Origin of the sequence: Pseudomonas sp. RA_105y_Pfl2_P56, assembly GCF_963970845.1 — a bacterium.
In the GTDB taxonomy this organism is placed as follows: Bacteria; Pseudomonadota; Gammaproteobacteria; order Pseudomonadales; family Pseudomonadaceae; genus Aquipseudomonas; species Aquipseudomonas baetica_A.
Genome location: NZ_CAXAPL010000001.1, coordinates 229,586 through 342,849, shown reverse-complemented (window position 1 = coordinate 342,849; position 113,264 = coordinate 229,586). Strand labels below are relative to the sequence as shown.

The following is a 113,264-nucleotide window of genomic DNA, read 5'->3' as shown; positions in this document are numbered from 1 at the left end:
CTGCGCGAAGCGGTCAAGGACAGCAATCTGCAACTCGAGCGTCGCGACAACGTGCTGGTCGTAACGGCGCCGGTCGAAGGCTCGTTCAACCCGGATCGTCCCGCCATGCTGCTGCCGGTCACCCTAGGCCCGTTCACCCGCGTTGCGAAAATCCTCGAAGCCGATCCGAAAACCGCCGTGCTGGTTCTGGGGCACAGCGACTCCAGTGGCGCCGCGCCCGCCAACGTCAAATTGAGTCAGGAACGTGCCCAGGCCATTGCGGCGATTTTCCGTCTCAGTGGCTTGCAACGTGATCGCCTGATGCTGCGCGGTATGGGTTCCGAAGCGCCGCGTGCGGCCAATGACAGTGCAGAGGGGCGTGCCCTGAACCGTCGTGTGGAACTGCTGGTCACTCCGCAGAACACCATGGTTGCGCTGTTGAGCAAGTACAACATGCCGGCGCCGAGGCCAGTGACCCTGGTCGCTAAGCAGGACGTCAAGCCAGCGGCCAAACCGGTGGCCCCGGCACCCGCGGCGAAGAAAGCTGCCGCACCGGCGACTAAAAAAGCGCCGGTCAGGAAAGCTGCTGCCAAGGCGCCGGCGAAGAAAGCACCGGCCAAGGCTCCAGCCAAGAAAGCCGCTCCAGCCAAAGCCGCTGCAACAGACAAGAAAGTCGCAGCGACCGATACCACCAAAAAGTGATTCGCTAACGAAAAGGAATGCGCCATGACCCAGGCTCTGGCAGATATGCGTCGTGATTACACTCGGGATGGTTTGACCGAGGCTCAAGCCCCGCGGGAGCCGTTTGCGCTGTTTCACCAGTGGTTCGCTGACGCGGTGAAAACCGAGCAGGCGCCGGTGGAAGCCAACGCCATGACCCTGGCCACGGTTGATGCGCACGGGCGTCCGCATTGCCGCATTCTGCTGCTCAAGGGCTTGGATGAGCAGGGTTTCACCTTCTTCACCAACTACGACAGTGCCAAGGGCCAGCATCTGGCGGCCAATCCGTTTGCCGCCATGACCTTCTTCTGGCCGTCCCTTGAGCGCCAGGTGCGTATCGAAGGGCGGGTGGTGAAGGTCACGCCTGAGGAATCCGATGCGTATTATCAGGTGCGCCCGCTGGGCAGCCGTCTCGGTGCCTGGGCGTCGCCGCAGAGCCGGGTGATCAACGGGCGTGGCGAGCTGGAGGATTTACTCAAGGCTACCGAGCAGCGCTTCAGTGACACTCAGCCTGACTGCCCGGAACATTGGGGCGGTTACCGCCTGCTGCCCGAGCGCATCGAATTCTGGCAGGGCCGTCCGAGCCGTCTGCACGATCGCCTCAACTACCGCTTGCAGGGCGCCGACTGGATTGTTGAACGTCTGGCACCTTAAGCAGTCTACCGAGCGGGATAGCCTGCCGCAGCGGCCTCAAGCCATTGCGGCAGATCCCGACGCTTGATCTTCTGCGTCTGTGCCTGTTTCAATTTTTCGAGCATGAAGGCGCGTTTGCCTTCATCCTTGCCGGCCAGCGACAATGCCAGATCGCGATCCATCCAGCGTTTGATCCGCACGTAAAGCCACCAATGGAAGTACAGACCGGCAACGCTAGTGACGACAATGATCAAGTAATCCATGAAAATCCTTGGGTCGGCGGCGCAAGAAATGGAATTTGGCGCTAATGTTGGTGAGTTCGCAGGGCGCCTGTACCGGGCCTGAATGAAAGCAATTTTATCCGGGTTGCGCCGTGACAGGCGTCAAGCTGCGGAGTTTAATGATTACCTGTCCTTTGGAGTTGATGCTATGCGTAAGTCTGTTCTGCTGGTTGCTTCCTTTTCCACGATGGCGATGTTGCTTACCGGCTGCCAATCGAGCCTGACCGGTGACTCCTACTCCCGTGACGAAGCACGTCGCGTGCAGACGATTCGCATGGGCACCATCGAGTCCCTGCGACCGGTGAAAATCGAAGGCACCAAGACCCCGATCGGCGGCGCAGCAGGCGCAGTGGTTGGCGGTGTCGGCGGCAGCGCCATTGGTGGCGGTCGCGGCAGCATCGTCGCAGCGGTCATCGGCGCGGTGGCGGGTGGTCTGATCGGTTCGGCGACCGAGGAAGGCCTGACGCGTACCCAAGGTGTGGAAATCACCGTGCGTGAGGATGACGGCAGCATGCGTGCCTATGTGCAGCAGGTTCAGGAGAATGAAGTGTTCCGTGTTGGCGAGCGCGTGCGCATCTCCACCGTTGGCGGGACCAGCCGCGTTTCGCACTAAGCGCGAGCGAGCGGTAAAAGAAAACCCCGATCAGGTGACTGGTCGGGGTTTTTGTTTTTTGCTTACAACCCGGGTAAGTCAGTAATCGGCACATGTGCCCAAAAAGAACTCCAAACCGTTCGGAAGGCTAACTTTGAGAAGAGTTTCCAGCGCAGCTACCTGATCTGTGCTCAATAACAACTCCCCGGGTTCCAGTTCACTTAGGGGTTTGGACTCAATGAGCTGTGCGACTTTTTCATTCATCTCGCTACCGGTGATATCTAACTCGAATTGCAGAGAGTCGTCTTGAGCGTCATCGGGGTAAAAGCCGGTTATAGAAAGGTAGCGCATGTCTCAATCCTTAGTTTCTAGAGGTTCTTCTGTCCGGCACTGCAGGCCCGGTTTGCTCACCCGTCAGGTGATTGAACTCGCCCAAATGAGTAGTTCCCAATTTGTCGTATTTTTCGACCGCGTTACTTTTGTAATCCCATTCATAAATTCGACCTTTGCGGTCTACCCAGCGTGCTCGCCGCTTCCCGCCACCTTTCACCGATGATTTCGACTTTACTCTAACTGCATCAGGGAAGGCGGGTAGCGTCTTAGGGTGGTCGTAGTAAGCATGGTCGCGCGCCCTGCTTAGAACGATGTACACAGGCCGAATTCCAGAATCCGCCGGAAACACCAGAATGAAATCCCGATACTCCGGCGGATAAACCGGATTCACCAGAATCCCGTCTGCTGCTTTCGTTGGCGGATAAACCCAGATGTGCGGCGCCTGCGGAGCGGCCTCCAGTGCAGGAATGCCAAGAATGTCCGCACCATCCACGGCCGGTGTCCAGATCAGTTCGACGCCTTCACCCAAGTCAGCAATGAACTGACTGCCACGCGCAGTGAACTGCACGACATCCACCATTTCCCAATCACGGTTCTTGCCGGTGTAGAAGCCGTAACCCTTGAGGCTGCCGTCGGCCTGTTGCTCTACCCGCAAACGAACGCGGGTGCGGGCCTGTTTCAGGGCGCGCAGTTGATCATCGGTGTAGAGGGCGCTGTCGCCCAGGCTTGAGGGCATGAACAGCGCGACCAGTCCAACCAACGTGGCGGCAGCAGTGCTGGCGGCAACGGCAGGCAATGCTTCGAATGCAGATCCGGCCAGAGCGAAGTTGCCAAATCCTGTCGAGATGGCCGTCGCACTGATGTTCTTCAACGCGACGGCACCGTTGATATCGGCTTCGCGGGCACCGAGCAGGATCAGTTCGCCGTAGTCTTTCAAACTATCGGTCGGCACCATCCCCGAAGGATTGGAGTAATCAATGATTGCGTCTGGCAACTTGCAAGATTTGGCAAAGACGCATCCGGCGCGCAGGGGGTCAGGTTTTGTCGCAGCGATTTCACGACTGCGCTCGAAGGCCTCCTGGCGCGCCAGCATGGCGTCGTAAGCGTTTTGTCTGGCATCGCGCGCAGCCAGTTCACTGGCCGTCATATAGCGGTAGGTGACGTAATGCCCGTCGCCTTGTGGTGGGTTGGGAACCCGGGGAATGTCCTTGTTGCGAGCCACTGATCGTCCTTTCGTTCATCCATCGACCGTCCCTGGGGAGGGGCTGGGTGACGTTAACGAAGCAGGCATTTTGTGGCTGTAGGACGCGTCTCTATAAGCGTGGGATTGTTCGACTACAACAATTTATCGAGTACGAACTCTTTGAATCAGGGGGGGGCTGGATAGCTGACTTGATTTCAATCAGTTCTCCATCAGTGATTTCTGCTATTTGTGTCAGCCCTTCGCTGCCTTCATCCGAGTTATCGAAAATGTAGGCTCTGTTGGATGTAAGGATAGCTTCAGACAAAAGCTCCAGAGATCTCCAGTAACGGGCCTTTATTTTTTCAGGAGGAACGCTATGTCCACCTTGCGATACGCGGTAGGCAACCCTGGCTATATTGATTTCAGGATCAGCTGTAGCGACGTAATAAACGTAGACTCTGTAGCCAGAGTCATGAGCCTAGGCGAGCAGGTTAACTTTGGCTGAGGAGGACATGACCGTTTCAAACGTAAAGCTGATGCGTTCTTTGATCAGCGACCGGCGTATGAAATCGGAAAGGGCTGAAGCGACGTAGGAGTCGATTTCAGTATTTGCGAAGCTGAGTCTTTCACCTTCAATCGCAAGTGAGTCCAGCTTTGCCAATGAACGTGGGGATTTCTTTGAAAGCGCATGTTCACGGAAAAATTCAAAAATCCCTGCTTTATGAGATTCGATTCGATATGAGGTGAAGTCAACGTATCCCGTATCGTTAATCGCCCGTTCGATATCATCAGGATTGATGTAGTTTCCAAGAAAATGGGCAGGAACAAGTCGATTGAAGGTGCTTTTTCCCTATCCATTAGGTCCCGCAAATATCCGTATTCTTGGTGTGCTCAAGAAGTAACCTGTTTTGAAGATTTATTGATGTGCAGGCGAGTACCGCTTTTCAGGTTTCCATAAGTGCCGATCGAGCGCAAAGCAACGGAGGTCTTCTCCGTCACCTCGAACAGTTGGCCAGCTTTAGCAACAAGAACGGCTGCGCTGTTGGCAAGTGCCATCCTATAGGCGTTATTGAATGCCTTCAGGGCGATATCTGGAATCCGGGATTCCTGCACGGCAATCTGATCATCCGTCATTGGGCGTTTTTCTGCTTTACGTGACATGGATGGCTCCGAGAAATACCGTGCTCGAGAGGCGGCTGAGGTTAACGAAAGACATAGCACACTTGCGCGGCTCATTGCTAAGCCTTGCGCGAAGCGTGCTGATACTCATGACGCAGCTGGTTTCTCAGATTGTAGGGTGCTTTGGCGGCTCGCCGCCGCCGTCACCGCATACCCGATCAATGCCGCCAGAATCGAGCCGGTCAAAATGCCCATCCGGTCCATCCCGGCGTAATCGCTGAGACCTGGCTCAAAGGCCAGCGAGCCAACGAACAGGCTCATGGTGAAGCCGATGCCGCAGAGAATCGCCACCCCCAGCACCTGACCCCAATTCGCACCTTGGGGCAGGGTGGCGATGCCGATCTTGACTGCCAGCCAGGTCAGGCCAAATACGCCAACGGTCTTGCCCAGCAGCAGGCCCACAGCGATACCCATCGGGACGTGGTGGGTGAAGCTTTCGACGGTCACGCCACTCAGCGAAAGGCCGGCGTTGGCGAAGGCGAACAGCGGCAGGATGCCGTAGGCCACCCACGGGTGCAGCGCGTGTTCGAGGGTCAACAGCGGCGAAGGCTCGGCGTTTTTTGTCCGTAGCGGAATGCAGAAGGCCAACGTCACACCGGCCAGCGTTGCGTGGACGCCGCTCTTGAGTACGCAAACCCAAAGGATCAGGCCGATGATCATGTACGGCCCGAGCTTGACCACCCCCAGGCGGTTCATCGCCACCAATGCTGCGATGCACGCTGCCGCCAGACCCAGTGACAGGGTCGAGAGTTCGCCGGAGTAGAAGATCGCAATGATCACGATGGCACCGAGGTCATCGATGATTGCCAGGGTCATCAGGAACAGTTTCAGCGACACCGGCACACGCTTGCCGAGCAGAGCCAGCACGCCGAGGGCGAAGGCGATATCGGTGGCGGTTGGAATCGCCCAACCGTCGAGGGCCGGCGGGTTGTCACGGTTAAGGAACCAGTAGATCAGCGCTGGCACGACCATGCCGCCGATCGCCGCGGCACCGGGCAGGACAATCTGCGAGGGTTTCGACAACTGGCCGTCAAGCACTTCGCGCTTCACTTCCAGACCGATCAGCAGGAAGAACATTGCCATCAGACCGTCGTTGATCCACAGCAGCATGGGTTTGGCGATTTTCAACGCACCGATCTGCGCCACCACCGGAGTGTCGAGCAGCCCGGTATACAGCCACGACAGTGGCGAGTTGTTGATAATCAGAGCCAGAATGGCCGCGGCGATCAATAACAGACCGCTGGCAGCTTCCAACTGAAAGAAACGCGTGAAAGTGCTACGCAGAGGCAAGGTCGCTCTCCATCGAATAGTCAAAAGGTGGAACACCCTAACCCGGACTGTTGGTTGTTAAAACAAAACTCATATTCTTTTTTTGTTATATGTCGTTACAGAGTGGTTTGCCGTTGGCCCTGCTGAGCCTAGCAGTTACTCGACATATTGAAACTCAGCTGTACCTGTGCGTGATGCAGGTTTTTTCCTAAGCTGACGACTGAGCCTTTTGACGAGGCTGATTTCCTGCCAGATTCAACGAGAACCCTCACCATGAGCGACAACCGACAGTGGGCCCGCGAAGCCATCCGAATCATTGAAGCGGACTTCCAGCGCAGCGCCGACACCCACCTGATTCCCTTGCCGCTGCCGGGGTTTGCGGGCATTGAGTTGTACTTCAAGGATGAATCCAGCCATCCCACCGGCAGCCTCAAGCATCGGCTGGCGCGTTCGCTGTTTCTCTACGCGTTGTGTAATGGCTGGCTCAAGCCCGGCGCCCCGGTGATCGAGGCATCCAGTGGGTCGACGGCGATTTCCGAGGCGTATTTCGCACGGATGCTGGGCTTGCCGTTTATCGCGGTGATGCCGGCGACCACCTCCAAGGAAAAGATTGCCCAGATCGCTTTCTATGGCGGCCAGAGCCACCTGGTGAACGATCCGACGCAGATTTACGCTGAATCCGAACGTTTGGCCCGTGAGCACGGTGGCCACTTCATCGATCAGTTCACCTATGCCGAGCGCGCCACCGACTGGCGAGCGAACAACAACATCGCCGAGTCGATTTTTCAGCAAATGCGCTACGAGCGGCACCCCGAACCGAGTTGGCTGATTTCCAGCCCCGGCACTGGCGGCACCACAGCAACCCTTGGCCGCTACGTGCGCTATCGCCAGCACTGCACCCGCGTGTTGTGCGCCGACGCCGAACGCTCGGTATTCTTCGATTACTACAAGAGCGGCGATGCGAGTCTGCGTCTGGATTGTGGTTCGCGGATTGAAGGCATTGGCCGGCCTCGGGTGGAAGCGTCGTTCTTGCCCAAGGTGATCGATGCGATGGTCAAAGTGCCGGACGCCTTGTCGCTGGCGGCCATGCATTATATGGCGCAACGTCTGGGCCGGCATGTCGGTGGGTCAAGCGGCACCAACCTGATCGGTGCGCTGATGGCGGCGCAGCAGATGAAAGCAGCGGGTGAGTCGGGGTCGATCGTGGCGATTCTGTGCGACGGCGGCGAGCGCTATGCCGACACCTATTACGATCAGGACTGGCTCAAGGCGCAGGGTTATGAGTTGGAGGGGTTGATTGCAGCGGTGGCGGCGACAGCCGAGCGCGGTGAGGCGCTGCCAGCTTCAGTGTTGCGCGCCAATATCTGAATAAAACGCAGCAACCAATGTGGGAGCGGGCTGCTCGCGAAAGCGTCGGGTCAGTCACCATTGTCGTCGACTGACACACCGCCTTCGCGAGCAAGCCCGCTCTCACAGGTTTAAGTGATCAAGCTTGCAGGCCGAGAATGTCGCGCGCCACAGCTTCGGCGATGCGAATGCCATCCACACCCGCCGACAGAATCCCGCCCGCGTAACCCGCGCCTTCACCGGCCGGGAACAGGCCTTTGACGTTCATGCTCTGCAACGACTCGTTGCGGGTAATGCGCAACGGCGACGATGTACGGGTTTCAATCCCGGTCAGTACCGCATCGTGCAGCGAATAACCGCGAATCTGTTTCTCGAACGCCGGCAACGCTTCACGAATGGCTTCAATGGCGAAGTCCGGCAAAGCCAGCGCCAGATCGCCGAGCGCTACGCCCGGTTTATAGGACGGTTCAACTTCACCCAGTTCGGTCGAAGGCGTGCCATTGATGAAGTCACCCACCAATTGCGCCGGGGCCTTGTAGTCGCTGCCGCCGAGAATGAACGCGTGAGATTCCAGGCGTTCCTGCAACTCGATCCCGGCCAGCGGTCCGCCCGGATAATCGACTTCCGGGGTGATGCCGACGACGATGCCGGAGTTGGCGTTGCGCTCGTTACGCGAGTATTGGCTCATGCCGTTGGTGACCACCCGGTTCGGCTCGGAAGTCGCCGCTACCACGGTGCCGCCCGGGCACATGCAGAAGCTGTAGACCGAACGACCGTTCTTGGCGTGGTGCACCAGTTTGTAATCGGCGGCGCCGAGTTTTGGATGGCCGGCGTATTTGCCCAGTCGCGCACGGTCGATCAGCGATTGCGGGTGTTCGATACGGAAACCCACCGAGAACGGCTTGGCTTCCATGAATACGCCGCGCCCGTGGAGCATGCGGAAGGTGTCACGGGCGCTGTGGCCCAGAGCCAGAACCACGTGCCTGGAATGCAAGGTTTCGCCGCTGCCCAACTCGACGCCGACCACTTGGCCGTCTTCGATCAGGACATCGGTGACGCGCTCCTGGAAGCGCACTTCACCACCCAGGGCGCGGATCTCTTCACGCATGGTCTCGACCATACCGGTCAGGCGGAACGTACCGATGTGCGGTTTGCTGACGTAGAGGATTTCTTCCGGTGCGCCGGCCTTGACGAACTCGTGCAGCACTTTGCGGCCAAGGAACTTCGGATCCTTGATCTGGCTGTACAGTTTGCCGTCGGAGAACGTGCCCGCGCCGCCTTCGCCGAACTGCACGTTGGATTCGGGGTTGAGCACGCTTTTACGCCACAGGCCCCAGGTGTCCTTGGTGCGCTGGCGCACTTCGGTGCCGCGCTCGAGGATGATCGGCTTGAAGCCCATTTGCGCCAGCAGCAAGCCGGCGAATATGCCGCACGGGCCGAAGCCGACCACGATCGGGCGTTGACTCAGATCGCTCGGCGCCTGGCCGACGAACTTGTAGCTGACATCCGGCGCCACGTTGACGTTACGGTCATCGGCGAACTTGCCCAGCACCTTGGCCTCGTCGCGTACGTTGAGGTCGATGGTGTAGATGAAGCACAGTTCGGAGGACTTTTTGCGCGCGTCGTAGCTGCGCTTGAACAAGGTGAAATCGAGCAAGTCATCGCTGGCGATGCCCAGGCGTTGCACGATGGCGACGCGCAGGTCTTCTTCGGGATGATCGATTGGCAGCTTGAGTTCAGTGATTCGTAACATGGCGAGGATCCGGGTTCGCGGGGCGCACAACTGCGCCAGGGCGTTTGAAGGCCGCGATTATAAGCCGCAAAGGCCGGATCCGGTGAGGCAAAAACGCTCAGTCGTTGCGCGATCCGCCGAAATACCCGCAGCCTCGCTGCACTTTGCCATCGATACGCAACTCGGCACTCATGTGTTGCACGCTGCCGGTATGGCTGTCGACACAGCGTTGTGGCGCAACCCACAATTCGATGCGTTGATTGTTGGCTTCGCTGCTGAGATTGAAGCGGCCGTCGCCCAATTGCTCCTCAACATAAGGCACGGCGAGCGGTGGTTGACCTTCGCGTTCGATGACCATGCCTCGACCGCTGACCTTGGCGTTCCATTCCGGGCCGTGGCCGGCGGCGCGCAGGATCAGCAATTTGAAATTGGGATCATCACAAGCCGTGCCGGAACGCTCGACGCGATAGAGTTGAGTCAGGTCGAGGCGCTCGCCGACAGTTTTCCCGCGTACGTCGGCGAACAGTTTGCCTTGCTCGTCGGCGAGGGTCGCTGCCTCTTGCAGGATGCTGGTGCCGCCAATGTCGTTGACCACGAACCGGCGCTGATCCTGGCACGGCTGGAACACCAGTTTGCCGTCGGCAGCAGTCAGTTGCCCCTGCATCCGCGTCTGGCCGACATGGGAGGCACTTTGTCGCGGGCCATCAAGCAACTGGCAGGCGGCGAACAACGGCAGCAGGGCAACAAGGACTAACGAACGGGCAACACGCATCTTCGGCTCTCCAGACAAGTGCCGCCACGTTACGCAGGCTGACCGTTCATCACAAGGGTCTAGCCCACGCGAAACGTCTGACCGGTTTGCAGGCCTTCGACACTTTTTGCGTAGGCCAGCGCCACATCCGCCGCAGGAACCGGTTTGTAGCCTCGGAAATACGGGGCGTAGCTGCCCATGGCTTCGAGCAACACGGTCGGGCTGATCGAGTTCACGCGCAGACCGCGTGGCAATTCGATAGCCGCCGCGCGCACGAAGCTGTCCAGTGCGCCGTTGACCAGTGCGGCCGAGGCGCCACTGCGGATCGGATCGTGGCTGAGCACGCCGGTGGTGAAGGTAAACGAAGCGCCGTCATTGGCAAATTCACGGCCGATCAGTAACAGGTTGACCTGGCCCATCAGTTTGTCCTTGAGGCCAAGCGCGAAGCTGTCTTCGGTCATTTCATCCAACGGGGCAAAGGTCACATTGCCCGCAGCACATACCAGCGCATCGAACTTTCCGGTCTGTTCGAACAGGTTGCGGATCGACGCGCTGTCGCTGATATCCACTTGCAAATCACCGCTGTTGCGACCGATACGAATGACTTCGTGGCGCTGCGAGAGTTCGTTGTCTACGGCTGAGCCGATGGTGCCGCCCGCGCCTATCAACAGAATTTTCATCGAACTGTGCCTCAAGTAATTGAACGAGGTTTCAGTCTAGAGTGGTTTTTTCTGCGGATAAGCGTGCTAATGGGCAACCTTTGGTTTTCAAATGGAAACAATCCATGAGCGAAATGGATGATCTGGCCGCGTTTGCCGTGTTGATCGAGGCCGGTAGTTTTACTCTCGCAGCGCAGCAACTGGGCTGCAGCAAGGGGCAGTTGTCCAAGCGCATCAGTCAGTTGGAAGCGCAGTTTTGCGTGGTGCTGCTGCAACGCACGACTCGGCGTTTGAGCCTGACGGCGGCGGGTGCGGCGTTGTTGCCGCAAGCCCAAGCGTTAGTCATCCAGGTCGAAAGAGCGCGTCAGGCATTGGCGCGCTTGAAGGATGACATGGCCGGCCCGGTGCGCATGACCGTTCCGGTGTCGCTGGGAGAAACCTTCTTTGAGGGGCTTGTGTTGGAGTTCTCGCACAAATATCCCGAAGTGCAGATTGAGCTTGAGCTAAACAACAGCTATCGCGATTTGTCCCGGGACGGTTTCGATCTGGCAATCCGTAGCGACGTGACCAATGACGAACGACTGGTGGCCAAGCCGTTGCTGGCCTGGCAGGAAATGACCTGTGCCAGCCCCGCCTACCTCGAACGTTTCGGCGAGCCGACGACGCCGTTGGCACTCGCTGAACATCGGTGTTTGCTCAACAGCCACTACAGCGGTCGCGAGGAGTGGCTCTATCATCAGCATCACGAGTTGCTGCGGGTACGGGTGTCGGGGCCGTTCGCCAGCAATCATTACAATTTGCTCAAGAAAGCCGCGCTCACGGGGGCGGGGATCGCCCGGTTGCCTTCCGTACCTGCTGCAAACGGAATTGGCTGACGGGCGATTGCGCTGGCTTCTGCGCGACTATCAGACCCGCCGTATGCCGATGTACCTGGTGCATCCGTATCAGGGGGGGGCTGCCAAAGCGCACACAAGTGCTCGCCGATTATCTGATCGACTGGTTCAAACGCAGCGGCGAGGCGCTGGATCGGCTTCAGCGATAACGCTTGGCAATCAGGTGATCAATCGAGATTTTCCCCGGCCCGGTCGCCATCAGATACAGCAACACCGCCGCCCAGGTACCGTGAGTCGGGTAGGCATCCGGGTACACAAAGAGCTGAATGGTCAGGGTCATGCCCAGCAGCGCCAGCGCCGAAAACCGTGTGGCGAAGCCGATCAGAATCAGGATTGGAAAGAAGTGCTCGGCGAACGCGGCCATGTGCGCGGCGATTTCCGGCGACAGCAGCGGTACGTGGTATTCGCTCTTGAACAAGGGGATCGTCGAGTCGGCCAACCGTGGCCAGCCAGGTTCAAAGGTGCCATCGATCAAGTCGATGGCCAGCCCCTCGACCTTGGTCTGCCCTGATTTCCAGAACACCGCGGCAATCGAAAAGCGAGCAATGAAGGCAATCAGGCTGTGCGGGATTTTTTCCAGCAGCGTGATGGCGGCAGTGATGAGGTTGTTCATGGGCACTCCTTGTTGTTGTGCAAATGGCTGATGGCGTTGTGGGCGATCAGCAGCGCCAGAGTTTGGCTGAGGTCGAACGCAGGGCTGTTTTCCACGGCTGCCAGTAGGGGATGGCCGTCGATCAGATTGCCGATAAACGCCCTGGCGCCGTGTTCAAGGACAAAGACTTCAACGTCGAGACCGTTGCGCAGCACCAAGGCGTGTTGTCCCTGGCTGATGTGGATGCCTTCGAGCGTCCCGTCGTGTTGATGCGCAGCCCAGATCGCGACCACGGCATAGGCTGAATCGAGCAGGTGCACTGACGGATGCAGTTGGAAACACAGCTCGCCCAGACCTTGCGGGTTGGCGAGGGCTGCGCTGATCTGCTCATGTTGCACCGGGGCTGCGTCGGCGGCGTGATAGGCGAGGGTGCGCAAGCGTTCAAGCCGTGCGACGTCGGCCAGATACGGCACGCTGGAGGCCGGTTCAAACGTGGCGATGAAGTCCGCCAGACCTGCGCCGTAGCGGCTCATCAGCGGACTGTCAGGCGGCTGGCGCTGTATGAAAATGGCCGCCATGGCACGGAAAAACGCCTCACCGACCAATTGCGCAACCACCGGGTAGCTGTCAGCCAGTGCGTTGATCAATGAACTTTGCACATTGTTGCGATACACCGAAAAACGACTCGCCGGATCGGCGCCGTTGGCGCTGCACAGGCCCTCGGGGCAAGGTGACTGTGGGTCAAGTAGCGCAGCGCTGAACGCCGCTTGAGTGCTCATGGCTGACTCCCGACGTGCGTCAAAAGGTCATCGGCCTGCTGCGCCTCGGCCAGCAAAACATCGAACGCCGGCACCTGATTGTCACGTTCGATCAACGTTGCCACTGGGCCGATACGCTCCAGCACTTGCCGGTACAAACCCCAGACGGCTTGATCGATCGGTGCGCCGTGATCATCGATCAGCAAACGCTCGCCGAGGCTGTCGCTATCTTCGGCGAAACCGGCCAGATGAATCTCGCCAACCGCCTGCAGCGGCAGGGCATCGAGATAGGTCAGCGGATCACGCTGATGGTTCACACACGACACATGGATGTTGTTGACGTCCAGCAACAGACCGCAGCCGCTACGGCGGATGACTTCAGCGATGAAGTCGGGTTCGTCGATGCTTGAGCACTGAAACGCCAGATAGGTCGCCGGATTCTCCAGCAACATGGGGCGTTTGAGGGTGTTCTGTACCTGATCGATATGGTCGCAGACGCGGTTCAGCGTCGGCATGTCATACGCCAGCGGCAACAGGTCATTGAGGAACACCGGGCCGTGGCTCGACCAGGCCAGATGTTCGGAAAAGGATTGGGGTTGATAACGCTCGATCAGCACGGCCAGTCGTTGCAGATGTTGGTCGTCCAGTGCGCCTTCGGCGCCAATGGACAACCCGACACCATGCAGTGACAGCGGATACTGCTGGCGAATCAAACCGAGAAAATGATGAAACGGACCGCCGGCCACCATGTAGTTTTCGGCGTGGACTTCGAAGAAACCGATGTCCGGCAAGGAACCGAGCACTTCACGAAAGTGCCCGGTCTTGAGCCCCAGCCCGGCACGGGCAGGGAGCCCGGTGTGGGCTGCCTGAGTGCAGGGGAGGGCAGGCTCGGGGGATGTGAACATGATTGTCACTCAGGCAGACCGGTTATCAGGACTTGGCTTTGAAGGCTTCCATCTGACCGAATCCGGTCGGCGAGGTTTTGCTTTCGGTGGTGGCGCAGGTGCCTTTCGGAACGAGTTTCCAGGCATTGGCCTGGTAGTCCATTTTGGATGTGCCGGCGCAAGTGGTGCCTGCACCTGCGGCACAATCGTTTTGACCTTTCATGGCTACGCCGAAGCATTTTTCCATGTCATCGGCAGCGTGGGCGGTGGAAACGGCGGCGATGTTCAGGGCAGAACCGAGGGCCAGAACCAGGGCAGTGGCGGACAGGGTGCGAGTGGTAGCAGTCATGATGTTTCTCCAGTCTTGTTCAGGTTTTTACAAGCGTTTTTTCCGCTTGCTTACCCCTCTAGAGAAAGCTCATGGCAATGCGTTACAGCCCACCGCAAATCTTTTTAGGCGTTGTCGCAGCGGTAGCCCCTGCAGGGGGCGCGTATCGAGATGTGTTCTATAGTGATTTTAGAGGCCCATCGAGGCGGGCCTATTTACCAGGACGGTATCTCATGACAAAGGATCGCTCGCCTTCAGTTGTTCTATGGCGCAGGACTGCATCCCTGGCTTTGGCCTGCACGTTGCCCTTGATGTTCTCGACGGTCGCAGCCCAAACCGTCTCCGATCCGCTGGACACGCTCAGGCGCATCAACCACAACTACAACACCCTCAAGGATGCCTGCCAGGAACCCGATACCGGCGCCGCACGCGGTCTCTATTATTGCAGTGGCGTGACCTTGCGCATGGTCAATGACGGGCCGTTCAACCCTTGGGATTACAGCCCTTACGCGATCAAGATCGGCGCGACGTCCTACTCGTGGATCCGCAAGGACCTGAGCACGCGAATCCTCATTCACCCCGCCGGGTTGGTCCTGCGCACGCCAACCGATGCTGCGGCTTTGAACTTGCCGGTCAAGGAGCAGGGTTTCACCTGTATCTACGCCTTCGATGGCGGTACCGGGCCTGAGCGCAAATGGTACGGCTGCGGTTTCTTCGACAGCCGCGAACCACCGCGTGCCGCGCAAGGCGTGATGAACAACCGCAATGCCGCGTTGGCCTACGGTACCTGTGCAGAAGCGGGCGTCACCACTGCCGAGCAATGGACACAGAAATACACCGGGCTGATGAAAGGGCCGATCCAGTACGGCCAGTGTTCCTGGAACGCGGAGAAAACCAGCGACTGGCACGCGATGATCCGGGTGCACGAATCCCGGCGCAGTACCACCAACAAGGATCCTTTTTCCTTCAGTGGCCAGGTCAACGAGTTCATGTTGAAAAATGCCACGGCGACCCGCGACGGCAGCGAAAACATGAAGTACATCGATGCCTTCATCTACAACGTCAACAGCACGCAAAACTTCGCCACTCGCGGTGATCAGGCGCCGCCGAAACCCGAGAATGGCCTGAACAGTGCGCGCAATTTTCAAAAGAAACTTCAGACCCAAGGCTACAGCGTGCCGATCCTGCGACTGGACTTCACTAAGCCGACAGCGGAGCGCTTCAGCTACGTGGCGGCGGATCAGGCGATCGACGAAATGGTGGTGGCGGGTGCCCCTGCACCCAAGTACATCGCCGCAGCGACGTGGATCGAGCGTTACGACCCCGGCAGCAAGAAAAACGAGTGGTCGCTCAAGGTCACGCCCACCGCTCAAGGCCAGGCGATTCAGGCCAGTGATCAAGAGGCTTTGTACAAGGAGCTGTTTGCGCTGCGTGGCGCCGACAGCCAGTGGCGCGATTACGAAAAATCGGCGGGCAGCATGCGTGGTCAACTCAGTTGCCTGATCCAGAACTATCCGGCCAAAACCCAATGGAACCTTGAACCGTTCCGTCCCAATGTGAGCCCGCAGGACTCAGCGAAAGCCGGCTGCAATCCGCTGGCGCCCACGGCGGCGCAATACATCGCTTCTGCCGACTGGATCAAACGCTACGACCCTGGCACCCGTCAGGATGAGTGGAGCCTGAGCATCGTGCCGACGGCGGTGGGGCGCGCACTGCCCAACGAGCAGGTCGGCGCTTTGTACGACCAGTTGTTCGCCCTCAGGGGCTCGGACAGTCGCTGGCGCGATAACGAAACGTCCGTCGGCAGCATGCGTCAGCAATTGAACTGCGTGCTGGTCAATTACCGCAACAAGACGCCGTGGAATCTCGAGCCGTTCCGGCCGGCGTTATCGGACAGCGAAACCCGGGCAGCGGGTTGTAATCCTGTCCCGCGTTGAAGGTGTGTGTTGGCTAATCAAGGAGATGCAAGCCATGCAAAAACGTTTGAACACAATCGCGCCATTGCTCTTGTTACCGCTGCTGGTGCAGGCGACATGGGCCAATGCCGAGTCATGCGACGAGACCCTGAAAAAGGTCGAAACGTTGTACAACAAAACCGTCGACAGCTGCGGTCAGGATCCCGCCTCGGACTGTTCGGGATTGTTGGTGCGCGGCACGCACCGTGCCGATCCGGCCAAGGGGCAGAAGTGGGATGTGTGGAATCCCAGCCCGAAAGCGCTGGAACTGGGCACATTCGCCGCCTCTTATATGCGTGCCGACGGCATCAGTTATGAAGACCCCGGCATGAGCACGCAGAACGGCTACCTGATTACGCCGAGGGATCTGGTACGCGACCCTGAAACGCCGGTGCATGTCTATTGCGCGTTTCCCAACGACGCCTGGACTGATTTTCGCAACGACCGTGGCTGTGGCGACAACAAAAACACCGCCCCGACCGAGGCGGTCTGCCAGGCCATGAAGCCGCCGATTGCGACGCCGAATGCCTGGGTGGCGCACTTTACCCAGTACAACAACAACCGTCAGCAGGACCAGTTGCAGTGCGGTTTCAATATGCGCAATCCCATGAGCAGCAAGGAGCGGGTCGACGCCTTTCGCAACTTCATGGGCGCACGCAAAGTCATCAACAGCCGTGAGTTTCAGACGCAGACGGAGTTGCGCCTGGGCAACCCGAAAACTGACGAATTGCCGATTCTGGCGTTTTTCTACAGTGACCAGCGCGGCTTGAACGATGCCATGGCCAACCAGCGCGACTACAAGGCCAAGACCGGCAAGGATCGCAACATCATCAAGATCGATTTCCCGAGAACCCCGGTCGGCAAGGCCAGCTTCTCGTGCATCCAGGGCGCCACGCCAGCGGCGCCGAAGTTCTGCGAAAAATACATCGAGTCGAGCACTTGGGTGCAACGTCCCGACCCGAAACTGGGACCGAACACCTGGTCACTGCAAGTCGTGCCGACCGCGTGCGGTCGAGCGATCAAGGATGATCAGACTGACCGGATGTTTGCCGAGTTGTACAACAAACACAAAGACGATCAGCAATGGCGGCAGTACAGCGTCAACGGCGGGTCGTTGCGGCGGCAGATGGTTTGCCACCTCGCGGCAACCTATGAGGGCAAGCCTGTGCGCAACAAACCCGAGTGGAACCTTGAGCCGGCGCGTCCTTACGTCGATCAGACCACTGCCGTGGCCCAACACTGCAACCCTTATTAACGGCTTTTGATTTTGTGAGGGCGGTGGGTTGAAGGTTTGTAGCGCGCACAAAAAAACGGCCCGAAGGCCGTTTTCCTGTTTCGCGAAAGGCCTCAACCGCCCAGATACGCCTCGCGTACTTTCGGGTCGGTCAGCAGCGCTTCACCGGTGCCTTGCATCACTACGCGGCCGTTCTCCAGAACGTACGCACGATCAGCGATTTTCAAAGCCTGGTTGGCATTCTGCTCGACCAGGAACACCGTCACACCGTCCTTGCGCAGCATTTCGATGATGTCGAAAATCTGCTGGATGATGATCGGTGCCAGGCCCAGCGACGGCTCGTCGAGCAGCAGCAGTTTGGGCTTGCTCATCAGCGCACGGCCGATGGCGAGCATTTGCTGTTCGCCGCCGGACATGGTGCCGCCACGCTGGTTGAAGCGTTCTTTCAGGCGTGGGAAAAGGCCGAGAACCTTGTCCATCTGTTCCTGATAGTCGCCCTTGTCGGTGAAGAAGCCGCCCATGGACAGGTTTTCTTCAACGGTCAGACGGGCGAACACCCGACGACCTTCCGGCACCACCGCGATGCTCTTGCGCATGATCTGCGACGAGTCCTGGCCGACCAGTTCCTCACCCATGTAGCGGATGCTGCCGCTGTGGGCTTGCGGCGAGCCGCACAGCGTCATCAGCAGCGTGGACTTGCCGGCACCGTTGGCGCCGATCAGGGTCACGATCTCGCCCTGACGGACTTCGACGTTGACGCTGTGCAGGGCCTGGATCTTGCCGTAGAAGGTGGAAACGTTTTCGAACTGCAGCATTTACGCTTCCCCCAGGTAGGCTTTGATCACTTCAGGATTGTCGCGGATCTGTTCCGGCGTGCCGTCAGCCAGAGGTGTGCCCTGGTTGATCACGACGATATGGTCGGAAATGCTCATGACCAGTTTCATGTCGTGTTCGATCAGCAGCACGGTCACGTTGTGCTCTTCGCGCAGCACGCTGATCAGCGCCTTGAGGTCTTCGGTTTCCTTTGGGTTCAGGCCGGCGGCCGGTTCGTCGAGCATGAGGATCCGCGGGCGGGTCATCATGCAGCGGGCGATTTCCAGACGACGTTGCTGACCGTAGGCCAGGGTGCCGGCGCTCCGGTTGGCGAACTCTTTGAGGTTGACCTTTTCCAGCCAGTACTCGGCAAACTCCATCGCCTCGCGTTCGCTTTTGCGGAACGCCGGGGTCTTGAACAGGCCGGACAGGAAGTTGGTGTTCAGGTGACGGTGCTGAGCGATCAACAGGTTCTCGATCGCCGTCATGTCTTTGAACAGTCGCACGTTCTGGAAGGTACGAACCACGCCTTTGAGGGCGATCTTGTGACCCGGCAGGCCCTGAATCGGCTCGCCGTCAAGCAGGATGCTGCCGCCGGTGGGCTGATAGAAACCGGTCAGGCAGTTGAACACGGTGGTCTTGCCCGCGCCGTTCGGCCCGATCAGTGCAACCACCTGTTTTTCCTTCACCGTCAGCGCCACGCCGTTGACCGCCAGCAAGCCGCCGAAGCGCATGCTCAGATTTTCGACTTTAAGGATCTCGCGGCTCATTTGCTCAGCTCCATGTGGGGGCGTTGCATCGGCAGCAGACCTTGTGGACGCCAGATCATCATCAACACCATCAGGGCACCGAACATCAACATGCGGTACTCGCTGAACTCACGCATCATTTCCGGCAACAGGATCATCACCACGGCCGCGAGGATCACGCCCAGTTGCGAGCCCATGCCACCGAGCACCACGATGGCGAGGATGATCGCCGACTCGATGAAGGTGAACGATTCCGGCGTTACCAAGCCCTGACGGGCGGCGAAGAAGCTGCCGGCGAAACCGGCGAACGCGGCCCCCAGCGTAAACGCCGAAAGCTTGATCACGGTCGGGTTCAGACCCAGCGCGCGGCAGGCAATTTCGTCTTCACGCAGCGCTTCCCATGCACGACCGATCGGCATGCGCAGCAAGCGGTTGATGACGAACAGCGCGGCCAGTGCCAGCAGCAACGCCACCAGGTACAGGAAAATCACCTTGTTGATCGAGTTGTACTGCAGGCCGAAATACTCGTGGAAGGTCTGCATGCCTTCTGCCGCCTTGCGTTCGAAGGTCAGGCCGAAGAACGTTGGCTTCTCGATGTTGCTGATGCCGTTCGGGCCACCGGTGATGTCGGTCAGGTTACGCAGGAACAGACGGATGATCTCGCCGAAGCCGAGCGTCACGATTGCCAGATAGTCACCGCGCAGACGCAATACCGGGAAGCCCAGCAGGAAGCCGAACGTCGCAGCCATCAGGCCGGCAATCGGCAGGCAGATCCAGAAGCTCAGGCCATAGTAGTGCGACAGCAGCGCGTAGCTGTAGGCACCGACGGCGTAGAAGCCGACGTAACCCAGGTCGAGCAGACCGGCCAGACCGACCACGATGTTCAGGCCAAGGCCGAGCATCACGTAGATCAGGATCAGCGTTGCGATGTCCACCGCGCCACGGGAGCCGAAGAACGGCCAGACCAGCGCGCCAAGGATCAGCGCGATGATGATGTAGCGTTGGGTGGTCGGCAGGGTCAGGAAGTTGCTGGCCTTGGCCGGGATCAGCGGCATGCCGGGCGAGGACTTCCACGCCTTGCTGATCTGCTGGTTGAACAGCACACGCAGGAACATCAGCACCGAGCAAATGGCGATGGTCGCCAGAATGGCCGGGCTGGTGTTATGCACTTCAAGGTTGATGCCGACGATGGTCAGTTTCAGACCCAGTACCGGGTAGGCCACAGCCCACACCAGCAAAGCGCTGAACAGCGCCTGTTTAAGATTCCTAGTCATACTTTCTCAACCTCCGGACGGCCCAGAATGCCGGTCGGACGGAACAACAGCACCAGAACCAACAAGCCGAAAGCCACGACGTCCTTGTACTGGTCGCCGAAGATATCGGCACCAAAGGCTTCCGCCACCCCAAGCACCAGCCCGCCGAGCATGGCGCCGGGAATGCTGCCGATGCCGCCCAGTACCGCAGCGGTGAAGGCTTTGAGGCCGACCAGGAAACCGGCGTTCGGGTTGATCACGCCGTATTGCATGCTCAGCAGCACGGCCGCGATGGCCGCCAGCGCAGCACCAATGACGAAGGTCAGGGCGATGATGTTGTTGGTGTTGATGCCGAGCAGGTTGGCCATCTTGATGTCTTCGGCGCAGGCGCGGCAGGCGCGACCCAGGCGAGAGCGGGAGATGAACAGCGTCAGGCCGAGCATGGCGATGAGGGTCACCACGAACACCACGATTTGCATGTAGGAAATCAGCACTTCATGTGCGCCACCTGGCCCGAAAGTAATGTTGCCCGGAATCAGGTTGGGGATGGATTTGTCCTTGGAGTCTTGCGCCAGCAGAACCGTGTTCTGCAGGAAGATCGACATACCGATGGCGGAAATCAGCGGAATCAAACGGTTGCTGCCGCGCAGGGGGCGGTAGGCGATCCGTTCGATGCTGTAACCGTAGGAACTTGTCACGACGATGCTCGCGATGAAAGCAGCGGTCATCAACAGCGGGACGTTGTCGATTCCCATCATGGCCAGCCCGGCGATGGCGATGAACGCCACGTAGGAACCGATCATGTACACCTCGCCATGGGCGAAGTTGATCATTCCAATGATGCCGTAGACCATCGTATAGCCGATGGCAATCAGGGCATACGTGCTGCCAATGGTCAGACCATTAACCAGCTGCTGGAAGAAGTGATAGAGGTCAGGCATTACAACGCTCCTAAAAACCTGATACGCATTTCACTGGTGGAGTCATTTTCCCGCCCGGCCCCGTGGATCTTTATCCACTTCGAATCCGGGTTTTGCCAGCGAACCGCTGATGACGGTTTTGAGATTTTCAGGTGGGGAGACTGGCGGATCACGCCAGCGCGGCCCATACATTCGTAAAACAAAGCCCACGGCACGCCGTGGGCTTTATTGGCAGTCAGTCAGGCAGGGCCTTACTGAGGCGAAGCTTCAGTTTTTGGTTTGCCGAAGTGCCACTCGTAAACCACAAATTTGAAGTCCTTCAGGTCGCCCTTGGCGTCGAAGCTCAGATCGCCGGTCGGGGTTTTGAAGGTGCCAGCGTGGATAGCTTCAGCCACTTTGGCAGTGTCTTCGCTCTTGGCGGCAGCGATACCGCCGGCAATCACTTCAACAGCCGAGTAGGACGGGAATACGAACGGGCCGCTCGGGTCTTCTTTCTTCGCCTTGAAGGCATCAGCCAGGGCGACGTTGGCCGGATCCTGGTCGAAGGATTTCGGCAGGGTTACCAGCAGACCTTCGGAAGCGTCTTTGGCGATCTGCGAAATGGAGTCGTTACCCACGCCTTCCGGACCCATGAACCTGGCTTTCAGGCCTTTTTCAGCGGACTGACGCAGGATCAGACCCAGCTCTGGGTGGTAGCCGCCGTAGTAAACGAAGTCGACGTTGGCTTGCTTGAGTTTGGCGATGATCGAGGAGAAATCCTTGTCGCCGGCGTTGATGCCTTCGAACACGGCGACTTTCACGCCATCCTTCTCCAGCGTGGTTTTCACGGCGGTGGCAATGCCTTCACCGTATTGCTGCTTGTCGTGCAGAACAGCGACGACTTTCGGTTTGACGAACTTGGCGATGTAGTTACCGGCGGCAGGGCCCTGGGCGCTGTCCAGGCCGATGGTGCGGAAGACCATTTTGTAACCACGGGCGGTGATTTCCGGGCTGGTGGCAGCCGGGGTGATCATGATCACGCCTTCGTCTTCGTAGATGTCCGAAGCAGGCTGAGTGGAGCTGGAGCACAGGTGACCGACCACGAACTTCACGCCGTCGTTGACGACCTTGTTCGCGACCGCGACCGCTTGTTTCGGATCGCAGGCATCGTCGTATTCAACGGCTTCGAGCTTCTTGCCGTCGACGCCGCCCTTGGCGTTGATCTGTTCGATGGCCATTTTCGCGCCACTGAACTGCATGTCGCCGTATTGGGCTACTGGACCGGTTTTAGGACCGGCGATACCGATTTTGATGGTGTCAGCTGCGAACGAATGGCTGGCAACACCGGCCAGAACCATAGCGGCAAACAGTTTGGAAATCTGCTTAGTAGCCTTTGTCATAGTGCTCCACTCTTACTGTTGTAATTTTTTTGAGTTCTGGCGCCGTAGCAGCAGAACCGGGTCAGATATCTTTGCGATACCCTCCGGAAAATGCCCCCGGCAACTGTACCGGTACAGTGTAGAGCGCCGGTTGTAAGCCTGGGAAGCGGGCGCCGAGGGACAAAACCTGAGGGTGTCGCATTTTTGAATGAAAAAGACAGAATTGCGGCGGGGCGTTCGTGGGCATATATCCCAATCAGCAGCATTCCTTGGCGTTCCTGCTCTTTTCGTTCGGTGAAGCGATTTGCTACCGGGTTTTGCTGGCGGACCACCGACGTTATCATTCGCGTCGATTTCTTTTCCGGACAGTTCCCATGAATCAAGAACCTAGCACCCTCTATGCCAAGCTGCTTGGTGAAACCGCATCTATCACCTGGAAAGAGTTGGAGCCGTTCTTTGCCAAGGGTGCCCTATTGTGGGTCGACCCAAGCCTTGATTTGATCGCCGCTGCCGAGGCCGTGGCCTCGGACGATGGTGCCAAAGTGGCTGCCTGGCTGGCCGAAGACAAGGTCGCCAAGCTGTCTGAAACGCGGGCACTGGATATTTTCGAGCGTGACCCGGCGCTCTGGGCGGTGGTGGTTTCACCGTGGATTCTGATCCAGGAAAGGGCGCTTGCCACTGATGTCGCACCTTGATGGTGCGGACGGTCGTCAGCGAAAAGTGTGTAGCCGAGTAGCGTGATGGCACGTTGCCGTGAAGAAAGGCCACAAGCGAGGGTGGCATCACGGTGACGTAAACGTAACGGGAACAGTTTAGTAAGCAGCCTAACGGCTGCTTAATTGTTTCTGGATGTTGGAAAGGTTGAGATGTTCAGTGAACTTGAGGGCCTCTTCGCGAGCAAGCCCGCTCCCACATTTGGAATGCATTCCCCTGTGGGAGCGGGCTTGCTCGCGAAAGGGGCGACTCGGTTCTGGATCAGACCGTGAACGACTTGCCGGTATGGCTATTGAGGGAAATAACCTTGGTCTTGCCAATCCGGTGACGATAAATCTCACGCAGGTACTTGATCGCCTTCTTCACGCAATCGCGTGACAGGCGAATATCGTTGATCGAGACAAACTTCTCTTTGTCGTTGATCAACTCGCGATACTTCTTCTCGTACATCGGTTTGATCGCGTACCAGTTGGTGTCGAGGATCTTCGCCGGGTTCTCGAACTCGTTGAGCAGTTCATCGATGCGGTCTTCGTCGAAGTCCTCATGGATGATGAAGTCGAGGATCGAATTGTCCAGCGTCTCGTCGAAACGGTACGGGTTTTTCGCAAAGCAGCGCTTGATGAACGCCACGATCAGCGTCAGGAAGTCATCCGACAGGCACGGGCTCTTGGCGATGAGGGTGGTCAGCGACAAGTTGGCCGAGGCACCGATCACCAGTGCGTAGCGCTTGAGCGTGGTGTTGGGGAACAGGCTGTTGAGGTGGGTCTTCAACCGGTTCAGGTCCATGTACGACAGCTTGTAGTCTTTTGGCAGCGAAACGATCGAGACCACCGACGAGCAGTTCTTGAAGAAGTGCAGGTCGTGCAGCGCGGCGGCGTCGTAGCCGGAGTTCTTGTACTGCTCCAGCGAGGCGCGATAACGCTTGGATTCGATCGGCAGCAAGCTGATGCCCTCGATCGCCTGGGTCACTTTGTTGAAGTGCGGCAGGTCGATCGAGCGGAAGAACAGATCGTCGATGTTCAGGCGCTGTGGTTCTTTGTCGAACACCTTGAACTTGTCGCTGCTCGGCGGCGGCGTTTCCGGCACCACCGATTCGGCATAGGCAATCGCCACCGGGCCGGCCAGACTCATGAACAGGTCGTTGGCGTCGAGGCGAATGGTTTCGCCGATGTCGATGCCGGCGCGGCGGAAATAGTTCTGGTCGTAGTCAGTCGTGACCGCCTGCGCCGTCAGAATATTGAAGATCTGCTGCGAGATGTACTGGTTGGCGTGCTTCTCCATCGCATTGACATCAATGTTCTGGATGTTGCCGTCATCGCTTTCTTCGGCGTAACGCATGATGTCGTTGGAGATCAGCATCATTGCGTTCCATGGGCGGATACGGCCCATGACGCTGGCTTCGCTGCTGTCTTCATTGGCGAAGTTGTAGGAGAAATCCCATTCTTCCGACAGGTATTTGCACAGCAAGCGACCGGCGTTGATGTGCAGCGCCTCGGACATTTCGCTGCGGTGGTCGGAGATGTTCGGCAGCACGCAGATGCCGCTGGTGAAGATCGGCTCGAACACGAACGAATGCCCGCTCTTGCCGTCATGCTCGTCCATCGGCTTGGTGTCGAACGTCTTGTTCATGTACGAGTGCTGTTGGGCCAGGCCGAATTCCGAAGCCATGCCCGAACCGGTACCGCCGCCGGCACTGAAGATCGAAAAGTACAGACGCGACTGGTTGGCCTTGATGCCGCAGCTGTCGATCAGGTACGAGTGGATCATTTTCCAGTCAGGGCTGGAGAAACGCTGGGTGTCCTTGTTGAGGATGATCTTGGCCAGGTACTGGCCGAGGATCGGCGCGTTACCGGCGCCACCGGCGTGGACTTCAGACAAGTCCATGATCTTCATTTTGCTGTAGTCGCGCAGGAAGCCGCTTTTCTCGCCCTTGCGCGAGAAGCGGATGCGCCCGGCGATGTCTTTGTCGAGGTCGCCGAGCATCACCAGCGGCTCAACCAGGAACACCGGTTTGCTCGCCTTGTTCGGGCCGATCCGCAGGTTGTTTTTGATCCACTGAGCCGGGCTGTAGCCCTTTTCGGCGTAGCGCTTGTCCGGCGACAGGCGATCTTCGTTGTTGAATTCGTTGAGGTAGAACTTGCGCGCGTTGTACACCAGCTCAGCGACATCGAGGGCGATGTTGGAGCCGCAGCGACCGAGGCCGATCAGGCACACCGACGGAAATTCCTGATCGTTGTGCTGCTCGTTGTCGCCTTCAAGGTGTGGCGGACGCGGGAACACCAGATCACGCAGGCCGTCGAGGTTGTCCAGGATACGGTCGGTATTGGTTTCGGTGAAGTACAGGTATTGCTGGGTCGACAGCGGGCGCGAGGGAACCAATGGCTTGGACGATGACGGGCTGTTCGCAGCGGGGCTCGCGGTCAGATCGGATACCGCTGTGGCGGGATTGTTTTTAGAAGTCATTGTGCGCCATATACCTGGACTGGGTCGGCTCGATAACCAATGTCAGCGAACCTCACGGAATAAGATCTCGCGTCTTTTTTGCGCGAATTGAGCCCGAGCGCCAGGGATTTGGCCTGACTGTCGCTGGGGGGAATCCTTTCCTGATCGATGATGAATCGGCCATTATTCGGCGATCTTTAATCAAAAGGAGGCTAAATGATGTCAACGCTACCTTCGTTGGGATTCGCCGGAATCGGTCTGATGGGCCTGCCGATGTGTCGGCGCCTGTTGGCGGCGGGTTATCCGCTGACGGTGTGGAATCGCAATCCGGCCAAGTGCGCGGCGCTGGTCGACGCCGGTGCCCTACAAGTCGCCAGCCCGGCCGAGCTGTGCGAACACGCCGAGGTGGTGATGCTGTGCCTGGCGGATACGGCGGTGGTGCGTGAGGTGGTGTTCGGCCCGGCCGGCGTTGTCGAGGGCGCGAAGCACGGTCAGTTGCTGGTGGACTTTTCCAGCCTTGAACCGACGGCGACGCGTGAGATGGCGGCTGAACTGGCAGACAAAACCGGTATGCGCTGGATGGACTCACCGGTGTCCGGCGGTGTGGTCGGCGCCGAGGCGGGCAGTCTGGCGATCATGGTCGGTGGCGATGCGGCGGACCTTGCGCGTGTGCGCTCGGTGCTGCTCAATCTCGGTCAACGCGTTACGCACATGGGCGGCATCGGTGCGGGACAGGTGACCAAAGCCTGCAACCAGATGATCGTCGCCTGCAATGCACTGGTGATCGCCGAAGTGGTGGCGCTGGCCGAACAGGCCGGGGTCGATGCAAGCCTGATTGCCGAAGCGCTGGCCGGTGGTTTTGCCGACTCCAAACCGTTGCAGATCCTCGCCCCGCAAATGGCTGCAAGCCGTTTCGAACCGATCAAATGGCATGTGCGCACGCTGCTCAAGGATCTCGACACGGCGGTGAAATTCTCTCGCGAGCAGGGTTCGGCGACGCCGATCAGCGGATTGGCCGCACAACTGATGCGCCTGCATGGGGCGCAAGGCTTTCTGGAGAAAGATCCTGCGACGCTGGTGCAAATGTACCGCGCGCCAGAATCAACGGATTGACCCCAGGCGAATGTTTGCGCTGATTGATTTCTTCCAGTACCGGGCGCAGTTCGTCCATTGGTACCGGACGACTGAGCAGGTAGCCCTGAATGAAATCGCAGCCCGAACGCTCGAGGAATTCGTACTGCGCCAGGCTTTCCACGCCTTCGGTGACCACCTGCAAATGCAGGGTGTGCGCCATGGCGATGATCGCCTGGACGATCTCCATGTCCGCCGTGGCTTTGGGGATGTCGAGAATGAAGGAGCGGTCGATCTTCAGGGTGTTGAGCGGCAGGCGCTTGAGGTAGGCCAGCGATGAATAACCGGTGCCGAAATCGTCGATCGACAACGACACGCCCAGGGCACGGATCTGCCGCAGTAGCACGAGGGTGTTGGCGATGTTGCCCATCAGGGCGTTTTCGGTGACTTCCAGTTCCAGGCGCTCCGGCGCGACACCTGCCGCGCGCAACGCGCTTTCGATTTCGTCAGCCAACGCTTCGCGTGTGAGGTTGAGCGGCGAGCAGTTCCAGGCGATTTTCAACGCTTCGCAGCCATGGCGCGACAACTCGCCCAGGTCCTTGCAGGCCCGGCGCAGCACCCAATTGTCCAGTTCGGCGATCAGACCGTTGTTTTCGGCGATGCTGATAAAACGGTCCGGCGTCAGCAGACCCTGTAACGGATGCTGCCAGCGGATCAGCGCTTCGAGCTTGGTGACCCGACCGGTTTTCAGTTCGAAAATCGGTTGGTAATACAGCATCAGACCGTTTTCTTCACCCAACGCCTGGCGCAGTTCTTCCTCCAGTTGCAGCTCCATGCTGGCTCGGCTTTTCAGGTTGGAATTGAAAAAATGCAGGCCATTGCGCCCCGCGCCTTTGGATTGATACAGCGCCAGATCCGCGTGCTTGAGCAGTTCCTCGCAGGTGGAACCGTCGTCGGGATACAGGCTGATGCCGATGCTGGTGGTCATTACCATGCGCCGTCCGGCCAGCTCGATCGGCTCTTTCATTCTCAGCATGATGCGTTGAGCCATGTTGCGGGCTTCTTCACGGTCGTTCAGCCCGATCAGGATGCAAAACTCATCTCCGCCAAAACGCGCGACGACATCTTCATGGCTGCGCACTGAGCCTTTGATGTGATTGGCAATCACTTTGAGCAGTGCATCGCCGGCGTCGTGACCGAGGCTGTCGTTGATGCGTTTGAAGTGGTCGATGTCGAGAAACATCACCGCAAGCATGCCGCCCTCGGTGGTTTTCTGGCTGAGTTTCTCGGCGAAGATCTGGTTGAAGCCGCGACGGTTGATCAGGTTGGTCAGGGCGTCGTAGTTGGCCGCTTGTTGCAGCGACATACGCGCTTGATCAAGTTGGCTGAGCAGGGCGTTGACCCGGCGCAGGTCGTGTTCCTTGTTCTGCAGTTTCCTGTCGGCCAGCGCGGCGCTGATTGCACTGCCCAGGATCAGCAAGATGATCAGCGCCACGGTCAGGCCCAATTGCAGGTGGTTGGTTTGCGCTGGCAGGAACGGAACGCTGCCCGGCGCCAAGACCTGTTTCAGCGCGGCCATTGCCGTGAAGTGCGTACCGAAAATGCCTGCGCCGAGGATCAGCGCGGCGCCGTACTTGAGCATCTGATGAAACAGGCCACTGCCGTCGCGCAGATAGCGCGCCACCCACAGCGCAGCGAAGCTGGCCCCCATGGCGATCACGATCGACAGCACGAACAGGAACGGCTGGTAGTAGAGGGTGGCATTCGATTTCATGGCTGCCATGCCAACGTAATGCATACCGGCGATGCCGAGCCCGATCAGCAGGGCGTTTTTGAGGCAGTGCACCAGGCTCGGTTGCGCCTCGCCCAACGTGTGCATCGCCAGCCAGGAGGCGAGCAGGGCGATCAGCAGCGAAAACAGGGTGATCGGCAGGTCGTAGTGGATGTCGATCGGGGCCTGGAAGGCAAGCATGCCGATAAAGTGCATGGCCCAGATGCCGCCGGCCAGACAGGTCGCACCGATCCAGCGCCACACCCGCTGCGAGCCCGGGTCTTCGGCATGACCGACTCGTTCGGCCATGTCCAGGGTGGCAAAACTCGCGGCGCAAGCGACCAGATAGGCCGCCAGCATCAGCAAGGGGTTGTGTGTGCCATTGAGTATGACCTGCCCGCTCTCCGGCAGCTCGGTAACAAACTGCAAACCAAGCCACTCCATAGCATGCCCCGTCTCTGAAGTCGTCACTACCGCGCGGTTAACGCAGGCGAATGTCTGGAGTATAGAGGCGGTTTTTGCTGTAGAAGCCGTAGTGGCACATTGGCTGTAATGATTTCGGAATTACCGCAATAGCGATTGGCGCTAAGTGTCAGGCGATCTTTTCCAATGGGATTTCGCTCCAGCCCTGTTGCAAGGGCGGCAGGCCGAAGCGGGCGCGGGCGGCGTCGCAATCGGTATTCTGTTCACCGTTTTCCCAAGATGCCTCGAACTCGCGGCAGGGGCTCGAACGTTTGTCGTAGATCGTGCATTGCACCGCGTTGCCGATTTCGCCAGCCAGCGAGATGCAACGCGGTGATTTGCGGTCAGTGCCGATCATTGCCACCCGGCTTGGGGTGATTTGTGTAACCAGTTCATCTGGGACTGTACCGCCAGAGGATGAGCACTCACCCCAAAAGAAAGACACGCGAAAATGGGAACAGCAGGCACCGCAATTCAGACACGGACTGACTTCGGACATGGGCGGGGGTATCAAAGGGATTGATCGGAAGATCCGGACGGATCCGGCGGCCATTCTATGCTTCGCCACGGACTTGGGAAGGGGGGCGCGGAACTATTTTTTTGTGGCAGGTTTTTTCGCCAAAAGCCCCTGTTTTCGGGGGATTGCAGCGTTATCAAGAGCTTACGTTTCGTTACAGTGCCATGGCTCGATATCAGGCACACGAATGATCACAGACAGCCCCTGCACGGCTGACTAGATTGCAGGTTCCGGGCTCGGTTGCGTCGGCAGTGAAGCCCCATAACAATAAAGAGACGGACCCATGCAGAACTCGACCCAAGCGGCGAATGCCTGGCGCATTCTGTTCCTGTTGTTCCTTGCCAACCTGTTCAACTTCTTCGACCGCACCATCCCGGCGATCATCATTGAGCCGATCCGTATGGAATGGCACCTCAGTGATTTTCAGTTGGGGATCATCGGCACAGCCTTCACCATCGTTTATGCCGTCGCCGGCCTGCCTTTAGGGCGCATGGCCGACACGGGTTCGCGTAGCAAACTGATGGGCTGGGGCCTGGCGACGTGGAGCGCATTGACCGCCGTCAACGGATTGGTCGGCAGTTTCTGGAGCTTTCTGATCGTGCGCATGGGCATCGGCATCGGCGAGGCGAGTTACGCGCCGGCGGCCAACTCGCTGATTGGCGATCTGTTCCCCGCCCATCGTCGGGCGCGGGCCATGGGCATCTTCATGCTGGGTCTGCCATTGGGGCTGCTGTTGGCATTCTTCACCATTGGCGCGATGGTCAAGGCGTTCGATAGCTGGCGGGCGCCGTTCTTCATCGCCGCCGTACCGGGGCTGATTCTCGCGATTTTCATGTTTTTCATCAAGGAGCCCGCGCGCGGCGCAGCGGAAGCCGTGCAGGTTTCCCAAGCGAAAGTCGACAAGCCGATCCGTCGCGTTCTGGCGGTTCCGACTTTTCTGTGGCTGGTGATGGCCGGGTTGTGCTTCAACTTCGCCACTTACGCCTGTAACTCGTTCCTGGTGCCGATGCTGCAGCGCTATTTCCTCATGCCATTGCAGGATGCGGCGGTGGCGACGGGATTGATCGTCGGCGTCACCGGGTTGATCGGCCTGACGCTGGGCGGCTGGATCGCTGACAAGATTCATCAGCGGGTGGCCAGTGGCCGACTGTTGTTCGCGGGGTTCAGTCTGATCATCTCGACCCTGTGCACGGCGTGGGCACTGCATGCCGGGCGAATCGAAATAGGGGTGTTTGTCGCGGTGTTCAGCGTCGGCTGGCTGTTTGCCTATAACTTCTACACCTGCGTGTACACAGCAATACAGGACGTGGTCGAACCGCGTCTGCGAGCGACGGCGATGGCGTTGTTCTTTGCCGGGTTGTACCTGCTGGGCGGTGGTTTGGGGCCGGTGGTGGTTGGCGGGTTGTCGGATCATTTTGCGCACACGGCGATGCTGGCCGAGGGCGCTGAGCAAATGACCGAGGCTTATAAAGCCGTTGGCTTGCATGACGCCATGTACCTGATTCCGGTGGCGCTGTTTTTGACGATGGTGTTTCTGTTTTTGGCCTCGCGATGTTTTGTCCGCGATGCCAAGCGGATGAAAGAGGGGCTGGTGGCTGTCGTCGAGCCTGATGGAGCAGTGGCGACGGCATGATCACTTTCGCGAACACGCCCGCTCCCACCATTTGAAATGCATGCCAAAGCGGGCTTGCTCGCGAAGAGGCCGACAGCATCACCCTGTTAATTGCCAGGCAAACAAAAAGGCCCGCATCGCTGCGGGCCTTCTTGCTTGACGCGGTGGAGCAGGGCGGTTTAACCCGCCACCAGCACCCGAATCGCTTCCAGACGCAAAGCAGCCTTATCCAGCATCGCCAGACCTTGCTCTCGCTGTTCACGCAAGGCAACCAGTTCGCTGTCACGCACGGTCGGGTTGACCGCTTGCAACGCGGTCAGGCGCGCCAGTTCTTCGTCGGTGTCGGCCGCCAGACGGCGGCGAGCCTCGGCCACGCGCTCGGCGTGACGCGGGGTGATCTTGTCTTCACCGGCGTTGATCCGTGGCGTCAGTTGATCGCGCTGGGCCTGGATGAATTTGTTGGCGCTGGCACGCGGCACGCTCTCCAGTTGATCGTTCAGGGTTTCGAACGACACGCGTGCCGACAGGTCGTTGCCGTTGGCGTCGAGCAGGCAGCGCAATGCGGCCGGCGGCAGGTAACGGCCCAGTTGCAGCGAGCGCGGGGCAACCACTTCGCTGACGTAGAGCAGTTCCAGCAGCACGGTGCCCGGTTTCAGCGCCTTGTTCTTGATCAGTGCGACGGCGGTGTTGCCCATCGAGCCGGACAACACCAGATCCATACCGCCCTGCACCATCGGGTGTTCCCAGGTGATGAACTGCATGTCTTCACGCGACAGCGCCTGGTTGCGGTCGTAAGTGATGGTCACGCCTTCGTCGTCGCCCAGCGGGAAACTGGCGTCGAGCATCTTCTCGCTCGGCTTGAGGATCAGGGCGTTTTCCGAATGGTCTTCGCTGTCGATGCCGAACGCGTCGAACAGGGTTTCCATGTAGATCGGCAGGGCGAACTGATCGTCTTGCTCAAGGATGTCCTCGACCAACTGATCGCCTTCGCCCGAACCGCCGGAGTTGAGCTCCAGCAGACGGTCGCGACCGGTGTGCAGCTCTTCTTCCAGACGCTCGCGCTCGGTGCGGGCTTCGTCGATCAGCGCTTGCCACTCGCTGTCGTCGGCTTCTTCGAGCAGCGGCAGCAGACGCGAGCCGAACTGATGCTGCAAGGCATTGCCGGTCGGGCAGGTGTTGAGGAAGGCGTTCAGCGCTTCGTTGTACCACTGGAACAGGCGCTCTTGCGGGCTGGTTTCCAGGTACGGCACATGCAGTTCGATGATGTGCTTCTGGCCGATTCGGTCGAGACGACCGATACGCTGCTCCAGAAGATCCGGGTGCGACGGCAGGTCGAACAGCACCAGGTGGTGAGCGAACTGGAAGTTGCGACCTTCACTGCCGATTTCCGAGCAGATCAGCACTTGCGCGCCGAATTCTTCGTCAGCGAAGTAGGCGGCAGCGCGGTCACGCTCAAGGATGTTCATGCCTTCGTGGAACACCGTGGCCGGGATGCCGGAGCGCACGCGCAAGGCGTCTTCCAGATCCATCGCGGTTTCGGCGTGGGCGCAGATCACCAGCACTTTGGTGCGCTTGAGCATTTTCAGCTGATCGATCAGCCATTCGACGCGTGGGTCGAATTTCCACCAGCGTTCTTCTTCGCTGGCATCCGGCTGGGCCTGGAAGCTGACTTCCGGGTACAACTCGGCGTGATCGCCCAACGGCAGTTCCAGATATTCGTCCGGGCACGGTAGCGGGTACGGGTGCAGTTTGCGCTCCGGGAAACCCTGCACGGCGGCGCGGGTGTTACGGAACAGCACGCGGCCGGTGCCGTGGCGGTCAAGCAGCTCACGCACGAGGCGAGCACTGGCTTCGGTGTCGCCATCGTTGACCGCGGTCAACAGGGCTTCGCCTTCGTTGCCGAGGAAACCATGAATGGTCTTGTGTGCTTCAGGCGACAGGCGCCCTTTGTCGAGCAGTTCCTGCACGGCTTCGGCCACCGGGCGATAGTTCTCGCTCTCGGCGCGGAACGCGGCCAGGTCATGGAAACGGTTCGGATCAAGCAGGCGCAGACGGGCGAAGTGGCTGTCCTGACCGAGTTGCTCCGGGGTGGCGGTAAGCAACAGCACGCCCGGGATCACTTCGGCCAGTTGCTCGACCAGCGAATACTCGGGGCTGGCTTTTTCTTCGTGCCAGACCAGGTGGTGCGCTTCGTCGACCACCAGCAAGTCCCAACCGGCGGCGAACAAGGCGTCCTGCGCCTTTTCGTCGTCGACCAGCCATTCCAGCGCGACCAGCGCCAGTTGGGTGTCTTCGAACGGGTTGGTCGCATCGCTTTCGATGAAACGTTCTTCGTCGAACAGTGCAACCTGCAGGTTGAAGCGGCGGCGCATCTCCACCAGCCACTGGTGCTGGAGGTTTTCGGGCACCAGGATCAGCACGCGGTTGGCACGGCCCGAGAGCAGTTGGCGGTGGATCACCAGACCGGCTTCGATGGTTTTACCCAGACCCACTTCGTCCGCCAGCAAAACCCGCGGCGCGATACGGTCGGCGACTTCACGGGCAATGTGCAACTGGTGCGCGATCGGCTGCGCACGCACGCCGCCCAGGCCCCAGAGCGAAGATTGCAACTGGCGGCTGGTGTGTTCGAGGGTGTTGTAGCGCAGGGAGAACCAGGCCAGCGGGTCGATCTGCCCGGCAAACAGACGGTCGCTGGCCAGACGGAACTGAATGAAGTTCGACAACTGGGTTTCCGGCAGCGTTACCGCTTCGTTCTGCGCGTTGAGGCCGTGATAGACCATCAGCCCATCGACATCGTCGACTTGCTGCACGGTCATCTTCCAGCCTTCGAAGTGGGTAATGCTGTCACCCGGCGAGAACCGCACACGGGTAAGGGGCGCATTCCGTAGCGCGTACTGGCGGGTTTCGCCAGTGGCCGGGTAAAGCACGGTCAACAAGCGGCCGTCCTGTGCCAGAACGGTGCCTAAACCAAGCTCTGCTTCGCTGTCACTGATCCAGCGTTGCCCCGGTTGATACTGCTGCGCCATGCTGCCTGACTCCCACCTTGAAAAAGCGGGCTATCTTAACGGAATGAGGCCCCGAGGCCAAAGGATTAGGAGCCGCGCCCAGCTTTTATATGTTCAGGGAAGATTAGGCCATGCGTCGGTTTCAGGAAGTGGCAGGGCACCTGTGAGTGCCAATCCGGTCACAAGTTTGCGACCGACGGCTCAAGCCGTGATCGCTCAAGCCGATAGCCTGCTGACAGGAGACCCTCTATATGCTGCCACCGATGCTCCCCCTGAGCGCTGTGCCGATCACTTCCCAGCAGGACCCGATCCGCCAGCGCCCGGACATTCCACCGGTGGTGCCGGTGCAGGAAAGCTCCAGCGAAAGCACGATCGACCTGCAAAAGCGCGACCCGGAAGAGGCCGCGCTGCAATTGCGCGAGGAACAGCGCCGTAAGCAGGAGCGCGAGCGTCGCCGCCGCGAAGCGGATGAAGACCCCGAAGAACATCTCGCCGTGCCAGGCACAGAACTCAATGCCGACAACACCGTGCCGGTGGTGCCGCTGATGGAAGATCAACCGCGTCAGGGCATGTGGGTTGATATCGAGATCTGATGGCTGGTCAGCGCTGACGTCAGGCGGCATTATTGACGCAGTCCTGCCGGTGATCTGGCAGTTGTGTTTTCTTCAAGCGATGCATCGAACGCCATGAGCCAAGACGACAAACTGATCGACCTCAGTACCGAACGCGCCAAACGCGTGCATGACCTCAACGAGAAGCGTCTGAATGAAGTGCGCAATGCCTTCGAACAGGCCATACCGTTGGGAAAAGCCAGGAAAAAGTCGAAAAACAAACCGAAAAAGCGTTGATCTCCCCCTGCATCCTTTGATGCAGGTCAGTTATTTTCCCGCCTTTACTCCCCTTCTTCATTGGCATTGACCCCGGTCAATTTCTGCGCCTGCCTGATTGGTTAACTTAGCTCCATCGCAGCAGAGCAGGGGCCAGGAGGCCAGTCATGTTTTTCGATAACGTGGTGTTTGCCGGAGTCCTCACAGTGGGCCTCATGGTTCTGTTTTTTGCAGGGTTTGGATTTTTTATCTGGAAGGATGCGAACAAGCGCAAGAAGTAGGTTCTTCTGGATTGACGAGCACGCAAGGCATTTTGGGCAACTTCGGTTGCCCTTTTTTTTGTGTGCCTGGCGGCCTGTGGACCCACCCTGGTGTATGCGGTTTGAAATGTGTGCGGGCTGGCTCGCGAAGAGGCCCGTCCAATCGCACAATCTCTGCCCGTGTGACCTTTTTCCCGAGATGAACAAAAAAGGCGCGATCCTTTCGAATCGCGCCTTTTTCATTTTTCGCTGCCTATCAGCTACCCAGCACCATGGACGCCAGCCAGAACAATCCGGCCGACAGTGCCACGGTTGCCGGCAGGGTCAGCACCCATGCCAGCAGGATGGTTTTCACCGTCCCGCCTTGCAGGCCGCTTTTGTTGGCGACCATGGTACCGGCCACGCCCGAGGACAGAACGTGGGTGGTGGACACCGGCAGGCTGAAGATGTTGGCCAGGCCAATCATGCATGCGGCGGTGATCTGGGCTGACATGCCCTGTGCATAGGTCATGCCTTGCTTACCGATCTTCTCGCCGATGGTCTTTACTACGCGCTTCCAGCCGACCATGGTGCCCAGACCCAAGGCCATGGCGACCGCCAGAATGACCCAGAACGGGGCGTATTCGGTGGTGGTGGTCAGGTCTTTACGCAGTTTGTCCAGGTCAGCTTTTTCACGAGCCTGAAGGCCCGGCAGCTTGGCGACTTTCTTCGCGGTGTCGTCCAGGCAGAGCAGGTAGCGACGCACTTCGATGCGGCTGTCGGCCGGCAGCGAATGGTAGTCCGCTACACCCTTGAGGGTGTGGAGCAGGGCGGAGATGGTCGGTTCGGTCTGCTGCGGGTTGCAGCGGAATTTCTCCGGCAGGTCGCCTTCGACGCTTTTACCCAGGGCCAGGAACTCGCCGAGGGTTTCGGCGTTGCGCTGGTAAAACTGGCTCAGGTGCAGGGTGGCGTCGCGGGTACGTTCGATCTGATAAGTGGTGCTGTTCAGGTCGAGTACGAACTGAGCAGGCACGATACCGATCAGGACCAGCATGATCAGGCCGATGCCTTTCTGACCATCGTTGGAGCCGTGCACGAAGCTCATGGCCATGGCTGACATCACCAGTACCAGGCGATTCCAGAATGGCGGGTGCTTCTTGTCGTCGATCTTGCGGCGTTGTTCCGGTGTCTTGTGCATCTTCGACAGCGGGCGCCACCATTTCAGGCCAACCAGCACCAGGCCTGCAACCAGGAAACCGGCCATTGGCGAGAACACCAGCGAGGCGCCGATATCGATCGCTTTCTGCCAGTTAACCCCGTCGGCCAACGGAATATCGTTGATCAGGGCATTGGCCAGACCGACACCGAGAATCGAACCGATCAAGGTGTGGGAACTGGAGGCGGGGATACCGAAGTACCAGGTGCCAAGGTTCCAGGCGATGGCCGCGGCGAGCAACGAGAACACCATTGCCAGGCCATGGCCCGTGTTCACGTTGATCAGCAGTTCAACCGGCAGCAAGTGAACAATGGCATACGCCACGCCAACGCCGCCCAGCAGCACGCCGAGGAAATTGAACACACCGGAAAAGAACACCGCCAGATGAGGCGGCATGGCTTTGGTGTAGATAACAGTGGCTACCGCGTTAGCGGTGTCATGAAATCCATTGATGAACTCGAAGGCGAGGACAAACGTCAGGGCGAGCAAGAGGCTCACAAGCACCCAAGCATCCAGTCCGCTGAATAAATCGATCATGAAGGTTTTCTGACCCGGTCGTAAGGGGGCGCGATTATGCCAGAAAAGTCTCGAAATCGATGCCCTACCTGCTCATTGGTAACATTCTTCTTCTATTTAATTTGTTGCAGGGCGTTAAAACCCAGTGTTATGGAGGGTTTTTCAAGTCATTGATTTTATTGGTGAATATTGCTGATGGTGAGCATTTTTCAGGCAGTGTCGCAGGCTCAAACGCTTGTCTGAAATATCTCTGAAACCTGTCTGAAGCATGCCATTGGTCTGTAGGGCGGTGCATAGCCGCCGCTGCCCGCGGATAGCGGGCGGGCAAGGCATCGTCGATACACCGCGCTTGTAGCCGGTGCGCACGCGACCTTCGAAATAATCAAAACCGGTGGCTCATGGCTCTTCGGCTTTGAGTTCCTTTTCGATCTTTTCAATCTCTTGTTTGAAGACCTGATCCTGAACGGTGGCGCGCTTACGCCAAGGCTTGCGCTCCGGTTCGGGCTGAGCGGCGTAGGTGGTGACTTCCCCGCCGTAAACTTCCTTGTAACGTTGTTCCTGGCGCTCAAGTTCCGCGCGCAGTTCGTCTTTCGTCACAGTGCTACCTGTTTGAGTTGAGATAAATATCTGGTGAAACGCACTGCAACGAATCAATTGAACAGACCCGTCGAGCGCGCCACGCCTGAACAGGCATTGGTGGCATCGGCAGGGCGATCAAGACTTCCGTGTTACAGGCGGCTACGGCACCAGATTAAAACTGACGCAGCATCAGTTTCCTGTTTCAGCGAGCGCTGGCGTTGCATGAATAATGAGCGTCAAGCGCTGGCTGGGGCTGACGACGATGGATATCGCGAAAGCCAGTGGCGACCTTGCTGATTAAAAAATCGCGGCCTCACTGGGGTGCATTATAGCGGCCGATTCAGGAATGACTATCTTTGCCAAGTTAAAAACGGTTCTGGATGTGTGATTGTTTTGTTACTCGCAACTTTTGTCGCTAGTTGAAGTGCAGGTAAATCGTTATTTGCCACGCGTTCTGTTTTTGGCGCCATTTACTCGATCAACTAAGGGGGCGATTGAGTGTGTCAGCGAAGTTGGGCGAGCGGATCAAGCGGTGATGCGGGCCTGCGGGTTTGTTGCGATTATCGGTCGGCGGTTCGATAATCGCCCGATCTTGAGGGGCGTTGCTTGTGTATTGGCCCGCGAGCCGTTTGTATAACCACTGATCCGAGCCGGATAAAGGACCTGAAATGAACGATCAAATGCGCAACTCCTTCACCTCCGTGGCGCCGCCGATCGTCGCCTCGCCGGCCAAGCGGATCCAAGCGTTGACGGGCGATCCGGATTTCATGACCTCGCTAGCCCGTGGCCTGGCCGTGGTGCAGGCGTTTCAAGAGCGCAAGCGGCACCTGACCATCGCTCAGATCAGCCACCGCACGGAAATTCCCCGCGCGGCCGTGCGCCGTTGCCTGCACACCTTGATCAAGCTTGGCTACGCCACCACCGATGGCCGTACCTACTCGTTGCTGCCGAAAGTGCTGACCCTGGGCCACGCTTATCTGTCCTCGACGCCGCTCGCCGTCTCGGCTCAGCCTTACCTCGACCGTATGAGCGAGCAACTGCACGAAGCCTGCAACATGGCCACGCTGGAGGGCGACGACATTCTCTACATCGCCCGTTCGGCGACGACTCAACGGCTGATTTCGGTGGATTTGTCAGTGGGCGGGCGCCTGCCGGCCTATTGCACTTCAATGGGCCGCATTCTGCTGGCCGCGCTGGACGACACGACCTTGGGTGAATACCTGGACCACGCCGAACTGGTGGCCAAGACCAGCCGCACGATTCACACGCCCCAGGCGTTGCTCGAATGCCTGCAAGAAGTGCGGCAGCAGGGCTGGTGCATCGTCGACCAGGAACTGGAGCAAGGGCTGCGTTCGATTGCGGTGCCGGTCTACGACGCATCAGGCCAAGTGGTGGCGGCGCTCAACGTCAGTACCCACGCCGGCCGCGTCAGCCGCAGCGAGCTGGAACAGCGCTTCCTGCCAGGCCTGCTCAGTGCCAGTCGCGACCTCAGTGCGCAGTTGTTCGCCTGATGAAGCTGTTCGATAAACGCACAGTGTTGCGTTTATCGAATTGACGCTAAAACCCTCGGATCATTAATGTCGCGGCAGCGTCATCCGGCGCTGACGTCAATGGCCTCGCCGGACTGCCGACTCCCATAATAATGACAAGAGGCAACTCTCCATGTGCACGTTCCCCGACTGTCACAGCTTCAGCCCGTATTGCCGGGTTCACCGCAACGCCTGATTCACACCTTCTATTCTTGTGACCGTGCCGCTCTGTGGCCGGCCGCCGTTCGACTGCGTTTTTTGCGTGGAATAAAAATAATGAACCAGCCTCAGTCCGCTGTAGGTCAATGCCTCGACGTGCAGACCTTCATCAATGCCCAACCGATCTCGCGCTATCAATGGCGGGTGGTGATCCTGTGTTTTCTGATTGTGTTCCTCGATGGTCTCGACACCGCCGCGATGGGCTTCATTGCCCCGGCGTTGTCCCAGGACTGGGGCATCGATCGCGCCAGCCTCGGCCCGGTGATGAGCGCTGCGTTGATCGGCATGGTGTTTGGCGCCCTCGGTTCCGGCCCGCTGGCTGACCGTTTTGGGCGAAAAGTCGTACTGGTGGGCGCGGTCCTGCTGTTCGGTGCATTCAGCCTCGCGTCGGCGTACAGCAGTAATCTCGATCAACTGCTGGTGCTGCGCTTCTTGACCGGTCTGGGTCTTGGCGCCGGGATGCCCAACGCCACCACGCTGCTCTCGGAATACACCCCGGAGCGCAAGAAGTCGCTGCTGGTGACCAGCATGTTCTGCGGCTTCAACCTGGGTATGGCTGGCGGTGGATTCATTTCGGCAAAACTGATTCCAGCGTTCGGCTGGCACAGCCTGTTGCTGATCGGCGGGATTCTGCCGCTGATCCTCGCTGTCGTATTGCTGTTCTGGCTGCCGGAGTCGGCGCGCTATCTGGTAGTGCGTAACCGTGGCACCGACAAGGTGCGCAAGACCTTGGCACCGATTGATCCTGTCGTCGTCGCCCAGGCCTCAAGCTTCAGCGTGCCGGAACAGAAAACCGTCAAGGCCCGCAACGTGTTCGCGGTGATTTTCTCTGGCACCTACAGCGCAGGCACGCTGCTGCTGTGGCTGACCTACTTCATGGGCCTGGTCATCGTTTACCTGCTGACCAGTTGGTTGCCGACGCTGATGCGTGACAGTGGCGCGAGCATGGAGCAGGCGGCGTTCATTGGCGCGTTGTTCCAGTTCGGCGGCGTGTTGAGCGCGGTCGCTGTGGGATGGGCGATGGATCGGTTCAATCCGCACAAGGTCATCGGCACGTTCTACCTGTTGGCCGGCGTGTTTGCCTACGCGGTAGGGCAGAGCCTGGGCAACATCACATTGCTGGCGACGCTGGTGCTGGTGGCGGGGATGTGCGTGAACGGTGCGCAATCGGCGATGCCTTCGCTGGCGGCGCGGTTTTATCCGACGCAAGGGCGGGCGACCGGGGTGTCGTGGATGCTGGGGATTGGTCGTTTTGGCGCGATTCTCGGGGCCTGGATGGGCGCGACGCTGTTGGGCCTGGGCTGGAACTTTGAGCAGGTTTTGACGGCGTTGGTGATTCCGGCGGCGTTGGCGACGGCGGCAGTGCTGATCAAAGGGATGGTCAGTCACGCGGATGCGACGTGAGTTTAAAGGGTAAGAATATTTGTTGGATGTTCTGGCCTCTTCGCGAGCAAGCCCGTTCCCACATTGGAATGCATTTCAACCTGTGGGAGCGGGCTTGCTCCGAGCGGCGTTTCGGCGAAGCTTTTGCGGCCGATTGTTAGGGTGATAACAATCTGTTCGATAAACGAACACTCAGTCGATTATCGGATTGTTTGGCGATTTTCCCAGGCTTAATCTGCAGTGACTCCGGCGCTGAACCTCGCGCCTTTTTATCACTGGCGATTCATTACAAAAACGGGAGCCCGCTCCATGGCTGAGATCCTTTCGCTGCACGACGCGGTGAAGCAATTCGTCAACGACGGCGACACGGTCGCGCTCGAAGGCTTCACCCACCTGATCCCTACGGCAGCGGGTCATGAAATCATTCGTCAGGGCAAGAAAGATCTGACGCTGGTGCGGATGACGCCTGACCTGATCTACGACCAACTGATCGGCGCCGGTTGTGCACGCAAGCTGATTTTCTCCTGGGGCGGTAATCCCGGTGTGGGTTCGCTGCACCGTCTGCGTGACGCGGTCGAGAAACAGTGGCCGCACCCACTGGAAATCGAAGAACACAGCCATGCCGACCTGGCCAATGCTTACGTGGCTGGCGCCTCTGGCCTGCCGTTCGCGGTGCTGCGGGCTTACGCCGGTTCCGACCTGCCGAAGGTCAATCCACTGATCAAGTCCGTCACTTGCCCGTTTACCGGTGAGGTGCTGGCAGCCGTGCCTTCGGTACGGCCGGACGTGACCGTGATCCACGCGCAGAAAGCCGATCGCCAAGGCAACGTTCTGTTGTGGGGCATTCTCGGTGTGCAGAAAGAAGCGGCACTGGCGGCCAAACGCTGCATCGTCACCGTGGAAGAAATCGTCGACGACCTCAAGGCTCCGATGAACGCCTGCGTCCTGCCGACCTGGGCTCTGAGCGCGGTTTGCCACGTACCGGGCGGTGCGCATCCGTCCTACGCCCACGGTTACACCGAGCGTGACAATCGTTTCTATCAGGCGTGGGATCCGATCGCCCGTGACCGTGGGACGTTTACCGCGTGGATCAACGAATACATCCATGGCTGCGCTGACTTCAGCGAGTTCCAGGCCAAGTTGGCCGCTGCTTCGGAGGCCAAATAATGACGTACTCCACCAACGAAATGATGACCGTCGCGGCGGCCCGTCGCTTGAAGAACGGTTTGGTGTGCTTTGTCGGCATCGGCCTGCCGTCGAAAGCGGCAAACCTGGCGCGCCTGACGTCATCGCCGGACGTGGTGCTGATTTACGAATCGGGCCCGATTGGCGCCAAGCCCAGTGTGCTGCCGCTGTCCATCGGTGACGGTGAGTTGGCGGAAACCGCTGACACCGTCGTACCGACCGGTGAGATTTTTCGCTATTGGTTGCAGGGCGGGCGCATCGACGTCGGTTTTCTCGGCGCCGCGCAAGTGGACCGTTTCGGCAACATCAACACCACCGTGGTCGGCGATTATCACGCACCGAAAGTGCGCTTGCCGGGTGCCGGTGGCGCGCCGGAAATTGCCGGTTCGGCGAAGAGTGTGTTGATCATCCTTAAACAGTCGGCGCGTTCGTTTGTCGACAAGCTCGACTTCATCACCTCGGTCGGTCATGGCGAGGGTGGCGATTCACGCAAGCGTCTGGGCCTGCCGGGGGCCGGGCCGGTGGGCATCATTACCGACCTGTGCATCATGGAGCCGGAAGCGGGGACTCACGAGTTCGTGGTCACCGCGCTGCATCCGGGCGTCACCCGCGAGCAAGTGGTTGCCGCCACCGGTTGGGCGATCCGGTTTGCCGACGACGTTGAAACGACTGCGGCACCGACTGACGTCGAACTGACCGCGCTGCGTGATCTCGAAGCGCGCACCGCCGCCGCCCATGGCCAGGCACCGGGAGAAGCATGATGCGTGATGTGTATATCTGCGATGCGATTCGTACGCCCATCGGCCGTTTCGGCGGTGGTTTGTCTGCCGTGCGTGCCGATGATCTCGCCGCCGTGCCGATCAAGGCGCTGATGGAGCGCAATCCGTCTGTGGACTGGAGCGCGATCGACGAGGTATTCCTCGGCTGCGCCAACCAGGCCGGCGAAGACAACCGTAACGTCGCACGTATGGCGCTGCTGCTGGCTGGCTTGCCGGAAACCGTTCCGGGCGTAACGCTCAATCGTCTCTGCGCTTCTGGCATGGATGCGATTGGTACGGCGTTCCGCGCCATCGCCAGCGGTGAGATGGAGTTGGCGATTGCCGGCGGCGTCGAGTCGATGTCCCGCGCGCCTTTCGTGATGGGCAAGGCCGACGCGGCGTTCTCTCGCAACATGAAACTGGAAGACACCACGATTGGCTGGCGTTTCATCAACCCTTTGATGAAAGCTCAGTACGGCGTCGATGCGATGCCGCAGACCGCTGATAACGTCGCCGACGACTATAAAGTGTCGCGTGCGGATCAGGACGCTTTCGCCCTGCGCAGCCAGCAACGGACTGCCGCCGCGCAGGCCGCCGGCTACTTCGCTGAAGAGATCGTCGAAGTGCGGATCGCCCACAAGAAGGGCGAAACCGTGGTCAGTCAGGATGAACACCCGCGTGCGGACACGACACTTGAAGCGTTGGCCAAACTCAAACCGGTCAACGGCGTGGACAAAACCGTCACCGCCGGCAATGCCTCGGGCGTTAACGACGGCGCCGCGGCGTTGATTCTGGCCTCGGCTCACGCCGTGAAAAAACATGGCCTGACTGCCCGCGCCAAAGTGCTGGGCATGGCCAGTGCCGGCGTTGCCCCTCGGGTGATGGGTATCGGCCCGGTGCCAGCGGTGCGCAAACTGATCGAACGGCTCGGCGTGGCGGTCAGCGATTTCGACGTGATTGAGCTCAACGAAGCGTTCGCCAGCCAAGGCTTGGCGGTGCTGCGTGAACTGGGGCTGGCGGATGACGCCGCAAAGGTCAACCCCAACGGTGGCGCGATTGCCCTGGGGCACCCGTTGGGCATGAGCGGTGCGCGGCTGGTGCTGACTGCGTTGCATCACTTGGAAAAGACCGGTGGCAAGAAAGGTCTGGCGACCATGTGCGTCGGTGTCGGCCAAGGCCTGGCCCTGGCCATCGAGCGCGTCTGACGCGCAGCGGCAAGAAAAAGAACTGAGGAAAGCGAAATGACTGACAAGCCTGGTTACCGTCGCCCGCAGGAAGGCACCCAGCCTGAGTACCTGCACCCGACCTACCAATCCACCAATTTGCGCTCGCCGTCGAAGCCTTTGGTGTATCTGCCACATTCGTTGTCGGAGATCACCGGGCCGACCATCGGTGCCGAGCGTGTGGCTGAAACCGACAACGATCTGACGGCTCAGCACAGCGGCGAACCGCAGGGCGAGCGCATCATCATCCACGGCCGGGTCCTGGACGAAAACGGTCTGCCGGTGCCGGGGATTCTGGTGGAGATCTGGCAGGCCAACGCCGCCGGTCGCTACAACCACCCGCGCGACCTGCACGACGCACCGCTGGACCCGAATTTCACCGGCACCGGCCGCACCGTGACCGACGCCGACGGCTGGTACCAGTTCCAGACCATCAAGCCCGGCGCCTATCCGTGGGGCAACCACCACAATGCCTGGCGCCCGGCGCACATCCACTTTTCGCTGTTCGGGCAGAGCATCCTCACCCGGCTGGTGACGCAGATGTATTTCCCCGGCGATCCGCTGCTGGCCTACGACCCGATCTACAACTGTGTACCGGACACGTCGGCCAAGGAGCGCCTGATCGCTGCTTTCGATCTGGAAAAAACCATTCCTTCCTATGCTCTCGGTTACCGCTGGGACATCGTGCTGCGCGGCCGTGAAGCCACGCCGATGGAGAAATAAGATGACCCTGACTGCAACCACGTCCCACACCGTCGGGCCGTATTACCACATCGGCCTGACCTGGCTGAACCGCGAGAACCTGGCCGTCGAACAAACCCTCGGCGAGCGCGTGGCGATCACCGGGCAAGTCGTCGATGGCAACGGCGACATCGTCAACGACGCCATGCTTGAAGTCTGGCAAGCCAATGCGGCCGGCAAATACGACCATCCGGAAGACGAACAGGACAAACCGCTGGACCCGCACTTCGAAGGTTTCGGCCGCGTACCGGTGGATGCCGAAGGACGCTTTCGTTTCACCACGATCAAACCGGGCACGGTCGAGGGTTTGAAGGGCTCGACCCAGGCGCCGCATCTGGTGGTGTTGGTGTTTGCTCGCGGGTTGGTCAAGCACTTGCTGACGCGGATTTACTTCGAGGGCGACCCGGCGAACGTGAATGATCCACTGCTCGAATGCGTACCGGCCGAGCGCCGTGGGACATTGCTGGCCAAGCCGGATGCGGCGGGTGTCTATCAGTGGAATGTGGTTCTGCAAGGCACTGACGCCGAAACGGTGTTCTTCGATTATTGAAGAACGCCTCCCCGCTGATCGTCCCCGCGCTCTGCGGGGGACGGATATCTCTGTGGAACGGGAGTGTTGCAAAGTATGTCTAGACTCTCACTGTCCCTATTGAATGAAAAACAATGACAACCATCACTTCCCATTACACCGGCGAAGAGCGCAGCAAGCGTATCTTCGCCATCGTCGGTGCCTCGTCCGGTAACCTTGTCGAATGGTTCGACTTCTACGTCTACGCCTTTTGCGCGATCTATTTCGCCCCGGCGTTTTTCCCCTCCGACAACCCCACGGTGCAGTTGGTCAACACCGCGGGCGTGTTCGCCGCCGGGTTCCTGATGCGACCGATTGGTGGCTGGATCTTCGGTCGTCTGGCGGACAAGAAGGGCCGCAAGGCCTCGATGATGATCTCGGTACTGATGATGTGCTTCGGCTCGTTGCTCATCGCCTGTCTGCCGACCTATAACACCATCGGCGTATGGGCGCCGTTGCTGCTGTTGTTCGCGCGGTTGCTGCAAGGGCTGTCGGTGGGCGGCGAGTACGGCACCACGGCGACGTACATGAGCGAAGTGGCGCTCAAGGGGCAGCGCGGGTTTTTCGCCTCGTTCCAGTATGTGACGTTGATTGGCGGGCAATTGTTGGCGGTGTCGCTGGTGGTGATCCTGCAACAGTTCCTGACGGAAGAAGACCTGCGTGCTTATGGCTGGCGGATTCCGTTTGTGGTCGGCGCGGCGGCGGCGGTGATTTCCTTGCTGCTGCGACGTTCGCTGAAAGAAACCAGCAGCAAGCAAATGCGTGAAAACAAGGACGCCGGCAGCATCACCGCGTTGTTCCGTGACCACAAAGCGGCGTTCATTACTGTGCTGGGTTACACCGCGGGTGGTTCGCTGATTTTCTACACGTTCACCACTTACATGCAGAAGTACCTGGTGAACACTGCTGGCATGCATGCCAAGACCGCCAGCTACATCATGACCGGCGCACTGTTCCTGTATATGTGCATGCAGCCGCTGTTCGGCATGCTCGCCGACAAGATTGGCCGACGTCATTCGATGCTCTGGTTCGGCGCGCTCGGCACGCTGTTGACCGTGCCGATCCTGCTGACGCTCAAAAGCGTCAGCAGCCCGTTCCTGGCCTTTGTGCTGATCACGCTGGCACTGGCCGTCGTGAGTTTCTACACCTCGATCAGCGGTCTGGTGAAAGCCGAAATGTTCCCGCCCGAGGTGCGCGCCCTTGGCGTTGGCCTGGCGTATGCGGTGGCGAACGCGATCTTCGGCGGTTCGGCGGAATTCGTCGCTTTGAGCCTGAAAGCCGGCGGCATGGAAAACGCCTTCTACTGGTACGTTACGCTGATGATGGCGGTGGCCTTCCTGTTCAGCCTGCGCTTGCCGAAACAGGCTAAATATTTGCACCACGACCTCTAACCCGAAACGCGCGGGCCAATGTGGCCCGCGCCAGCAAGGACTTCTATGACTCAGCGACCGGGCAATCAATTGTTCGATGCCTATTTCACTGCCCGCGATATGCGCGACGTGTTCTGCGATCAGGGCCGGGTGCAGGCGATGCTCGACTTCGAAGCGGCGCTGGTCCGGGCCGAAGCGCGTGTGGGGTTGATTCCGACGAGCGCTGTTTCACCCATTGAAAACGCCTGCAACGCCGGGCTCTATGACTTCGCCGCGTTGGGCGAGGCGATTGCCACGGCGGGCAATTCGGCGATTCCATTGGTCAAGGCGTTGGGCAAGCAGATCGCCGCAACGGATGCCGAGGCCGAGCGTTATGTGCATTTGGGCGCCACCAGTCAGGACGTAATGGATTGCGGGTTGGTACTGCAATTGCGTCAGGCGTTGGCGTTGATCGAACGTGATCTGGCACAACTGGCGAGCTCGTTGGCGGTCCAGGCACAACGCCACGCCGCAACACCGCTGGCCGGGCGCACCTGGTTGCAGCACGCGACACCGGTGACCCTCGGCATGAAGATCGCTGGATGGCTGGGCGCCGTCACGCGCAGTCGTCAACGTCTGCGCGAACTCAAGCCACGTTTGCTGGTGCTGCAATTCGGCGGCGCGTCGGGGACACTCGCGGCGCTCGGTGAACAGGCCTTGCCGATTGCCCAAGCCTTGGCCCAAGAGCTGCAACTGACCATGCCGGAACAACCGTGGCACACCCAGCGCGATCGCGTGGTCGAGTTTGGCGCGGCACTGGGATTGATCGCCGGCAGCCTCGGCAAGCTCGGGCGCGACATCAGCCTGTTGATGCAGACCGAAGTGGCGGAAGTTTTCGAACCCTCGGCGCCGGGGAAGGGCGGTTCTTCGACCATGCCGCACAAACGCAACCCGGTTGGGGCTGCGGTGCTGATCGGCGCGGCGACGCGGGTGCCGGGCCTGGTCTCGACATTGTTCAGTGCCATGCCTCAGGAACACGAGCGTAGCCTCGGTCTGTGGCATGCCGAATGGGAAACCCTGCCCGAGATTTGCTGCCTCGTTTCGGGATCACTGCAACAGGCGCGATTGCTCGCTGACGGCCTGGAAGTGGACGCTGCCCGTATGGCCCGTAACCTCGAATTGACTCAAGGGCTGGTGCTGGCCGAAGCGGTCAGTATCGTCCTCGCGCAACGGGTCGGTCGCGACACCGCGCATCACTTGCTCGAACGATGCTGCAAACGTGCGGTGGCCGAGCAACGGCATCTGCGTGCCGTGCTCGGTGACGAGCCAGAAATCACCGCCCAACTGAGCAATGCTGAACTGGATCACTTACTCAACCCCGCCCACTACCTCGGACAGGCACACGTCTGGGTCGAACGGGCGGTGGCCGAACACAACGCTTTGACTGTCTGAAGGAGACGGCTGTGGCTTTCGTTCAACTCGCCGATGGCGAACTGCACTACACCATTGAAGGCCCGGTCGATGCGCCGGTGCTGGTGCTGTCCAACTCCCTGGGTACCGACCTGCACATGTGGGATGCGCAAATGCCGGCGTTCACCGAGCATTTTCGTGTGTTGCGGTTCGACACCCGTGGCCACGGCCAATCGCTGGTGACGCCGGGGTCGTACAGCATCGAGCAATTGGGCCGCGACGTGCTGGCGCTGCTGGATGCGCTGCACATCGAGCGCGCGCATTTCTGCGGACTGTCGATGGGCGGGTTGATCGGCCAGTGGCTGGGGATCAATGCCGGTCATCGTCTGCACAAACTGATTGTGTGCAACACCGCGGCGAAGATCGGCGATCCATCGGTGTGGAATCCACGCATCGAGACCGTGCTGCGTGACGGCCCGGCAGCGATGATTGCACTGCGTGATGCGTCGATTGCCCGTTGGTTCACGCCTGATTTTTCCGCTGCCAATCCGGCTGCGGCGAAGAAGATCACTGACATGCTCGCGGCGACGTCGCCTGAAGGTTATGCGGCCAATTGCGCGGCGGTGCGTGATGCCGATTTTCGAGAGCAACTGGCCTCGATCATTGTGCCGTTGCTGGTGATCGCCGGCACTGAAGATGCGGTCACGCCGCCGTCTGGCGGGCGTTTCATTCAGGAGCACGTACACGGGGCCGAGTACGCCGAGTTCTACGCGGCGCATTTGTCCAACGTACAGGCCGGTGCGGATTTCAGTGATCGCGTGTTGGCGTTTTTGCAGGCTGACTGAGGACGTTTTTGTGGACGAGAAACAACGTTACGACGAAGGCATGCAAGTGCGCCGTGCGGTGCTGGGCGATGCTCACGTTGATCGCAGCCTGACCGCGCTGACCGAGTTCAACTCGGAGTTCCAGGAGATGATCACTCGCCACGCCTGGGGTGATATCTGGACGCGTCCGGGGTTGCCTCGGCATACCCGCAGCCTGGTCACCATCGCCATGCTGATCGGCATGAACCGCGAAGGTGAGCTCAAACTGCACCTTCGGGCCGCAGCCAATAACGGCGTGAGCCGTGGCGAGATCAAGGAAGTGATCATGCAGAGCGCGATTTATTGCGGGATTCCGGCGGCGAATGCCACTTTTCATCTGGCCGAATCGGTTTGGGATGAACTGGGCGTTGAGTCCCGAGAGTAATCCAGCCTGCTCCCCCAGTTGAAACACGATCAACCGGGGGAGCAGGCGTGCGTTTACAGCAAGCTGATCGGATAGCTGACGATCAAACGGTTCTCGTCGAACTCGTTGTTGCTGAAGTCGCGGCGGATGGTCGAGTTGCGCCACTTGACGTTCAAATCCTTGAGCGTGCCGCTTTGTACGGTGTAACCCAGTTCCGATTCGCGTCCCCATTCCTTGCCATCGGTGGTGGATGCGGTATGCACATTGTCGCCGCTGATGTAGCGGTTCATCAGGGTCAGGCCCGGCACGCCGAGGGCCGCGAAATTGTAGTCGTGGCGCAGTTGCCAGGAGCGTTCCTGGGCATTGTCATAACTGGCGTTGTAGCTGTCGTTGGCCAAGGTGCCGCCGCTGGTGCCGTTGACCCGCATCCACGCGCTGTCGCCGGTGAGTTTTTGCAGACCGACATAGAAGGTGTTGCCGCCGTATTTGGCTGAGAACAGACCCGACCAGGTCTTGTTGTCCAGATCGCCAGCGCGGGCGCTGCCGTCGTCCTTGCCGTAGAAAAAACCGAGGTTGGCGCCCAGGGTCCAGTCGCCCAGCGGCTGGCTGTGGATCAGGTTGATGTATTGCTGGCTGTAGATGTCCTTGAGTTCGGCATTCCACACACCGATCTGTGTGCGTTTTTCATTGAACACATATTCGCCGCCCTGGAAGTTGAAACGATCGGAGGTGAACGCCGCTTTGCCGGACATCGACATGTCGCTCATGCTGCTGTCGTCGCGCGGGCTGTTGGCGCGGAACTGGCCGCCGTAGAGTGTCAGGCCATCGATTTCCTTCGAGGTGATCTGGCCACCTCGAAAGGTTTGCGGCAGCGAGCGACCATCGTCCGAACGCAGGATCGGCAGCACCGGCATCCACTCGCCGACTTTCACTTCTGTCTGGGAAAACTTCGCTTTGAACGCCACGCTGGTGCGCCCGAAGTTGTCCGCCGGGCGGCCGTCATGATCCAGCGGCAATAACTGCGTACCCCCCGTGCCTTTACCGCCATCGAGCTTCACCGAATACAGGCCCAGCACGTCCATGCCGAAACCGACGGTGCCTTGAGTGAAGCCGGACCTGGCGTCGAGGATGAAGCTTTGTGTCCACTCTTCAGCCTTGCCCTGAGCCTTGGTCGGGTTGGTGAAGTTACGGTTGATGTAGAAGTTGCGCAGGTTCAGGTTGACCTTCGCGCCTTCAACAAATCCGGCTTCTTCAGCCGTGGCGGGCAGTGCGGCGCCGGCCAGGGCCAGGGCGATCAAACCGGGGAATACGTAAGGCGCAGGGGAGGCTGTCATGGATTGGGTCTCTCTGGTTTTTATAGTCGAGCGGGTGCGCTGCCGCCGCTTTCAGGGGGCAGACATGGAATGCAATGGGGGAGATCAAGCGAAGGCAATCAGCCAGACAGGGCAGGGCGCGGGGGCATGTTGTCGAACCTGTTGTTATTGGTTTTGTGGAGCGAATGGTGCGGGGCGCGGCAGTGGGGTTTCAATTGGGGAAAGCGGGTTTTGGGCGATTATCGAACGCAAGATTAATTGCGGCTTTGTGGTGGTTGTGCCGGCTCCACGACTTTCCTGCCGGCAACAAAAAGCCCGCCAAATGGCGGGCTCTTGTATTCACCGGATGATCAGAACAGCTTCATCTTCGGTGCTTCTTCTTTCAGCGGTTCGTTCTGCGCGGTTTGCGCATTCCAGCCACCGCCCAGGGCCTTGTACAGGTTGACTGCACTGGTCAGCTGCGCGAGGCGGTCGGTGATCAGCGACTGTTGCGCGCTGAACAACTGACGCTGGGCATCGAGGAAGGTCAGGTTGCTGTCGACGCCGATGCGATAACGACGTTCGGCCAGGCGGTAGTAATCCTGGTTGGCCTGTACAAAGTCACGCTGCGCTTGCAACTGATCGGTGTAGGTCTGGCGGGCGGCCAGTCCGTCGGCGACTTCCTGGAAGCCGGTTTGAATCGCCTTCTCGTAGTTCGCCACGCCGATGTCCTTCTGGATCTTGGCGTAGTCGAGGCTGGCGCGCAGGCTACCGGCGTTGAAGATCGGCAGGTTGATCTGCGGCTGGAACAGCCACGTACCCGAACCGCCCTTGAACAGGCCGGACAGATCCGGGCTCAGGCTGCCCGCGTTGGCGGTCAGGCTGATGCTCGGGAAGAACGCTGCCCGCGCTGCGCCGATGTTGGCGTTGGCGGCCTTCAGGTTGTACTCGGCTTGCATGATGTCCGGACGACGTTGCAGCAGATCCGAGGGCAGACCGGGCGGTACGTCGCTGAGCAGGTCGTCGGCCAGCGGTTTGGCCGCTTGCAGATTGGCCGGGATACCGGTGCCGAGCAGCAGGGTCAGGCTGTTTTCATCCTGCGCGACCTGACGGGTATAACGCGCCAATTGGGCACGGGCGTTTTCCACCGAGGTACGCGACTGAGCCAGATCCAGTGCCGAAGCGACACCGACTTCATTGCTGCGGCTGGTCAGCTTAAAGCTTTCTTCGAAGGCACCGAGGGTGTCTTGCGTCAGCTTGAGCAGTTCTTTGTCGGCCTGCCAGGTCATATACGCATTGGCGACGCTGGCAACCAGGCTGATCTGGGTGCTGCGGCGCGCTTCTTCGGTGGCGAAGTATTGTTGCAGCGCTTGTTCGCTCAGGCTGCGAACCCGACCGAACAGGTCGAGTTCGTAGGCACTGACGCCGACCGTGGCGGAGTAGGAGCTGCTGATCATCGACTCGCCGGTCTGCGACGCACGCGCCGGCAGACGCTGACGACTGCCGCTGCCATTGGCCGAAACCGCCGGGAACAGGTCGGCGCGCTGGATGCGGTACTGGGCCGCATAAGCGTCGATGTTCAGTGCCGCAACACGCAGGTCGCGGTTGTTTTCCAGCGAGACCTGGATCAGCTGTTGCAGGGCCGGGTCATGGAAAAACTGCTTCCAGCCCTGCTCGGCAGCAGCTTGCGCCGGTGCCTGGGCCGGCGAATACGCCGGGCCCTGTGGGTACTGGCCTGCGACCGGAGCCTCAGGCTGCTGATAATCAGGTATCAGCGAGCAACCGCTCAGCACGAAGGCGGCGACTGCGAGGGAGAGTAGCGACTTGCTCATTGGCCAGCCTCTTTAGGAGTTTCTTTGGCGTCATCCTTGCCGGCGTTTTTGCGCTGGCCAATGGACGACACGGTGACGAAGAACAGTGGGACCCAGAAGATCGCCAGGATCGTGGCCGTGAGCATACCGCCGATTACGCCAGTACCGATCGCATGTTGACTGCCTGAACCTGCGCCGGTGGAGATCGCCAACGGTACAACACCGAGTACGAAGGCCAGCGAGGTCATGATGATCGGTCGCAGACGCATGCGGCACGCTTCAATCGCCGCATCGCGCAGACTGCGCCCTTGCTCATGCAGTTCCTTGGCGAATTCGACGATCAGAATGGCGTTTTTAGCCGCCAGACCGATAGTCGTCAACAGGCCCACCTGGAAGTACACGTCGTTGGACAGACCGCGCAGGCTGGTGGCCAACAGTGCACCGATGATCCCCAGTGGCACCACGAGCATGACCGCGATCGGAATCGACCAGCTTTCATACAGCGCCGCCAGACACAGGAACACCATCAGCAGCGACAGGGCGTACAGCGCTGGCGCTTGCGAGCCCGACAGACGTTCCTCGTAGGACAGACCGGTCCAGGAGATACCGACGCCGGCCGGCAGCTTCTTGGCAATCGCTTCGACTTCGGCCATCGCTTCACCGGTGGAGTAACCCGGCGCCGGAGAGCCGAGCACTTCCATCGCTTCTACGCCGTTGTAACGGGCCAGTTTCGGCGAGCCATAGATCCACTCGCCTTTGGCGAAGGCGGAGAACGGCACCATGGTCCCGGCACTGTTGCGTACGTACCACTTCTTCAAGTCTTCAGGGCTCATGCGAGCGCCAGCCTGACCTTGCACGTAAACCTTCTTGACCCGACCACGGTCGATGAAGTCGTTGACGTAGCTACTACCGAAGGAAATCGACAGCGTGCTGTTGATGTCGGAAAGGCTCAAGCCAAGGGCTCGGGCTTTCTCGTCATCGATTTCCAGATGGTATTGCGGTTCGTCGTTCAGGCCGTTCGGACGTACTTGGTAGAGCACCTTGCTCTGCGCCGCGAGACCGAGGAACTGGTTACGTGCTTGCATCAGTTTTTCGTGACCGATACCGGCGCGGTCCTGCAGGAACACGTCGAAACCGGTGGCGTTACCCAATTCCAGTACCGCTGGCGGGGCGAAGGCAAACACCATCGCATCGCGGAAACTGAAGAAGTGTTGTTGGGCACGCTGTGCAAGCGCGAACACGCTGTTGCTGGCGTCACGTTCGTGCCACGGCTTGAGCATGATGAACGCCAGACCCGAACTCTGACCGCGACCGGCGAAGTTGAAACCGTTCACGGTAAACACCGACGCCACTGCGCCTGCCTCTTTATCCAGCAGGTAGGAACGCATCTCGTCGACGACGACTTGGGTGCGTTCGGCACTGGAACCGGCCGGGGTTTGCACCTGCGCGAACAATACGCCTTGGTCTTCTTCCGGCAGGAACGCGGTTGGAATGCGAGTGAACAGCCAGATCATGCCGACAACAATCAGCAAATAGGCCAACAGATACGGGGCTTTGCGCTGCAGCATGTTGCCGACACCGCGCTCATAACTTCTGACACCACGGTCGAAGTTGCGGTTGAACCAGCCGAAGAAACCTTTTTTCGGTGTGTCGTGTTCACCTTTCGCAATCGGTTTGAGCATGGTGGCGCACAGCGCCGGGGTGAAAATCAGCGCAACCAGTACCGACAGGGCCATCGCCGAAACGATGGTGATCGAGAACTGCTTGTAGATCACACCCGTGGAGCCGCTGAAGAACGCCATCGGCAGCAGTACCGCCGACAGAACCAGGGCGATACCGACCAATGCGCCCTGGATCTGGCCCATGGACTTTTTGGTCGCTTCCTTCGGGGACAAGCCTTCTTCGGCCATCACGCGCTCGACGTTTTCCACCACGACGATCGCGTCGTCCACCAGCAAGCCGATGGCCAGCACCATACCGAACATGGTCAGCGTGTTGATGCTGAAACCGGCGGCAGCGAGGATGCCGAACGTGCCGAGCAATACCACCGGCACGGTCATCGTGGTGATGACGGTGGCGCGGAAGTTCTGCAGGAACAGGAACATCACCAGGAACACCAGTACGATCGCTTCAACCAGGGTTTCAACCACACCCTTGATCGACTCGGTCACCACCGGGGTGGTGTCATACGGGAACACCACTTCCATGCCTTGCGGGAAGAACGGCTTGAGATCGTCAATCGTTTTGCGCAGCGCTTTGGCTGTATCGAGGGCGTTGGCACCGTTGGCCAGTTTCACCGCCAGACCGGAAGCCGGTTTGCCGTTGAACTGGGCAGAAATGCTGGAGTTCTCTCCGCCCAGGCGCACGTCAGCAACGTCGCCGACACGCACTTGCGAACCATCCTGATTGACCTTCAGCAGAATAGCCTTGAACTGCTCGGCCGTTTGCAGACGGGTCTTGCCGATGATCGTGGCGTTCAGTTGCTGGCCAGGCAGCGCCGGCAAACCACCGAGCTGACCGGAGGAAACCTGAACGTTCTGCGACGAAATCGCGGCACTGACATCAGACGGGGTCAGGCTGTACTTGTTCAACTTGGCCGGGTCGAGCCAGATGCGCATCGCGTACTGGGCACCGAAGACCTGGAAGTCACCGACACCGGCAGTGCGCGAGATCGGGTCCTGCATGTTCGACACGATGTAGTTGGACAGGTCGTCCTTGTTCATGCTGCCGTCGCTCGACACCACGCCGATCACCATGAGGAAGTTTTTCACTGCCTTGGTCACACGGATACCTTGTTGCTGCACTTCCTGCGGCAACAGCGGAGTCGCGAGGTTCAGTTTGTTCTGAACCTGCACCTGCGCGGTGTCGGAGTTGGTGCCTTGCTCGAAGGTCGCGGTGATGGTCATGCTGCCGTCGGAGTTACTTTCCGACGATACATAACGCAGGTTGTCGATACCGTTGAGCTGTTGTTCGATCACCTGAACCACGGTGTCCTGCACGGTTTGCGCCGAAGCGCCCGGGTAGGTCACGGAGATCGCAATGGCCGGTGGCGCAATGCTCGGGTACTGGTTGATCGGCAACTTGAGGATCGATAGTGCCCCCACCAGCATGATCACCAAGGCAATTACCCAGGCGAAAATCGGACGGTCGATGAAGAATTTTGACATGGGTTACTCCCCTTTGCCGCCAGCGGCTTTATCAGCTGCCTGTGCGGGGGCCGGGTTCTTGGTGTCAACATTGGTCGCTTCGGTCGGATTGACCTGAACACCTGGGCGCACGTATTGCAGCCCCTCGGTGATCAGACGATCGCCAGCCTTCAGGCCGTCTTCGATCAGCCATTTGCTGCCGACGGTGCGGCTGGCCTTGAGCTGACGCAGTTCGACCTTGTTGTCGGCGCCGACGACCAGTGCGGTCGGGGTGCCTTTGAGGTCGCGGGTCACGCCTTGTTGCGGCGCCAGAATGGCGGCGGCGTTGACACCTGCCTGCAACTGGGCGCGGACGAACATGCCAGGCAGCAGGGTGTGGTCGGGGTTCGGGAAGACCGCGCGCAGGGTTACCGAACCGGTAGTCGGATCGACCGATACTTCGGAGAATTCCAGCTTACCGTCGAGCTTGTACTGGCTGCCGTCTTCCAGGGTCAGCTTGACCGCTGCAGCGTTTTCGCCGGATTTTTGCAGACGACCGCTTTCCAGCTCGCGGCGCAGTTCCAGCAATTCAACTGACGACTGGGTCACATCGACGTAGATCGGGTCGAGCTGCTGGATCGTCGCCATGGCGTCGGTCTGGCCGTTGCTGACCAGCGCACCTTCGGTCACCGAAGAGCGGCCGATACGGCCGGAGATCGGCGCATAAACCTTGGTGTAACGCACGTTGATCTGCGCGCTTTGCAGCGACGCTTCCGATTGCATGCGGTTGGCCACGGCGGTGTCGTATTCCTGGCGGCTGACGGCCTGTTCATCGACCAGTTGCTTGTAGCGGTCGGAGATCGACTTGGTCGAACGCAGGTTGGCTTCGGCGCTTTTCAGGGTGGCTTCATAGACCGACGGATCGATCTGGTACAGCTGCTGGCCGGCTTTAACGTCACCGCCTTCCTTGAACAGTCGCTTGAGAATGATGCCGTTGACCTGAGGGCGAACTTCAGCGATGCGGAACGCACTGGTGCGGCCCGGCAGTTCGGACGTGAGGGTGAAGGCTTGTGGTTGCAGGGTGACGACGCCGACCTGAGGAGGCGGAGCGGCTGGGGCCGCTTCTTCCTTTTTACATCCGCTGAGCAGCGATGCCAGGGCGACGGCAGTGACCAGAGCGGTAACAGCTGGCTTGAATTGCATGAAAATCCTCGGGTCAGGCGCGCGAAAAGCGCACAAGAAGTGTGGAAGTAAAAAAAACTGCCGGGTGGATAAGTAGCTTGCTAAGGAATATACTTACGTTCATGGTTGTTTGTAAACACCTTGGCGTCGTATCCACCCTGTTACAAAAAACGTCGCAAGGTTCGAAATTGTAGGCCGGGGAGTCGATCCGCGAGAGATCGCCCCCCTCTTTATTCAGCGGATATTCAGCCATCCCTGAAACATCCTGTTTGAGGTTTTACTGTCATGGTCCGTCGTACCAAAGAGGAAGCTCAAGAAACCCGCAGCCAGATTCTGGAAGCGGCAGAGAAAGCCTTCTATGAAAGGGGCGTCGCTCGTACGACGCTGGCGGATATCGCGAGCATGGCCGGCGTCACGCGCGGCGCCATATATTGGCATTTCAGCAACAAGGCCGACCTGGTCCAGGCCATGCTCGATAGCTTGCACGAGCCGCTGGATGAACTGGCCAAGGCCAGTGAGAGCGAGGATGAACTCGACCCGCTGGGCTGCATGCGTAAGCTGCTGATTCATTTGTTTCATCAAGTTGCTCTGGACCCGAAGACCCGGCGTATCAACGAAATTCTGTTTCATAAGTGCGAATTCACCGATGAAATGTGCGATCTGCGCCAGCAGCGCCGGACGGCCAGTCTCGATTGCAATGTGCGTATCGGGCTGACCCTGCGTAATGCGGTGAATCGCGGCCAGTTGCCAGAAGATCTCGACACTGCCCGAGCGGCCATCAGCATTCATGCTTATATCGATGGCCTCCTGTATGGCTGGCTGTTGGCCCCGGACAGCTTCGAACTGCATGCCGAAGCCGAGCGCTGGGTCGATACAGGGTTGGACATGCTGCGCCTGAGCCCCAGTTTGCGCCGATGAAAACAAGCGCGTAATGGGCACAGCTTATGTCAATTGGCCCGTTTTTATATACGTTTGCGGTTCGCAGTTTATCGGTAGCCAGCCACGCATTTTGTAGGGAATTTGTGTCGCCTGTGTGAAGGAATGTTAGCGGCCCCAATACCGGGCCCCAAGAAAAAGCCCCGGCTCTTGCGAGTCGGGGCTTTTGCGTTCCTGCATTAAGAGTTACAGCGTCGGATAGTCGATGTAGCCAACCGGGCCTTTGCCGTAAAACAGCTCAGGACGCGGCTCGTTCAGCGGCGCATCGGCCTTCAGGCGTGCCGGCAGATCCGGGTTGGCAATGAAGGGCACGCCGAACGCCACGGCGTCAGCCTTGCCGGCCGCCAGCCATTGATTGGCGCTGTCCTTGGTGAAACGTTCGTTGACGATGTACGGGCCGCCGAAAGCTTCCTTGAGTTGCGGGCCGAGGCTGTCGGCGCCTTCTTTCTCGCGCGAGCAGATAAACGCGATGCCGCGTTTGCCCAGCTCGCGAGCCACGTAAGTGAAGGTTTCAGCCAGATTGTCGTCGCCCATGTCGTGGGAGTCCGCACGCGGTGCCAGGTGCACACCAACACGCCCGGCGCCCCAGACTTCGATGGCGGCGTCAGTCACTTCCAGCAGCAGACGTGCACGGTTTTCCAGGGAACCACCGTAGTTGTCGGTGCGCTGGTTGGTGCTGCTTTGCAGGAACTGGTCGAGCAGGTAACCGTTGGCGCCATGGATTTCCACGCCGTCGAAACCGGCGGCTTTGGCGTTCTCGGCACCGGTGCGGTAGGCGTCGACGATGTCGGCGATCTCAGCGGTTTCCAGTGCGCGTGGGGTTGGGTAGTCGGCCAGTGGACGCACCAGGCTGACGTGACCTTTGGGCTGGATGGCGCTCGGTGCGACCGGCGCCTCACCGTTGAGGTACGAGGGGTGAGAAATCCGGCCGACGTGCCACAGTTGCAGGAAAATCTTGCCGCCAGCGCCGTGAATGGCTTTGGTCACGTTGGCCCAGCCGCGCACTTGATCGTTCGACCAGATGCCTGGGGTGTCCGGGTAACCGACGCCCATCGGTGTCACCGAAGTCGCTTCGCTCAGAATCAGGCCGGCAGAGGCGCGCTGCACGTAATACTCGGCCATCAGCGCGTTCGGCACGCGGCCTTCGTCGGCGCGGCAACGGGTCAGCGGGGCCATGATGATGCGATTGGACAGCTCGACGTCGCCCAGTTTGATCGGATCGAAAATAGTTGCCATGTGTACAACCCTCGTCAGTGAAGTGGTTAATCAGTGGGTAGCAGGAGCCAGACCGGCATTGCCGTTCTGACGGAAAGTAATCAGGGTCACCAGCAGGGCGAGCACTGCCAGGGCGGCTGCGGCCAGAGGCACGCTGGTCAGCCCGAAACCGTGGGCGATAACGCTGCCGCCGACCCAGGCGCCGAGGGCGTTACCGACGTTGAAGGCGCCGATATTCAGGGTCGACACCAGATTCGGTGCAGCCTTGCCGAAGGTCACCACGTTGATTTGCAGGGCCGGCACGGCAGCGAAGGAAGCGGTCGCCCAGAGGAACAGGGTGATTTCAGTCGGGATCAGCGCGACGCTGGTCCAGCTCAGCACAGTGGAAACCACCGCCATCGCCACGAACACGCCGATCAGGGTGGCGCCCAGGCGTTTGTCTGCCAGTTTGCCGCCGATGATGTTGCCGACCGTCAAACCGAGGCCGATCAACAGCAGGGTCCAGGTCACGCCTTTTGGCGAAACACCGGTGACATCGCCCAGCAACGGGGCGACGTAGGTGAAGAGGGTGAACATCGAGGCGGCGAACAGCGCGGTCATGCTTAGCGACAGCCAGATGCCGGCGCCTTTGAGGGCGGCGAGTTCGGCGCGCATGTCGAGTTTTTCTTCGTAACGCTTGGCCGGCAGGAAGCGGATCAGGCCGATCAGCGCAATCACACCGATGACGGTCACTGCCCAGAAGGTCGAACGCCAGCCGGCTTCCTGACCCAGCGCAGTCCCCAACGGCACTCCCAGCACGTTGGCCAGGGTCAGGCCGGTGAACATCAACGCGACTGCCGAAGCGCGTTTGTTCGGTGCCACCAGACCGGCCGCCACCACCGAGCCGATGCCGAAGAATGCACCGTGGCACAGCGCGGTGACGACACGGGCAAACATCAGCACGTTGTAATCACCTGCAATGGCGCAGAGCAGGTTGCCGACAATGAAGATGCCCATCAACGCAACCAATGCAGCCTTGCGCGGCAGTTTGGCGGTGGCCAGTGCCATGAACGGCGCACCGATGGCCACGCCCAAGGCGTAACCGGTCACCAGCCAGCCGGCGCCGGGGATCGACACACCAAGGTCGGCCGCCACATCGGGCAGCAGGCCCATGATGACGAACTCGGTGGTGCCGATGGCGAAGGCGCTCAAGGCCAGAATAAGTAGCGAGAGGGGCATGTGCATCAATTCCTTGGGGGAGCGCTGAGCTCTTTGACGATGGCGTCGAGGAACGCCTGAATCACGTCCTCGTTGCGCTTGAAGAAGTTCCACTGACCGGCCTTCTGGCTGCTGATCAGCCCGGCGCGTTGCAGCGTGGCGAGGTGGGCGGACACCGTCGACTGCGACAGGCCGCAGCGCTGGTCGATCTGCCCGGCACAGATGCCGTACTCGTGGTTGTGAATCTGTTCCGGAAACTGGACTTTGGGGTCTTTCAGCCAGATGAGGATGTCTCGTCGTACTGGGTGTGCCAGGGCTTTTATTATTTCGTCGAGGTCGAGGTTCATGGCTTGGCTCGTGATGTCTGTAGCGCTATATCGCGATGAGGCGAACTTTAAATCGGTATTTCGCGATATACCAATATGTTTTTGATCTGACGACCGTGTAAATCGGTATATCGGGTTATAACGATACGTTGAGTGTAACGATGAAGGCGCAGTGCTAAGCTGCGCCCATGAACTATCTCGCACATTTGCACCTCGGTGGCCAGCGCCCGGGCCAATTACTCGGCAGTTTGTATGGCGACTTCGTCAAAGGCCGGCTGCAGGGGCAGTTTGCGCCGGAGGTCGAGGCGGCCATCCAGTTGCACCGGCGGATTGATGTCTTCACCGATCGCCATCCGCAGGTGGACGTCGCGTTGCGGCGGTTTTGCGCTACTCGAAGACGTTATGCCGGGATCGTCCTCGACGTGTTTTTCGACCATTGTCTGGCGCGAGACTGGCGTTTGTACGCCGAGCAGCCGCTGGAGCAGTTCACGACGGACGTCTATCGGGTGCTATCGCTTGAGCGACAACTGCCCGAGCGTCTGGCGAAGATCGCGCCGCACATGGTTGCCAATGACTGGCTGGGGTCGTATCAGGAGTTTGAAGTGCTGGAGCAGGTGTTGCGCGGGATCTCCCGACGCTTGACCCGGCCGCAAGAGCTGGCGGGTGCGATGCAGGAATTGCGGCGTTTGTATGAGCCGTTGAGTGAGGATTTTGCGTTGTTCTACCCACAACTTCAGGATTTCGCCCGACACGCCGAGCCCTTGAAAACCTGATGTGGGAGCTTGCTCCCACAGGGGGCACGGCCGCTGTGGGAGCCTGTGTATCAGGCCGCGATTGCCGGGCGCATCGGGGTCTGTTGGGTGTCCGGGATCGCCCCAAACAACGCCTTCTGCACCGCCTGCTGTGCCTCGAACGCCAGCGCCGCCCGCTCGCGCCCCTGACAGGCAATCGGCTTGAGCAGATGCACTTCGACATCGCCGCAGTCATTGCTGAACAGACGCATCAAGTGCGACAGCAGGTCATCGTCACCAATGAACGGTGCCAACGCGTCGATTTCACCGTCACGCAGATAACGGATCGCTACCGGTTGCAGCATCACCTCGGAATCAATCGCCGCCGACAACAGGCGACCATGAAAGGTGCGCAGCGAACGGCCGTCGGTGGTGGTGCCTTCCGGGAACATCAGCAGCGGATGGTCGGTTTGCAGGTGACGGGTCATCTGCTTGCGGATCAACTGGCTATCGCCCGAACCCCGGCGGATGAACAGGCTGCCGGCCTTCGCCGCGAGCCAACCGGCGACCGGCCAGGTGCGTACTTCGGCCTTGGACAGAAACGACAGCGGCGTGAGCATGCCGAGCAGCGGAATATCCGTCCATGAAACGTGGTTGCTGACCCACAGCATCGGCTGTTTCGGCAGCTCGCCGTGAACGCTCACGCGAAAGGGCAGGGCGTTGCTCAGGCGCGCCATGAAAAAGCGCGACCAGCGCTGCCGGCGCTCCATCGAATGGGCCAGGCCAATGCGCTCAAACATCCCGAAAACACTGGCCATGGTCAACCCCAGCGTCACCACCAGCAGCACTCGCGCGACTCGCGCGTACACCCGCAAACGGCGCATTACACCGCTGCCTTGAAGTGCTTGGCGTAGCGCGGGCAGAGTTCATCGCGCTTGAGCAGGATGAACACGTCGGCGACCTGGAAGTCTTCGTCCCAGCACGGCTCGCCGCAGATTTTCGCGCCCAGGCGCATATAGGCCTTGAGCAGCGGCGGCATTTCAGCAATCACGTTGGAGGGAATATCCAGGGCCGGCAGCGGATTTTTCGGCTCGGCACGCAAATGTTCGGTGCACAGATAACGTTCACGCAGACGCTGCATGATCGCGTGAGCCTGCACGCCGCCGTCCTGCATCGGGATGCTCGCGCAGCCCATCAAATAGCTGTATCCGCCCTGATTGAGCACTTCGGCCAGTTCGCCCCACAGCACGGCGATGGTGCCGCCGTTGCGGTAGGCCGGGTCGACGCAGGTGCGGCCGATTTCCAGGATCGGGCCTTTCAAATGCGCCAGGCCATGCAGGCTGAATTCTTCTTCGCTGTAGAACTTGCCCAGGCTGCTGGCGGCGGTGTGGTCGAGCAAACGAGTGGTCGCCACCAGGCGGCCGGTGTTCAGGTCACGCACACCGATGTGGCTGCAGTGAACATCATAATCATCCATGTCCAGACCTCGTTCAGCGCCTTTCAGTTTGGCGTTGAACTCGCCGCTGAAGACGTTGAAGCGCAAGGCCTGGGCTTGCTGCAAGGCCTCGGCGCCGATCAGGCGTTCGGCTTGCAGGCGGCGTTCATTGCCGGTGTCGCTGATGCGGGCGATCTGAGTCATGTGAATCTCCGTACGGGCCTTTAACCCGTCGTGGGTTGCAGCCGATCGACTTTCTTTATGCAGCCGTGTTGTGCAAAGTCAGGCTATGTAGCCCCTGTGTCATCGCCATGAACGTTTGGTGATGCTTATATGACAACCCACGAGGAGCCTCTTATGCCTTGGCCCGATCTGCTTGAAAGCCGTGAACGATTGCCCGTCGTTGCTGACCTGGCGGAAGGTTTTGCGGCGTTGTTGCACACGCTGGGCAACGTCACGCCGTTCGAATTGGCGGTGGCGGGAGGGCGGTTGATGGCAACGCCGGGGCTGGCGTTTCTGGTCGGTTATCAAGCGGCGTTGCGCATGCTTTGGCCCAGCGCACCGCTGAGCCTTGGGGCGTTGTGTGCGACTGAACAGCGCAGTTTGCGCCCGGCGGATATGCAAACGCGGCTGACCGATTTGCATCTGAGCGGGCGCAAGGATTTCGTCACCGCTGGCGATGCGGCGGACTGGCTGCTGATCGCCGCGCGCAGTGAAGAACCCGGCCAGACGCCGCGCCTGAGCCTGGCGGTGGTGTATCCCGGCGAACCCGGTGTGCGTGTGGAAAAACTGCCGGCGCTGCCGTTGATGCCGGACATCAGCCATGGTCGGCTCCACCTCGATGGCGCCCTGTGCGAATTGCTCGCCGGGGATGGCTGGGATGCTTACGTCAAACCGTTCCGCACCCTGGAAGATGTCTATGTGTTGAGTGCGATGACCGCGTGGTTGTATGGCGTCGGGCAGGACAGCGATTGGCCACAAGCGCTGCAATTACGCTTGCTGGCGTTGTTGGCCGGGTGTGCCGAAATGAGTCGCCAGCCGCCCAATACCCGGGCCGGGCATGTGTTGCTGGGTGGGTTGTTTGCGCAGTTTGACGCGCTCAAGCCTGAAGTCGATCTAGCGTTGAGCGAGGGACATTCCGAGTGGGCGGCGATGTGGCAGCGTGATCAAGGCGTGATGCAATTGGCTTCGGGGGCCAGGGCCAAGCGGTTGGCCAAGGCTTTGGCGCAGGCCTGACCGGCCTCTTCGCGAGCACGCCCGCTGCCACAGTTTGATTGCATTTCAACTGAAGGAACTCGAACACTTGCTCGCGAAGAGGCCCTGAAAACACCACACATCTGTCATAAACCCCGACTACCCTCAGCAGGTTATTTTCAAGAGCTCTCACCATGTTCAAAGGCCTGCTCCTGCTGCTGATCAGCTTCACCGTTCAGGCCGGGCAATGGCCCGGCGAGCAATGGCCGACGGGCCCGCAGCTCACTGGCCCTGCGGTTGAGAAACTGGAGGCCTACGCTTTCCCGCCCCGCGACGAAACCACTCGCCAAGGTGTCCGCACCGACGCCTTGCTGATCATCCGCGATGGCCAGATCGTCTACGAACGCTACGCCGGCCCGACCACTGCCGACACCCCGCACCTGACCTGGTCGATCAGCAAAAGTCTGATGGCCACAGTCCTGGGTGTGGCGTACGGCGAAGGCCTGTTCAGGCTTGATGATCCCGCCGTGAAGTTTTACCCGGCGCTGGAAAAACACCCCGCCATCACAATGGCCGATCTGCTGCACTGGGCCTCTGGCCTCGACTGGCAGGAAGACTACGAATACGCGCCGCTCAAATCCTCGGTGGTGGCGATGCTTTATACCCGTGGTCATCGCGACATGGCAGCGTTCACGGCGAATCATGACCGCTTTGCGGCACCGGGACAGGCGTTCCGTTATTCCAGCGGCGACAGCAATCTGTTGTCGGCCGCGCTGAAAACCATTGTCGGTCCGCCGCGTTATCCGGACTATCCGTGGACGGCCCTGTTCGACCCGTTGGGCATCCGTCATGCCGTGTGGGAACGCGATGCCAGCGGTACGTTTGTCGCCTCGTCTTATGCCTACCTGACCGCACGGGATCTGGCGCGGGTCGGTCTGTTGATGGCCCGCGACGGGCGCTGGGCTGATCGGCAATTGCTGCCCAGGGATTGGCTCGCCTTCAACCTCAAACCCTTCGCCGGCTACAAGGCCCATCAGGACGAAGCCGTCCCCGGCGGCCACTGGTGGCTTAATCGCCCGGCGGACGGCGCGCCATCGCCGTGGCCCGACGCACCGCCCGACACCTTTGCCGCCCTCGGCCATTGGGGCCAGGCCTTGTACGTCATCCCCAGCGAAAACCTGGTGATCGTGCGCTACGCCGATGATCGCGACGGCCGCTATCGCCACAACGAATTGATCAAACGCGTGCTGGAGGCGGTGCAGCCATGAAGCGCTTCTTGCTGGTGCTGTCGGTCATGCTGTTGGGCTGGGTCGGATATGAACGCGAAAACCTGTGGGCCTTTCCCGACATCATCAGTGCCTACACCGCCAAGGAATATTGTTCGTGTCGCTACGTGATGAGCAACGAGGCCGAATACTGCCGGGGCTATGTGAAACAGTGGCTGCCGACCAGCCGTTTCACCGATGAGCCCGCCAGCAAGACCATCACCGTCAGCGGCATGGGGCGCAGCAACAGTGCCCGGTGGTTGGGCGAACGCCAAGGCTGCCGCCTCAATCCTTGATGTGCTCGTCCCCCGGTGGGAGCGGGCTCGCTCGCGAAGGCTGTGTGTCAGTCACCACAAATGTTGCCTGTGCCGGCGCTTTCGCGAGCAAGCCCGCCCACGGGAACTTTTCCAGTCAATGGACTGGTGGGGATTGAAAGTTTGCAATAACGCCACGGGCGGTTAATGTTCGGCTCAGGTTTATTGGCCCCACGAGTCTTTAATGTTCAACCGTTCCCTGTTTGCAACCCTGTCCAGCCTGTTTTTGGCCGCCGCTGCGCTGCCAGCGCAGGCCAATTGGTACCTGGATGGCGAGTCGTCGCGGCTGTCGTTCGTCAGCACGAAAAACGCCAGCCTTGCCGAAGTGCAGCGTTTTCTGGTGTTGCACGGCAAAGTCGACCCCAATGGTCGCGCCGAAGTCGAAGTCGAGCTGGATTCGATCAACAGCGGCATCCCCCTGCGTGACGAGCGTATGCGCAAGGAGCTGTTCCAGATCGAGCAGTTTCCCGCGGCGACCATCACCACCCGGATCGACCTGCGCCCGATCAACGATCTGGCCCCTGGCGCTCAGCTTGAATTACGTTTGCCGCTGACCGTCAACCTGCACGGCAAGCAACATGAATATCCGGCCGAGTTGCTCGCCACACGTCTGGATGACCGCCGTTTCCAAGTGGTGACGCTGGAGCCGCTGGTGATCAATGCCGAGGATTTCGATCTCGCTCCGGGGATTGAAAGCTTGCGCAAACTGGCCGGTCTGTCGGCCATCAGCCTGTCGGTGCCGGTGGGTGCGGTGCTGATCTTCACGGCGCGCTGACATGCGCGGCGCAGTGTTTCCGTGGCGTGACGGCAACCACTTCGAGTTGTTGATCGACGGCCCGCAATTCTTTGCGCGCATGCTCCAGAACATTGCCCAGGCCAAAGAACAGATCGAACTTGAGCTGTATCTGGTCGAGGCGGGCGCCTGTGCCGAAACCATCGTTCAAGCGCTGGTGCTGGCGGCCGAGCGCGGCGTGCGTGTGCGATGTCTGTTCGACGATTACGGCAGCCTCGCGTTTACCCATTCTCTGCGCCAGCGCCTGATCCAGGCCGGGGTCGAACTGCGTTTTTACAATCGTTTGAGCTGGCGGCGCTGGGTTGGCAATTTCTATCGTGATCATCGCAAGCTGCTGCTGGTTGACCGATGTTCGGCAGTGGTCGGCGGCACCGGCGTCACCGACGAGTTCTGGACCCCAGGCCATGCCACCAGCGAATGGCATGAGGTGATGGTGCAAATCAGCGGTCCATTGGTCATCGACTGGCAATTGCTGTTCGACCGGCAATGGATCGCCAACCGCTATCGTCGCGCCTGGCGCCCGGCCGCGCATTTTGGCCTGCCGCGGTTACCCCGTGTGCCGGATAAAGGCGAGGGCATGGGCCGCGTGGCTTACGCTGACGCCCGCCAGCATCGCGACATTCTGCAGTCGCTGTTCCGCGCCCTGAACAGTGGGCAGAAACGCATCTGGATGGCCACGCCGTATTTTCTGCCGACCTGGAAAATCCGCCGCTCCCTGCGCAAGGCCGCCGCCCGTGGTGTCGATGTGCGTTTACTGCTGACCGGCCCACGCACCGATCACCCGTCCGTGCGCTACGCCGGGCATCGCTACTACCCGCGCCTGCTCAAGGCCGGGGTGCAGATCTTCGAATACCAGCCGTGTTTCCTGCACCTGAAAATGGTGCTGGTGGACGAGTGGGTGAGCATCGGCTCGTGCAACTTCGATCACTGGAACCTGCGTTTCAATCTGGAGGCGAACCTGGAGGCACTCGATCCGTCGTTGACGGCGGCGGTGCGGGCGAGTTTCGAGAAGGACTTCGGCTTGAGTCAGCGGGTGAGTCTGGAGGAGTGGCAGCGTCGGCCGTTGTGGCACAGGGTCAAGCAGCGGGTGTGGGGGTGGGTGGATCGGTTGGTGGTCAACCTGCTGGACAGGCGCGGTTAACGCCAGCTCCGAAACCAGTGGATTCCAATGTGGGAGGGGGCTTGTTCCCGAAGGCGGCATGTCATTCAGCATTTATTTGGCTGATACACCGCATTCGGGAGCAAGCCCCCTCCCACAAAGGCCCCTCTCACGCAGGCGTGTGTGGCCTCAATAGTTACAGCAATTCGAAGCTCTGCTGCGTCACGTCCTGCGAATCAAGACCGATCTGCACGTTGAATTTGCCGGGCTCTGCCGCGTACTTGAGCTGAGCGTTGTAGAACTTCAGGTCATCCTCGGTGATGGTGAAGTGCACGACTTTCTGTTCGCCGGCCTTGAGCATGATTTTCTGGAAGTTCTTCAGTTCCTTCACCGGGCGGATCATCGAACCGGTGACGTCCTGAATGTACAACTGCACCACGGTTTCGCCGTCGCGCTTGCCGGTGTTTTTCACCGTGACACTGGCGTCGAGCTTGCCGGTGGCGTTCAGGGTGGTCGATGACAGCGCCATGTCGTTCAGGCTGAAACCGGTGTAGCTCAGGCCATAGCCGAACGGGAACAGCGGGCCGGTGATGTCATCGAAATATTGCGAGGTGTAGTTGCCCGGTTTGCCCGGCGTGAACGGCCGGCCAATGCTCAGGTGGTTGTAGTAGGTGGGAATCTGCCCGACGGAGCGCGGGAAGGTCACCGGCAGTTTGCCCGACGGGTTGTAGTCACCGAACAGCACATCGGCGATGGCGTTGCCGCCCTCGGTGCCGCTGAACCAGGTTTCCAGAATGGCGTCGGCCGATTCCTTTTCCTCAAGGATGGTCAGCGGACGGCCGTTCATCAGCACCAGTACCAGCGGTTTGCCGGTCGCTTTCAGGGCTCGGATCAACTCACGCTGAGTTTGCGGGATGTTCAGGTCGGTGCGGCTGGAGGATTCGTGTGACATGCCGCGGGATTCGCCCACTGCCGCAACGACCACGTCAGCGTCTTTGGCGGCTTTCACCGCTTCGTCGATCAACACGTTGGCCGGGCGCGGATCATCCACCACTTCCGGTGCATCGAAGTTGAGGAAGTTCAGGTAGTCGAGGACCTTCTTGTTGCTGGTGATGTTGGCGCCACGGGCGTAGATCAGGTTCGACTTGTCGCCGATGACCGCGCTCATGCCATCGAACAGCGTGACTGATTGCGCCGGCTTACCGGCCGCCGCCCAACTGCCCATCATGTCGATCGGCGCCTTGGCCAATGGGCCGACCAGCGCGATTTTCGCGGTTTTCTTCAGCGGCAGGGTTTCGTTCTGGTTTTTCAGCAGCACCAGGCTGCGACGCGCCACTTCACGGGCCTCGCGACGGTGCAGGCGACTTTCGGCATAGGTGTCGGCCGGATCGTCTTCAGCCTTGCCGATGCGCAGGTACGGGTCCTTGAACAAGCCCATGTCGTACTTGGCCGCGAGCACTTCGCGCACGGCATTGTCGATGTCTTTCTGTTCGATCTCGCCGGACTTGAGCAGGCCCGGCAGCTCTTTGCCGTACAGGGTGTCGTTCATGCTCATGTCGATGCCGGCCTTGATCGCCAGCTTCGCCGCTTCACGACCGTCGCGGGCCACGCCGTGCTTGATCAGCTCGAAGATCGCACCGTGGTCGCTGACCGCCAGGCCTTTGAAGCCCCAGTCCTTGCGTAGCAAATCGTTCATCAGCCAGGTGTTGGCGGTGGCCGGAATGCCGTTGATCGAGTTCAACGCGACCATCACGCCGCCGGCGCCGGCATCAATCGCGGCGCGGTACGGTGGCAGGTAATCCTGGTACATCTTCACCGGGCTCATGTCCACGGTGTTGTAGTCACGACCACCCTCGACCGCGCCGTACAGGGCAAAGTGCTTGACGCTGGCCATGATGCTGTCGGCGGCGCTCGGGGTCTGGCCCTGATAAGCCTTGACCATGACTTTGGCGATGCGCGAGGTCAGGTAGGTGTCCTCACCGAAACCTTCGGAGCTGCGGCCCCAACGCGGATCGCGGGAGATGTCGACCATCGGCGCGAAGGTGATGTCGAGGCTGTCGGCCGCCGCTTCTTTGGCCGCCACGCGTCCGGACAGGCCGATGGCGTCCATGTCCCAGCTCGATGCCAGGGCCAGCGGAATCGGGAAAATCGTACGGTGACCGTGGATCACGTCGTACGCAAAAAACATCGGAATCTTCAGACGGCTGCGCATGGCCGCGTCCTGCATCGGCCGGTTTTCCGGGCGAGTGATGGAGTTGAACGTGCCGCCGATGTTGCCCGCGGCGATTTCCTTGCGGATCAGTTCGCGGGGCATTTGCGGGCCGATGCTGATCAGGCGCAACTGGCCGATCTTCTCCTCGAGGGTCATTTGGCTCATCAGGTGGCTGATGAACGCGTCCTTGTTTTCCAGGGGCGCCGGGGTCGTGGCGGCCAATACGTGATGACTGGCCAGGCTGACGAGCAGACCCAGCAAACACAGCTTCTTCATGAATGTTTTTCTCAAGGGCCCAAGCGGCAATGCAATGCCGGCCAGCCAAAATGTTGGGAGCGACTATTGTTGTTCGGGTGCCGGCTCAAAAATACCGAGCCAAAAAACCACAGCCGACACTCGGTAGCGTGAACGCGCAGGGCACTTTTTAGCCCATTCGCCCGTCGCATTCCAGTGACGAGGCCGATTATGCCCCAAGAGCCGGCCCCGAAGTTTTCGCCGACGGTTTTTAATGAAATGTGCCAAGGAGCATCACTTTGATGAATGTCAGCCCAATCAACCGCTCGCGTCTGCAGGTCGCCACATTGCTGGTGCTGGCCACGCTATTGACCGCGTGCGGCATCAACAACATCCCGACCCTCGACGAGCAGGCCAAAGCGGCCTGGAGCCAAGTGCAGAACCAGTACCAGCGCCGCGCCGACCTGATCCCCAATCTGGTCGAAACGGTGAAAGGCTACGCCAAGCATGAAGAGGCGACCCTGACCGCCGTGATCGAGGCGCGGGCCAAGGCGACGTCGATCCAGGTGGATGCCAGCACCCTCGACAACCCGCAAAAGCTCAAGCAGTTCCAACAGGCACAGGATCAACTGAGCGGCGCGTTGAGCCGTTTGATGGTGGTCTCTGAGCGTTATCCGGACCTGAAGGCCAACCAGAACTTTCTGGCCCTGCAGTCGCAGCTTGAGGGCACGGAAAACCGTATCGCCGTGGCGCGGCGCGATTTCATTCTGGCGGTGCAGAAATACAACACTGAAATCCGCACCTTCCCGGGACGCCTCTGGCACAGCGTGATGTACAGCGACCTGCCGATCCGCGAAACCTTTGAAGCCACCACCCCCGGTGCAGAAAAGGCGCCCGAAGTGAAGTTCTGATCCGAGGTTGCCCATGCGTGTGTTGAAAATGGGCCTGGTGCTGATGCTGTGGCTGTTCGCCGTCAGCGCCCGGGCCGAGTTGACGTTCCCGGCGCTGAGCGGGCGGGTGGTGGATGACGCGCAGATGATCGAGCCGTCAGTGCGTGCGCAACTGAGCCAGCAGTTGCAGGCGCACGAACAGGCGACCGGCGAGCAATTGGTCGTGGTGACGCTGCCGGATCTGCAAGGCACCACCATCGAAGATTTTGGCGTGCAACTGGGCCGGCACTGGGGCATCGGCCAGAAAGACAAAAACAACGGCGCATTGCTTATCGTCGCCCGGGACGAGCGCAAATTGCGCATTGAAGTCGGTTATGGCCTGGAGGACCGGCTGACCGATGCGCAGGCGTCGGTGATCATCCATCAAGTCATCACCCCCGCGTTCAAGACCGGCCACTTCAGCAAAGGCATCAGCGATGGCGTCGCGGCGATGCTGGTGGTGCTGGGGGGCAATCCGCTGGACGAACCGTCAACGGTGTATGAACCCGGCGGTGATCCTTCCGATGATTTCATCTCGCGGCACCCGACGTTGTTCGTGTTTTTAGTGATGTTGTTCATCCTGACGGTGTTTGTCTGCCAGATGCTCGGTATCCTTCCCGCCGGCCGTGGCGGCTCCGGTGGTGGCGGAGGCTTTGGCGGTGGAGGTTTTGGCGGCGGCAGTGGAGGCGGGGGCTTTAGCGGCGGCGGGGGCAGTTTCGGCGGCGGTGGTTCGTCGGGCGGCTGGTGAGCACACAACAATAATGAGCAGGCACTCTTTGACATGGCATTACTGACTGAACACGAACAACGCAAAGTCGCCGAGGCGATCGCCCGCGTCGAGCGCGACACCGATGCGGAACTGGTGACCGTGCTGGCCGCCCGCGCCGACGATTACGCGTACATCCCGTTGCTGTGGGCCAGCCTGCTGGCGCTGGTGGTACCAGGCGTTGTGCATTACCTGACCGGCTGGCTCACCATGCGCAGTCTGCTGCTGGTGCAGTGGGGCATTTTCATTGTGCTGTGCCTGTTGTTTCGCTTGCCCAAGATCACCACTCATCTGGTGCCTCGCCGGGTGCGTCACTGGCGCGCCTCGAATCTGGCGCGTCGGCAGTTTCTCGAACAGAACCTGCATCACACGGTGGGCAGCACCGGGATGCTGATTTTTGTCTGCGAGGCTGAGCGGTACGTGGAGATTCTGGTGGATGAGGGGATTTCCCGGCGACTGGACAATAAAAGCTGGGATGCCATTGTCGCGGCGTTTACCGAGCAGGTGCGGCAGGGGCGCACGCTGCAAGGGTTTGTCACCTGCATCGAGGCGTGTGGCGAATTGCTCAAAGTGCATGTGCCGGTGACGCAGGTACGCAATGAATTGCCGAATCGGTTGGTGGTGTTGGGTTAAATCTCAGGGCGCAGCAGTCCCTTGTGGTGAGGGGGCCGGCGCAGTTTATGCCGTTCGGTAAATAAGAGCGTGTCCCCAACCCGCATCCCCCCTAAAATACCCGCCATTCCCGATTCGCCCCGTCCGAGGCCGCTTGTTCATGTCCGTCACCGCCCCCACCGCGCCATCTGCGCCGGATCACCACGCCCAGTTCATCGAACTGCTGCAAACCAGCCTCGAACAGAACGGCTTCATCAAACTGGTGCTGGCCAAGTACGTCGGCGAAGAGGCGGATTTGCAACGGGTCATCATCAAACCAGTGACGGTCAAGGCGCAGCCTAACCTGTCCTTTGTTTATCGCTACAAGACCCGCGACATCACCAAGAACCTGCCGTTGCTGGAAGGCGTAGCGATGATCGCCGCGCTGGTGCCGGCCTCGTTCAAAAATGCGCATTTGCTGGCGTTGACTGACGAAGCACAGCTCGAATACAGCAAAAAGGGCAAGCCTTCGCTCTTCAGGAGCAAACCTCAGCAATTGCGTGAGGCTCCGTCCGCTGAGCACAACCGTGAGAAAAACCGCTTTCTGGAGCTGAGCCGTCCGTTCCTCAAGGATCTGGGCGTAACCAACGCGCAGCATGAGCTGATCCCGGCCATGTCGCGCAAGTGGAAGCAGATCAACAAGTTCATCGAAGTGTTCAGCCATGCCCTGACCTCGTCACCGCTGGCGCTGGACAAACCGGTGCGGGTCGCGGATTTCGGTTCGGGCAAGGGTTACCTGACGTTTGCGATTCACGACTACTTGCGCAACACCTTGAAGGCCGAGGGCGAAGTCACCGGCGTCGAGTTGCGTGAAGATATGGTCAACCTGTGCAATAGCGCTGCGGCAAAGCTGGATCACCCTGGGCTGGTATTCAAATGCGGTGACGTGCGCAGTGTCGCGCCGAGCGAGCTGGACGTGATGATCGCCCTGCATGCCTGCGACATCGCCACCGATTACGCCATCCACACGGGCATCCGTTCGGGCGCCTCAATCATCATGTGCTCGCCGTGCTGCCACAAACAGATCCGCTTGCAGATCCAGAGCCCGGCGCTGCTCAAGCCAATGCTGCAATACGGTTTGCACCTGGGGCAGCAAGCGGAGATGGTCACCGACAGTCTGCGTGCGCTGTTCCTTGAGGCCTGTGGTTACGAAACCAAGGTGTTCGAGTTCATCTCGCTGGATCACACCAACAAGAACAAGATGATTCTGGCGGTCAAACGCGCCGAACCGGTGGACCCGGCTCAGTTGCTGGTGAAGATTCAGGAATTGAAGGCGTTCTACAACATCAGCGAGCACTGCCTGGAAACCCTGCTGCGCGCGGATGGTTACCTCTGATCCTGTGACAGCGGCGGTGCGCCGATTCGACTTGCTCGCGAAGGCGTGCTGACAGTCAACGAAGCTGTCGGTTGTCAGGGCCCCTTCGCGAGCAAGCTCGCCCCAGAGTATTTGCGTCCCACACACAACCTGTGATCGACGCAGAACCTGTGTGCTGGCTTGCCCGCGAAGAACGATAACTCGGTAGTAGTCGGTTATTACCTGCTCGTCCCGATAAGGTCTACCTTGAATACTCCCGCAAGCCCTTTCCCAGAGGAGTCCTCCCCATGGCCGCGAAAAAGATCCTGATGCTGGTCGGCGATTACGTCGAAGATTACGAAGTCATGGTGCCGTTCCAGGCCCTGCAAATGGTCGGTCACACCGTCCACGCCGTGTGCCCGGACAAGGCTGCCGGCAACACCGTGCGCACCGCCATCCATGACTTTGAAGGCGATCAGACCTACAGCGAAAAACCCGGTCACCTGTTCGCACTCAATTTCGATTTCGCCAAGGTCAGCGAGGCCGATTACGATGCGCTGCTGATTCCCGGCGGTCGTGCCCCGGAATACCTGCGTCTGAACGAAAAAGTCCTCGAACTGGTGCGCGCCTTCGACAAGGCCGGCAAGCCGATTGCCGCTGTTTGCCACGGCGCCCAGTTGCTGGCGGCTGCGGGCGTGCTAAAAGGACGTGAATGCAGCGCCTATCCGGCTTGCGCGCCGGAAGTCCGACTGGCGGGCGGCACGTACATCGACATCCCCGTGACCGACGGCCACGTTCAAGGCAATCTGGCCACCGCGCCGGCCTGGCCTGCGCATCCGAACTGGCTGGCCGGGTTCCTCGGTCTGCTCGGCACCCAAATCACCCTGTAACGAGGATTCGCCCATGTGCGAGCTCTACGTCAAGGCCGACCCGATCCTCTACGAATCGCGCTCGCGTTCATTGCGCATCTGCGGGGTGGTGACGACGTTGCGCCTGGAGAACCAGTTCTGGGACATCCTGCGCGAAATCGCCGAGGTCGACGGTATGACCACTAACCAGTTGATCGCCAAACTGTACGAAGAGGTGATGGATTATCGCGGGGAGGTGGTGAACTTTGCGTCGTTCTTGCGGGTGAGTTGTACGCGGTATCTGAGTCAGCGTCGGGTGGCTGAGACGCCGTTGTCGGTGGTGCGGGCGCGGGTGAAATAGCCGGGGCCGAGTCGCCTCATTCGCGAGCAAGCCTGCGCCCACACGGGGAATGCGTTCCAGATGTGGGAGCCGCTTGCTTGCGAAGAGGCTGGTTCAGGCGACAGAAGTCTGAGGCTGGTCTTTACTCATTGGCGCGAAACCTCTCAACCGCCAAGGAGAAACGAGCATGTCCGGATGGTACGAAGTCAGTAAAAGCAGCAACGGCCAGTTCAGGTTTGTGCTGAAAGCCGCCAACGCTGAAACCATTCTCACCAGCGAGCTCTACACCACCCGCGCGGCAGCCGACAATGGCATTGCTTCGGTGCAGACCAACAGCCCGCTGGATGAACGCTACGAGAAAAAAACGACGAAGGACGGGCATCCGTACTTCAACCTCAAGGCCGCCAATCATCAGATCATCGGCAGCAGCGAGTCGTACTCCTCAGACGCCGCTTGCGCCAAAGGCATCGCCAGCGTCAAGGCCAACGGGCCAACCACAACCATCAAGGACAAGACCCTGCCGGTCCTCTAAGGAACGCTGAAGGTCAACAGGTGGGCGGGCTTGCTCGCGAAGGCGTCAGGCCCGCGGACATCAGACCTCGACGGGCACCGAAAGCTTGGGGCTCCCCAACGCATGTGTCTTGGCATCAAAAAACCGCAACTCAACCCCAGTCCCTTCAAACACCTTGGCGTAATGCCGCTTCTGATGCTGAATGAACGCCGCACTGCGCGGATAAATCGAGATCGCCACGGCGTTCGGTTTCGCCAAACGCAGCGCCCGGACAATGTGAGCGTCCTGTTCACTCAAGGCATGGCCGAAGATGCATAAACTGTCGCCATGCCCCAATAACTGCGCATAACAGAACGACAGATAATCCGAGCTGCGAATGGTTTTGAGTTTTTCGGCACTTGGCCCTTCAGCGACGAACAGCGGCACGTCATCCAGGGTTTTGATCGTGTTGTTGATCGCAAAACTGCCGAGCAGCGTGCCCTCGGTGGAGGTCAGTTTGCGCGCGGTGCCGTCCTGATTGCGCACCAGGTGCAGACCACCGTGCAGATACAGCAAGCGCGGTTTTTCAGTCGCACTTTCACTCAGATCAAAACTTGCATTCGTGCCATTGAACAGATCGTCAATGGCCTCGCTTTTGTGCTGCAGCGCCCAATAGTTGAGCAAGTCGTAATTGGTGGTAAACACCGTGCGATAGCGCGCCAGTTCTTCGTTGAGCGTGGTCAGCGTCGAGGCCTGAACCCGTCGCCACGGGATATGAACGGCGTGCACGGTGTTGATCAGCGCTTCCTTGATCGCGTAGTAGCGATTGCGCGGTGCGGCTGAGCTGATGGCCAGTGCCTTGTTCACCCGGCTGGTGGTTTTCAGTGCGCCCAGTACCTGCTCGAAGCTGCGCGTGTGCATCGCGTCGAACACGGCCAGTTCCGACGGGCTCAGCGGTTTCTCTGTCACGGTGCGGGCATTTTCGAACAGCGAGTCGTAGCCGAAGTCGTCCCACACGGCGCGGCTGGCGCCGTTACCCACCAGCAAACCCTTGAAGTCGGTCGCGGTGCGCAAGGCATTCCAGTCTTCGAGAGTGGCGTCGACATCCAGAAAATCGGTCATTGCGTGGGAGGTCTCAAAACAAAGGGGCTGATGGGCGGCGACTTTATCACGAGCGGGCATTGAGCCAGATCAACATCCGCCGTGACCGATCAGTCGATCCTGTGTGCGTCCGCCGGATCGCAGCAGTCGATTCGGCCCCAGTCAGGAGAGGCGCATGAGCAGCACTTTTTTCATTCCAGCCGTAAATATAATGGGCAGCGGATGCCTGGATGAAGCCATGGTCGCGATCCGCAACTATGGTTTTCGCAAGGCGCTGATCGTCACCGACGCGGGGCTGGCCAAGGCGGGCGTGGCGGCGATGGTCGCCGAGAAACTGGCGATGCAGGACATCGATTCGGTGATCTTCGACGGCGCCAAACCGAACCCCAGCATCGCCAACGTCGAATCAGGGCTGGGGCTGCTCAAGGAAAGCCGCTGTGATTTCGTGGTGTCGCTGGGCGGTGGTTCACCCCACGACTGCGCCAAGGGCATCGCCTTGTGTGCCACGAATGGCGGGCAGATCCGCGACTACGAAGGGGTCGACCAATCCACAAAGCCGCAACTGCCGCTGGTCGCCATCAACACCACCGCCGGCACCGCCAGCGAGATGACCCGGTTCTGCATCATCACCGACGAATCGCGCCACGTAAAAATGGCCATCGTCGACCGCAACGTCACGCCGCTGCTGTCGGTCAACGACCCGGCGCTGATGGTGGCCATGCCGAAAAGCCTGACCGCCGCCACCGGCATGGACGCGCTGACCCACGCCATCGAAGCCTATGTGTCGACCGCCGCCAACCCGATCACCGACGCCTGCGCGCTGAAGGCCATGACCCTGATCAGCAACAATCTGCGCCTGGCCGTGCGCGATGGCAGCGACCTCACCGCGCGGGAGAACATGGCCTACGCGCAGTTCCTCGCGGGCATGGCGTTCAACAACGCTTCGCTCGGCTTCGTGCATGCGATGGCGCACCAGTTGGGCGGTTTCTACGACTTGCCCCATGGCGTGTGCAACGCCGTGTTGCTGCCTCATGTGCAGACGTTTAACGCGTTGGTGTGTGCTGAACGTTTGACCGATGTGGCGCAGGCCATGGGGGCCGATGTTCGCGGTTTCAGCCCTGAAGAGGGCGCTCAGGCGGCGATCAACGCGATCCGTTGTCTGGCCGGCGACGTCGAGATCCCCGGTGGTTTGCGTGAACTGGGCGCCAAACTCACGGACATCCCGATCCTGGCCACCAATGCTCTGAAAGACGCGTGCGGCCTGACCAACCCACGGGCGGCGGATCAGCGCCAGATCGAGGAGATTTTCCGCAACGCGTTTTGAAGTGCGCGGATTGGGCGAACAGCCTTGAATGGATTGTTCGCCTGGTTTATGTACCCTTTGGCGACCGTAAATGTCCGGATACGCGCCCAATCGGAAACCTTGCCCGCCACGCGGTGAATGGCCGAAATCCGATGGGGGCCTGCCGACATCGATGCCTGTGTTCGCCAACTCAGGTCACCCTCCACCGTTGCCGAGGCAATCCACAGGTTGGCGTCGAGGTCAATAATGTCCACGATGCCACCGGGCTGTCGTACATCGCCTGATAGAACCGCAGCGTTATCCGTCTGTCCTCCTTCCTGCGGCGTGCCAATCGCAGGTGCAGCGACATCCGGTTGCAGGAGGACATTAAACAAACGAACGTCAGTCCATGGGGATGTTTCGTCGTCGAACGTTTGGCGGGCGTGAATACGGTGTGGTCCCTGCGCAAGATCGCCACTGAAACTAAAGGCCCATCGGCCATTTGCATTGACGGGGCCTTTTCCGTGCAACTGTGTGTTTTCGATGTCCCACACTTCGACAAAAGCCATAGGTACACCGACGCCCAGTAAGAGTGTTGCCGGGCCCGTTTTGGTGTCTGCGGCAGGGTCGGTGATGACGGGGGCAGGTACGGACTCAATGTTGGAGTGGGGCGAAGTGCTCATGATGTGCTCTCGTTGCCGGGTGGAGTGAAGCGAGAGGTTGGCACGGTTCTTTTGCTGGAGAACCTGTAAGAAGTAACAGTTCTTTAGGTTTTTTTGTTCGATGAATAATTGCGATTTCTTCTAAAAGACTGTCATTTCTATCAGTTGTGGTCTGTGGTTGACTCGGATCGAATGGCCCGGGAAACGGATCAAACCCGATCTCGTAAGGAGCCTACGAACATGTCACGAACCAACGCACGTGAAGCGCAGTCAGCCGGTGAAATCGATCGTTCCTTTGCAAATGCCGGGTTGCAAACGCTGCAATTCCCAGGTGCACGCAAGACCGTCGGTCAGGGTGTCGCGACAACGCCCACCGGTCAGATGATGGTTTGTGCGACCGTCACCGATGCATCGGGCAATGTGTGTTATGGCTTGGCGCGTCTGCTCGCCGATGGTCATCTTGATACGACGTTTGGCCAGGCCGGCTATGTCGTGGGGCAATACAGGCGTGATGTGCCCTCACACGGCGGGACACTCAGCATCGATGCAAGCGGCGGGATCTGGGTGTGCGGACTCATCAAAGGGACGTCTGTCGATTACGAGCAAGTCATTGCGCGCTTTCTGCCGGACGGTTCGCCTGATCTTGAGTTCGGTGACGGTCAGAGCGGTTACAAAATTGTTCCCATGCGCGTTCCTTCTCTCTTCGGTGCGGTGGCCGCAAGCCTTGAATTGGTGCAATCGGACCAAAAAGCGGCGGCGCACGACAGGTTGCTTTTCGCCACGTCGAAACAGGGGGGCGCGCTGCTTGCGCGCTTTTTCCTCGATGGCAGCGATGACACCGCGTTTAATGCCAACGGCTGGATCTACATCACGCACCCCGGCGTCGCCATCCAGTTGCAAGGCGTCACGCAACTGAACAGTGGGCTGATACTGGTTTATGGCAAGACAGAAGTCACCCATCAGGGGTGGATCATGGCGTTCGACAATGCCGGACAGGTTGCGAAGTCATTCGGCAATGACGGTACGTTGTTGTTGAACATTCGCAATGAAGGCACGCCGCTGGAAAGCTCGGTGAACGGCATCGTAGAGCAGTCGGCACAGCGCTTACTCTTGATCGGCGCCGCTGTCGAGGCGGCAGGCGGGGAGAAACGTCAACATGCGTTCATGACCGGTATCACCCACGGCGGCGAAATTGATCCGTCGTTCAATGGCGGCGCGCCGGTTCTTAGCGCTTCGACGCAACCGCAGGAACTCAAGAGCTGGGTTGCTGGGTTTGCAGTGGGTGATTCTGCGGATCAGCGCATAGTCACCGTGGGTCAGACCTCGGGTGGGCATCGCAATCTGCTGACGGGGGGCTTCCTGAAGGATGGGGCGGTGGACGAGTCGTTTGATCTCGGGGGCACGGCCGAGATCGACTGGATCGCCCGCGATGCCTGCTTGCAAGACGCTTCGGTCGTGGTGCTGGGAACAAAGAACGAATCCGCACAGTTGATCCGCTTGCTGACCCACAGTTGATAGGGCGTTGAAACACGGTTTCTTGGGGGGATGAGCGGTCTCGCGATGACAGTGCATTGCGTGGTACCGGCTAGCTCCACTGGTGTGTCGGGACCGAATCAGCGACTGGCCATTTAGCATTCACTCGGTTGAAACCGTTCGTTCAGGAGGGGATAGTGCGCGGCTGAAAAGCTATCGAGGAGCGGGATGTGACAATGAAGTCTGGATTGATCGGCAGTGTGGCGCTGTGTGGGTGGCTGATGGCGGGGCAGGTGTTTGCCGATTGCACGCCGGCGCCGGTAATGGGTGACGAGGATTTGTCAGTCTGCAAGGACTGGCCGGCTTACCCGGGACTGACCATCAGCGCCAAAACCCGGTTCACGCCTGCCGCCGCTGGCGCGCTCAGCACCCATGATCTGGACCTGTCGGTGCTGAAAGACGCGCAACCGAAGCCGGTTGCGACTTACCACCAGGCCACTGCTTTCGTGATGGATGGCGCCAGCTTGCGCGAGCTGACACTGGATACGGCGCGCTACAAACTCGCCCCCGACCTTCGCGCATTTGGTCTACGTGCACGACTCACCAATGGTTCTCGCCTCAATCCGATGGATGAAAGCCAGCTCTCGCTTTACGTCAGGGAGGGCGAAAAATTGCGCCCAGTCCTGCGTCAGTTGGTGGTTTATGAGTACGGCGGCGAGTGGGATGACAACTGCGCTGGGGAGCGCTTCGAGATCTCAAGAACTATCGATATCGCTAAAACGAGCTCCCACGGTTACGCAGACTTGATCGTCAAAACCCAGCAAACAGGCACGAAAAGCGAAGGTGAAGGGGACGCGTGTGAAGATAAAACCACCGTCTACAAACCGGTTTTGACAACCTTGCGTTATGACGGAAAGTCTTACGTCCTGCCGCCAGGTTTCAAAGGTCTGTAGCCAGCCTGCCAACAACGATTTTTATCAAGGAAGAACCATGTCTACCCCCACCAGACTCCTTATCGCCCTCGGTTTTCTGGCTGTCACTGCCCAAGCCCAAGCCGCCTGCACCACAAACGCTTTCGACGGCCAATCACTGTCACGCTGCATCGTCTGGCCGGCCTTCCCGAGTCAGGCGATCGCGGTCAAGTCCACCTACCTTGCTGATGCCGGTGGCGACGATGCAGGGGTGTTCGATCTGGATCTGGCGATCGTCAACGCCAGCAATGCCAAACCCGTCGCCACTTACCGTAAACCGGGCGCGTACAACTCCGATGCCGTGCGGTTTGATGATCTGCGTGTCGACACAGGCCGCTACCGACTGGCGCCGGATGTCCGTGCTTTTGGCCTGCGTTCGAAGTTCGTCCACAGTTCCCGCGCCATTCCCTACGAGAAAACCGATCTGGCGCTGTATGTCCGCGAGGGCAATACCTTGCGCCCGGTGCTGGAAGGTTTGGTGATCTACAAGAACAACGGCGAATTCATGAGTGATTGCGAGGGTTACGCCAGGAAGATCCGCAGAACCATCGAGGTCGGTTCATCAAGTCACTACGGTTTCGCCGATCTGATCGTCACCACCAGCGGCACCAAAATGAAAAACACCCAATCGGGAAAACAGTGCGTTTCAAAAAACACCAACCTGAAGAAAACCCGAATCACCCTGACCTACGACGGCCAACAATACGTCGTGCCTGAAGACCTCAGAGGTTACTGAACCGATGCTCACAGGCCTCAATCCGTCAATGAGCCCAGCTGCAGCTAGGGGGCAGACCGCGATATGCCGAATCTGCATGTCGGCATGCGTTTCTACGACGAGTCCTGACCCGACGCGTTGAGCTGATATAGACTGGCCGTCATTTGCGTCGTCATGTGCAGGTGTTCCATGACCCCATCGTTGTTAATGGCCGTACTGGCCTCGGGTTTCATTTATGGCATCACGCCGGGGCCTGGTGTGCTGGCGGTGTTCGGCATCGGCGCGGCGCATGGGCGCAGAGCGGGGGCAGGGTTTCTGTGTGGTCATCTGCTCGGGGATGTGGTTTGGTGCAGCACGGCGTTGATCGCGATTGTTGGCGCCCGGGAAATCGGCAGCACCGCATTTGATGTGCTCGGCGTGCTCAGCGGGGTGTATCTGTTCTGGCTCGGTTGGCGGGCGGTGCGTGCCCAGCGCCGCAACGATGACGAACCGCAAGGCGCGGCGCGCAGGCCGTTCTGGCACGGCATTGTGTTCGGCCTGACCAACCCCAAGGCTTACCCGGTCGCGGTGGCGACATTTACCGCGCTGTTATCCAGCCGCGCCGAATTGCTCAACTGGTCGATGCTGCCGGCGCTGATCGCCTTGAGCTTTCTGGGCGGGTTGTCGGCTTACGCTATCCTCACCGGCGTTGTCGGCGCGCAGCGGGTGCGCGCGCTGTATCAACGGCATGAGCGGCTGATCACCCGTTTGTGTGGCGTGATGTTCATGGGGTTCGCCATCAATGCGCTGGTGCATGCACTGCCAGGGCTGATGCCGAACAGGGCTTGATTTTGTTTGCAGGGATGAGCACTCACAAGGTCAGGGATGGTTGATAAACGCTACATGACTTGGACTCCCACGCTGAACCATGGAAAGCCCAAACTCCGCGCCATTGGCGAGTTTCATCGACCTGTTGCTGGACGCCGTTTGTGCAGTCGATAAGCAAGGCCGCTTCGTTTTTGTCAGCGCGGCCTGCGAGCGGGTTTTCGGCTACACGCCAGACGAGTTGATCGGCCGTCCGATGATCGAACTGGTGCACCCGGCTGATCGTCAGCGCACCCTGGCGGCCGCCAGTCAAATCATGGGCGGTGAGCCCAAGCACAACTTCGAGAACCGCTACATACGCAAGGATGGCAGCGTGGCCCACATCCTCTGGTCGGCGCGCTGGTCGGAGGTCGATCAACTGCGCATTGCCGTGGCCCGTGACATTACCGAGCGCAAACAAGCCGAATCGCGACAAGCGGCGTTGTATGCGATTTCCGAGGCGGCGCATGCGTCGGAGGACTTGTTAGCGCTGTTCAAACGCATCCACCTGATCATCGGCGAGTGGCTGCCGGCACTGAATTTCTCCGTAGCGCTCTACGACGATCAGTGTGCTCAGCTGAATTTCCCCTATCACGTCAACGATCACGAGTTGCAGCCTGAACAACCCGGCACCGTCACCGGACGTCTGTGTGCGCAAGTCATCCGTAGCGGTAAGCCGATTCTTCTGACGCCGGAAAGTCCCGATTCGGCGCCCGATTTCGCCGCGCTGGTGGCGGGGCAGAATTCTTCTTGCTGGCTCGGCGTTCCGTTGAACTCGAAAAACGGCACCATCGGTGCGCTGATCGTCAAAAGCCTGCCGGGCGGCGAACGCTACACCGAGCAAGACAAAGAACTGCTGCAATATGTCTGCGCCCAAGTGGCCACGGCCATTGAGCGTCAGCAGTTACACGCCCGTCTGCGACGCATGGCGCAGTACGATCAACTGACGCAATTGCCCAATCGTGAGTTGCTTCGCGATCGCGTGAAGGCTGCGTTGACCTGCGCCCGCGAACAAAAGGGGCACATGGCGTTGCTGTATGTCGATCTGGATCGTTTCAAGCAGGTCAACGACACTTTCGGGCATGCCGTGGGCGACATGCTGCTGCAAACCGTGGCCAGTCGCCTCAAGGGTTGCGTGCGCGAGACTGACACGGTGGCGCGCATTGGCGGTGACGAATTCGTTGTGCTGCTGCACAGCGTTCAAGCAACGGAAGATGCCGACAGCGTGGCGCAAAAGCTGCGACAAGTGCTGGTACAACCCATGCGCCTGGATGGCCACAACTTGCAAATTGAACCGAGTATCGGCGTCGCCCGCTACCCCGAGCACGGCCGCGAGGAACAGCAACTGTTCCGCCATGCCGATCAAGCAATGTATGCCGCCAAACGGCTGAATCATCGGGCGCTGGATATCTGAACGGTGGGCACCGTTCGTCGTGGTAACTGCAACTTTTCTAAACCTTTGTCGGCCAGGAAATTCTCAATCAATGCAGGGCATCTGCTCGCCGCGCTCATTATCAAGAGCGAGAGAAACCTGCCGGATACAAGTCATTCGAACTGGGCAAACTTCGCCAACGACCGAACGAAGGCTTCTGAAACGGGTCGCAAGGGTGGGGAAATCACCACAACGACTGTCGAAAACCGAAAGGAGTCAAGCCCGTTCAGACATCGACGTCGTCGGTGAAGGTGATTTTGATTGAGCGGCGGGGGCCTGAGCTTCCGCTTGAATTTACAGAGAAGGAGGGCGCGACCATGAGCCGGATGGCCACCCGTATACGCACTTTCAGTTTTGTCACCGTACTGGGCCTGTTTGCCAGCAGTGCTTTCGCCCAGTCGCCCGCCGAATTCATCAACGATGCGTCCGCCAAAGGCATGGCCGACATCGAGGCCAGCCGTATGGCGCATCAGAAGACCGAATCCAAAGAGGTCAAGGATTACACCATCGTGGTCATCAACGACCGCACCACGGCCAACCAGCACTTGGCGAAGATTGCCAAAAAGCTCGATCTTCCCGTCGCGCCCCGTGAAGAAATGGCCGACAAGGCCAAGCAACTGATACCGCAAGTGAAAGACGGCGCGACCTTCGACCAGGCCTACGCCGCCAGTCAGGTGAAAGCCACCGAAGAAGCCATTGAGCAGATCCAGCAGCAAGCGCAGACCACCGACGTGCCGGAGATCAAAGCCTTCGCCGATGAGACGTTGCCCAAACTGCAAAATCACCTGCAAATGGCCCGAGCGCTGCAAGCCAGCCGCTAAGGGCAGACCTCAAATAAAAACGGCGCTTTGGCGCCGTTTTTGATTATCAGCAGTCATTCAGGTTCTGCTTCGCTTTGCTCTACTCGCCCAGTCCTTCAAGGTTCAACACTGCTCCCTCGCCCAGCTTGCGGAAGTGTTCGCACAACGCCTCCAGTTGCTTCAAATTCGGTGCTTCCAAGCCGAGCATCGCGTTCTGTGATTTTCTGGTCGCTGACTTATGGGGAGGGCTTGAAGTTCTGATACGTGCTGAGGCTTGAAAATTCTAATTACAAATTCAAGTGTGTTGCGCGACGTTCGTAGGGAGGTCTGATCCGCCTGTTAACTGTATCGTGGCTTCACGCGTTTTTTCTCCCAAAAGGAAAACACAATGAGTTGGTCCGCCAAACAATACGTCGCTTTTGAAGATGAACGTACCCGCCCGGCCCGCGATCTGCTGGCGGCGATTCCCACGGCGCAGGCCCGGTCAGTGGTGGATATCGGTTGCGGTCCCGGCAACTCGACGGAGCTTTTGGTGCAGCGTTTTCCAGGGGCAAAAATCAGCGGGCTCGACAGTTCACCGGACATGATCGACGCAGCGCGCAAGCGCTTGCCACAGTTGCAATTCGACGTGACCGAGATTGATCAATGGGCCGATGCGGGTCCGTTTGATGTGATCTTCGCCAACGCGGTGTTGCAGTGGGTACCGGATCACGCCAGTTTGCTGCCGGCGCTGGCAAGCAAACTCTCGTCGGGCGGCAGTCTGGCGATTCAAATGCCCGACAACCTCAATGAGCCTTCCCATCGACTGATGCGCGAAGTCGCCGCCAACGGCCCATGGGCCAGCAAACTCGCCGGCGCCGCCGGTCAGCGAACCGATATGGCAAGTGCCGGTGATTATTTCTCGATGTTGCGACCGCATTGTGCCCGGGTCGATGTGTGGCGCACGACGTATCACCATCAGTTGTCAGGCGGGGCAGCGGGGGTGGTGGAGTGGTTCAAGGGCAGCGGGTTGATTCCGTTTCTGGACCCGCTGACCGAGGCGCAGCGCACGCAGTATCTGGAGCAGTATCTGGCAGAAGTCGCGAAGGCTTACCCTGCGCTGGCGGATGGCTCGGTGCTGTTGCCGTTTCCGCGGTTGTTTATTGTGGCGACTCGGCAATAACCCTGGGAGGCGCTCAGAGCGTTCGGCGGACGCCTGATCCATTCGCAATGTTACCCTTGAGTTTGTGTGGGAAGGCGGTACTGTCCGCACCCATGGTGCGGGTCTAGCGACGTGTTCAAGAAATGTCGCGGCTTTCGGTGTCTGTACAAGGAAGGGTAAACATAGTGATCTGGTTTCTAGAAGGGCAGTCCAGTCAACGGGACATCATTCTCGGTGCGCGCGAGGCGCTGCCGGCCGACGTAAAGGTTTATGCCTCGCATCGACAGGAGCGTCCTGAAATCACCTCGCTTGCCGACGTCAGTTTCACCGAGCCTGCGGACAATCAAGAGCGTATCGATTGGGTCATTTCCACCGCGCTGGCTCATGAAATCAAAGTCGTCCTGGCAGGTCGAGTGGGTCGGGAGTTCGAGCACGATCGGGAGCGTTTCGAGCGTGCTGGCCTCGTACTGGTCACCGGTGCGCTTTCTTTGAATACATTTGATCTGGTCGATGACAAAAGCCAGTTCACGGCAGAAGCGGAACGCGTGGGCCTGGCCTGCGTGCCAGCGATCACCGCCGCCAATGCCGAAGAAATGCTCGCGGCCTTTCAGGCGCTCGGCGCCTTGGGCGAAGTCTGCGTCAAACCGGCTGTGGGTATTTATGGCCAAGGCTTCTGGCGGTTCAAGGCAAGCGCCGACCCTTTCCGCTGCTTCGCCAACCCGGATGCGCGTGAGGTCAACTTCGACCTCTATATGCACGCCTACCACTCGGCGGTTACGCCGCCGCCACCGATGCTCGTGATGCCCTACATGCCCGGAAACGAATGTTCGGTTGATATGGTGTGCGAAGCCGGTCGCCCCATTGCTTTCGTTGGTCGTCGCAAAAAAGGGCTGCACCAGGTTTTTGAACGTGAAGGCGCCGCCGTAGAGCTCGCCCTCCGGGCCGCCGAGCACTTCAAATGTGATGGCATTGTCAATGTCCAGACTCGCGACAACTCAGACGGTAAACCACACCTGCTGGAGATAAACGCTCGTTATTCGGGAGGCATCGGTTACACCCGGGCGGCCGGTTTGAACCTCCCCGGCATATTCGCCACTCGCCGACTGGGTTTGCCAGAGCCGCCGGGTGTTTGGCAGCCGAACGTGCGTGTAAAAGGTATCAGCGTTGCTGCGGTAACACTCCCCTGATATTAAATAGACATATGAAGTCTGGTACCATTTGCGCGTTTGTGTGGTTCGACAGCGACCCACGCAGGAAGCAAAACAAGGAGTTTTCAAGGAATGATGGTGCTCGCGCCTGGCGCAAACACCGCAGTATCAAGCGCCCGGAGTGAATGGACTCTGGAGTGCGGAAACTCTTCGGCTTTTGGGGAGTATGCCGCTGTTGCCATATTGCCGGTTGATGACAAACGCCGCCCGAAAGGTGATGCCGCCCTTTTTCAAACGCCACGCGCGTGGATGGAATGGGTAGGTGATCAGCAAAAAGTCGGCTGCAAGCTCAACCTGGATGAACTCCCGGCGGGCAGCGATCGCGTGCTTCTTGTGGTTTACACGTTTTCAGCCATCGGCCCGATCAGTGAGCTGAGAAATCTGCACCTGCAGGTGGATGGCCAGATCGAGCATTCCCTGGATGTTCGTGAAAACGGCGAGTCCGCCATCATCATCGGCGAGTTTTACAGCCGCAATCAGCAATGGAAATTTCGCGCGTTGGCCGAGGGTTCTGCCTACGGTCTGGCGGCGCTCGGCCGTCGCATCGGTCTCGAGATCGACGAAGCGCATCCCAAGGGACGCCCAAACGCGCCAGGGGCTGGCCGATCCGCGAGCAGCGCCACCGGTACAGCATTCGCCGTCTCGGCCACCCATGTCATGACCTGTGCCCACGTTATTGAAGGCATGCGTGAGATTCACATCGCCTCGTTTGACGGGCGCTATCGTGTTGACCCCGTGGTCATCGATCGGCGTAACGATATCGCCTTGCTGCGGGTGATCGATTCCCCCGCGTTGAAGCCTGTGGCCTTCAAGTCCGGATTCGGTTGCGATCTGGGTGAAGACATTGTCGCGTTGGGTTTTCCACTGGCCGGTTTTGCCGGTGGCGGCGTTCACGTCACTCAAGGTGGGGTGTCGGCGCTGTTCGGTTTGCACAACGACGCCAGTCTTTTGCAGTTCACTGCTGCCATCCAGCCTGGGTCCAGCGGCAGCCCGCTGTTTGATTTTTCGGGAGCCGTGGTCGGTCTCGTCACCTCATCGGTACCCGATGCGCAGAACATGAATTTTGCGGTGAAAGCATCGCTGCTGATTTCTTTCCTTGATGCCTGTCGTGTTGATGGCAAAAAAAATGCATCTGGCCAGACGTTCACCGCTGCGCAGTTAGCTCGCGAAGCTCAAACATCAATGTGGCGGGTGGAAGCGACCAATCTCTGATTCATCTTTGAATTGAAACCCACGGAAGAGGCGCTGGATCGTAATCCTACGCCAAGGCAGGAATTTGTTAATGGAACCTCGTACAGCAACGAAAGCGCTGAGCGCACAACTGATGCGTGGACGTCTTGACGTCAAGGTTGATGATGCTGTCATTGCCCCCGACTCATTGTTCGGCTTCGCCGAGCGTCGTAATCCGAAGCGGGCATTCCTGTTCGTGTCTAAAGTGCTCGGACGACATATTCCGGTGCGTCCCTCGGTGATGGCCGCCAGTTTTGAAAGCCTGGCCGCAGAAATACCGGCGGATTTGCCGGGGCCTGTCCTGGTCATCGGCATGGCCGAAACCGCCGTCGGCCTCGGTGCCGGCGTGCATCGGGCATATAGCGCCACTCGCCCCGATGCGGTGTATATGGTCAGCACCCGTCATCCCACGGGAACCGAGTTGTTTACCCGCTTTGAAGAAGAACACAGCCATGCCAGTGCGCATCTGATTCACTTGCCAGTCGATCCGCAAGTGCGTGAGCAGATGCTCAATGCCCGTTCGCTGGTGCTGGTTGATGACGAGGCCTCGACGGGCAAGACGTTCATCAATCTGCACCGTGCTCTGGTCGATGCCGGTCTGAATAAAGTCGAACAAGTCGTGACCTGTGTGCTGACGGATTGGTCCGGCGGCGCAGTGCGTGATGCGCTGGGTGATTGCGTGCATCAAGTGTCCCTGTTGCAGGGCTCTTACCAATTCATTGAAGATCCCGATGCGCCATTGCCCGATATGCCTGCGGTGGGCACTATTGCCGCCGGTGACTGGCCGGTGAATTCGGATAATGACTGGGGACGCTTGGGCGTGCGCTCTGTTGGCGACTCGTTGGCCCCAGACCTTCACGTACAACCCGGCGAGCGGATTCTGGTCGTGGGCACCAGTGAGTTTGTCTGGCGTCCGTTCTTGCTCGCCGAACGTCTGGAGCGCGCGGGCGCGGATGTGCATTTCAGTTCGACCAGCCGCTCGCCGATTGCACTGGGCCATGTGATCGAGCACGCCTTATCGTTCGCTGATAACTACGGCCTGGGCATTCCCAACTTCCTCTACAACGTGCGCCCGGGTCAATTCGATCGGGTGCTGATCTGTTCGGAAACCCCCGCGCAGGCGGTCTCTGCCGAGTTGCTGCAGACTTTGAACGCGCAGGTGATCGTCGATGACAATTAATCGCCCCTTGGCGTTGGTTGATCTCGACGACACGTTGTTTCAAACCGCGCGCAAGATGAAAGAAGGCACACCACGCCACACGGCGACACTTGATATACACGGCCAGCCCAACGGCTACATGAGCCCTGTGCAGAAGTCGATGGCCGAATGGCTGCTGGCAACGACCGATGTGGTAGCGGTAACGGCGCGCAGCGTAGAAGCGTTCACGCGGGTCAAGCTGCCATTTCAACACGGCGCCATCTGCTCCCATGGTGGTGTGATCCTGGGACCGGACGGCACACTCGATCAGGCCTGGCAGGACCGCATGAGCGATATCCTAGCGGCCTACCAAAGCCGCCTGCCGGAGCTTAGTGAGGCGACGCTCGCCATTGGCCGGCAGTTGGGCATTTCCTTGCGCGGTTGGGTAGTTGAAGAGCAGGGGTTGCGCCACTACGTGGTGACCAAGCACAACGAGTCCAGTGACGAGGTGCTGAGCGCGGTGCTGGCTGAGGTTCAGGCTCAGGGATTGCTGGATGGCATGCATATTCACGCCAATAGCAACAACCTGGCGTTCCTGCCGCAGGGCTTGTCCAAGCAGGCAGCGGTTCAGGAGTGGTTGCGCCGTGATCGCGAAATCAACGGTGAACGCCCTGTGCTGGGCTTTGGTGACAGCATCACCGATCTGGCCTTCATGGAGGAGTGCCACCTCTGGGCGACTCCGACGCGCAGCCAATTGGCCAAGCGGGCAGGGGCTTCGATCCATGAATGAAACCATCACCGACCTGGTAACGGTGGGTAGCGGGAGCTATGCGTCGGATGACGTGCATTTCCTGTTGCAGGCCGTGCAGATGGACGTGACGGACGTCGAGGAAAAAGAGCGACTGATTCAAACGAAGCAGAAGCACTATTCTGAAATGATCAGTCAGGAAAGCGCCCCAAGTGAAACTCACAAGGCACTGTACGAGCGTGTTCTGGCGCAAAACGGTGCGCGCATGGCCACGGATGTTCAAGCACTGGCGCTAGGTTTGAATGAGGCGTGTACCGGCACGTCTATCGTGCTGGTGTCGTTCGTACGCGCCGGCCTCCCGCTGGGTGTGCTGTTGCGTCGTGCGTTGATCGAGATGGGGCGCGAAGCCTTCCATTACGGCATCAGCATCGTCCGTGATCGCGGCATCGACACGGTTGCCCTGGAGGCCATCATTCAGACTCACGGGGCCGAGAACATCGTCTTCGTCGATGGCTGGACCGGTAAGGGCGCGATCAGTGGCGAAATTCAGCGCAGCCTGGGCGCTGATGCACGCTTCCCGAAATCCCCGCGACTTGTCGTGCTGGCCGATCCTTGCGGCCGAGCATGGATGGCGGCGTCCGCTGAGGATTGGGTCATCCCCTCGGGGATTCTGGGAGCCACAGTCTCCGGTCTCGTTTCACGTTCGATCTGGCCTGTAAACGGCGGGCTGCACGGCTGCGTGGTCTATGACCACCTGCAGGAGCACGATGTGACACAGGTATTCATCGAGCAGATCGAAGCCCAGCGCAAAGTCTTGGGCATCGTTCCCAAAGCCCTGCCGTGGAGCGACGAACAGCGTCTCGAACTCCAGGGCGCGGCCACCCACGTCGTCGAATCGCTGGCGGCACGTTTTGACGTGACCAATCTCAATCGGGTCAAGCCGGGCATCGCCGAGGCGACACGCGCCGTGTTGCGTCGTGTCCCGCACCATGTGTTGATCCGCGACCGTAGCGACAGCGATGTGCAATTGCTGATGCACCTGACAGAAGCTGCCGGCGTTCCAGTCGAGGAAGTCGGTGCGCAGTTGGGGCCTTACCGGGCAGTGACGATCATTCGGAGTCTGGGCTGATGAAGACCCTCTCGCCCTATGCCCTCGGTGCCACGCTTTACATGCCCGCCACCCGGCCGGATCTGCTTGATGTGGTGTTCCGAAGCAAATTGCCGGAACTTCGCTCCCTGGTGGTTTGCCTCGAGGACGCGATTGCAGACATTGATATCGAAACGGCGCTGGCCAATCTGCATGGCTTGCTGACGGTTATCGATCAGCGTGGCGGTCGTCCCGAGGGCGGCCCGTTGTTGTTTGTTCGTCCGCGTGACTCGCAGATGGCCGCGGTACTCAACGACTGGCCGCTGATGTCGCATGTCGATGGATTCGTCATCCCGAAACTGACGCTGGCCAATCTGGGCGCCTGGGAGCAGGCCGTGACTAATCCCGCGCTGTTCCTGATGCCGACGCTGGAAACCACGGATGTCTTCAATCCTGTCGCCATGGTTGAACTGGGGCAGGCGCTCAAGGCCAGCCTCGACCAGCGAATCATCGCCTTGCGCATCGGTGGAAACGACTTGATGGGCAGCCTTGGCCTGCGTCGCAATCCGAGCACCACGCTCTACAGCACGCCGATGGGATACGTGATTGCGATGTTGGCAGGGGTGATGGGGTCGCAAGGTTTTGCGTTGACGGCACCGGTGTTCGAACAACTGGCGTCGCCGCAGTTGCTCAAGGAAGAACTGGAATTCGATATCGCCCATGGTCTGGTCGGCAAGACCGCCATTCATCCCAGTCAGATCGAAATCATTCAGGACACCTTGCGCGTCAGCCTCGAGGATTTCAACAGCGCCAAACTGATCGTCAGCGACGTAGCACCGGCGGTATTCAGACATAACGACGCCATGTGTGAGCCCGCGACCCATTACAAATGGGCGATCCGGATTCTTGAGCGCGCGCGGTGGCACGGTATCCGTCATGCGGAAACCGGTGCCGGCGAAACATCGATTCGTCTGGCTGAGGCCGCAGGATGAAAGAGCAGATCGACAATGCAACCGCGCTGCAGCGGCCAGTCCTTGCGGTGTTCGACTTCGACGGCACGTTGACCCGGCACGACAGTTTCGTACCGTTTCTGAAGTTTGCATTCGGAGTGCGGGAGTTCAATCGGCGCCTGCTCCGTCTGGCGCTACCCAGCCTGCGATTTGTCGTGCGGCGCATGAGCCGTGACGAACTCAAGGCGCAGTTGATTCGCACGTTTCTGACCGGTGTGAAGCTTGAGTGGCTGCAACAGCAAGCCGCGAGTTATTGCACGCGGGTCTGGCCGCGATTGATGCGCCCTTCGGGTTTGCTGGCGATTGAGGCCGAGATCAGATCCGGCGCGGTGGTGACGCTCTGTTCAGCTTCACCGGCGCTGGTACTGCAGCCTTTCGCCGAGCGTCTTGGCGTCAGTTTGATCGGCACCGAGCTGCAAGTGGTGGACGGCGTATTGACCGGGCACATCACCGGCAACAACTGCAGATGCGAGAACAAAGTCCAGAGGCTTGAGGCTGTCTACGGCGTTTTGCAGCAATTCCGGATCAAAGCCTGGGGCGATACCCGAGGTGATCATGAGTTGCTCGCCGCAGCCGAAGAACCGCACTGGCGGCATTTTCATCCGGCATGGCGTCGTGGACGTCTGCGGGTCGCCAATGGAATAAATCCGGGCGTGCGCGGTGCGCAGGCCGACCTGCATGTGGCGCGCACATCCGATCGCCACATGAACACCGATGACCAACAAGGAGCGTAACGATGGCACTTACCCTGAGTAAAAAACAGTCCATTTCCCTGGAAAAAACCGCCGGTACTGCGCTGACCAGCGTCAGCCTCGGCCTGGGTTGGGACCCGGTAAAGGCCGGTTTTCTCGGCAAGTTGATGGGCAATGGTGGTGAAATCGACCTGGACGCTTCGTGCATCCTGCTCGACGCCAGCCTTCAACCGATCGACCTGGTGTGGTTCCGCCAACTGAAATCTCAGGACGGTTCGATCCAGCATTCCGGCGACAACCGTACCGGTGAAGGCGCGGGTGACGACGAAACTATCCACGTTGATCTGCAGCGTCTGCCGGCGGTCGTCCAGCACCTGGTTTTTACGGTGAACAGCTTCACCGGGCAGAACTTCGAAAAAGTCGAAAACGCCTACTGCCGCATCGTCAACGCCAGTAACAAGAATGAGCTGGCCCGCTTCAATCTGTCCGAGCGTGGCGCCCACACCGGCATCGTGATGGCTAGCCTGTCTCGTGATAGCGATGGCTGGAAGTTCACCGCTATCGGCCAGACCACCAACGGCCGTACCGCCGATGACCTGGTGAACCTGGCCGTTCAGGCGCTGCGCTAATGGCCACTCTTGCTCCGGGCGGCAACGCACCCGTTGCCAGCGGCCCGCTTCGCGTCGACATCAATTACTCGCCGATTCCAGGCGCCGATATTGATGTCTCGGCCTTCGCTCTGGGAACCACGGCAAAGGTTCGCGGCGATGGCGATATGTGCTTTTACGGTCAGCCGAGTGTGCTGGGCGGGGCGGTCACCTTGTCCGACTCCTCGGCGGGTCGGGCGGTGTTCACCGTTGACCTGAGCCGACTGGAGCCGGCCGTGGAAAAGGTCGCACTGACCGCCACGATCTACGAAAACAAGGCCAGTTTCGAGCGCGTCTCGCAGCTCTCGGTCGTGGTGTCCGGTGGTATCGAAGCGCAGATCCCTACCAGTGGCATGAAGGAAACCGCGCTGATTCTGGGCGAGTTTTATCGTCGCCAGGGTGAATGGAAATTCCGTTGTGTTGCACAGGGCTTCAACGGTGGGCTTGAGCCATTGGCCAGGCATTTCGGGGTCGATGTCGCCGCGCCGGCACCCGCGCCAACACCCGTGCCGCCTGCGCCTGCGGCGCCGAAGTCGTCGATCAGCCTGAGCAAGGTGACCCTCGACAAGACGCGCAGCTCTATCAGTCTGGAGAAGACCGCGGCCGGTTTCGGTGAGATCAAGGTCAACCTGAACTGGAACAAGCGCAGCTCTGGCGGCTTTTTCAAAAGCAGTTCTTCGATCGACCTCGACGTGGGTTGCCTGTACGAGTTGCAGGACGGTGAGAAGGGCGTCGTACAAGCGCTTGGCAACTGCTTCGGCAGCCTGAACCAAGAGCCTTACATCCAACTGATGGGTGACGACCGTACCGGCTCTGTCGCCGGTGGCGAGTGGCTGCACATCAATGGCGCTAAGTGGGCTGAAGTACGCCGCATCCTGATTTTCGCCTTCATCTACGAAGGGGCTCCTAACTGGCGCGAGACCGATGGCGTCGTAACCATCTACATCCCGAATCAGCCGGAGATCGAGGTTCGCCTCAACGAAGAGGGCGGACGCGATGGTATGTGCGCCATTGCGATGCTCGAAAATGACAACGGCGCCGTCAAGGTTTCCCGGCGGGTGGATTTCCACCGTGGGCATTCTGCGGTGGATAAAGCCTACGGCTGGGGCATGAACTGGCGCGCCGGTTCGAAATAGTTACCTTGGCGGGGCTTGGGGCCCCGCCCTTTTAGAGGACTTCAAAATGCTTGCATGGCTTAAAGAAAACGCTGCATTGGCACGCGACAAACTGACCTCTGAGGTCAGCAAGTTCAAAAATCAGAAATTCATGGATGCCACGACCGCAGCCTGCGCATTGGTCGCTGCTGCAGACGGAGAGATCTCCTCCGCCGAGAAAACCAAAATGGCCGGGTTCATCAACAACTCGTCGGAGTTGAAGGTTTTCAACATGGCCGACGTCATCAAGTCCTTCAACGCTCACTGCGAAAAGTTTGAGTTCGACTTTCAGATCGGTCAGGCGGAAGCGCTGAAGACCATCGGCAAGATCAAGAACGATGCCGGTGCTGGCCGCTTGCTGGTCCGTGTTGCCTGCGCCATCGGCGCGTCGGACGGCAACTTCGATGACAAAGAAAAAGCGGCTTGCCGTCAGATTTGCCTTGAACTGGGTTTGAACCCGGCTGATTTCGAACTTTAAGGAGCGGTACTTGGACAGTCACATTGGATTCCCCCCACTGACCATGGCGGTATTCGTCGGTATTGCGCTGGGCGCACTGCTGCTCGACATGGTCACGCACCGTGGCGACAAGCCCATTTCGCTGGCTAAAGCCTCGATCTGGTCGGTTTTCTGGATTGCCATCTCGCTGGCATTCGCAGGCTTTCTCTATGTCCAGCACGGGCCGCAGGTCGCGAGCCTGTTTGTCACCGGTTATGCCCTGGAGAAAGTCCTGAGCGTCGACAACCTGTTCGTGTTCATGGCGATTTTTGCCTGGTTCAAAGTGCCTGATGGCATGCGTCACCGGGTGCTGTACTGGGGGATCATCGGCGCGATCGTTTTCCGCGGGATCTTCGTTGCCATTGGCACCGGTCTGTTGGCGTTTGGCCCATGGGTCGAGGTGGTTTTCGCCGTGATCGTCGCCTGGACCGCCATCATGATGCTGCGCAGCGGCGGTGATGACGAAGAAGAGGAGGACTATTCCAAGCACATGGCCTACCGCTTCGCGCAAAAGCTCTTTCCTGTATGGCCAAAGCTGTATGGCCACAACTTTTTTGTGTCCCGCAAGCAACTGGAAGTGGAACTGAAGAAACCTGAGCACCAGGGCATGACGCTCGCGGCCAAGGGCACGCTGTTCGCCACGCCGCTGTTCCTGTGCCTGGTGGTGGCTGAAGTGTCCGACATTCTCTTCGCCTTCGACTCTGTGCCGGCGGTGATCGCCGTGAGTCGCGAGCCGCTGATCGTCTACTCGGCCATGCTGTTCGCCATTCTGGGCCTGCGCACCATGTACTTCGTTCTCGAAGCCCTGAAACGCTATCTGGTCCACCTGGAAAAATCGGTTATCGCACTGTTGTTCTTCATTGCTGTCAAGTTGGGCTTGAATGCAACGGATCACATGTTTCATCACGGCTATACCATCGATGCGAACACCAGTTTGCTGATCGTGATGGTTGTTCTGGCGATAGGCGTCGTTGCGAGTCTGATCTTCCCTGCAAAGGAAGATGCACCGCTTGAAAACCAATGAGTAATCGTCTTCACCACAAGGAGTAATACCCATGGCACTGACTCTTCAAAAGGGTGCAAACCTGTCTTTGACCAAAACCGACCCGAGCCTGAGCAAGATTCTGGTCGGCCTGGGCTGGGATCCGCGTGCAACTGACGGCGCCGAGTTTGACCTGGACGCGAGCGCTCTTCTGCTGGGTGCGAACGGCAAGGTCCGCAGCGAAGCTGACTTCATTTTCTACAACCAGCTGAAAAGCCTGGACGGCTCGGTTGAGCACACTGGCGACAACCGCACCGGTGCTGGCGACGGCGACGACGAAGTGATCAAGGTCGACCTGAGCCGTGTCCCGGCTGACGTAGACAAGGTGGTCTTCGTCGTGACCATTCACGACGCCGAAGCGCGCAAGCAAAGCTTTGGTCAGGTGGGTGGTTCCTTCATCCGTGTCGTTAATGACGTGACCAGTGCCGAAGTGGTTCGTTACGACCTGGCTGAAGACGCCTCGACTGAAACAGCGATGGTGTTCGCAGAGCTGTATCGCCACAACGGCGAGTGGAAATTCCGAGCCGTGGGTCAGGGTTACGCCGGCGGCCTGCGCGCCTTGGCCAACTCCTACGGTATGAACTTCTAAGCAACCCCCAACAAAAGGAATCTGAACATGGCTGTAAGTCTGTCCAAAGGTGGCAACGTTTCGCTGTCCAAAGAAGCTCCGGGCCTGTCCGAAGTGATCGTGGGCCTGGGTTGGGATCCGCGTGTCACTGACGGCGCCGAGTTCGACCTGGATGCGTCGATTTTCATCGTCGGTGAAAACGGCAAAGTGCTCGACGACAACGGTTTCATTTTCTACAACAACAAAACCTCTGCCGACGGTTCCGTTGAGCACATGGGCGACAACCGCTCGGGCGCTGGCGAAGGTGATGACGAACAAGCCACCGTCAAACTCAACGGCCTGGCTGCCGCTGTGAAAAAACTGGTGTTCTCGGTGACCATCCATGACGCCGAAGCTCGCAAGCAAAGCTTCGGTCAGGTGTCCAACGCCTACATCCGTGTGGTCAACAAGGCTGACGGCAAAGAACTGGCCCGCTACGACCTGAGCGAAGACGCCTCCACCGAAACTGCGATGATCTTCGGTGAGCTGTATCGCAACGGCGAAGAGTTCAAGTTCAAGGCGATCGGCCAGGGTTTCGCTGGCGGCTTGAAGCCTCTGGCTGAAGCTCACGGCGTGAGCATCGGCTAACCCGAAAGGGTGGGGAGGGGCCCCCTCGCGAGGGGGCTTTTTCTTGCCCGGCGTTCGGGCAGCGCAATCATCCGCATGCCGTCAGCGAATAATGCCTTTGGCCTTGGCCTCTTTGAGCCAGATCGGGAACTCGGCCATCAGCATGTCATAGAGCTGTTCCTCGCTGATGTCGTGCAGGTCGTCCAGTGCGAAGAAGCCGCAGTTGTCGACCACGCGTCCCGGCAGGGTGTCCAGTTTCTCCAGAATGCCGTAGCCGTGGCCACCGAGCCCGACGAATTGCCAGAAAATCGGCAGGTTCGCTGCTTCGACCATCAGGCGAGTGATTTTGCGGCTTTCAGACACGCCGCCGTCGCTGATGAACAGGACATACATCGGCGTGCCGTCGTCGGATTGCTTAAACTGCTCCACGACTTTCTGGATGACTTTCGGCTCATCGTTGATCCGGCTGCCGAGTTCCCAGTTTCTCCAACCTCTATTGTCGGTGTCGATGAATGCCTTGTGATTGCCCAGCGTCACCGGCGAGAGGCGCAACGGCTTGGCGCCGAACGCCCAGCAATCGAGCTCGCCGTCCTCATCGAACGATACCGCCAGCGGCAATAGCCGGTTGACCACTTCCTGCACCCGGCCTTTGACGTACTGATGGTTCATTGAACCAGAAGCATCAAGCACCAGAACAACCCGGGCCTTGGTTTGGGTGAGGTTGGCTTTTTCCAGGCTGATCTGTGCTTTCTTTGCCAGACTGACCAGATGCGGTGCGGCGTCGGCGATTCTTTTCTCGAGGGATATTTTGGCGGGTGCTGGTGCTGGTGCTGGTGCTGGTGCTGGCGCAGGGCTTTCAGCGACCTCGCCACCGAAGTGATTCACCAGCGCATCCAGACCTTGTGCGTAACCTTGCAGGTTCGAGAGCAGGCGCCATTCGCCGTTCTTGCGATACAACTCGGCAACCATGATGGCTTTCTCGGCGCTGAACGTCGCCCCGGAAAACGCACATTGAGCGACGGTTTGGCCGGCAGGGTTGAACACACAGAAGTGACTGGCGCCGATAGCGCTCATCGTCCCTTGGCCGTCGATGGAGGCTGTGAACACCAAGCGGTCGATGGAGGCGGGTAACTGCGCGAGGTTGATTTGAAAGCGGCCCTGATCTTCGATTTTTACGCTGGCGCATGGCGTCGCCGGTTGATTGAAAAAGACCATGTAGCGATCGTCTGAAAGCTTGCCTTGCGCGTCGACGCCGAAGCAGACGAAATCGATGACGTCGCTGGACTGGATCTGTACCGCGAGTGTGAGCGATTGCCCCTGAAGAATGTTTGACAGGGGGAGCCGCTGTCCTTGGGTGATCTGCATCTTGCTTCCTTGAGTGATGATTTGCTGCGTCGGCGCGCACCGGATATTTTGTTAACCGATAATGCGCGGGCGATTGATTCGCCCGCGCATTATCACCCTAAACCGGCTATCGGCGGTCGATGGGTTTGTGCTCAGCGTTGCACCGCCACCAACATCATCATCGGCCGCTCCTGTTCTTCAGCCAGCGCCGGTTGCGCTGCGATATCCGCATCGCTTGGGCCCCATTCGTTGACATGGCGAATGCTGAAACCCGCGCCAATCAATGAATTGAGCAACGTGCCGACCGTGCGATGCTGTTTGATCACGCCCTCGGCCAGCCAGTTCGTTACGCGTTCGCCTTCCAGCTGATAACTGTCCAGCGGCCAGCGCTTGCGACCTTCACTGTCGATCAGCCAACCCGGATTGCGCGGTGCCATGAAGATCGGGTGCTCGATGGAAAACACGAAGTGCGAACCCGGTTTCAGCGCGCTGTAGAGGTGGGCAAACAGCCCCGGCAGATCCTTGATGTAGTGCAGCGCGAGCGAGCTGTAAGCCAGGTCATAGCAGCAGGCGGGCAAGTCGAGTTGTTCAAGGTCGGCACGTTCGTAGCGGATGTTCGCTGCTGTGGTGGTTTGGCGTGCGCGTTCCAGCATTTTTTCCGAGACATCCAGCCCCAGCACGTTAGCCGCGCCCTGTTCGCTGGCCCAGCGGCTGAACCAGCCATAGCCGCAGCCCAGGTCCACCACGTTCAAACCATGCAGGGGGGGCAGCAGCGCTTTGAGCGCCGGCCATTCCGGCGCGGCATCGAGGCCGCCGATGGAGCGGTTCATCTGGCTGTAGCCCTGGAAAAACTCGGGATCGTCGTAAATGTTTTGAGTCATGGGTGAAGTGCTCTTTTGAGTTCAGTCGTCAGCGGCAAATTGGCCGTGATTGGGATTCCCTCGAAAGTGATGACGCGTATTCGTCGATGGCCGCGCAGGGGGAGGGGGTGGTTGATGAGGAAATGCTAGCGGGTCGCGCGCCAAGTGAGAACCGGTGCAGTGTTGTCGATCTGTAAAGTCGGGCGAATCGCCGTTTTTTTGTGGGTGCGTAAACGCCTTCTGGAGGCCGTGTTTAAAGGTATTCGGTGTTACGTCCTGAAGCCTGCAAACCCTTGAGCTGTTGCCTGCCGGTACGCCAGAATTCGCCGGCTTGTGTGCCTGGAGGGTGGTCGGTAACTTGATAGGCCAAATCATGGGCTCTACCAACGAGCCCGAACCGGTGTTTCTCGCCATTCCGGCGTACGACACCGAGTCCCTGCTTGCTTTCTACAGCGCGTAAAAAAACCGGCCATCAAGGCCGGTTTTTTCTGTTTCTGCATCCCCCGCCGAACAGTGCGACGTGAGACCTCTATTCGATTGGAGCGGGTAGAGGGAATCGAACCCTCGTCGGAAGCTTGGGAAGCTACTGTTCTACCATTAAACTATACCCGCTCAGAGCGGCTGACTTTGTACCAGAGTCGCCAACGAATTTGAAGTTTTCTTTTGCGTGCGATGGCTTTAAATCGCTGAAAACGGTCAATCGCGGGCGAGCGCTGCGGGTAAGTAAACGAAAACCTCAACCCGGCAGGCTCGCTCGCGACGACGCTTTTTCAAATGGCCAGTGCATGGTGATCCTGAACAAACGAGTAACGCGTTCGGCTCGCCTGCGGTGCCGGTTTCAGAAAGCCGAGCAGGGCGTTCTGGCTATCTCGGCAGGCAGCCTTGTGCTCCATGTCGAGAAAGTGTCCGGTGGCCTGCAGCGTGGTGAAGGTGCTCTGCGCCACATGGTTGCCGAACAGGCGCGCATCGTCGGCGGCGGTGTACTCGTCCCATTCACCGTTGAGAAACAGCACCGGCACGTTGATTTTCTGCGCTGCATTCAAATAGCACAGACGATCACTGTGCAGCACGTCGCTGATGTGGAAGTGCATCTGCCCGTATTCGTGCTCGGCCAGGCTGCTGACGTGGCGGTAGTTGAAGCGCTTGAACAGCGACGGCAGGTGCTTGCCGATGGTGCTGTTGACCAGTTCACCTACCCGATCGCCATCGCGTTGGCCGAGGTAGTCGACGCCGCGCTCCAGGTAATCGAGCATGTGCGCGTTGATCACCGGAGAGAACGAGCTGATCACGGCTTTTTCGATGCGCCGAGGCTGGTGTGCGAGGGCAACCAGTGTGGCGGCGCCGCCCCAGGAAAACGACAGCACATGCTCAGCGCCGAAGTGGTCGATCAGTTCCAGCAGGATCTGCCCTTCGACTTCTTTCGTCAGATGTTTCTCGTGCAGGTTGTGGGCTTTTGACTTGCCCGCGTAGGGCTGGTCGTAGCAGACCACGTTGAATTGCGGGTGCAGGTTTTTCACAGTCTGTGCAAACGACGCAGTCGTGGCCATCGAGCCGTTGACCAGGATGATGGTCTTTTCTGCGGCGTCTGCGCGATAGAACTCCGTGTAAACCCGATACTGACCCTGTATATCCAGCACAGCGATTTCTGGCCTCATGTCATAAGACTCCTGGCAAGCAAGCGGGTATGCGCGCAAATAGAGATTGCACGAGCTTTGTGACAGGTAGGCATACGCCTGAAATTTGCTTGGCCCATGTCGATCCGGTACGGCAGGTCGACGGGTATTGTTATTGGCGGGCAGTCTGCCGGCTGAGGCGCAGCCCTGAGGGCTGTCTACCGGCAAAAAGTTTCTTAGAGGTATGTTGTGACTCGTCGGTCACATTTCGGCCGACGTCCTGATTCAAGCAGGGGGATCGGGATCGCGCAAGTGCCGTTGGTAAATTCTTTGACGACTTCTGCTGAGCGGTCGCGGCTTTAGAACAATTGAATCTCTTCGGTGCGCAAAGCGCGGTACTCGCCCGGTTTTAGCGCGTGATCGAGCAGCAACGGGCCGATGGAATCGCGGTGCAGGCGCAGGACTTTATTGTTGAAGTGACCAAACATGCGCTTCACCTGATGGTAGCGGCCCTCGACGATGCTCAAGCGCGCCGACCTTGGGCCGAGCAACTCCAGATGCGCCGGCTGCGTGGTCAGATCCTCGAAAGCAAAGTAGATCCCCTCGGCAAACGTGAGCGCATAGTGCGCGCCAATGTCCTGTTCGGTCTCCACGTAATAGACCTTCGGCAATTTGGTCTGCGGCTGGGTCAGGCGTCGCGACCAGGTGCCATCGTTGGTGATCAACATCAGCCCGGTGGTGTTGAAGTCCAGGCGTCCGGCGATGTGCAGGTCGTCTTTGTCCGGCTCATCGATCAGGTCGAGCACGGTCGGGTGTTGTGGGTCGCGGGTGGCGCTGACGCAACCTGCAGGTTTGTGCAGCATGAAGTAGCGCGCCGGTTTGCCGAGTTGCAGCACTTGGTCATCGACTTCGACGCGGCTGAACTCCAGTACATCGCTGTGGGGATCGATGACGACTTTTCCGTCAACCCGCACGCGCTTTTCCACCAGCAACAGGCGAACCTGCTGACGGTTGTAGCGGGGTAGATTGCTGAGGAAGCGGTCAACGCGCATGTTCAGGTTTCGCTGGGTGAAGGGGCGCGCATCTTACGGGATCGTCTGGCTGGCCGCTTGCAGTTGCGCCTGGACCTGCGCGCACCGTGGGCACAGGCAGGATGTGTCGCGCAGTTCGGGCGGCAATGCTTCGAGCACGGCCGGGTCGATGCTCACGCCGTAGCACCAGCAGGCGCGGTCGGCGGTGCGTGGGTCGGCCAGGCTGCAGTCGTTGCGGGCACCGCAGGCCGGGCAGAGGTCGGGTCTTGCATTGATGTCAGGCATAGGTCGAGTGGGGCATTTCCACGCAGGTGCGGTTGCGGCCGGTTTGCTTGGCCCGGTACATCGCATGATCGGCCCGGGACAGCAGGCTGTGCAAGGTGTCATCGCGTTGCAGGGTGGTGGCACCGATGCTCACCGTCAGATTTAGCGTATGGCCGTTGTAGGCATATTCGTGCTGTTCGACGTGCTGACGGATCTTCTCGGCAATGTTCTGACCGGTTTCGCCGTCGGTGTCCTTCAGCAAAACGATAAATTCCTCACCGCCCCAGCGGCAGACGATGTCGGCATGGCGCAGGCAACTCTGTAGATCCCGGGCGAAACCGATCAACACTTGATCGCCTGCCATGTGGCCGTAGGTGTCGTTCAGCACTTTGAAGTGATCGAGATCGAGCAGCAACGCGGTCAGCGGCTTGGTCTCGCGTTGCGCTTCGTGCAGGGCTTGCGCGGCCAGCAGATCAAAGCCGCGCCGGTTCGGCAGTTCGGTGAGGCTGTCGAGCGTGGCCTGGGCCTGGATTTTCGATTGAAACCGTTTGATCACACGGTTCAGCACTGCCAACACAATCAAGGTCACCAGCAGGCAAATCAGCAGATTGAGGTACAGCGACTGACGGATTTCACTCAGTGCACCGTCCTCGCGTTTATCAACGAACAGGTACCAGTTCAACTCCGGGATAAACCGCACGTTGAGGAAGTGCCCCTGGCCGTGGGCGGAGTATTCGTAGCGGCCGCTGTGGGGCTTGGGCAATTGGCTGACCAGGCTTTTCATGCTGTCGATTTCGCCGAGGCTCTGGCCAATGTGCGCGCCTTCAGGTCCGCCCTGGGCACCGGTCAATACCAGCCGGCCAAAGGTGTCGACGAAGTAAACACTGCGTTGATAGCGCTGTTGGTATTTGTCGATCAGCTTGATCACCGCGTCCACCGTCAGGCCGACACCCGCCGCGCCGATGAAGCGGTTGTGGTAGTCGTAGACCTTGTAGTTGATGAAGAACGTCAGGTTGTCCTTGTTGGCCAGATCCGGGTCGACGTTGATCTCGTACGGGTCTTTCATGTCGCGCACGCGAAAGTACCAGGCGTCACGCGGCTCCTCGACCTTGACCTGCTTGAGCACGCCTTTGGCGTGGTAGTAGGTGAGGGTGCTGTTGGAGACGAAAAACGCGGTGTAGGCGCCGTAATGGGTCATGACTTCGTCGAGATAACGGGTCATCTGCTCGGGGTTCTGTTCGCCGTTTACCACCCAGTCGCGCATGAAGGTATCGCGGGACATCATCGAGGAAATCAGGATCGGCCTGACAAGGTCTTTCTGGATTTCCGAATACACGGTGTCGGACGTCAGCGGCAGTTCGGTGTTGACGATGTTGTCGCGGATCGACGTGCGCGAGGCGTAGTAGCTGAGCAACGAGGTGGCGAGGAAACCGGCGCCCAGCAGGGCGATCAGCGTCAACACCAGTGAACGTTGGGAGTACAGCGCAGAGCGATGCGGCATGGCAGATCCGTTGGCAGTGGCCCGATGGCAAACATTCTAACGGGACTGCGGGGCAAATATCTGCTCCATGTGCGGTGCGAATGGTCGTTCCTGTACTGGCCTGAAGTGGCGCCACCCCTTATCGGTGTGCGCCTGCTCGCGATGGGGCCGTGACATTCACCCATGGTGTGGCTCAAACACTGCTATCGCGAGCCGGCTCACGCCTGCCAAGGAGCGCCTCAGGCCAGGGTTTTCAGATAGGCCCGCCATCCGCCCAGATGGCTGATATCCACGGCGCCCTCCAAGCCATACGGCTCACAGATGAACCCGTTCTCCCAGCGCCCATCCGCCAGTTGCACCTTGCCCAGGCCGAGCGGGGCGGGAATACCGGTAAGGAAGGAGCCCAATTCGCTGCTCGGCAACTCCCAGACTTCCACCGCAATGGCCACGCCGCCATCCTTCACCCTGACCATGCCCGGGCGCTTCGGTGGGCCACCCGCCAGGGCGTGAAGTTGATAGTCCGGCGAGCTGAACGTGGTTTCCAGCAAGCGCCCACCCCGTTGCGTGAGCTGCCCGTTCAACGGCAAACCTTGCAGATGCGCGCCGCACACCACCACGCGCGCGCGGTCATTGCGCGCCACGTTCGCAGGTGATGGCTGCGCGCAATCTTGCTGGCGCTGCAGCGCATCCGCCACGCTCAACAGGTATTGATCGGTGAACGCCCGTCCGAACAGCGTCACGCCCCACGGCAAACCATTGGCCATGAACGCGCTTGGCACGGCGACGGCGGCGTAATCGAGCAGGTTCATGAAGTTGGTGTAGTAACCGAGTTCGGAATTGCGCAGCACCGGTTCGGCGTCCAATTGCGCCAGTGTCACGGGACGGCCGAGGGTCGGGGTCAGCACGCAGTCGAGGTTTTCGAGGGCCTGATCGCAACGCGCTTTCAGGGCTTGCAGCCGATATTGGGCGCGGAAGGTCTGCACGCCCGTCACCGCCGCAGCCTTGGCCAGCACGGCGCGGATCACCGGCAAGACCGCTTGGGGATTCTCTTCCATCAATTCGCCCGCCACGCTGTAGCGCTCGGCGACCCACGGCCCTTCGTACAGCAAGCGTGCGGCTTCCAGGAACGGCGACAAATCCAGCTCGACCGCTTCGCCACCCAGGGCCTGGAGCCGGTCGATGGCATCGCCGAACAGCAGCGGGCCTTCGACGCAGCCGAAAAACTCCAGATCCTGCGCACGCGGGACCCCGAAGCGAAACGGCTGTGGCGCACCGAATGCCGAGCCGTCATTCCACGCCGGATTAAGGCGGCTGTACTCATCCCGTGGATCGAGTTTTGCGGTCAGTGCCAACAACTGACTGGCCTCGCGCGCGGTCGCGGTAAACGTGGTGACGCAATCCAGCGTCCGGCACGCCGGCAGCACCCCGGCCGTGGAGATCAGCCCTTTGCTGGCTTTCAAACCGATCAGGTTGTTCAGGGCCGCCGGCACCCGCCCTGACCCTGCAGTGTCGGTGCCCAGGGCAAAACTCGCCACGCCCAACGCCACCGCCAGCGACGAACCGGCGCTGGAACCTCCGGACGGATATTGCGGCAACACGCTGTTCGGACATGCGCCGTAGGGTGAGCGGCTGCCATTGAGGCCAGTCGCAAACTGATCGAGGTTGGTCTTGCCCAGCGGCACCGCTCCCAGCGCAATCAACTGCTCGACGATGGTCGCCGAGCGCTGTGGCGTGTAAGCGAACGCCGGGCACGCGGCGGTGGTGGGAATGCCCGCCAGATCGATGTTGTCCTTGATCGCAAACGGCACGCCGTACAGCGGCAGGCTGTCGATGTCGCGGCCGTCGAGGGCGGCGAGGTACGGCTCCAGTTCATCGACACTGAGCAAGTGGATGAACAGGTGATAGTCGGGATTCAGCGCGGCGGCTTTTTCGCGCAGTGCAGGCAGCAATGTGCGGGGTGTTGTTTCGCCCTTGATATAGGCCTGGCGCAGAACATCGAGTTGCAGATTCATGAGTTGATCCTTTTACAAATGGGTTCAGTCGAGCTCCAGCACCACGACCCGTTGACCTGCGCGCACCGCCGAACCCGGCTGCACACGAATTTCGCGTACGACGCCAGCCATTGGCGCGAGCACAGGGATTTCCATCTTCATCGATTCGAGAATCACCAGCACATCACCCGTCGCGACGCGGCTGCCAGCCTCGACTTGCACTTGCCAGAGGTTGCCGGCGATATGGCTTTCGATGCTCTGCAGGCCGTGCGCCAACGGTGCGTCCTCGGTTGATGGCGGCGCCACCTCTTCGCTGTCGAAGTGCGCCTGACCACTGGCGATCCAGCGTTCGCGCTCGGCGTTGAACGCGCCTTGTTGTTGGCTGCGAAACGCACTGATGCTGTGCGCTTCACGGCTCAGAAAATCCTGATACTCAGCGAGGTTGAGCTGGCTGTGCTCGATGTCCAGTTCAAAACGCCCGAGGGGGAAATCCCTGCGGATGCGCAGCAACGCTTCGGCGCTGACCGGGTAAAAACGAATCTGGTCGAAGAAACGCAGCAGCCACGGTTTGCCATCGAATGCCGCCACTTCGCGGTAGCGATTCCACATCTGTAACGTGCGCCCGACGAACTGATAACCGCCCGGGCCTTCCATGCCGTACACGCACAGGTAAGCGCCACCAATACCCACCGAGTTTTCGGCGGTCCAGGTGCGTGCCGGGTTGTATTTGGTGGTGACCAATCGATGGCGGGGGTCGAGCGGAGTGGCCACCGGCGCGCCGAGGTAGACGTCGCCAAGGCCCATCACCAGATAGCTCGCATCGAACACCGTGCGCTGTACTTCGTCGAGGTCCGGCAGGTCATTGATGCGGCGGATGAACTCCAGATTGCTCGGGCACCATGGGGCATCCTTGCGCACGGTGGTCATGTATTTCTCGATCGCCAACTGACAGGCCGGGTCGTCCCAGGACAGCGGTAAATGCACGATGCGCGACGGCACCTGCAAATCCTTGGCCGCGCACACCGCGTCCCACTCCCCGGCGACGATGCCGAGCAGGTCGGCGAGTGGCAATTGCTCGGGCTGGTAGTGAACTTGCAGCGAGCGAATGCCCGGCGTGAGGTCGATCACGCCGTGCAGGGATTTGCTTTCCAAAGCTTGCATCAGGGCGTGAGCGCGGAAGCGCAGGACCAGATCGAGTTCAGGCTCGCCGATTTCCAGCAACAGGTGAGTATCCCCACAGACTCGCGCAACAAGCCGCCGATCCCCCTGACCCAACTCCAACACCACGGGCGACACCAAACCCTGTGGGAGCGGGCTTGCTCGCGAAAGCGGTGTGTCAGGCACATCAATGTTGACGGACACGGCCTCTTCGCGAGCAAGCCCGCTCCCACAGGGGGTATCCCATTTCAGGGCGAGTTCGCGGGCGGTTTTGAGGTCCACCGGGATGAACTGGATTTTATCGCCAGCCTTGAGCTGCCCTAGCTGCCACAGATCGGCTTCGATCACCGTCACCGGGCACACAAACCCGCCGAGGCTCGGGCCGTCCGGGCCGAGGATCACCGGCATGTCACCGGTGAAGTCCACGGCGCCGATGGCGTAGGGATTGTCGTGAATGTTTGAGGGGTGCAACCCGGCCTCACCACCGTCGGCGCGCACCCATTCCGGTTTCGGGCCGATCAGGCGCACGCCAGTGCGGCTGGAGTTGAAGTGCACTTCCCACGGGCTCGCGAAGAAGGTGTCGATGGCGTGTTCGGTAAAGTATTCCGGTGCGCCGTGAGGGCCGTACATCACGCGAATCTGCCGCACGGCCGGCAACACGCTGATGTGCTGCGCCGCAAGTTGTTGACCGGCGCTGCGATCGGCCAGCGCCGGTATGTGCAACACGTCGCCAGTGCGCAGCGCACGACCGCCATGGCCGCCGAACTGGCCGAGGGTGAACGTGCTTTTGCTGCCCAGATAGTCCGGCACCTGCAAGCCGCCGCGCAGGCACAGATAACTGCGCGCCCCGGCGCCGTTGATACTGCCAAGGTTCAACGTCGCGCCCGCCGGGATCAGCAGCGCGGTGTTCATCGGCACGGTTTGACCCTCGCACGCCAAGGCAATCGGCGCCCCGGTCACCGCCACCACCGCCTCGCAGTTGAAGCGCAACATCGGCCCGCTCATGGTGATTTCCAGTGCCGCTGCGCCGTCGGCATTGCCAAGCAGGCGATTGCCCAGACGCAGCGCCCGGCTGTCCATTGGCCCCGAGGGCGGCACACCGACGGCCCAGTAACCGAGGCGACCGGGATAATCCTGCACGCTGGTTTGTGTGCCGGCGCTGAGCACCTCAAAGGTATTGGCGCGATAAACCAGGCTCTCCAGGCAACGGGTCCACGGCTCACCGCTGGCGAACGGGGTGTCGAGCAGAATCTGGCGCAGGTAATCGCGGTTGGTTTCCACGCCGTACAACTGGCTGTCACTGAGCGCCTGATGCAGTTCTGTGCGCGCTTGTTCACGGGTCGGTGCCCAGGCGATGACTTTGGCAATCATCGGGTCGAAGTACGGCGGGATCTCGCAGCCAGCCTCGACCCACGTGTCGATGCGCAACTGAATGCCGTTGGCCGGTGGGAATTCAACAGCCGTCAGCAGGCCCGGGCTTGGCTGAAAATCACGCCCCGGATCTTCGGCATACAAGCGCGCCTGAATGGCATGGCCGCCGGGTTTCAGGTCGCGGTACAACTCGGCGAGCGGCGCCAGCTCACCCGCGGCCAGTTCGACCATCCAACGCACCAGATCCACGCCCCAGACCTGTTCCGTGACGCCGTGCTCGACCTGCAAACGTGTGTTCACTTCAAGAAAATAGAAGCGCTGCGCCACGCTGTCGAAGACAAATTCAACGGTGCCGGCGCTCCGGTAATTGACCGCTTTGGCCAGTTTGATCGCCGCCGCACACAGCTCATCGGCCATGCCGACTGGCAGGTTGGGCGCTGGGGTTTCTTCGAGGACTTTCTGGTTGCGCCGCTGCACTGAACAGTCGCGCACACCGAGGGCGATGACTTCGCCGCGACCATCGCCGAATACCTGCACTTCCAGATGCCGGGCGCGCTGAATGTATTTCTCGATGAACACCCCGGCGTCGCTGAAGTTGTTCTGGCCCAGACGCTTGACCGCTTCGAATGAGTCGCTCAATTCGCTGGCGCTGCGGCACACGCGCATGCCGATGCCACCGCCGCCAGCGGTGCTTTTGAGCATGACCGGGTAGCCGACGTGCTCGCCAGCGATCAGCGCCGCGTCGAGGCTGTCGAGCAGTTCGGTGCCTTCGAGCATGGGGACGCCGTGCTGTTTCGCCAAAGCGCGCGCGGTGTGCTTGAGGCCGAACACCCGCAGTTGCTCCGGCGTCGGGCCGATGAAGGCGATGCCTTGGGCTTGGCACGCTTCAGCGAAAGCGGCGTTTTCCGAGAGAAAACCGTAGCCGGGATGAATCGCCGTGGCGCCGCTTTCTTTGGCAATCGCGAGGATTTTATCGACAGCCAGATAAGTGCTGGCCGCTGCACCTTCACCAAGGCTGTGGGCTTCATCGGCTTGCAGGATGTGCAGGCTGGCGGCATCGGCTTGGGCGTAAACGGCGACGCTTTTGACCTGCAACGGCGCGAGGGTGCGCAGAATGCGGCAGGCGATGGCGCCACGGTTGGCGATGAGGACTTTTTCGAACATGGCATAACCCCTGAAGGGGAAGCGGGCCGTCCCGCCGTTTTTCGACTGGCATCCGGGTCGTCCCGGATGAAACACACGTTCTCCCAATCAGCACAAAACCCTTGTGGGAGCGGGGCGTGCGGACGGTTTCAGGCACTGCCCGGATCGGGCCTGGCATAAGGCAAACAACCAGCGGCGCAAGCGGCGCAATTTCAGTTCCATACCAGCAGCTCCGCAGGGGTCGGGTTGTAGGCGTTGCACGGGTTGTTCAGTTGCGGGCAGTTGGAGATCAGCACGATCACGTCCATCTCGGCGCGCAGGTCGACGTATTTGCCCGGCGCGGAAATCCCGTCTTCGAAGGTCAGTCCACCGTCGGCAGTGACGGGGACGTTCATGAAGAAATTGATGTTCGGCCCGATGTCGCTTTTGCCCAGTCGCCCATCGTGCACGCAGGCGCGCAGGTAGTTGTCGCGGCAGCTGTGCATGTAGCGTTTTTCCAGGGCGTAGCGCACGGTGTTGCTCTCTTGCGCACACGCGCCGCCGAGGGTGTCGTGGCGTCCGCAGGTGTCGGCGACGAGGGTCAGCATCGGTTTGCCCAGATTGGAATAGAGCACGCTGCCGGTGCTCAGGTAGACGCTGTTCTGCCGACGCAAGGTGCGTTGCACGTCGTAGCGTTCTTTGGGGTTGGCGAGGCTGTAGAACAAGGTGTCGATCGCCTGGTTGCCTTCCAGATCAAGAATGCGCAGGGTCTGGCCGGCCTTGACCTCCATCAGCCAGGGTTCGCCGGCAGGGATGGTCGCGCGGTAGACCGCGGTGTCGGGTTGTCTGTTTTCGCAAACGTCAGCAGTAGCGATGGCAAATGACATGGCGGCGATCCTCAGGCGAACAAACGGTCAGTGTTGATAAATCCGCGCTCGTTCTCGGGGCGCGAGGTGCGGCAGTGTTCGGCGACGCTGGCGTCGGCGTTCATCCAGCTCAGCTTCAATGGTTTTGGCGCGTAGTCCGGCGCCGGGTCCATCGGGTGTTGCAGGGCGGTGAGCACCACCAGTGTGTCCATCGGTGCGTATAACTCGATGTAGTCGCCAGCCTTGGAGTGGTCTTCGACGAAATGCAAATGTCCCGCTTGATCGACGTTCACGCGGCTGAACAGGTTGAGGGTCATCAGCAGGTCGGACAGGCCCAGCCCCCACTTGCCCAGCTCCACCAACAGGTTGTCGGTGCCATTGCGAAAGAAGCCATTGCGCAGTTCCTGGTAGCGGCCCTGGCCGTACTTGTGCGCGACTTCTTCTGCGCAAAGCACACCGCCGAGGCTGTCGCTCCAGCCGCCGGTATCGGCGGTGATGGCTGCCAGCACGCGGCCCATGTCCGAATACAGGCAGTGGCCGGTGGTGAGCTTGGCGGTGTGTTGGCATTTGAGGCTGTCGGGCAGGTTCAGCCGCTCGGTTTTTTCGTTGGCGTTGAGCAGGGTCAGGCTGACGTTGGCGCCACCGCGCAGATCGGTCAGGCGCAGCAATTGGCCACGCTTCAACACGAAGGAACGGTGACCGCCACCGGGCAGCATTTCTTCTGCGAACGGTGGGAACAGTTGGGTCGAATCAGTCATTGGAAAGTGCCTCTCAAGCAGTTCGAAGTGCGCCCGCCAGTGACGCCGGCAAGGCTTCGACGGCGGCGCGTTGGGCGCGGCGGTCGCTGTTCAAAGGGATGTCATAGGTGATGCGTGCGCCATAGGCGCCGGGGGCGTGCGGGTCGAGTCGAACCTTGTCGAACACCAGCAGGCGAGTGCCGAGGCTGAAACCTTCGGACAGGTCATGGGTGACCATGAACACCGTCAACGGCGTCTCGCGCCACAGGTCCAGCAGCAGGGCATGCATGTCTTTGCGGATGCCTGGATCGAGTGCGCCGAACGGTTCGTCGAGCAGCAATACTCGCGGTTTCATGATCAGCGCCTGAGCAATCGCCAGCCGTTGCTGCATGCCACCGGACAGTTGCGCCGGATATTTGTCCAGCGCATGACCGAGGCCAACTTTGTGCAACAGCGCCGAAGCGTGTTCGCGTGCCTGGCGCCTGGCGCTGCCGAACAGACGCCCCAGCAGCGGCGAGTGCGGTAGCTCAAGGCCGATGACGACGTTGTCCAGCACGCTCAGGTGCGGGAACACCGAGTAGCGCTGGAACACCACGCCACGGCTGGCATCGGGCTCGCTGGCCAGCGCTTGACCGTCGAGCAGAATCTCGCCGCGACTGGCGGTTTCCTGGCCGAGCAGCAAACGCAGGAAGGTCGATTTACCGCAACCGGACGCACCGACCAGCGTGCAGAACTCGCCCTCGTTGACGTTCAGGTTCAGGCCTTCGAGCACGACCTGATCGGCGTATTGCTGCCAGACGTTTTTCACACGGATGAAGCTCATTTGGCGGCCCCTTCGTACCAGGGAAATGCGCGCCGCGTCAGGTGTTTCAAACCCCAATCCATCAGCCAGGCGAGGAGGGTGATCCACACGACGTAAGGCAGGATGACGTCCATCGCCAGATAGCGGCGCACCAGAAAAATCCGGTAGCCGAGCCCGTCGGTGGAGGCGATCGCCTCGGCGGCAATCAGGAACAACCACGCTGAACCGAGCATCAGCCGCAGCGATATCAGCAAACGTGGCAGCAGTTGCGGCAGCACCACGCGCAGCATCAGCGTCCAGGTCGAGGCGCCGAGGGTCTGCGCCTTGATCAGCAACTCGACGGGGATTTCCCGTGCGCGCTGTTCCAGATCCCGAGCGAGTGCCGGTGTGATGCCGATCACGATCAGCATCACTTTCGACAATTCGCCCAAGCCGAAAACGATGAACAGAATCGGCAGGATCGCGAGCGGCGGCACCATCGACAGCACCGTCAGCAGCGGTGACAACGGCGCACCGAATAACGGTAAAGTCCCGGCAGCGATGCCCAGACACAGCCCGGCCAGCGCAGCGATGCCGAGGCCGATGGCCAGGCGCCGCAGGCTCGAAGCGGTGTCCTGCCACAACAGGTAGTCACCGGTACGTTTGTCGGCATTGAAGGCCAGGCGTGTTACCGCGTCGCTCATTTGCACTGCGCTGGGCAGCAGTTTGTCGTTGGGGTTGTCTGCCAGTCGCTCGGCCGAACCCATGAAGTAGGCGAACAGCAACAACGCGAACGGCAGGATTACCAGCAACAAGCGGCTCGGACGATCCGGGTGGCGATTGATCAGGCGCATGGCCAAATCCTCCGTGGCTTACAGCTTGGCGTCGGCGGCCATCTGCACGTAGGTCGGATCGAAACGCAGCTTGAGGTTGCTGGTGTCGCCGCTGGTCACACCGTTGGCGAACGACATGCCGACGGCGCTGGTGTCTTTGGCGCCTTCACCGAGCAAACCGTGCTCGAACGAAAACTCAGCGACTTTGCGCATGGTTGCCGGCAGTTGTTTGCTGGTGGCGAAACTCAGTGCTTCGCTGGGGGTGGCGAACAGTTTGGTGGTGTCCAGTTGCGACTGGAACCCGGCGAGATCGGTGCCGGAGGCTTTGGCCATGAGCTCCAGCGCGGCTGTGCTCGCAGCATTCTTGGCGTTCATCAGTTCGACGACTTCGAACCAGGCGCCCGTCAGCGCTTTGCCCAGTGCCGGGTTGTCTTTGAGGGTGGCACTGTTGACCACCATCATGTCCATGATCTCGCCGGGAATCTGGCTGGAATTGAACACTTCGGTCACCCCCGGTTTGGCCTTGATGTCCGAGAGCATCGGGTTCCAGGTAGTGACGGCGTTGACCTGTTCGGTGTTGAAAGCGGCGGAGATATCGGCGTCGGAAGTGTTGACCACTTTCAGGTCTTTTTCGGTCAGATCGACCGAGTCCAGCGCCCGCGCCAGCAGGTAGTGCGACACCGACAGTTCAACCAGATTGACGTCCATGCCCTTGAGGTCGGCGACTTTCCTGCCTTCACCCTTGAGCACGATACCGTCGTTGCCGTTGGAGAAATCGCTGACGATCAGTGCGGTGCTGTCGACGCCGCCAGCGGCGGGAATGGTCAGTGCGTCCATGTTGGTCATGGTGCAGCCGTCGAACTGACCGGCGGTGTACTGGTTGATCGATTCGACATAGTCGTTGAGTTGCACGACGTCGATCTTGATCCCGTATTTCTTCGCCCACTTGTCGACAATGCCCTGGCTGCCGGCGTACTCCCATGGCATCCAGCCGGCATAGATTGTCCAACAGACGCTGAAATGGTCTTTCTGGGCGGCGGGGGATTGGGTGCTGACAAGCGCGGCGAAGACGGCGGCGAGCAGGGCTGGTAGGCGTAGTCGTGACATGGTGGATTCTCCAGTTGATCAAG

Annotated in this window: 106 protein-coding genes, 1 tRNA gene and 1 pseudogene (1 of these 108 cut by a window edge); 59 read left to right on the top strand and 49 right to left on the bottom strand. The window is 59.7% G+C overall.

Going from position 1 to position 113,264, the window contains the following annotated elements; genetic code table 11:
- Positions 1–681, top strand: partial view of an OmpA family protein gene (locus tag AACY11_RS01595; RefSeq protein ID WP_339464419.1) — the 3' portion only. The gene continues 405 nt to the left of window position 1, outside the view; the window shows 681 of its 1,086 coding nt (coding positions 406–1,086); the start codon falls outside the window, past its left edge; its stop codon occupies positions 679–681.
- Positions 682–705: 24 nt separating this feature from the next.
- Positions 706–1,353: a pyridoxamine 5'-phosphate oxidase gene (pdxH, locus tag AACY11_RS01590; protein ID WP_339430635.1), complete on the top strand. Its 648-nt coding sequence runs from the start codon at positions 706–708 to the stop codon at positions 1,351–1,353.
- 5 nt (positions 1,354–1,358) lie between these two features.
- Here the strand turns inward: pdxH and AACY11_RS01585 are convergent, their stop codons facing one another.
- Positions 1,359–1,595, bottom strand: a complete 237-nt coding sequence (locus AACY11_RS01585) for a hypothetical protein (RefSeq protein WP_339430636.1) — start codon at positions 1,593–1,595, stop codon at positions 1,359–1,361.
- A gap of 166 nt (positions 1,596–1,761) precedes the next feature.
- Between AACY11_RS01585 and AACY11_RS01580 the strand changes: the two genes are divergently transcribed.
- Positions 1,762–2,226, top strand: a complete 465-nt coding sequence (locus AACY11_RS01580; RefSeq protein ID WP_024776354.1) for an outer membrane lipoprotein — start codon at positions 1,762–1,764, stop codon at positions 2,224–2,226.
- A gap of 78 nt (positions 2,227–2,304) precedes the next feature.
- On the opposite strand, the gene AACY11_RS01575 is transcribed toward AACY11_RS01580, so the two are convergent.
- The 4 genes from AACY11_RS01575 to nhaA form a co-directional block, all read right to left on the bottom strand.
- Positions 2,305–2,556 (bottom strand): pyocin S6 family toxin immunity protein, encoded by a 252-nt coding sequence (locus AACY11_RS01575; protein WP_339430637.1) that lies wholly within the window; start codon positions 2,554–2,556, stop codon positions 2,305–2,307.
- 10 nt (positions 2,557–2,566) lie between these two features.
- Positions 2,567–3,760, bottom strand: coding sequence for an S-type pyocin domain-containing protein (locus tag AACY11_RS01570; RefSeq protein ID WP_339493697.1), 1,194 nt, complete (start codon positions 3,758–3,760; stop codon positions 2,567–2,569).
- Between the two features lie 852 nt (positions 3,761–4,612).
- Positions 4,613–4,882: a hypothetical protein gene (locus AACY11_RS01565; RefSeq protein WP_339464421.1), complete on the bottom strand. Its 270-nt coding sequence runs from the start codon at positions 4,880–4,882 to the stop codon at positions 4,613–4,615.
- Positions 4,883–4,987: 105 nt separating this feature from the next.
- Positions 4,988–6,190 carry a Na+/H+ antiporter NhaA gene (nhaA, locus tag AACY11_RS01560; RefSeq protein ID WP_339430641.1) on the bottom strand — a complete coding sequence of 401 codons (1,203 nt, stop codon included), beginning with the start codon at positions 6,188–6,190 and terminating at the stop codon, positions 4,988–4,990.
- Between the two features lie 252 nt (positions 6,191–6,442).
- Here nhaA and AACY11_RS01555 point away from each other — a divergent pair, with 252 nt between their 5' ends.
- Positions 6,443–7,537, top strand: a complete 1,095-nt coding sequence (locus AACY11_RS01555; RefSeq protein ID WP_339430642.1) for a PLP-dependent cysteine synthase family protein — start codon at positions 6,443–6,445, stop codon at positions 7,535–7,537.
- Between the two features lie 118 nt (positions 7,538–7,655).
- On the opposite strand, the gene AACY11_RS01550 is transcribed toward AACY11_RS01555, so the two are convergent.
- The 3 genes from AACY11_RS01550 to AACY11_RS01540 all read right to left on the bottom strand — a co-directional run bounded on the left by AACY11_RS01550 (position 7,656) and on the right by AACY11_RS01540 (position 10,679).
- Entirely contained in the window at positions 7,656–9,269 is a 1,614-nt protein-coding gene (locus AACY11_RS01550; protein ID WP_339430643.1) for an NAD(P)/FAD-dependent oxidoreductase, read from the bottom strand.
- A gap of 97 nt (positions 9,270–9,366) precedes the next feature.
- Positions 9,367–10,020 carry a COG3650 family protein gene (locus tag AACY11_RS01545; RefSeq protein WP_339493696.1) on the bottom strand — a complete coding sequence of 218 codons (654 nt, stop codon included), beginning with the start codon at positions 10,018–10,020 and terminating at the stop codon, positions 9,367–9,369.
- 59 nt (positions 10,021–10,079) lie between these two features.
- Complete coding sequence (locus AACY11_RS01540) at positions 10,080–10,679, bottom strand: short chain dehydrogenase (RefSeq protein ID WP_339430645.1); 600 nt, start codon at positions 10,677–10,679, stop codon at positions 10,080–10,082.
- Between the two features lie 104 nt (positions 10,680–10,783).
- Here AACY11_RS01540 and AACY11_RS01535 point away from each other — a divergent pair.
- Positions 10,784–11,700: pseudogene (locus tag AACY11_RS01535) on the top strand (LysR family transcriptional regulator).
- On the opposite strand, the gene AACY11_RS01530 reads toward AACY11_RS01535, so the two are convergent.
- From AACY11_RS01530 to AACY11_RS01515, 4 genes are read right to left on the bottom strand one after another with little or no spacing between them, the layout of a single operon-like run.
- Positions 11,691–12,164 carry a DoxX family protein gene (locus AACY11_RS01530; protein ID WP_339493695.1) on the bottom strand — a complete coding sequence of 158 codons (474 nt, stop codon included), beginning with the start codon at positions 12,162–12,164 and terminating at the stop codon, positions 11,691–11,693. The pseudogene AACY11_RS01535 and the gene AACY11_RS01530 sit on opposite strands and share 10 nt — an antisense overlap.
- Positions 12,161–12,922: an HvfC/BufC N-terminal domain-containing protein gene (locus AACY11_RS01525; RefSeq protein WP_339430648.1), complete on the bottom strand. Its 762-nt coding sequence runs from the start codon at positions 12,920–12,922 to the stop codon at positions 12,161–12,163. Before AACY11_RS01525 ends, AACY11_RS01530 begins: the two co-directional genes overlap by 4 nt.
- Positions 12,919–13,806, bottom strand: a complete 888-nt coding sequence (gene bufB, locus AACY11_RS01520) for an MNIO family bufferin maturase (RefSeq protein WP_339493693.1) — start codon at positions 13,804–13,806, stop codon at positions 12,919–12,921. The genes AACY11_RS01525 and bufB overlap by 4 nt, the downstream gene beginning before the upstream one ends.
- A 25-nt stretch (positions 13,807–13,831) precedes the next feature.
- Positions 13,832–14,134 (bottom strand): BufA1 family periplasmic bufferin-type metallophore, encoded by a 303-nt coding sequence (locus AACY11_RS01515; protein ID WP_339493692.1) that lies wholly within the window; start codon positions 14,132–14,134, stop codon positions 13,832–13,834.
- A 212-nt stretch (positions 14,135–14,346) separates the two neighbouring features.
- On the opposite strand from AACY11_RS01515, the gene AACY11_RS01510 reads away from it, so the two are divergent.
- Positions 14,347–16,050 carry a DUF2599 domain-containing protein gene (locus AACY11_RS01510; RefSeq protein ID WP_339493690.1) on the top strand — a complete coding sequence of 568 codons (1,704 nt, stop codon included), beginning with the start codon at positions 14,347–14,349 and terminating at the stop codon, positions 16,048–16,050.
- Positions 16,051–16,084: 34 nt separating this feature from the next.
- A complete protein-coding gene (locus AACY11_RS01505) occupies positions 16,085–17,323 on the top strand; it encodes a DUF2599 domain-containing protein (protein ID WP_339493689.1) in 1,239 nt (412 codons plus the stop codon).
- A 92-nt stretch (positions 17,324–17,415) separates the two neighbouring features.
- Here the strand turns inward: AACY11_RS01505 and AACY11_RS01500 are convergent, their stop codons facing one another.
- From AACY11_RS01500 to AACY11_RS01480, 5 genes are all read right to left on the bottom strand, one after another.
- On the bottom strand, positions 17,416–18,117 hold the full coding sequence (locus AACY11_RS01500) for an ABC transporter ATP-binding protein (RefSeq protein WP_008082262.1): 702 nt from the start codon (positions 18,115–18,117) through the stop codon (positions 17,416–17,418).
- Positions 18,118–18,885 (bottom strand): high-affinity branched-chain amino acid ABC transporter ATP-binding protein LivG, encoded by a 768-nt coding sequence (gene livG, locus AACY11_RS01495; RefSeq protein ID WP_339430653.1) that lies wholly within the window; start codon positions 18,883–18,885, stop codon positions 18,118–18,120.
- Complete coding sequence (locus tag AACY11_RS01490; protein ID WP_221731426.1) at positions 18,882–20,138, bottom strand: high-affinity branched-chain amino acid ABC transporter permease LivM; 1,257 nt, start codon at positions 20,136–20,138, stop codon at positions 18,882–18,884. The genes livG and AACY11_RS01490 overlap by 4 nt, the downstream gene beginning before the upstream one ends.
- Positions 20,135–21,058 (bottom strand): high-affinity branched-chain amino acid ABC transporter permease LivH, encoded by a 924-nt coding sequence (gene livH / locus AACY11_RS01485; RefSeq protein ID WP_221731425.1) that lies wholly within the window; start codon positions 21,056–21,058, stop codon positions 20,135–20,137. The genes AACY11_RS01490 and livH overlap by 4 nt, the downstream gene beginning before the upstream one ends.
- A 230-nt stretch (positions 21,059–21,288) precedes the next feature.
- A complete protein-coding gene (locus AACY11_RS01480) occupies positions 21,289–22,416 on the bottom strand; it encodes a branched-chain amino acid ABC transporter substrate-binding protein (protein WP_339430654.1) in 1,128 nt (375 codons plus the stop codon).
- Positions 22,417–22,769: 353 nt separating this feature from the next.
- On the opposite strand from AACY11_RS01480, the gene AACY11_RS01475 reads away from it, so the two are divergent.
- Positions 22,770–23,090 (top strand): DUF2288 domain-containing protein, encoded by a 321-nt coding sequence (locus AACY11_RS01475; RefSeq protein WP_339430655.1) that lies wholly within the window; start codon positions 22,770–22,772, stop codon positions 23,088–23,090.
- A gap of 280 nt (positions 23,091–23,370) precedes the next feature.
- On the opposite strand, the gene AACY11_RS01470 is transcribed toward AACY11_RS01475, so the two are convergent.
- Positions 23,371–25,572: a hypothetical protein gene (locus AACY11_RS01470; protein ID WP_339430656.1), complete on the bottom strand. Its 2,202-nt coding sequence runs from the start codon at positions 25,570–25,572 to the stop codon at positions 23,371–23,373.
- Positions 25,573–25,767: 195 nt separating this feature from the next.
- Here AACY11_RS01470 and AACY11_RS01465 point away from each other — a divergent pair, with 195 nt between their 5' ends.
- A complete protein-coding gene (locus AACY11_RS01465; RefSeq protein ID WP_339493688.1) occupies positions 25,768–26,664 on the top strand; it encodes an NAD(P)-dependent oxidoreductase in 897 nt (298 codons plus the stop codon).
- On the opposite strand, the gene AACY11_RS01460 is transcribed toward AACY11_RS01465, so the two are convergent.
- Positions 26,555–28,837, bottom strand: coding sequence for a putative bifunctional diguanylate cyclase/phosphodiesterase (locus AACY11_RS01460; protein ID WP_339493687.1), 2,283 nt, complete (start codon positions 28,835–28,837; stop codon positions 26,555–26,557). The genes AACY11_RS01465 and AACY11_RS01460 overlap by 110 nt on opposite strands.
- 148 nt (positions 28,838–28,985) lie before the next feature.
- Entirely contained in the window at positions 28,986–29,354 is a 369-nt protein-coding gene (locus tag AACY11_RS01455; protein ID WP_339430767.1) for a YkgJ family cysteine cluster protein, read from the bottom strand.
- A gap of 301 nt (positions 29,355–29,655) precedes the next feature.
- Between AACY11_RS01455 and AACY11_RS01450 the strand changes: the two genes are divergently transcribed.
- The gene (locus AACY11_RS01450; RefSeq protein WP_339430659.1) at positions 29,656–31,005 is read left to right on the top strand and encodes a spinster family MFS transporter; all 1,350 of its coding nucleotides are present in this window, start codon (positions 29,656–29,658) and stop codon (positions 31,003–31,005) included.
- Positions 31,006–31,163: 158 nt separating this feature from the next.
- On the opposite strand, the gene rapA is transcribed toward AACY11_RS01450, so the two are convergent.
- Entirely contained in the window at positions 31,164–34,010 is a 2,847-nt protein-coding gene (gene rapA, locus AACY11_RS01445; protein ID WP_339430660.1) for an RNA polymerase-associated protein RapA, read from the bottom strand.
- 230 nt (positions 34,011–34,240) lie between these two features.
- Here rapA and AACY11_RS01440 point away from each other — a divergent pair, with 230 nt between their 5' ends.
- The 3 genes from AACY11_RS01440 (at position 34,241) to ccoM (ending at position 35,097) form a co-directional block, all read left to right on the top strand.
- Positions 34,241–34,582 (top strand): aspartate-semialdehyde dehydrogenase, encoded by a 342-nt coding sequence (locus tag AACY11_RS01440; RefSeq protein WP_339430661.1) that lies wholly within the window; start codon positions 34,241–34,243, stop codon positions 34,580–34,582.
- 93 nt (positions 34,583–34,675) lie between these two features.
- Entirely contained in the window at positions 34,676–34,837 is a 162-nt protein-coding gene (locus tag AACY11_RS01435) for a hypothetical protein (protein ID WP_339493685.1), read from the top strand.
- A 146-nt stretch (positions 34,838–34,983) separates the two neighbouring features.
- The gene (gene ccoM / locus AACY11_RS01430; protein ID WP_003222396.1) at positions 34,984–35,097 is read left to right on the top strand and encodes a cytochrome c oxidase subunit CcoM; all 114 of its coding nucleotides are present in this window, start codon (positions 34,984–34,986) and stop codon (positions 35,095–35,097) included.
- 235 nt (positions 35,098–35,332) lie between these two features.
- Here ccoM and AACY11_RS01425 read toward each other — a convergent pair whose 3' ends face one another.
- Positions 35,333–36,808 carry an inorganic phosphate transporter gene (locus AACY11_RS01425; protein WP_339430663.1) on the bottom strand — a complete coding sequence of 492 codons (1,476 nt, stop codon included), beginning with the start codon at positions 36,806–36,808 and terminating at the stop codon, positions 35,333–35,335.
- Positions 36,809–37,183: 375 nt separating this feature from the next.
- Entirely contained in the window at positions 37,184–37,384 is a 201-nt protein-coding gene (locus AACY11_RS01420; RefSeq protein WP_221731414.1) for a hypothetical protein, read from the bottom strand.
- Between the two features lie 650 nt (positions 37,385–38,034).
- Between AACY11_RS01420 and pcaR the strand changes: the two genes are divergently transcribed.
- The 11 genes from pcaR to pcaC all read left to right on the top strand — a co-directional run bounded on the left by pcaR (position 38,035) and on the right by pcaC (position 48,979).
- The gene (gene pcaR, locus AACY11_RS01415) at positions 38,035–38,877 is read left to right on the top strand and encodes a pca regulon transcriptional regulator PcaR (RefSeq protein ID WP_339430664.1); all 843 of its coding nucleotides are present in this window, start codon (positions 38,035–38,037) and stop codon (positions 38,875–38,877) included.
- Between the two features lie 294 nt (positions 38,878–39,171).
- Positions 39,172–40,518 (top strand): MFS transporter, encoded by a 1,347-nt coding sequence (locus AACY11_RS01410; RefSeq protein ID WP_339465965.1) that lies wholly within the window; start codon positions 39,172–39,174, stop codon positions 40,516–40,518.
- A gap of 288 nt (positions 40,519–40,806) precedes the next feature.
- Positions 40,807–41,664 (top strand): CoA transferase subunit A, encoded by an 858-nt coding sequence (locus AACY11_RS01405; protein ID WP_339430666.1) that lies wholly within the window; start codon positions 40,807–40,809, stop codon positions 41,662–41,664.
- Positions 41,661–42,443: a CoA-transferase subunit beta gene (locus tag AACY11_RS01400; RefSeq protein WP_339466015.1), complete on the top strand. Its 783-nt coding sequence runs from the start codon at positions 41,661–41,663 to the stop codon at positions 42,441–42,443. Before AACY11_RS01405 ends, AACY11_RS01400 begins: the two co-directional genes overlap by 4 nt.
- A complete protein-coding gene (pcaF, locus tag AACY11_RS01395; protein ID WP_339430667.1) occupies positions 42,440–43,645 on the top strand; it encodes a 3-oxoadipyl-CoA thiolase in 1,206 nt (401 codons plus the stop codon). The genes AACY11_RS01400 and pcaF overlap by 4 nt, the downstream gene beginning before the upstream one ends.
- A 36-nt stretch (positions 43,646–43,681) precedes the next feature.
- Positions 43,682–44,386: a protocatechuate 3,4-dioxygenase subunit beta gene (pcaH, locus tag AACY11_RS01390; RefSeq protein ID WP_339493684.1), complete on the top strand. Its 705-nt coding sequence runs from the start codon at positions 43,682–43,684 to the stop codon at positions 44,384–44,386.
- A 1-nt stretch (position 44,387) separates the two neighbouring features.
- Positions 44,388–44,954, top strand: a complete 567-nt coding sequence (gene pcaG / locus AACY11_RS01385) for a protocatechuate 3,4-dioxygenase subunit alpha (RefSeq protein ID WP_339430669.1) — start codon at positions 44,388–44,390, stop codon at positions 44,952–44,954.
- A gap of 113 nt (positions 44,955–45,067) precedes the next feature.
- A complete protein-coding gene (locus tag AACY11_RS01380) occupies positions 45,068–46,363 on the top strand; it encodes an MFS family transporter (RefSeq protein WP_339430670.1) in 1,296 nt (431 codons plus the stop codon).
- Positions 46,364–46,408: 45 nt separating this feature from the next.
- Positions 46,409–47,773: a 3-carboxy-cis,cis-muconate cycloisomerase gene (locus tag AACY11_RS01375; RefSeq protein ID WP_339465969.1), complete on the top strand. Its 1,365-nt coding sequence runs from the start codon at positions 46,409–46,411 to the stop codon at positions 47,771–47,773.
- Positions 47,774–47,784: 11 nt separating this feature from the next.
- On the top strand, positions 47,785–48,576 hold the full coding sequence (gene pcaD / locus AACY11_RS01370) for a 3-oxoadipate enol-lactonase (protein ID WP_339493682.1): 792 nt from the start codon (positions 47,785–47,787) through the stop codon (positions 48,574–48,576).
- A 10-nt stretch (positions 48,577–48,586) separates the two neighbouring features.
- On the top strand, positions 48,587–48,979 hold the full coding sequence (gene pcaC, locus AACY11_RS01365; protein ID WP_339430673.1) for a 4-carboxymuconolactone decarboxylase: 393 nt from the start codon (positions 48,587–48,589) through the stop codon (positions 48,977–48,979).
- A 53-nt stretch (positions 48,980–49,032) separates the two neighbouring features.
- On the opposite strand, the gene AACY11_RS01360 is transcribed toward pcaC, so the two are convergent.
- The 4 genes from AACY11_RS01360 to emhA form a co-directional block, all read right to left on the bottom strand.
- Positions 49,033–50,292 (bottom strand): OprD family porin, encoded by a 1,260-nt coding sequence (locus AACY11_RS01360; protein ID WP_339493680.1) that lies wholly within the window; start codon positions 50,290–50,292, stop codon positions 49,033–49,035.
- Positions 50,293–50,621: 329 nt separating this feature from the next.
- Positions 50,622–52,082 (bottom strand): efflux RND transporter outer membrane subunit EmhC, encoded by a 1,461-nt coding sequence (emhC, locus tag AACY11_RS01355; RefSeq protein WP_339430675.1) that lies wholly within the window; start codon positions 52,080–52,082, stop codon positions 50,622–50,624.
- Positions 52,079–55,228, bottom strand: a complete 3,150-nt coding sequence (gene emhB, locus AACY11_RS01350) for an efflux RND transporter permease subunit EmhB (RefSeq protein WP_339430676.1) — start codon at positions 55,226–55,228, stop codon at positions 52,079–52,081. The genes emhC and emhB overlap by 4 nt, the downstream gene beginning before the upstream one ends.
- A gap of 3 nt (positions 55,229–55,231) precedes the next feature.
- Positions 55,232–56,389, bottom strand: coding sequence for an efflux RND transporter periplasmic adaptor subunit EmhA (emhA, locus tag AACY11_RS01345; protein WP_339493678.1), 1,158 nt, complete (start codon positions 56,387–56,389; stop codon positions 55,232–55,234).
- A 264-nt stretch (positions 56,390–56,653) separates the two neighbouring features.
- On the opposite strand from emhA, the gene emhR reads away from it, so the two are divergent.
- Entirely contained in the window at positions 56,654–57,286 is a 633-nt protein-coding gene (gene emhR / locus AACY11_RS01340; protein WP_221731400.1) for an efflux system transcriptional repressor EmhR, read from the top strand.
- Between the two features lie 204 nt (positions 57,287–57,490).
- On the opposite strand, the gene AACY11_RS01335 is transcribed toward emhR, so the two are convergent.
- The 3 genes from AACY11_RS01335 to AACY11_RS01325 are packed head-to-tail and all read right to left on the bottom strand — an operon-like array spanning position 57,491 to position 60,063.
- Entirely contained in the window at positions 57,491–58,540 is a 1,050-nt protein-coding gene (locus AACY11_RS01335; protein ID WP_339465977.1) for an alkene reductase, read from the bottom strand.
- Between the two features lie 30 nt (positions 58,541–58,570).
- Positions 58,571–59,737 carry an MFS transporter gene (locus AACY11_RS01330; RefSeq protein ID WP_339493676.1) on the bottom strand — a complete coding sequence of 389 codons (1,167 nt, stop codon included), beginning with the start codon at positions 59,735–59,737 and terminating at the stop codon, positions 58,571–58,573.
- Positions 59,738–59,742: 5 nt separating this feature from the next.
- On the bottom strand, positions 59,743–60,063 hold the full coding sequence (locus AACY11_RS01325) for an ArsR/SmtB family transcription factor (RefSeq protein WP_221731397.1): 321 nt from the start codon (positions 60,061–60,063) through the stop codon (positions 59,743–59,745).
- A 167-nt stretch (positions 60,064–60,230) separates the two neighbouring features.
- Here AACY11_RS01325 and AACY11_RS01320 point away from each other — a divergent pair, with 167 nt between their 5' ends.
- Entirely contained in the window at positions 60,231–60,815 is a 585-nt protein-coding gene (locus AACY11_RS01320; RefSeq protein ID WP_339430680.1) for an acyl carrier protein phosphodiesterase, read from the top strand.
- Positions 60,816–60,865: 50 nt separating this feature from the next.
- Here AACY11_RS01320 and AACY11_RS01315 read toward each other — a convergent pair whose 3' ends face one another.
- Together AACY11_RS01315 and olsB are read right to left on the bottom strand one after the other, a co-directional pair.
- The gene (locus tag AACY11_RS01315) at positions 60,866–61,657 is read right to left on the bottom strand and encodes a lysophospholipid acyltransferase family protein (RefSeq protein ID WP_339430681.1); all 792 of its coding nucleotides are present in this window, start codon (positions 61,655–61,657) and stop codon (positions 60,866–60,868) included.
- Entirely contained in the window at positions 61,657–62,412 is a 756-nt protein-coding gene (gene olsB / locus AACY11_RS01310; protein ID WP_339430682.1) for an L-ornithine N(alpha)-acyltransferase, read from the bottom strand. The genes AACY11_RS01315 and olsB overlap by 1 nt, the downstream gene beginning before the upstream one ends.
- Before the next feature lie 153 nt (positions 62,413–62,565).
- On the opposite strand from olsB, the gene AACY11_RS01305 reads away from it, so the two are divergent.
- From AACY11_RS01305 to AACY11_RS01285, 5 genes are all read left to right on the top strand, one after another.
- Entirely contained in the window at positions 62,566–63,444 is an 879-nt protein-coding gene (locus tag AACY11_RS01305; protein ID WP_339430683.1) for an acyl-CoA dehydrogenase family protein, read from the top strand.
- A 152-nt stretch (positions 63,445–63,596) separates the two neighbouring features.
- Positions 63,597–64,670 (top strand): serine hydrolase domain-containing protein, encoded by a 1,074-nt coding sequence (locus AACY11_RS01300; protein WP_339493674.1) that lies wholly within the window; start codon positions 63,597–63,599, stop codon positions 64,668–64,670.
- Positions 64,667–64,963: an amidase gene (locus tag AACY11_RS01295; protein WP_339430685.1), complete on the top strand. Its 297-nt coding sequence runs from the start codon at positions 64,667–64,669 to the stop codon at positions 64,961–64,963. The genes AACY11_RS01300 and AACY11_RS01295 overlap by 4 nt, the downstream gene beginning before the upstream one ends.
- A 202-nt stretch (positions 64,964–65,165) precedes the next feature.
- On the top strand, positions 65,166–65,756 hold the full coding sequence (locus tag AACY11_RS01290; RefSeq protein ID WP_339465978.1) for a YceI family protein: 591 nt from the start codon (positions 65,166–65,168) through the stop codon (positions 65,754–65,756).
- Between the two features lies 1 nt (position 65,757).
- On the top strand, positions 65,758–66,915 hold the full coding sequence (locus AACY11_RS01285) for a phospholipase D-like domain-containing protein (protein ID WP_339430687.1): 1,158 nt from the start codon (positions 65,758–65,760) through the stop codon (positions 66,913–66,915).
- A 154-nt stretch (positions 66,916–67,069) separates the two neighbouring features.
- On the opposite strand, the gene bglX is transcribed toward AACY11_RS01285, so the two are convergent.
- Positions 67,070–69,361 (bottom strand): beta-glucosidase BglX, encoded by a 2,292-nt coding sequence (gene bglX / locus AACY11_RS01280; RefSeq protein ID WP_339493672.1) that lies wholly within the window; start codon positions 69,359–69,361, stop codon positions 67,070–67,072.
- Positions 69,362–69,621: 260 nt separating this feature from the next.
- On the opposite strand from bglX, the gene AACY11_RS01275 reads away from it, so the two are divergent.
- The 7 genes from AACY11_RS01275 to AACY11_RS01245 all read left to right on the top strand — a co-directional run bounded on the left by AACY11_RS01275 (position 69,622) and on the right by AACY11_RS01245 (position 74,679).
- Positions 69,622–70,230, top strand: coding sequence for a LemA family protein (locus AACY11_RS01275; RefSeq protein ID WP_339430689.1), 609 nt, complete (start codon positions 69,622–69,624; stop codon positions 70,228–70,230).
- Between the two features lie 13 nt (positions 70,231–70,243).
- Positions 70,244–70,996 carry a TPM domain-containing protein gene (locus AACY11_RS01270; protein WP_339430690.1) on the top strand — a complete coding sequence of 251 codons (753 nt, stop codon included), beginning with the start codon at positions 70,244–70,246 and terminating at the stop codon, positions 70,994–70,996.
- Between the two features lie 33 nt (positions 70,997–71,029).
- Positions 71,030–71,647, top strand: a complete 618-nt coding sequence (locus AACY11_RS01265; protein ID WP_339430691.1) for a TPM domain-containing protein — start codon at positions 71,030–71,032, stop codon at positions 71,645–71,647.
- A gap of 139 nt (positions 71,648–71,786) precedes the next feature.
- Positions 71,787–73,001 (top strand): class I SAM-dependent methyltransferase, encoded by a 1,215-nt coding sequence (locus AACY11_RS01260; protein ID WP_339465984.1) that lies wholly within the window; start codon positions 71,787–71,789, stop codon positions 72,999–73,001.
- Between the two features lie 266 nt (positions 73,002–73,267).
- A complete protein-coding gene (locus AACY11_RS01255; protein WP_339430693.1) occupies positions 73,268–73,849 on the top strand; it encodes a DJ-1/PfpI family protein in 582 nt (193 codons plus the stop codon).
- 13 nt (positions 73,850–73,862) lie between these two features.
- A complete protein-coding gene (locus tag AACY11_RS01250; protein WP_339430694.1) occupies positions 73,863–74,168 on the top strand; it encodes a ribbon-helix-helix domain-containing protein in 306 nt (101 codons plus the stop codon).
- A gap of 166 nt (positions 74,169–74,334) precedes the next feature.
- Positions 74,335–74,679, top strand: coding sequence for a YegP family protein (locus AACY11_RS01245; RefSeq protein WP_339493671.1), 345 nt, complete (start codon positions 74,335–74,337; stop codon positions 74,677–74,679).
- A gap of 60 nt (positions 74,680–74,739) precedes the next feature.
- Here the strand turns inward: AACY11_RS01245 and AACY11_RS01240 are convergent, their stop codons facing one another.
- Complete coding sequence (locus AACY11_RS01240) at positions 74,740–75,759, bottom strand: DUF4917 family protein (protein WP_339430696.1); 1,020 nt, start codon at positions 75,757–75,759, stop codon at positions 74,740–74,742.
- A 154-nt stretch (positions 75,760–75,913) separates the two neighbouring features.
- On the opposite strand from AACY11_RS01240, the gene yiaY reads away from it, so the two are divergent.
- Positions 75,914–77,062, top strand: coding sequence for an L-threonine dehydrogenase (gene yiaY / locus AACY11_RS01235; protein WP_339430697.1), 1,149 nt, complete (start codon positions 75,914–75,916; stop codon positions 77,060–77,062).
- Here the strand turns inward: yiaY and AACY11_RS01230 are convergent.
- A complete protein-coding gene (locus AACY11_RS01230) occupies positions 77,023–77,703 on the bottom strand; it encodes a hypothetical protein (RefSeq protein WP_339430698.1) in 681 nt (226 codons plus the stop codon). The genes yiaY and AACY11_RS01230 overlap by 40 nt on opposite strands.
- Positions 77,704–77,922: 219 nt before the next feature.
- Here AACY11_RS01230 and AACY11_RS01225 point away from each other — a divergent pair, with 219 nt between their 5' ends.
- From AACY11_RS01225 to AACY11_RS01130, 20 genes are all read left to right on the top strand, one after another.
- Positions 77,923–79,197 carry a hypothetical protein gene (locus AACY11_RS01225; protein WP_339493670.1) on the top strand — a complete coding sequence of 425 codons (1,275 nt, stop codon included), beginning with the start codon at positions 77,923–77,925 and terminating at the stop codon, positions 79,195–79,197.
- 194 nt (positions 79,198–79,391) lie between these two features.
- On the top strand, positions 79,392–80,108 hold the full coding sequence (locus tag AACY11_RS01220; RefSeq protein ID WP_339430700.1) for a hypothetical protein: 717 nt from the start codon (positions 79,392–79,394) through the stop codon (positions 80,106–80,108).
- A gap of 37 nt (positions 80,109–80,145) precedes the next feature.
- Positions 80,146–80,862: a hypothetical protein gene (locus AACY11_RS01215; RefSeq protein ID WP_339493669.1), complete on the top strand. Its 717-nt coding sequence runs from the start codon at positions 80,146–80,148 to the stop codon at positions 80,860–80,862.
- Positions 80,863–81,030: 168 nt separating this feature from the next.
- Entirely contained in the window at positions 81,031–81,669 is a 639-nt protein-coding gene (locus AACY11_RS01210; protein ID WP_339430703.1) for a LysE family translocator, read from the top strand.
- A 79-nt stretch (positions 81,670–81,748) separates the two neighbouring features.
- A complete protein-coding gene (locus AACY11_RS01205) occupies positions 81,749–83,098 on the top strand; it encodes a sensor domain-containing protein (protein WP_339493668.1) in 1,350 nt (449 codons plus the stop codon).
- 335 nt (positions 83,099–83,433) lie between these two features.
- A complete protein-coding gene (locus AACY11_RS01200) occupies positions 83,434–83,937 on the top strand; it encodes a DUF4142 domain-containing protein (RefSeq protein ID WP_221731372.1) in 504 nt (167 codons plus the stop codon).
- A 367-nt stretch (positions 83,938–84,304) separates the two neighbouring features.
- A complete protein-coding gene (gene tam, locus AACY11_RS01195; RefSeq protein WP_339430707.1) occupies positions 84,305–85,078 on the top strand; it encodes a trans-aconitate 2-methyltransferase in 774 nt (257 codons plus the stop codon).
- Positions 85,079–85,242: 164 nt separating this feature from the next.
- Entirely contained in the window at positions 85,243–86,244 is a 1,002-nt protein-coding gene (locus AACY11_RS01190; protein ID WP_339493667.1) for an ATP-grasp domain-containing protein, read from the top strand.
- A 93-nt stretch (positions 86,245–86,337) separates the two neighbouring features.
- On the top strand, positions 86,338–87,477 hold the full coding sequence (locus tag AACY11_RS01185; RefSeq protein WP_339430708.1) for a trypsin-like peptidase domain-containing protein: 1,140 nt from the start codon (positions 86,338–86,340) through the stop codon (positions 87,475–87,477).
- A gap of 70 nt (positions 87,478–87,547) precedes the next feature.
- Positions 87,548–88,675: a phosphoribosyltransferase domain-containing protein gene (locus tag AACY11_RS01180; RefSeq protein ID WP_339430709.1), complete on the top strand. Its 1,128-nt coding sequence runs from the start codon at positions 87,548–87,550 to the stop codon at positions 88,673–88,675.
- The gene (locus AACY11_RS01175; protein WP_339430710.1) at positions 88,665–89,423 is read left to right on the top strand and encodes a trehalose phosphatase; all 759 of its coding nucleotides are present in this window, start codon (positions 88,665–88,667) and stop codon (positions 89,421–89,423) included. The genes AACY11_RS01180 and AACY11_RS01175 overlap by 11 nt, the downstream gene beginning before the upstream one ends.
- Positions 89,416–90,510 (top strand): cysteine protease StiP family protein, encoded by a 1,095-nt coding sequence (locus AACY11_RS01170; RefSeq protein WP_339430711.1) that lies wholly within the window; start codon positions 89,416–89,418, stop codon positions 90,508–90,510. Before AACY11_RS01175 ends, AACY11_RS01170 begins: the two co-directional genes overlap by 8 nt.
- Positions 90,510–91,460: an HpcH/HpaI aldolase/citrate lyase family protein gene (locus tag AACY11_RS01165; RefSeq protein WP_339465996.1), complete on the top strand. Its 951-nt coding sequence runs from the start codon at positions 90,510–90,512 to the stop codon at positions 91,458–91,460. The genes AACY11_RS01170 and AACY11_RS01165 overlap by 1 nt, the downstream gene beginning before the upstream one ends.
- Complete coding sequence (locus AACY11_RS01160; RefSeq protein ID WP_339493666.1) at positions 91,457–92,212, top strand: HAD family hydrolase; 756 nt, start codon at positions 91,457–91,459, stop codon at positions 92,210–92,212. Before AACY11_RS01165 ends, AACY11_RS01160 begins: the two co-directional genes overlap by 4 nt.
- A gap of 2 nt (positions 92,213–92,214) precedes the next feature.
- Complete coding sequence (locus AACY11_RS01155; RefSeq protein ID WP_221731364.1) at positions 92,215–92,799, top strand: TerD family protein; 585 nt, start codon at positions 92,215–92,217, stop codon at positions 92,797–92,799.
- On the top strand, positions 92,799–93,953 hold the full coding sequence (locus AACY11_RS01150; protein ID WP_339493664.1) for a TerD family protein: 1,155 nt from the start codon (positions 92,799–92,801) through the stop codon (positions 93,951–93,953). Before AACY11_RS01155 ends, AACY11_RS01150 begins: the two co-directional genes overlap by 1 nt.
- A 46-nt stretch (positions 93,954–93,999) precedes the next feature.
- Positions 94,000–94,449, top strand: a complete 450-nt coding sequence (locus AACY11_RS01145; protein WP_221731362.1) for a tellurite resistance TerB family protein — start codon at positions 94,000–94,002, stop codon at positions 94,447–94,449.
- A gap of 43 nt (positions 94,450–94,492) precedes the next feature.
- Positions 94,493–95,491 carry a TerC/Alx family metal homeostasis membrane protein gene (locus AACY11_RS01140; RefSeq protein WP_221731472.1) on the top strand — a complete coding sequence of 333 codons (999 nt, stop codon included), beginning with the start codon at positions 94,493–94,495 and terminating at the stop codon, positions 95,489–95,491.
- 31 nt (positions 95,492–95,522) lie between these two features.
- Positions 95,523–96,098, top strand: a complete 576-nt coding sequence (locus tag AACY11_RS01135) for a TerD family protein (RefSeq protein WP_339430715.1) — start codon at positions 95,523–95,525, stop codon at positions 96,096–96,098.
- A gap of 27 nt (positions 96,099–96,125) precedes the next feature.
- Positions 96,126–96,704 carry a TerD family protein gene (locus tag AACY11_RS01130; protein WP_221731360.1) on the top strand — a complete coding sequence of 193 codons (579 nt, stop codon included), beginning with the start codon at positions 96,126–96,128 and terminating at the stop codon, positions 96,702–96,704.
- An 81-nt stretch (positions 96,705–96,785) separates the two neighbouring features.
- Here the strand turns inward: AACY11_RS01130 and AACY11_RS01125 are convergent, their stop codons facing one another.
- From AACY11_RS01125 to AACY11_RS01060, 14 genes are all read right to left on the bottom strand, one after another.
- The gene (locus AACY11_RS01125; protein ID WP_339493663.1) at positions 96,786–98,048 is read right to left on the bottom strand and encodes a VWA domain-containing protein; all 1,263 of its coding nucleotides are present in this window, start codon (positions 98,046–98,048) and stop codon (positions 96,786–96,788) included.
- A gap of 131 nt (positions 98,049–98,179) precedes the next feature.
- Positions 98,180–98,908: a class I SAM-dependent methyltransferase gene (locus tag AACY11_RS01120; protein ID WP_339430717.1), complete on the bottom strand. Its 729-nt coding sequence runs from the start codon at positions 98,906–98,908 to the stop codon at positions 98,180–98,182.
- A gap of 517 nt (positions 98,909–99,425) precedes the next feature.
- A tRNA-Gly gene (locus AACY11_RS01115) sits at positions 99,426–99,499 on the bottom strand.
- Between the two features lie 158 nt (positions 99,500–99,657).
- Positions 99,658–100,542 (bottom strand): alpha/beta fold hydrolase, encoded by an 885-nt coding sequence (locus AACY11_RS01110; RefSeq protein ID WP_339430718.1) that lies wholly within the window; start codon positions 100,540–100,542, stop codon positions 99,658–99,660.
- A 317-nt stretch (positions 100,543–100,859) separates the two neighbouring features.
- Complete coding sequence (locus AACY11_RS01105) at positions 100,860–101,552, bottom strand: pseudouridine synthase (protein WP_339430719.1); 693 nt, start codon at positions 101,550–101,552, stop codon at positions 100,860–100,862.
- A 33-nt stretch (positions 101,553–101,585) separates the two neighbouring features.
- Positions 101,586–101,816, bottom strand: coding sequence for a cysteine-rich CWC family protein (locus tag AACY11_RS01100; RefSeq protein WP_339493662.1), 231 nt, complete (start codon positions 101,814–101,816; stop codon positions 101,586–101,588).
- Positions 101,809–103,296 (bottom strand): sensor domain-containing diguanylate cyclase, encoded by a 1,488-nt coding sequence (locus AACY11_RS01095; RefSeq protein WP_339493660.1) that lies wholly within the window; start codon positions 103,294–103,296, stop codon positions 101,809–101,811. The genes AACY11_RS01100 and AACY11_RS01095 overlap by 8 nt, the downstream gene beginning before the upstream one ends.
- Before the next feature lie 218 nt (positions 103,297–103,514).
- Positions 103,515–105,287: an allophanate hydrolase gene (atzF, locus tag AACY11_RS01090; protein WP_339493658.1), complete on the bottom strand. Its 1,773-nt coding sequence runs from the start codon at positions 105,285–105,287 to the stop codon at positions 103,515–103,517.
- 24 nt (positions 105,288–105,311) lie between these two features.
- Positions 105,312–108,959 carry an urea carboxylase gene (uca, locus tag AACY11_RS01085; RefSeq protein ID WP_339493657.1) on the bottom strand — a complete coding sequence of 1,216 codons (3,648 nt, stop codon included), beginning with the start codon at positions 108,957–108,959 and terminating at the stop codon, positions 105,312–105,314.
- 191 nt (positions 108,960–109,150) lie between these two features.
- A complete protein-coding gene (locus AACY11_RS01080) occupies positions 109,151–109,804 on the bottom strand; it encodes an urea amidolyase associated protein UAAP2 (protein ID WP_339430724.1) in 654 nt (217 codons plus the stop codon).
- Positions 109,805–109,815: 11 nt separating this feature from the next.
- Positions 109,816–110,541, bottom strand: a complete 726-nt coding sequence (locus tag AACY11_RS01075) for an urea amidolyase associated protein UAAP1 (RefSeq protein ID WP_339493656.1) — start codon at positions 110,539–110,541, stop codon at positions 109,816–109,818.
- Between the two features lie 13 nt (positions 110,542–110,554).
- Positions 110,555–111,343 (bottom strand): ABC transporter ATP-binding protein, encoded by a 789-nt coding sequence (locus AACY11_RS01070; RefSeq protein ID WP_339430726.1) that lies wholly within the window; start codon positions 111,341–111,343, stop codon positions 110,555–110,557.
- Positions 111,340–112,155 carry an ABC transporter permease gene (locus AACY11_RS01065; protein WP_339430727.1) on the bottom strand — a complete coding sequence of 272 codons (816 nt, stop codon included), beginning with the start codon at positions 112,153–112,155 and terminating at the stop codon, positions 111,340–111,342. Before AACY11_RS01065 ends, AACY11_RS01070 begins: the two co-directional genes overlap by 4 nt.
- Before the next feature lie 18 nt (positions 112,156–112,173).
- Positions 112,174–113,241, bottom strand: a complete 1,068-nt coding sequence (locus AACY11_RS01060) for a putative urea ABC transporter substrate-binding protein (RefSeq protein WP_339493655.1) — start codon at positions 113,239–113,241, stop codon at positions 112,174–112,176.
- Between the last annotated feature and the right edge of the window lie 23 nt (positions 113,242–113,264).

Excerpts from the sequence above, each read along its gene's own strand:
- pdxH (WP_339430635.1), top strand. The coding sequence starts at position 706 with ATGACCCAGGCTCTGGCAGATATGCGTCGTGATTACACTCGGGATGGT.
- AACY11_RS01585 (WP_339430636.1), bottom strand. The coding sequence starts at position 1,595 with ATGGATTACTTGATCATTGTCGTCACTAGCGTTGCCGGTCTGTACTTC.
- AACY11_RS01580 (WP_024776354.1), top strand. The coding sequence starts at position 1,762 with ATGCGTAAGTCTGTTCTGCTGGTTGCTTCCTTTTCCACGATGGCGATG.
- AACY11_RS01575 (WP_339430637.1), bottom strand. The coding sequence starts at position 2,556 with ATGCGCTACCTTTCTATAACCGGCTTTTACCCCGATGACGCTCAAGAC.
- AACY11_RS01565 (WP_339464421.1), bottom strand. The coding sequence starts at position 4,882 with ATGTCACGTAAAGCAGAAAAACGCCCAATGACGGATGATCAGATTGCC.
- AACY11_RS01555 (WP_339430642.1), top strand. The coding sequence starts at position 6,443 with ATGAGCGACAACCGACAGTGGGCCCGCGAAGCCATCCGAATCATTGAA.
- AACY11_RS01550 (WP_339430643.1), bottom strand. The coding sequence starts at position 9,269 with ATGTTACGAATCACTGAACTCAAGCTGCCAATCGATCATCCCGAAGAA.
- AACY11_RS01545 (WP_339493696.1), bottom strand. The coding sequence starts at position 10,020 with ATGCGTGTTGCCCGTTCGTTAGTCCTTGTTGCCCTGCTGCCGTTGTTC.
- AACY11_RS01540 (WP_339430645.1), bottom strand. The coding sequence starts at position 10,679 with ATGAAAATTCTGTTGATAGGCGCGGGCGGCACCATCGGCTCAGCCGTA.
- AACY11_RS01530 (WP_339493695.1), bottom strand. The coding sequence starts at position 12,164 with ATGAACAACCTCATCACTGCCGCCATCACGCTGCTGGAAAAAATCCCG.
- AACY11_RS01525 (WP_339430648.1), bottom strand. The coding sequence starts at position 12,922 with ATGAGCACTCAAGCGGCGTTCAGCGCTGCGCTACTTGACCCACAGTCA.
- bufB (WP_339493693.1), bottom strand. The coding sequence starts at position 13,806 with ATGTTCACATCCCCCGAGCCTGCCCTCCCCTGCACTCAGGCAGCCCAC.
- AACY11_RS01515 (WP_339493692.1), bottom strand. The coding sequence starts at position 14,134 with ATGACTGCTACCACTCGCACCCTGTCCGCCACTGCCCTGGTTCTGGCC.
- AACY11_RS01510 (WP_339493690.1), top strand. The coding sequence starts at position 14,347 with ATGACAAAGGATCGCTCGCCTTCAGTTGTTCTATGGCGCAGGACTGCA.
- AACY11_RS01505 (WP_339493689.1), top strand. The coding sequence starts at position 16,085 with ATGCAAAAACGTTTGAACACAATCGCGCCATTGCTCTTGTTACCGCTG.
- AACY11_RS01500 (WP_008082262.1), bottom strand. The coding sequence starts at position 18,117 with ATGCTGCAGTTCGAAAACGTTTCCACCTTCTACGGCAAGATCCAGGCC.
- livG (WP_339430653.1), bottom strand. The coding sequence starts at position 18,885 with ATGAGCCGCGAGATCCTTAAAGTCGAAAATCTGAGCATGCGCTTCGGC.
- AACY11_RS01490 (WP_221731426.1), bottom strand. The coding sequence starts at position 20,138 with ATGACTAGGAATCTTAAACAGGCGCTGTTCAGCGCTTTGCTGGTGTGG.
- livH (WP_221731425.1), bottom strand. The coding sequence starts at position 21,058 with ATGCCTGACCTCTATCACTTCTTCCAGCAGCTGGTTAATGGTCTGACC.
- AACY11_RS01480 (WP_339430654.1), bottom strand. The coding sequence starts at position 22,416 with ATGACAAAGGCTACTAAGCAGATTTCCAAACTGTTTGCCGCTATGGTT.
- AACY11_RS01475 (WP_339430655.1), top strand. The coding sequence starts at position 22,770 with ATGAATCAAGAACCTAGCACCCTCTATGCCAAGCTGCTTGGTGAAACC.
- AACY11_RS01470 (WP_339430656.1), bottom strand. The coding sequence starts at position 25,572 with ATGACTTCTAAAAACAATCCCGCCACAGCGGTATCCGATCTGACCGCG.
- AACY11_RS01465 (WP_339493688.1), top strand. The coding sequence starts at position 25,768 with ATGATGTCAACGCTACCTTCGTTGGGATTCGCCGGAATCGGTCTGATG.
- AACY11_RS01460 (WP_339493687.1), bottom strand. The coding sequence starts at position 28,837 with ATGGAGTGGCTTGGTTTGCAGTTTGTTACCGAGCTGCCGGAGAGCGGG.
- AACY11_RS01455 (WP_339430767.1), bottom strand. The coding sequence starts at position 29,354 with ATGTCCGAAGTCAGTCCGTGTCTGAATTGCGGTGCCTGCTGTTCCCAT.
- AACY11_RS01450 (WP_339430659.1), top strand. The coding sequence starts at position 29,656 with ATGCAGAACTCGACCCAAGCGGCGAATGCCTGGCGCATTCTGTTCCTG.
- rapA (WP_339430660.1), bottom strand. The coding sequence starts at position 34,010 with ATGGCGCAGCAGTATCAACCGGGGCAACGCTGGATCAGTGACAGCGAA.
- AACY11_RS01440 (WP_339430661.1), top strand. The coding sequence starts at position 34,241 with ATGCTGCCACCGATGCTCCCCCTGAGCGCTGTGCCGATCACTTCCCAG.
- AACY11_RS01435 (WP_339493685.1), top strand. The coding sequence starts at position 34,676 with ATGAGCCAAGACGACAAACTGATCGACCTCAGTACCGAACGCGCCAAA.
- ccoM (WP_003222396.1), top strand. The coding sequence starts at position 34,984 with ATGTTTTTCGATAACGTGGTGTTTGCCGGAGTCCTCACAGTGGGCCTC.
- AACY11_RS01425 (WP_339430663.1), bottom strand. The coding sequence starts at position 36,808 with ATGATCGATTTATTCAGCGGACTGGATGCTTGGGTGCTTGTGAGCCTC.
- pcaR (WP_339430664.1), top strand. The coding sequence starts at position 38,035 with ATGAACGATCAAATGCGCAACTCCTTCACCTCCGTGGCGCCGCCGATC.
- AACY11_RS01410 (WP_339465965.1), top strand. The coding sequence starts at position 39,172 with ATGAACCAGCCTCAGTCCGCTGTAGGTCAATGCCTCGACGTGCAGACC.
- AACY11_RS01405 (WP_339430666.1), top strand. The coding sequence starts at position 40,807 with ATGGCTGAGATCCTTTCGCTGCACGACGCGGTGAAGCAATTCGTCAAC.
- pcaF (WP_339430667.1), top strand. The coding sequence starts at position 42,440 with ATGATGCGTGATGTGTATATCTGCGATGCGATTCGTACGCCCATCGGC.
- pcaH (WP_339493684.1), top strand. The coding sequence starts at position 43,682 with ATGACTGACAAGCCTGGTTACCGTCGCCCGCAGGAAGGCACCCAGCCT.
- pcaG (WP_339430669.1), top strand. The coding sequence starts at position 44,388 with ATGACCCTGACTGCAACCACGTCCCACACCGTCGGGCCGTATTACCAC.
- AACY11_RS01380 (WP_339430670.1), top strand. The coding sequence starts at position 45,068 with ATGACAACCATCACTTCCCATTACACCGGCGAAGAGCGCAGCAAGCGT.
- AACY11_RS01375 (WP_339465969.1), top strand. The coding sequence starts at position 46,409 with ATGACTCAGCGACCGGGCAATCAATTGTTCGATGCCTATTTCACTGCC.
- AACY11_RS01360 (WP_339493680.1), bottom strand. The coding sequence starts at position 50,292 with ATGACAGCCTCCCCTGCGCCTTACGTATTCCCCGGTTTGATCGCCCTG.
- emhC (WP_339430675.1), bottom strand. The coding sequence starts at position 52,082 with ATGAGCAAGTCGCTACTCTCCCTCGCAGTCGCCGCCTTCGTGCTGAGC.
- emhB (WP_339430676.1), bottom strand. The coding sequence starts at position 55,228 with ATGTCAAAATTCTTCATCGACCGTCCGATTTTCGCCTGGGTAATTGCC.
- emhA (WP_339493678.1), bottom strand. The coding sequence starts at position 56,389 with ATGCAATTCAAGCCAGCTGTTACCGCTCTGGTCACTGCCGTCGCCCTG.
- emhR (WP_221731400.1), top strand. The coding sequence starts at position 56,654 with ATGGTCCGTCGTACCAAAGAGGAAGCTCAAGAAACCCGCAGCCAGATT.
- AACY11_RS01335 (WP_339465977.1), bottom strand. The coding sequence starts at position 58,540 with ATGGCAACTATTTTCGATCCGATCAAACTGGGCGACGTCGAGCTGTCC.
- AACY11_RS01330 (WP_339493676.1), bottom strand. The coding sequence starts at position 59,737 with ATGCCCCTCTCGCTACTTATTCTGGCCTTGAGCGCCTTCGCCATCGGC.
- AACY11_RS01325 (WP_221731397.1), bottom strand. The coding sequence starts at position 60,063 with ATGAACCTCGACCTCGACGAAATAATAAAAGCCCTGGCACACCCAGTA.
- AACY11_RS01320 (WP_339430680.1), top strand. The coding sequence starts at position 60,231 with ATGAACTATCTCGCACATTTGCACCTCGGTGGCCAGCGCCCGGGCCAA.
- AACY11_RS01315 (WP_339430681.1), bottom strand. The coding sequence starts at position 61,657 with ATGCGCCGTTTGCGGGTGTACGCGCGAGTCGCGCGAGTGCTGCTGGTG.
- olsB (WP_339430682.1), bottom strand. The coding sequence starts at position 62,412 with ATGACTCAGATCGCCCGCATCAGCGACACCGGCAATGAACGCCGCCTG.
- AACY11_RS01305 (WP_339430683.1), top strand. The coding sequence starts at position 62,566 with ATGCCTTGGCCCGATCTGCTTGAAAGCCGTGAACGATTGCCCGTCGTT.
- AACY11_RS01300 (WP_339493674.1), top strand. The coding sequence starts at position 63,597 with ATGTTCAAAGGCCTGCTCCTGCTGCTGATCAGCTTCACCGTTCAGGCC.
- AACY11_RS01295 (WP_339430685.1), top strand. The coding sequence starts at position 64,667 with ATGAAGCGCTTCTTGCTGGTGCTGTCGGTCATGCTGTTGGGCTGGGTC.
- AACY11_RS01290 (WP_339465978.1), top strand. The coding sequence starts at position 65,166 with ATGTTCAACCGTTCCCTGTTTGCAACCCTGTCCAGCCTGTTTTTGGCC.
- AACY11_RS01285 (WP_339430687.1), top strand. The coding sequence starts at position 65,758 with ATGCGCGGCGCAGTGTTTCCGTGGCGTGACGGCAACCACTTCGAGTTG.
- bglX (WP_339493672.1), bottom strand. The coding sequence starts at position 69,361 with ATGAAGAAGCTGTGTTTGCTGGGTCTGCTCGTCAGCCTGGCCAGTCAT.
- AACY11_RS01275 (WP_339430689.1), top strand. The coding sequence starts at position 69,622 with ATGAATGTCAGCCCAATCAACCGCTCGCGTCTGCAGGTCGCCACATTG.
- AACY11_RS01270 (WP_339430690.1), top strand. The coding sequence starts at position 70,244 with ATGCGTGTGTTGAAAATGGGCCTGGTGCTGATGCTGTGGCTGTTCGCC.
- AACY11_RS01265 (WP_339430691.1), top strand. The coding sequence starts at position 71,030 with ATGGCATTACTGACTGAACACGAACAACGCAAAGTCGCCGAGGCGATC.
- AACY11_RS01260 (WP_339465984.1), top strand. The coding sequence starts at position 71,787 with ATGTCCGTCACCGCCCCCACCGCGCCATCTGCGCCGGATCACCACGCC.
- AACY11_RS01255 (WP_339430693.1), top strand. The coding sequence starts at position 73,268 with ATGGCCGCGAAAAAGATCCTGATGCTGGTCGGCGATTACGTCGAAGAT.
- AACY11_RS01250 (WP_339430694.1), top strand. The coding sequence starts at position 73,863 with ATGTGCGAGCTCTACGTCAAGGCCGACCCGATCCTCTACGAATCGCGC.
- AACY11_RS01245 (WP_339493671.1), top strand. The coding sequence starts at position 74,335 with ATGTCCGGATGGTACGAAGTCAGTAAAAGCAGCAACGGCCAGTTCAGG.
- AACY11_RS01240 (WP_339430696.1), bottom strand. The coding sequence starts at position 75,759 with ATGACCGATTTTCTGGATGTCGACGCCACTCTCGAAGACTGGAATGCC.
- yiaY (WP_339430697.1), top strand. The coding sequence starts at position 75,914 with ATGAGCAGCACTTTTTTCATTCCAGCCGTAAATATAATGGGCAGCGGA.
- AACY11_RS01230 (WP_339430698.1), bottom strand. The coding sequence starts at position 77,703 with ATGAGCACTTCGCCCCACTCCAACATTGAGTCCGTACCTGCCCCCGTC.
- AACY11_RS01225 (WP_339493670.1), top strand. The coding sequence starts at position 77,923 with ATGTCACGAACCAACGCACGTGAAGCGCAGTCAGCCGGTGAAATCGAT.
- AACY11_RS01220 (WP_339430700.1), top strand. The coding sequence starts at position 79,392 with ATGAAGTCTGGATTGATCGGCAGTGTGGCGCTGTGTGGGTGGCTGATG.
- AACY11_RS01215 (WP_339493669.1), top strand. The coding sequence starts at position 80,146 with ATGTCTACCCCCACCAGACTCCTTATCGCCCTCGGTTTTCTGGCTGTC.
- AACY11_RS01210 (WP_339430703.1), top strand. The coding sequence starts at position 81,031 with ATGACCCCATCGTTGTTAATGGCCGTACTGGCCTCGGGTTTCATTTAT.
- AACY11_RS01205 (WP_339493668.1), top strand. The coding sequence starts at position 81,749 with ATGGAAAGCCCAAACTCCGCGCCATTGGCGAGTTTCATCGACCTGTTG.
- AACY11_RS01200 (WP_221731372.1), top strand. The coding sequence starts at position 83,434 with ATGAGCCGGATGGCCACCCGTATACGCACTTTCAGTTTTGTCACCGTA.
- tam (WP_339430707.1), top strand. The coding sequence starts at position 84,305 with ATGAGTTGGTCCGCCAAACAATACGTCGCTTTTGAAGATGAACGTACC.
- AACY11_RS01185 (WP_339430708.1), top strand. The coding sequence starts at position 86,338 with ATGATGGTGCTCGCGCCTGGCGCAAACACCGCAGTATCAAGCGCCCGG.
- AACY11_RS01180 (WP_339430709.1), top strand. The coding sequence starts at position 87,548 with ATGGAACCTCGTACAGCAACGAAAGCGCTGAGCGCACAACTGATGCGT.
- AACY11_RS01175 (WP_339430710.1), top strand. The coding sequence starts at position 88,665 with ATGACAATTAATCGCCCCTTGGCGTTGGTTGATCTCGACGACACGTTG.
- AACY11_RS01170 (WP_339430711.1), top strand. The coding sequence starts at position 89,416 with ATGAATGAAACCATCACCGACCTGGTAACGGTGGGTAGCGGGAGCTAT.
- AACY11_RS01165 (WP_339465996.1), top strand. The coding sequence starts at position 90,510 with ATGAAGACCCTCTCGCCCTATGCCCTCGGTGCCACGCTTTACATGCCC.
- AACY11_RS01160 (WP_339493666.1), top strand. The coding sequence starts at position 91,457 with ATGAAAGAGCAGATCGACAATGCAACCGCGCTGCAGCGGCCAGTCCTT.
- AACY11_RS01155 (WP_221731364.1), top strand. The coding sequence starts at position 92,215 with ATGGCACTTACCCTGAGTAAAAAACAGTCCATTTCCCTGGAAAAAACC.
- AACY11_RS01150 (WP_339493664.1), top strand. The coding sequence starts at position 92,799 with ATGGCCACTCTTGCTCCGGGCGGCAACGCACCCGTTGCCAGCGGCCCG.
- AACY11_RS01145 (WP_221731362.1), top strand. The coding sequence starts at position 94,000 with ATGCTTGCATGGCTTAAAGAAAACGCTGCATTGGCACGCGACAAACTG.
- AACY11_RS01140 (WP_221731472.1), top strand. The coding sequence starts at position 94,493 with ATGGCGGTATTCGTCGGTATTGCGCTGGGCGCACTGCTGCTCGACATG.
- AACY11_RS01135 (WP_339430715.1), top strand. The coding sequence starts at position 95,523 with ATGGCACTGACTCTTCAAAAGGGTGCAAACCTGTCTTTGACCAAAACC.
- AACY11_RS01130 (WP_221731360.1), top strand. The coding sequence starts at position 96,126 with ATGGCTGTAAGTCTGTCCAAAGGTGGCAACGTTTCGCTGTCCAAAGAA.
- AACY11_RS01125 (WP_339493663.1), bottom strand. The coding sequence starts at position 98,048 with ATGCAGATCACCCAAGGACAGCGGCTCCCCCTGTCAAACATTCTTCAG.
- AACY11_RS01120 (WP_339430717.1), bottom strand. The coding sequence starts at position 98,908 with ATGACTCAAAACATTTACGACGATCCCGAGTTTTTCCAGGGCTACAGC.
- AACY11_RS01110 (WP_339430718.1), bottom strand. The coding sequence starts at position 100,542 with ATGAGGCCAGAAATCGCTGTGCTGGATATACAGGGTCAGTATCGGGTT.
- AACY11_RS01105 (WP_339430719.1), bottom strand. The coding sequence starts at position 101,552 with ATGCGCGTTGACCGCTTCCTCAGCAATCTACCCCGCTACAACCGTCAG.
- AACY11_RS01100 (WP_339493662.1), bottom strand. The coding sequence starts at position 101,816 with ATGCCTGACATCAATGCAAGACCCGACCTCTGCCCGGCCTGCGGTGCC.
- AACY11_RS01095 (WP_339493660.1), bottom strand. The coding sequence starts at position 103,296 with ATGCCGCATCGCTCTGCGCTGTACTCCCAACGTTCACTGGTGTTGACG.
- atzF (WP_339493658.1), bottom strand. The coding sequence starts at position 105,287 with ATGAATCTGCAACTCGATGTTCTGCGCCAGGCCTATATCAAGGGCGAA.
- uca (WP_339493657.1), bottom strand. The coding sequence starts at position 108,959 with ATGTTCGAAAAAGTCCTCATCGCCAACCGTGGCGCCATCGCCTGCCGC.
- AACY11_RS01080 (WP_339430724.1), bottom strand. The coding sequence starts at position 109,804 with ATGTCATTTGCCATCGCTACTGCTGACGTTTGCGAAAACAGACAACCC.
- AACY11_RS01075 (WP_339493656.1), bottom strand. The coding sequence starts at position 110,541 with ATGACTGATTCGACCCAACTGTTCCCACCGTTCGCAGAAGAAATGCTG.
- AACY11_RS01070 (WP_339430726.1), bottom strand. The coding sequence starts at position 111,343 with ATGAGCTTCATCCGTGTGAAAAACGTCTGGCAGCAATACGCCGATCAG.
- AACY11_RS01065 (WP_339430727.1), bottom strand. The coding sequence starts at position 112,155 with ATGCGCCTGATCAATCGCCACCCGGATCGTCCGAGCCGCTTGTTGCTG.
- AACY11_RS01060 (WP_339493655.1), bottom strand. The coding sequence starts at position 113,241 with ATGTCACGACTACGCCTACCAGCCCTGCTCGCCGCCGTCTTCGCCGCG.